At 65.3% G+C, this 114,882-nt stretch carries 104 protein-coding genes, 1 tRNA gene and 1 pseudogene (2 of these 106 only partly in view); 58 read left to right on the forward strand and 48 right to left on the reverse strand.

What is annotated here, in order from left to right:
- The 4 genes from FLG15_RS11505 to FLG15_RS11520 form a co-directional block, all read right to left on the reverse strand.
- Positions 1-684: the 5' portion of a DUF3732 domain-containing protein gene (locus FLG15_RS11505; protein ID WP_150146288.1), read on the reverse strand. 1,422 nt of this gene lie to the left of the window's left edge; 684 of the gene's 2,106 nt are visible here — the first part of the coding sequence; its start codon is at positions 682-684; the stop codon falls past the left edge of the window.
- Entirely contained in the window at positions 681-1,142 is a 462-nt protein-coding gene (locus tag FLG15_RS11510) for a three component ABC system middle component (protein ID WP_150146291.1), read from the reverse strand. The genes FLG15_RS11505 and FLG15_RS11510 overlap by 4 nt, the downstream gene beginning before the upstream one ends.
- Complete coding sequence (locus FLG15_RS11515; protein WP_244666104.1) at positions 1,139-2,380, reverse strand: hypothetical protein; 1,242 nt, start codon at positions 2,378-2,380, stop codon at positions 1,139-1,141. Before FLG15_RS11515 ends, FLG15_RS11510 begins: the two co-directional genes overlap by 4 nt.
- Positions 2,381-2,674: 294 nt before the next feature.
- Entirely contained in the window at positions 2,675-3,430 is a 756-nt protein-coding gene (locus FLG15_RS11520; protein WP_370512619.1) for a DUF6988 family protein, read from the reverse strand.
- 270 nt (positions 3,431-3,700) lie between these two features.
- Between FLG15_RS11520 and FLG15_RS11525 the strand changes: the two genes are divergently transcribed.
- A complete protein-coding gene (locus tag FLG15_RS11525) occupies positions 3,701-6,589 on the forward strand; it encodes a UvrD-helicase domain-containing protein (protein WP_244665528.1) in 2,889 nt (962 codons plus the stop codon).
- A gap of 136 nt (positions 6,590-6,725) precedes the next feature.
- Here FLG15_RS11525 and FLG15_RS11530 read toward each other — a convergent pair whose 3' ends face one another.
- Both FLG15_RS11530 and FLG15_RS11535 read right to left on the reverse strand, forming a co-directional pair.
- Positions 6,726-7,571 (reverse strand): hypothetical protein, encoded by an 846-nt coding sequence (locus FLG15_RS11530; RefSeq protein WP_244665527.1) that lies wholly within the window; start codon positions 7,569-7,571, stop codon positions 6,726-6,728.
- A gap of 237 nt (positions 7,572-7,808) precedes the next feature.
- A complete protein-coding gene (locus tag FLG15_RS11535) occupies positions 7,809-8,225 on the reverse strand; it encodes a hypothetical protein (protein ID WP_244665526.1) in 417 nt (138 codons plus the stop codon).
- Positions 8,226-8,597: 372 nt separating this feature from the next.
- Between FLG15_RS11535 and FLG15_RS11545 the strand changes: the two genes are divergently transcribed.
- From FLG15_RS11545 to FLG15_RS11665, 25 genes are all read left to right on the forward strand, one after another.
- Positions 8,598-8,990, forward strand: a complete 393-nt coding sequence (locus FLG15_RS11545) for an integrative conjugative element protein, RAQPRD family (protein WP_150146301.1) — start codon at positions 8,598-8,600, stop codon at positions 8,988-8,990.
- Positions 8,987-9,226 (forward strand): TIGR03758 family integrating conjugative element protein, encoded by a 240-nt coding sequence (locus FLG15_RS11550; protein ID WP_150146304.1) that lies wholly within the window; start codon positions 8,987-8,989, stop codon positions 9,224-9,226. Before FLG15_RS11545 ends, FLG15_RS11550 begins: the two co-directional genes overlap by 4 nt.
- 17 nt (positions 9,227-9,243) lie before the next feature.
- The gene (locus FLG15_RS11555; protein ID WP_150146306.1) at positions 9,244-9,612 is read left to right on the forward strand and encodes a TIGR03745 family integrating conjugative element membrane protein; all 369 of its coding nucleotides are present in this window, start codon (positions 9,244-9,246) and stop codon (positions 9,610-9,612) included.
- A gap of 8 nt (positions 9,613-9,620) precedes the next feature.
- On the forward strand, positions 9,621-10,076 hold the full coding sequence (locus tag FLG15_RS11560; protein WP_150146308.1) for a TIGR03750 family conjugal transfer protein: 456 nt from the start codon (positions 9,621-9,623) through the stop codon (positions 10,074-10,076).
- On the forward strand, positions 10,073-10,765 hold the full coding sequence (locus FLG15_RS11565) for a PFL_4703 family integrating conjugative element protein (protein ID WP_150146311.1): 693 nt from the start codon (positions 10,073-10,075) through the stop codon (positions 10,763-10,765). The genes FLG15_RS11560 and FLG15_RS11565 overlap by 4 nt, the downstream gene beginning before the upstream one ends.
- Positions 10,762-11,766, forward strand: coding sequence for a TIGR03749 family integrating conjugative element protein (locus FLG15_RS11570; RefSeq protein ID WP_150146314.1), 1,005 nt, complete (start codon positions 10,762-10,764; stop codon positions 11,764-11,766). The genes FLG15_RS11565 and FLG15_RS11570 overlap by 4 nt, the downstream gene beginning before the upstream one ends.
- A complete protein-coding gene (locus FLG15_RS11575) occupies positions 11,756-13,243 on the forward strand; it encodes a TIGR03752 family integrating conjugative element protein (RefSeq protein WP_150146317.1) in 1,488 nt (495 codons plus the stop codon). Before FLG15_RS11570 ends, FLG15_RS11575 begins: the two co-directional genes overlap by 11 nt.
- Positions 13,224-13,721 (forward strand): TIGR03751 family conjugal transfer lipoprotein, encoded by a 498-nt coding sequence (locus FLG15_RS11580; RefSeq protein WP_150146320.1) that lies wholly within the window; start codon positions 13,224-13,226, stop codon positions 13,719-13,721. Before FLG15_RS11575 ends, FLG15_RS11580 begins: the two co-directional genes overlap by 20 nt.
- A gap of 56 nt (positions 13,722-13,777) precedes the next feature.
- Positions 13,778-16,657: a conjugative transfer ATPase gene (locus FLG15_RS11585; RefSeq protein WP_150147670.1), complete on the forward strand. Its 2,880-nt coding sequence runs from the start codon at positions 13,778-13,780 to the stop codon at positions 16,655-16,657.
- Between the two features lie 14 nt (positions 16,658-16,671).
- Entirely contained in the window at positions 16,672-17,382 is a 711-nt protein-coding gene (locus tag FLG15_RS11590; protein ID WP_150146323.1) for a DsbA family protein, read from the forward strand.
- A gap of 138 nt (positions 17,383-17,520) precedes the next feature.
- Complete coding sequence (locus FLG15_RS11595; RefSeq protein ID WP_150146326.1) at positions 17,521-18,438, forward strand: LysR substrate-binding domain-containing protein; 918 nt, start codon at positions 17,521-17,523, stop codon at positions 18,436-18,438.
- Positions 18,439-18,600: 162 nt separating this feature from the next.
- Positions 18,601-19,494, forward strand: coding sequence for an NAD(P)-dependent oxidoreductase (locus FLG15_RS11600; RefSeq protein WP_150146328.1), 894 nt, complete (start codon positions 18,601-18,603; stop codon positions 19,492-19,494).
- 73 nt (positions 19,495-19,567) lie between these two features.
- Entirely contained in the window at positions 19,568-20,515 is a 948-nt protein-coding gene (locus FLG15_RS11605; RefSeq protein ID WP_150146331.1) for a Bug family tripartite tricarboxylate transporter substrate binding protein, read from the forward strand.
- A gap of 15 nt (positions 20,516-20,530) precedes the next feature.
- The gene (locus FLG15_RS11610; protein WP_150146334.1) at positions 20,531-21,106 is read left to right on the forward strand and encodes an amino acid synthesis family protein; all 576 of its coding nucleotides are present in this window, start codon (positions 20,531-20,533) and stop codon (positions 21,104-21,106) included.
- 126 nt (positions 21,107-21,232) lie between these two features.
- Complete coding sequence (locus FLG15_RS11615; RefSeq protein ID WP_244665525.1) at positions 21,233-22,171, forward strand: hypothetical protein; 939 nt, start codon at positions 21,233-21,235, stop codon at positions 22,169-22,171.
- A gap of 279 nt (positions 22,172-22,450) precedes the next feature.
- Positions 22,451-22,945, forward strand: coding sequence for a RadC family protein (radC, locus tag FLG15_RS11620; protein ID WP_150146337.1), 495 nt, complete (start codon positions 22,451-22,453; stop codon positions 22,943-22,945).
- A 145-nt stretch (positions 22,946-23,090) separates the two neighbouring features.
- Entirely contained in the window at positions 23,091-23,534 is a 444-nt protein-coding gene (locus FLG15_RS11625) for a TIGR03757 family integrating conjugative element protein (RefSeq protein WP_150146340.1), read from the forward strand.
- Complete coding sequence (locus FLG15_RS11630; protein ID WP_150146343.1) at positions 23,531-24,463, forward strand: TIGR03756 family integrating conjugative element protein; 933 nt, start codon at positions 23,531-23,533, stop codon at positions 24,461-24,463. Before FLG15_RS11625 ends, FLG15_RS11630 begins: the two co-directional genes overlap by 4 nt.
- Positions 24,464-24,476: 13 nt before the next feature.
- The gene (locus tag FLG15_RS11635; protein WP_150146346.1) at positions 24,477-25,877 is read left to right on the forward strand and encodes an integrating conjugative element protein; all 1,401 of its coding nucleotides are present in this window, start codon (positions 24,477-24,479) and stop codon (positions 25,875-25,877) included.
- Positions 25,874-26,836, forward strand: coding sequence for a phosphoadenosine phosphosulfate reductase domain-containing protein (locus FLG15_RS11640; protein ID WP_150146349.1), 963 nt, complete (start codon positions 25,874-25,876; stop codon positions 26,834-26,836). The genes FLG15_RS11635 and FLG15_RS11640 overlap by 4 nt, the downstream gene beginning before the upstream one ends.
- Complete coding sequence (locus tag FLG15_RS11645) at positions 26,833-27,174, forward strand: hypothetical protein (protein ID WP_150146351.1); 342 nt, start codon at positions 26,833-26,835, stop codon at positions 27,172-27,174. The genes FLG15_RS11640 and FLG15_RS11645 overlap by 4 nt, the downstream gene beginning before the upstream one ends.
- Positions 27,175-27,557: 383 nt before the next feature.
- Complete coding sequence (locus FLG15_RS11650; RefSeq protein ID WP_150146354.1) at positions 27,558-29,603, forward strand: NHL repeat-containing protein; 2,046 nt, start codon at positions 27,558-27,560, stop codon at positions 29,601-29,603.
- A 312-nt stretch (positions 29,604-29,915) separates the two neighbouring features.
- Positions 29,916-30,092 carry an IS66 family insertion sequence element accessory protein TnpB gene (tnpB, locus tag FLG15_RS23465; protein ID WP_209228164.1) on the forward strand — a complete coding sequence of 59 codons (177 nt, stop codon included), beginning with the start codon at positions 29,916-29,918 and terminating at the stop codon, positions 30,090-30,092.
- Positions 30,034-30,201, forward strand: coding sequence for a hypothetical protein (locus FLG15_RS23470; RefSeq protein ID WP_209228173.1), 168 nt, complete (start codon positions 30,034-30,036; stop codon positions 30,199-30,201). The genes tnpB and FLG15_RS23470 overlap by 59 nt, the downstream gene beginning before the upstream one ends.
- 406 nt (positions 30,202-30,607) lie before the next feature.
- Complete coding sequence (locus FLG15_RS11665) at positions 30,608-30,895, forward strand: helix-turn-helix transcriptional regulator (protein WP_150146360.1); 288 nt, start codon at positions 30,608-30,610, stop codon at positions 30,893-30,895.
- A 50-nt stretch (positions 30,896-30,945) separates the two neighbouring features.
- On the opposite strand, the gene FLG15_RS11670 is transcribed toward FLG15_RS11665, so the two are convergent.
- From FLG15_RS11670 to folD, 4 genes are all read right to left on the reverse strand, one after another.
- A complete protein-coding gene (locus FLG15_RS11670) occupies positions 30,946-32,148 on the reverse strand; it encodes a tyrosine-type recombinase/integrase (RefSeq protein WP_150146362.1) in 1,203 nt (400 codons plus the stop codon).
- A gap of 306 nt (positions 32,149-32,454) precedes the next feature.
- Positions 32,455-34,020, reverse strand: a complete 1,566-nt coding sequence (gene guaA, locus FLG15_RS11675; RefSeq protein WP_017157587.1) for a glutamine-hydrolyzing GMP synthase — start codon at positions 34,018-34,020, stop codon at positions 32,455-32,457.
- Positions 34,021-34,142: 122 nt separating this feature from the next.
- Positions 34,143-35,600, reverse strand: coding sequence for an IMP dehydrogenase (gene guaB / locus FLG15_RS11680; RefSeq protein ID WP_007963221.1), 1,458 nt, complete (start codon positions 35,598-35,600; stop codon positions 34,143-34,145).
- A gap of 181 nt (positions 35,601-35,781) precedes the next feature.
- Positions 35,782-36,693 (reverse strand): bifunctional methylenetetrahydrofolate dehydrogenase/methenyltetrahydrofolate cyclohydrolase FolD, encoded by a 912-nt coding sequence (folD, locus tag FLG15_RS11685; RefSeq protein WP_150146364.1) that lies wholly within the window; start codon positions 36,691-36,693, stop codon positions 35,782-35,784.
- A gap of 49 nt (positions 36,694-36,742) precedes the next feature.
- Between folD and FLG15_RS11690 the strand changes: the two genes are divergently transcribed.
- A complete protein-coding gene (locus FLG15_RS11690; protein WP_057678439.1) occupies positions 36,743-37,063 on the forward strand; it encodes a DUF1244 domain-containing protein in 321 nt (106 codons plus the stop codon).
- 469 nt (positions 37,064-37,532) lie between these two features.
- On the opposite strand, the gene FLG15_RS11700 is transcribed toward FLG15_RS11690, so the two are convergent.
- The 9 genes from FLG15_RS11700 to cmk form a co-directional block, all read right to left on the reverse strand.
- Positions 37,533-39,383, reverse strand: a complete 1,851-nt coding sequence (locus FLG15_RS11700; RefSeq protein WP_057678440.1) for a monovalent cation:proton antiporter-2 (CPA2) family protein — start codon at positions 39,381-39,383, stop codon at positions 37,533-37,535.
- Between the two features lie 174 nt (positions 39,384-39,557).
- Complete coding sequence (gene galU / locus FLG15_RS11710; protein ID WP_039571175.1) at positions 39,558-40,451, reverse strand: UTP--glucose-1-phosphate uridylyltransferase GalU; 894 nt, start codon at positions 40,449-40,451, stop codon at positions 39,558-39,560.
- Positions 40,451-42,358, reverse strand: coding sequence for a polysaccharide biosynthesis protein (locus FLG15_RS11715; protein ID WP_057678441.1), 1,908 nt, complete (start codon positions 42,356-42,358; stop codon positions 40,451-40,453). Before FLG15_RS11715 ends, galU begins: the two co-directional genes overlap by 1 nt.
- A 13-nt stretch (positions 42,359-42,371) precedes the next feature.
- On the reverse strand, positions 42,372-43,340 hold the full coding sequence (locus tag FLG15_RS11720; RefSeq protein ID WP_057678442.1) for an MraY family glycosyltransferase: 969 nt from the start codon (positions 43,338-43,340) through the stop codon (positions 42,372-42,374).
- Positions 43,340-44,518 carry a lipopolysaccharide assembly protein LapB gene (lapB, locus tag FLG15_RS11725; protein ID WP_057661574.1) on the reverse strand — a complete coding sequence of 393 codons (1,179 nt, stop codon included), beginning with the start codon at positions 44,516-44,518 and terminating at the stop codon, positions 43,340-43,342. The genes FLG15_RS11720 and lapB overlap by 1 nt, the downstream gene beginning before the upstream one ends.
- 6 nt (positions 44,519-44,524) lie before the next feature.
- Entirely contained in the window at positions 44,525-44,818 is a 294-nt protein-coding gene (locus tag FLG15_RS11730; protein ID WP_057661571.1) for a lipopolysaccharide assembly protein LapA domain-containing protein, read from the reverse strand.
- Positions 44,819-44,884: 66 nt separating this feature from the next.
- A complete protein-coding gene (locus FLG15_RS11735) occupies positions 44,885-45,196 on the reverse strand; it encodes an integration host factor subunit beta (RefSeq protein ID WP_003489651.1) in 312 nt (103 codons plus the stop codon).
- 87 nt (positions 45,197-45,283) lie between these two features.
- Positions 45,284-46,969 (reverse strand): 30S ribosomal protein S1, encoded by a 1,686-nt coding sequence (gene rpsA / locus FLG15_RS11740; RefSeq protein ID WP_003489652.1) that lies wholly within the window; start codon positions 46,967-46,969, stop codon positions 45,284-45,286.
- Between the two features lie 182 nt (positions 46,970-47,151).
- On the reverse strand, positions 47,152-47,835 hold the full coding sequence (gene cmk / locus FLG15_RS11745) for a (d)CMP kinase (RefSeq protein ID WP_150146366.1): 684 nt from the start codon (positions 47,833-47,835) through the stop codon (positions 47,152-47,154).
- A gap of 172 nt (positions 47,836-48,007) precedes the next feature.
- Here cmk and ykgO point away from each other — a divergent pair, with 172 nt between their 5' ends.
- From ykgO to FLG15_RS11775, 6 genes are all read left to right on the forward strand, one after another.
- Positions 48,008-48,133 carry a type B 50S ribosomal protein L36 gene (ykgO, locus tag FLG15_RS11750; RefSeq protein ID WP_005913193.1) on the forward strand — a complete coding sequence of 42 codons (126 nt, stop codon included), beginning with the start codon at positions 48,008-48,010 and terminating at the stop codon, positions 48,131-48,133.
- Between the two features lie 244 nt (positions 48,134-48,377).
- The gene (locus FLG15_RS11755; protein WP_007970129.1) at positions 48,378-48,719 is read left to right on the forward strand and encodes a hypothetical protein; all 342 of its coding nucleotides are present in this window, start codon (positions 48,378-48,380) and stop codon (positions 48,717-48,719) included.
- A gap of 235 nt (positions 48,720-48,954) precedes the next feature.
- The gene (locus tag FLG15_RS11760) at positions 48,955-49,989 is read left to right on the forward strand and encodes an agmatine deiminase family protein (protein WP_057661570.1); all 1,035 of its coding nucleotides are present in this window, start codon (positions 48,955-48,957) and stop codon (positions 49,987-49,989) included.
- A gap of 125 nt (positions 49,990-50,114) precedes the next feature.
- The gene (locus FLG15_RS11765) at positions 50,115-50,999 is read left to right on the forward strand and encodes a carbon-nitrogen hydrolase (RefSeq protein WP_057661568.1); all 885 of its coding nucleotides are present in this window, start codon (positions 50,115-50,117) and stop codon (positions 50,997-50,999) included.
- A gap of 3 nt (positions 51,000-51,002) precedes the next feature.
- A complete protein-coding gene (locus FLG15_RS11770) occupies positions 51,003-51,545 on the forward strand; it encodes a GNAT family N-acetyltransferase (RefSeq protein ID WP_057661565.1) in 543 nt (180 codons plus the stop codon).
- Positions 51,538-52,758: a TraB/GumN family protein gene (locus FLG15_RS11775; RefSeq protein WP_039571193.1), complete on the forward strand. Its 1,221-nt coding sequence runs from the start codon at positions 51,538-51,540 to the stop codon at positions 52,756-52,758. The genes FLG15_RS11770 and FLG15_RS11775 overlap by 8 nt, the downstream gene beginning before the upstream one ends.
- Positions 52,759-53,007: 249 nt before the next feature.
- Here the strand turns inward: FLG15_RS11775 and FLG15_RS11780 are convergent, their stop codons facing one another.
- The 10 genes from FLG15_RS11780 to FLG15_RS11825 form a co-directional block, all read right to left on the reverse strand.
- Entirely contained in the window at positions 53,008-53,922 is a 915-nt protein-coding gene (locus tag FLG15_RS11780) for an endonuclease/exonuclease/phosphatase family protein (RefSeq protein ID WP_150146369.1), read from the reverse strand.
- 62 nt (positions 53,923-53,984) lie between these two features.
- A complete protein-coding gene (locus FLG15_RS11785) occupies positions 53,985-57,122 on the reverse strand; it encodes a discoidin domain-containing protein (RefSeq protein WP_209227777.1) in 3,138 nt (1,045 codons plus the stop codon).
- A 26-nt stretch (positions 57,123-57,148) separates the two neighbouring features.
- Positions 57,149-57,985 carry a carbohydrate ABC transporter permease gene (locus FLG15_RS11790; RefSeq protein ID WP_057661559.1) on the reverse strand — a complete coding sequence of 279 codons (837 nt, stop codon included), beginning with the start codon at positions 57,983-57,985 and terminating at the stop codon, positions 57,149-57,151.
- On the reverse strand, positions 57,982-58,866 hold the full coding sequence (locus FLG15_RS11795) for a carbohydrate ABC transporter permease (protein WP_017157814.1): 885 nt from the start codon (positions 58,864-58,866) through the stop codon (positions 57,982-57,984). Before FLG15_RS11795 ends, FLG15_RS11790 begins: the two co-directional genes overlap by 4 nt.
- The gene (locus FLG15_RS11800) at positions 58,863-60,233 is read right to left on the reverse strand and encodes a sugar ABC transporter substrate-binding protein (RefSeq protein WP_057661555.1); all 1,371 of its coding nucleotides are present in this window, start codon (positions 60,231-60,233) and stop codon (positions 58,863-58,865) included. The genes FLG15_RS11795 and FLG15_RS11800 overlap by 4 nt, the downstream gene beginning before the upstream one ends.
- A gap of 3 nt (positions 60,234-60,236) precedes the next feature.
- On the reverse strand, positions 60,237-61,856 hold the full coding sequence (locus FLG15_RS11805; protein ID WP_057678444.1) for a glucoamylase family protein: 1,620 nt from the start codon (positions 61,854-61,856) through the stop codon (positions 60,237-60,239).
- A gap of 103 nt (positions 61,857-61,959) precedes the next feature.
- The gene (locus tag FLG15_RS11810; RefSeq protein ID WP_057661551.1) at positions 61,960-64,938 is read right to left on the reverse strand and encodes a TonB-dependent receptor; all 2,979 of its coding nucleotides are present in this window, start codon (positions 64,936-64,938) and stop codon (positions 61,960-61,962) included.
- 136 nt (positions 64,939-65,074) lie between these two features.
- A complete protein-coding gene (locus FLG15_RS11815) occupies positions 65,075-66,097 on the reverse strand; it encodes a LacI family DNA-binding transcriptional regulator (protein ID WP_150146375.1) in 1,023 nt (340 codons plus the stop codon).
- 386 nt (positions 66,098-66,483) lie between these two features.
- A complete protein-coding gene (locus FLG15_RS11820) occupies positions 66,484-66,753 on the reverse strand; it encodes a BolA family protein (protein ID WP_039571900.1) in 270 nt (89 codons plus the stop codon).
- Positions 66,750-67,049 carry a YciI family protein gene (locus FLG15_RS11825; protein ID WP_039571903.1) on the reverse strand — a complete coding sequence of 100 codons (300 nt, stop codon included), beginning with the start codon at positions 67,047-67,049 and terminating at the stop codon, positions 66,750-66,752. Before FLG15_RS11825 ends, FLG15_RS11820 begins: the two co-directional genes overlap by 4 nt.
- A 350-nt stretch (positions 67,050-67,399) precedes the next feature.
- Here FLG15_RS11825 and FLG15_RS11830 point away from each other — a divergent pair, with 350 nt between their 5' ends.
- Genes FLG15_RS11830 through FLG15_RS11840 form a run of 3 tightly spaced genes read left to right on the forward strand, consistent with a single transcriptional unit; the run spans position 67,400 to position 71,163 of the window.
- Positions 67,400-68,305 (forward strand): segregation and condensation protein A, encoded by a 906-nt coding sequence (locus tag FLG15_RS11830; RefSeq protein WP_033478219.1) that lies wholly within the window; start codon positions 67,400-67,402, stop codon positions 68,303-68,305.
- A 13-nt stretch (positions 68,306-68,318) separates the two neighbouring features.
- On the forward strand, positions 68,319-69,527 hold the full coding sequence (gene scpB / locus FLG15_RS11835) for an SMC-Scp complex subunit ScpB (protein WP_057679529.1): 1,209 nt from the start codon (positions 68,319-68,321) through the stop codon (positions 69,525-69,527).
- Positions 69,520-71,163 (forward strand): pseudouridine synthase, encoded by a 1,644-nt coding sequence (locus FLG15_RS11840; protein WP_150146378.1) that lies wholly within the window; start codon positions 69,520-69,522, stop codon positions 71,161-71,163. The genes scpB and FLG15_RS11840 overlap by 8 nt, the downstream gene beginning before the upstream one ends.
- A gap of 337 nt (positions 71,164-71,500) precedes the next feature.
- Here FLG15_RS11840 and FLG15_RS11845 read toward each other — a convergent pair whose 3' ends face one another.
- A complete protein-coding gene (locus tag FLG15_RS11845) occupies positions 71,501-71,938 on the reverse strand; it encodes a hypothetical protein (protein ID WP_057687111.1) in 438 nt (145 codons plus the stop codon).
- Between the two features lie 162 nt (positions 71,939-72,100).
- Here FLG15_RS11845 and FLG15_RS11850 point away from each other — a divergent pair, with 162 nt between their 5' ends.
- Entirely contained in the window at positions 72,101-72,871 is a 771-nt protein-coding gene (locus FLG15_RS11850; protein ID WP_277601107.1) for a glutaminyl-peptide cyclotransferase, read from the forward strand.
- A gap of 82 nt (positions 72,872-72,953) precedes the next feature.
- Here the strand turns inward: FLG15_RS11850 and FLG15_RS11855 are convergent, their stop codons facing one another.
- Positions 72,954-73,757, reverse strand: a complete 804-nt coding sequence (locus FLG15_RS11855) for an amidohydrolase (protein ID WP_057678273.1) — start codon at positions 73,755-73,757, stop codon at positions 72,954-72,956.
- A 219-nt stretch (positions 73,758-73,976) separates the two neighbouring features.
- On the reverse strand, positions 73,977-75,128 hold the full coding sequence (locus FLG15_RS11860) for a pyridoxal phosphate-dependent aminotransferase (RefSeq protein WP_150146381.1): 1,152 nt from the start codon (positions 75,126-75,128) through the stop codon (positions 73,977-73,979).
- A gap of 225 nt (positions 75,129-75,353) precedes the next feature.
- On the opposite strand from FLG15_RS11860, the gene ccmA reads away from it, so the two are divergent.
- The 11 genes from ccmA (at position 75,354) to FLG15_RS11920 (ending at position 84,644) form a co-directional block, all read left to right on the forward strand.
- Positions 75,354-75,998 carry a heme ABC exporter ATP-binding protein CcmA gene (ccmA, locus tag FLG15_RS11865; RefSeq protein ID WP_150146384.1) on the forward strand — a complete coding sequence of 215 codons (645 nt, stop codon included), beginning with the start codon at positions 75,354-75,356 and terminating at the stop codon, positions 75,996-75,998.
- Positions 75,995-76,690: a heme exporter protein CcmB gene (ccmB, locus tag FLG15_RS11870; protein WP_057678276.1), complete on the forward strand. Its 696-nt coding sequence runs from the start codon at positions 75,995-75,997 to the stop codon at positions 76,688-76,690. The genes ccmA and ccmB overlap by 4 nt, the downstream gene beginning before the upstream one ends.
- A gap of 94 nt (positions 76,691-76,784) precedes the next feature.
- The gene (gene ccmC / locus FLG15_RS11875; protein ID WP_150146387.1) at positions 76,785-77,537 is read left to right on the forward strand and encodes a heme ABC transporter permease CcmC; all 753 of its coding nucleotides are present in this window, start codon (positions 76,785-76,787) and stop codon (positions 77,535-77,537) included.
- Complete coding sequence (locus FLG15_RS11880; protein WP_008573809.1) at positions 77,534-77,704, forward strand: heme exporter protein CcmD; 171 nt, start codon at positions 77,534-77,536, stop codon at positions 77,702-77,704. Before ccmC ends, FLG15_RS11880 begins: the two co-directional genes overlap by 4 nt.
- On the forward strand, positions 77,701-78,171 hold the full coding sequence (gene ccmE / locus FLG15_RS11885; RefSeq protein WP_057678279.1) for a cytochrome c maturation protein CcmE: 471 nt from the start codon (positions 77,701-77,703) through the stop codon (positions 78,169-78,171). The genes FLG15_RS11880 and ccmE overlap by 4 nt, the downstream gene beginning before the upstream one ends.
- A gap of 171 nt (positions 78,172-78,342) precedes the next feature.
- Positions 78,343-80,280, forward strand: a complete 1,938-nt coding sequence (locus FLG15_RS11890) for a heme lyase CcmF/NrfE family subunit (RefSeq protein ID WP_150146390.1) — start codon at positions 78,343-78,345, stop codon at positions 80,278-80,280.
- Positions 80,273-80,875, forward strand: a complete 603-nt coding sequence (locus FLG15_RS11895) for a DsbE family thiol:disulfide interchange protein (RefSeq protein WP_017157799.1) — start codon at positions 80,273-80,275, stop codon at positions 80,873-80,875. Before FLG15_RS11890 ends, FLG15_RS11895 begins: the two co-directional genes overlap by 8 nt.
- Positions 80,872-81,306: a cytochrome c-type biogenesis protein gene (locus FLG15_RS11900; RefSeq protein ID WP_057661533.1), complete on the forward strand. Its 435-nt coding sequence runs from the start codon at positions 80,872-80,874 to the stop codon at positions 81,304-81,306. Before FLG15_RS11895 ends, FLG15_RS11900 begins: the two co-directional genes overlap by 4 nt.
- Positions 81,306-82,304, forward strand: coding sequence for a tetratricopeptide repeat protein (locus FLG15_RS11905; protein WP_057661531.1), 999 nt, complete (start codon positions 81,306-81,308; stop codon positions 82,302-82,304). Before FLG15_RS11900 ends, FLG15_RS11905 begins: the two co-directional genes overlap by 1 nt.
- Before the next feature lie 371 nt (positions 82,305-82,675).
- Positions 82,676-83,878 (forward strand): homoserine O-acetyltransferase MetX, encoded by a 1,203-nt coding sequence (metX, locus tag FLG15_RS11915; protein WP_057678280.1) that lies wholly within the window; start codon positions 82,676-82,678, stop codon positions 83,876-83,878.
- 151 nt (positions 83,879-84,029) lie between these two features.
- Positions 84,030-84,644, forward strand: coding sequence for a DUF1294 domain-containing protein (locus FLG15_RS11920; RefSeq protein ID WP_150146393.1), 615 nt, complete (start codon positions 84,030-84,032; stop codon positions 84,642-84,644).
- A 73-nt stretch (positions 84,645-84,717) separates the two neighbouring features.
- Here the strand turns inward: FLG15_RS11920 and cydC are convergent, their stop codons facing one another.
- On the reverse strand, positions 84,718-86,403 hold the full coding sequence (gene cydC / locus FLG15_RS11925; protein WP_057678282.1) for a thiol reductant ABC exporter subunit CydC: 1,686 nt from the start codon (positions 86,401-86,403) through the stop codon (positions 84,718-84,720).
- Complete coding sequence (gene cydD, locus FLG15_RS11930) at positions 86,400-88,136, reverse strand: thiol reductant ABC exporter subunit CydD (protein ID WP_150146396.1); 1,737 nt, start codon at positions 88,134-88,136, stop codon at positions 86,400-86,402. The genes cydC and cydD overlap by 4 nt, the downstream gene beginning before the upstream one ends.
- A gap of 151 nt (positions 88,137-88,287) precedes the next feature.
- On the opposite strand from cydD, the gene FLG15_RS11935 reads away from it, so the two are divergent.
- The 5 genes from FLG15_RS11935 to FLG15_RS11955 all read left to right on the forward strand — a co-directional run bounded on the left by FLG15_RS11935 (position 88,288) and on the right by FLG15_RS11955 (position 92,777).
- On the forward strand, positions 88,288-89,925 hold the full coding sequence (locus FLG15_RS11935; protein WP_057678284.1) for a cytochrome ubiquinol oxidase subunit I: 1,638 nt from the start codon (positions 88,288-88,290) through the stop codon (positions 89,923-89,925).
- A gap of 16 nt (positions 89,926-89,941) precedes the next feature.
- Positions 89,942-91,093 (forward strand): cytochrome d ubiquinol oxidase subunit II, encoded by a 1,152-nt coding sequence (cydB, locus tag FLG15_RS11940; protein ID WP_150146399.1) that lies wholly within the window; start codon positions 89,942-89,944, stop codon positions 91,091-91,093.
- Positions 91,094-91,181: 88 nt separating this feature from the next.
- Positions 91,182-91,292, forward strand: a complete 111-nt coding sequence (gene cydX, locus FLG15_RS11945; RefSeq protein WP_008573380.1) for a cytochrome bd-I oxidase subunit CydX — start codon at positions 91,182-91,184, stop codon at positions 91,290-91,292.
- Between the two features lie 59 nt (positions 91,293-91,351).
- Positions 91,352-91,428 (forward strand) — tRNA-Pro (locus tag FLG15_RS11950).
- Between the two features lie 83 nt (positions 91,429-91,511).
- Positions 91,512-92,777 (forward strand): CynX/NimT family MFS transporter, encoded by a 1,266-nt coding sequence (locus tag FLG15_RS11955; protein WP_150146402.1) that lies wholly within the window; start codon positions 91,512-91,514, stop codon positions 92,775-92,777.
- Here FLG15_RS11955 and FLG15_RS11960 read toward each other — a convergent pair.
- A complete protein-coding gene (locus tag FLG15_RS11960; RefSeq protein WP_057678296.1) occupies positions 92,758-94,671 on the reverse strand; it encodes a CocE/NonD family hydrolase in 1,914 nt (637 codons plus the stop codon). The genes FLG15_RS11955 and FLG15_RS11960 overlap by 20 nt on opposite strands.
- A 326-nt stretch (positions 94,672-94,997) precedes the next feature.
- Between FLG15_RS11960 and FLG15_RS11965 the strand changes: the two genes are divergently transcribed.
- Positions 94,998-97,409, forward strand: coding sequence for a glycoside hydrolase family 95 protein (locus tag FLG15_RS11965; RefSeq protein ID WP_150146405.1), 2,412 nt, complete (start codon positions 94,998-95,000; stop codon positions 97,407-97,409).
- A gap of 262 nt (positions 97,410-97,671) precedes the next feature.
- Here the strand turns inward: FLG15_RS11965 and FLG15_RS11970 are convergent, their stop codons facing one another.
- The 12 genes from FLG15_RS11970 to FLG15_RS12025 all read right to left on the reverse strand — a co-directional run bounded on the left by FLG15_RS11970 (position 97,672) and on the right by FLG15_RS12025 (position 109,809).
- Positions 97,672-98,916 carry a glutamate-5-semialdehyde dehydrogenase gene (locus FLG15_RS11970; protein ID WP_057678287.1) on the reverse strand — a complete coding sequence of 415 codons (1,245 nt, stop codon included), beginning with the start codon at positions 98,914-98,916 and terminating at the stop codon, positions 97,672-97,674.
- Positions 98,917-99,038: 122 nt separating this feature from the next.
- Complete coding sequence (gene proB, locus FLG15_RS11975) at positions 99,039-100,187, reverse strand: glutamate 5-kinase (RefSeq protein WP_057678288.1); 1,149 nt, start codon at positions 100,185-100,187, stop codon at positions 99,039-99,041.
- Positions 100,188-100,200: 13 nt separating this feature from the next.
- Positions 100,201-100,461, reverse strand: a complete 261-nt coding sequence (locus FLG15_RS11980; RefSeq protein ID WP_057678289.1) for a YciI family protein — start codon at positions 100,459-100,461, stop codon at positions 100,201-100,203.
- Complete coding sequence (locus tag FLG15_RS11985) at positions 100,458-101,756, reverse strand: argininosuccinate lyase (RefSeq protein ID WP_057678290.1); 1,299 nt, start codon at positions 101,754-101,756, stop codon at positions 100,458-100,460. The genes FLG15_RS11980 and FLG15_RS11985 overlap by 4 nt, the downstream gene beginning before the upstream one ends.
- A gap of 173 nt (positions 101,757-101,929) precedes the next feature.
- Positions 101,930-102,880 (reverse strand): N-acetyl-gamma-glutamyl-phosphate reductase, encoded by a 951-nt coding sequence (gene argC / locus FLG15_RS11990; RefSeq protein WP_057678291.1) that lies wholly within the window; start codon positions 102,878-102,880, stop codon positions 101,930-101,932.
- Positions 102,877-103,488 carry a GNAT family N-acetyltransferase gene (locus FLG15_RS11995; protein WP_057678292.1) on the reverse strand — a complete coding sequence of 204 codons (612 nt, stop codon included), beginning with the start codon at positions 103,486-103,488 and terminating at the stop codon, positions 102,877-102,879. Before FLG15_RS11995 ends, argC begins: the two co-directional genes overlap by 4 nt.
- Before the next feature lie 5 nt (positions 103,489-103,493).
- Positions 103,494-104,837: an acetylglutamate kinase gene (locus FLG15_RS12000; RefSeq protein WP_057678293.1), complete on the reverse strand. Its 1,344-nt coding sequence runs from the start codon at positions 104,835-104,837 to the stop codon at positions 103,494-103,496.
- A 44-nt stretch (positions 104,838-104,881) separates the two neighbouring features.
- The gene (locus FLG15_RS12005; RefSeq protein ID WP_057678294.1) at positions 104,882-105,982 is read right to left on the reverse strand and encodes an acetylornithine deacetylase; all 1,101 of its coding nucleotides are present in this window, start codon (positions 105,980-105,982) and stop codon (positions 104,882-104,884) included.
- A 5-nt stretch (positions 105,983-105,987) separates the two neighbouring features.
- Positions 105,988-106,440: a GNAT family N-acetyltransferase gene (locus FLG15_RS12010; protein ID WP_011408722.1), complete on the reverse strand. Its 453-nt coding sequence runs from the start codon at positions 106,438-106,440 to the stop codon at positions 105,988-105,990.
- A 240-nt stretch (positions 106,441-106,680) separates the two neighbouring features.
- Positions 106,681-107,919 (reverse strand): argininosuccinate synthase, encoded by a 1,239-nt coding sequence (locus tag FLG15_RS12015; RefSeq protein ID WP_170922293.1) that lies wholly within the window; start codon positions 107,917-107,919, stop codon positions 106,681-106,683.
- Positions 107,920-107,970: 51 nt separating this feature from the next.
- Positions 107,971-109,002 carry an N-acetylornithine carbamoyltransferase gene (locus FLG15_RS12020; protein ID WP_008573404.1) on the reverse strand — a complete coding sequence of 344 codons (1,032 nt, stop codon included), beginning with the start codon at positions 109,000-109,002 and terminating at the stop codon, positions 107,971-107,973.
- 312 nt (positions 109,003-109,314) lie between these two features.
- Positions 109,315-109,809 carry a hypothetical protein gene (locus tag FLG15_RS12025; RefSeq protein ID WP_039571965.1) on the reverse strand — a complete coding sequence of 165 codons (495 nt, stop codon included), beginning with the start codon at positions 109,807-109,809 and terminating at the stop codon, positions 109,315-109,317.
- A 177-nt stretch (positions 109,810-109,986) separates the two neighbouring features.
- On the opposite strand from FLG15_RS12025, the gene cysS reads away from it, so the two are divergent.
- From cysS to FLG15_RS12040, 3 genes and pseudogenes are all read left to right on the forward strand, one after another.
- Positions 109,987-111,411 carry a cysteine--tRNA ligase gene (gene cysS / locus FLG15_RS12030; RefSeq protein WP_057677849.1) on the forward strand — a complete coding sequence of 475 codons (1,425 nt, stop codon included), beginning with the start codon at positions 109,987-109,989 and terminating at the stop codon, positions 111,409-111,411.
- A gap of 561 nt (positions 111,412-111,972) precedes the next feature.
- Positions 111,973-112,410, forward strand: a complete 438-nt coding sequence (locus tag FLG15_RS12035) for a SufE family protein (RefSeq protein WP_017156110.1) — start codon at positions 111,973-111,975, stop codon at positions 112,408-112,410.
- Positions 112,407-113,656 (forward strand): annotated as a pseudogene (locus FLG15_RS12040) (MFS transporter). The gene FLG15_RS12035 and the pseudogene FLG15_RS12040 overlap by 4 nt, the downstream one beginning before the upstream one ends.
- A gap of 205 nt (positions 113,657-113,861) precedes the next feature.
- Here FLG15_RS12040 and dksA read toward each other — a convergent pair.
- On the reverse strand, positions 113,862-114,224 hold the full coding sequence (dksA, locus tag FLG15_RS23475; RefSeq protein ID WP_223293187.1) for an RNA polymerase-binding protein DksA: 363 nt from the start codon (positions 114,222-114,224) through the stop codon (positions 113,862-113,864).
- A 184-nt stretch (positions 114,225-114,408) separates the two neighbouring features.
- On the opposite strand from dksA, the gene FLG15_RS23480 reads away from it, so the two are divergent.
- Positions 114,409-114,882, forward strand: the 5' portion of a protein-coding gene (locus FLG15_RS23480) for a hypothetical protein (protein WP_057687078.1). The gene runs 105 nt beyond the window's last position; the window shows 474 of its 579 coding nt (coding positions 1-474); it begins with the start codon at positions 114,409-114,411; its stop codon lies off the right edge, out of view.

Below are 114,882 nucleotides of genomic sequence, written 5' to 3' on the forward strand. Positions count from 1 at the left end.
AATGACAGCCAGGGCACGCTTGAGCTCGGTTTCTGCTTCGGCGAGTTCCTTGGCCAGGTCGAAATAGTCCTCTCCCACGATCCCCATGAATATCTTGAAATGATCGATGGCCTGTTCGCGTTTTCGCTTTTCGTCGAAACGGTAAAAGATCGCGTGCCGGTTCGCCACCAGATTTTGATGCTGGAGCATAAACGAGGCAAAACTGCGGATAGAAGGCGTCGGGCTTTTCTGACGCATGAGCTGTTTCTGCAGCGGGTCGGTGTCGATGTCTTCCATGGTAACGCCGAAGTAGCGCCCCAGACTCTTGGAGAATTCGACCCGGCCAAGCTGGTATTGCGCGGTGAAGAAGTTGTCCACGTCCTTGACGTAGGCCAGCACATGCCTGGCCTGCTCGCTACTGACTTCTCGCAGGAAACATTGGTTGGCGTTGTCTGCCCTGCGTCCGGCGACGACCGCCATCCCCGAAAAGCGCCATACGGTGAAAAATATCTTCGCCCGCTGGGTGATGATGCCTTGCGGAATCGTGTCTTCTGAACTGCCCATGCAGTAATCGAAGATGTCGAGAATGGCACTTTTGCCCTTCGAAGATTTGCCGGTAATGATATTCAAGCCTTGCTTGAACTTCACGCTGTGCGCCTCATTCTCCTGGTCGATCACGCCGATATATCGGACATAACATTTCATAGCGACTTCAATCCCAGCATCCTATAAATGGTCACGACGCCTTCATTCCTGAATACCATGGCGAGCTGACGCGCATAACGCAGCATCTTGGGGTCTGCATTCTCCGACTGCCGGTTTTCGCTGGCGAGAACCGACAGGTCGCCGTTGATTTGAAGGCTTTCATCCGCGCGCAGTATTAACAGGGCCTTGTTGGTGATGGGCGCATATTCTGAGATGCGAAGCGCCAGACCGACCAATCGCGAAGAGTCGGATGTCATGGTCCGGATAGAGCTGGTTCGATTGGCGGCATGCAAATACTCTTGCATCGCGGGAAACGACACCAGGGGAAGAACTAGATAGCTCAGCAAGATGTCTTTCTCCATCGGCTTCCAGTTCAGGTAGAAGCTCTGGATCACCGGCGCCAGCGCAAAGGCGTTGCGATGCAGAATATAGAGATGATCGGCGGCGGTATCCATCATTCCCAGAGTTTCCAGTGAAATTCATCGCCCTTGTTCTCGGGGGCCTCGTCGGCCAGCATGTGATAAATGCCATTGCGAAATTCCGGCATGGTGTTGGCCATGGCGCAAAAAGGTTCCGGCGAAGCTTTCAGACGTGCCAGGTAGAACTTGAGTGACGCCTTCTTGAGGGCCGCTTCGTCCTGCAGCCCGTCGCAATCTAGAATGGCCGCTTCTCGCTCCACAAAATGGCTGCTACGGTGGTTATGGAGGTAAAGGTCGAGCGAGGGCTTGATGGGAATCTGATCCTTGAAGAGCCCGGAAATCGTGTCCTGCGCAAACAGGCGGTGCAGGGCCGCGTGCTTGAGATATTTTTCACCCTCAATCTCAAGGATCTTCCTGGCGAAGAGCATAGGCCTGATTTCGTCAAGATCGACTTTTTCTTCCAGCGGCCGGAGATCCCTCAAAGGGAACTCTGCGGGATGCTTCATGCACGAGGCGTTCAGAGCCGTCACTTTAGCCGTGAACGCCTCGTTGGTGATCTTCCAGCCGTTCAGGACGAGTTCGGTGCTGAACATGAAGCCCAGCAAGTCGTCCAGGTACTGTTGCTGCAGCGACGGTCGTATGGCTTTGAGGTAGCGGGTCTTGTAGCTGTCGATGCGCTCTGGCAGGGCGTCTTCGCCCGGGATGATGAGCATGCGTTCCAACACCTCCATCAGCGCCGCGCGGCTCTCGGGCGCTAGCACCTCCTGCTGCAGTGCCCGCGCCTTGGACGGCTTGCGGGCAGTAGCTTCAGCAGTTTGGAAGGCCTCGCCCTGCGGCTCGGGTGGCTCCTCCATTTGCGTCTGCGGTGCGCCAGCCCCGTCGCTGCCGATCTCCTGCATGCGCTTAAGCCGCTGCACAGCGGTCAGGATGTTCCAGTCCTTGAGGCGGCTCTGGGCTCCGAACTCCTGAGTCGTCAGAAGCACCAGGGACTTGTAGATGCTACGGTCAAACCGCTCATGCAGCCAGTTCCGGATCGTGTTCCAGAAGTTCTGGTGGCTGTCGGTCAGCTTGTCGCTGTAGTGCTTGACCTCGATCTGCGTCTTACCCGGCACGGTGACATCGCCCATGGCTTCAATCCATAGGCACTCTCCGGGCATGAGGTCGTGGCACTGTTCTACGGCCACGAGCAACTGGTACTGCAGCGCTATGAAAAGTACAGTTGCATCGACGGGCAGAGCTTGCGTGTCGGTCTGCAGCTGCTTGGACGGAGGTGGCATGGGCGGTGTCGGCTGCAACTCGAAGTCTCCTGTTTCCTCTGTCTCTGGCGGCTGGGTTGATAGGGCATGCCCGGAGTTACCATCCGGCGCGGCCTGCATAGGTCAGGAAACGGCCAGTGCTGGCATTGACTTTTGACATGTAAATAGACTGTATCGGAATGCTTGGGCTGTTGACCACGCTGGCTGTATCAGGTTTTCAGATATGAGTAGCGATCCCGGCTGTTCTCAAGTGTCTGCTCTTCCCGGCAGCCGTCATTCATGGGAAGCCGGCCGACCAGCGGCTCACAGCCTGTATCAGGCTGCAGACCTACGCTCCTGAAGATCCGGCAGACAGTCGGAGAAGTCAGGCTGAATCCTGGACATCGCACTGGCGATCAGTGAATTGCCGGTCAGCACCGCCAGCAGCATCCCCGTCATCGTCACCAGTCCGTTCGAATTCCGCAGGATCTGGAGGGCCAGCGGCAGCGGGAACCCCTCCTCCAAACGCCGCAACGGATGAATCCCGCCATGCACGAACGAGTTCATGGCTGACCAGGTCACGTCCTTGAAATGCGCAAACATCTCGTAGGCGCCCAACGGCATCCCCTCACCGGGCATCCCCGTGCCTTTGCGCAGAGCTTCCAGCATTTCGCTCACGCCGGGCAAATTCTTCACTGCTTTCTCGCTGTCCAAGGTAAGGGGCGACAGCAGCTTGGCGATCGTCGGCTCGGGGGCCGCATAAAGGAGCCACGCCGCCCGTACCAGCGCTTCGAATTGAATACGCATGAGGCCCACCGCCGAATTGGCGAGCGTGAGTGCGATGAGCGAGCGAAGGCCCTCGGCATGCTCCAAGGCCACCATGCACATGCCTGCCGCCACTTGGGATCTGGGAGCGCCATGGAAGCCCACCCCGCTCAGGAGCTCCAGGATGTGTCCATGCATTTGCTGGGAACGTGCGAGCATTCGCGCGATATCCGAAGGATCACCAGTTTGTGCGGAGGCCGTTCCCATCCAGGGATGGTAGGGCCAGGCCAACTGCGCCAGCAATATGGGTTGGCGATGCAATGGCATCCGGCGGCATGCACGGCTCGGACGGGAGCCTTGCTCGAAGGACTCCCACACATGCACGCCTGTAAGCCAAGCACTGCCTCGGAATTCCCGAAGGCCATCACAGTTGGCGGCGTCGCCCGGCGCGATGACAGGCACGCCTCGCTTACCATCTGCGCCATAAAGGGGGGAGCGAGGGTGGAAGTTACGAATAAGCGGGAACGACCCGAGGCTTTGCCGACCGTGTCGGTCAGGGAGTCTTGGCGGGACGTATGGTTTTGCTTTCGCAAGCCGTTGAGCCTGGAGATTTCTGCCAAGGCGGCGTCGATGGCAGGACAGGAAGTACGGTACTGGCAGCTGTCTGCAGTGCAGGACCGGGCACCGTCCTGGTTCCTGCCGCGGTGGCTGGACCGTGGGCATGTGATTCTGACCTACCGATCCGGCAGGGAAGAACACCAACGGTCTTTCGTCCTGCGTGGCGAAGCCCGGGCGCAGGCGCGCAAGGCCATCCTGCAGCGCGCCCATCGGGAATTGACGCGCGCGCTCGATGCGGCCGACCGGGCACTGGTCCCGATTCGATCCGACATCGAGCGCACGTACCGGTCGGACCGTTACGTGAGGCATTCTCAGGCAGCGCGGATCACAAACAACCATGCGGACATGGTTCGGAAGGTAGCGCCAGTCCTGGATGCGCTTCAACGGCACCCATTGCTTGCGCCGAGTGACAGGGAGCTGGCCCGGTCGTTGAAGGACGAACTGGCCGGCCTCGCCAAGCGCGTCAACGAACCCGAAGCATCGCGCACGCAGCACAACGAGCAATACCTAGCGTACCAGATCGAGGCCGAGGCCGATTACTTCAATGCGGTCGAAAGCAGTCCCCTGACCCCGGAGCAGACCGCCGCAGCGCTGGTCTTCGAGGATGCGACGCTGGTGGTTGCCGCCGCGGGGTCGGGCAAGAGCTCGTGCATCGTCGGCAAGATCGGCTTCGCGCTCAAGTCCGGTCTGTTCCAGGACCACGAGATACTCGCGCTGGCCTACAACAGGAAAGCCGCCAAAAGCCTGGATGAACGGCTGTCCAAGAAGCTCTCGAAGGCCATCGGGCGGAAGGTGGCGGTGGCATCTAAAACCTTCCATTCGTTCGGTCTGTCCGTGATGGTCGAGGCCAATGGGGAAGGCATCCGTCCGCGCGTGCTGAAGGAAGAGGCGGGAGAGGAAGGACGTTTCCTGCGCACGGTCATCGACCGGTTGAAGGATGAGGATCTCCCTTTTCAGCAGGCACTCGCCGATTGGCTACTTTTCGCGCCCTTCGAGGATCCCAGTCCGTCCGGCATTGCTGGCAACCTGGAGGATTGCGAGAAGCGCTACGAGGAATGCTGCCGGCAGCGCATCAAGGCGAAGAGAGAAGAAGGAAAGAAGAGCTACGAACCCACCATTCCCACGCTGGACCCTGCGATCCACGTACGCTCCCTGGAAGAGCGCAGCATCGTGAACTGGCTGTTCCTGCGCGGCATTCCCGTCGGGTATGAAACGCCCGACTGGGACGGAGCCAAACTCCTCGGGCTCGGCGTGTCCGAATCCACGAAGAAGCAGCGCCCTTACAAGCCGGACTTCACCTACCAGACCCAGCAACTGAGCAATGGCACCCAGCGCGAGGTGCGCGTGATCCACGAGCATTTCGCACTGGACGGCAACGGCCGGGCACCGGCATGGATGGGCGGTGCCGAGTACGAGGCACAGGCCCGCAGCAAGCGTGCGATGTTCAAGAAGCGGTTGGCCGGTGGCCATCGCACCGGCAAGCCCGTAGTCTTTTTCGAGACCACCTCGGCACAGATGCGCGACGGCACGCTGTGGAACCATCTGGAGCAATCGCTCAAGAATGCCGGCATCGTGGTGGGTCCGCGCTCCCAGGACGTGTACCGCCGGGCCATCGCCAGCTTCGGCCCGATCGAAGGACTCGAGCAGCTCGTCATGGACTTCGTGCTGCGCTTCAAGGACTCGGGCCTCACGGAAGGGGAGGTTTTGCAGGAAGCAAAGCGGCAGCCCAACTCGTGGCGTGCACTGCTCTTCCTGAAGGTGGCCTTCCCGGTCTTCCACGCCTACCAGCAGGCGCTGCGGGATGCAGGCAAGATCGACTACGCCGACATGCTGCGCGAGGCCCTGGCCGCTCTGCGCGACGGCCGCGTCAAGACGCCGTACCGGTTCGTGCTGGTGGACGAGTTCCAGGACATCGCGCGTCTGCGCGCGGACCTTGTGAAGTCCGTCCTGGACCAGGCACCCGATGAATCGATGGTCTTCTGCGTGGGCGACGACTGGCAGACGATCAATCGATTCTCTGGCTCCGACGTCGGCATCTTCAAGAACATCGGAAACCACTTCGGGCGCCACGAACGCCAGTTGATGCTCTCGCGCACGTTCCGCTGCTCCAGCGGGATCGCCACACTGGCCCGCGAACTGGTGCTGAAGAATGCCAACCAGTTCGACAAGCCGGTGCAGGCGCGGGCGGACCGGCTGTCCCACTGCGTGCGCGTGGTGCTCCACAAGCCTGGTGCCGAACACCGGATGTCGGCATTGGAGACGCAACTGGCGGCATTGATCGAGACCGGCAAGGATCTCGGCATCGCGCTTCCATCCGTGCAGATCCTCACCCGCACGACCGCAGAAACGACTGCGCCGCAGGGCTTGGATTCAAAGGACGCTATCGACGCGCTGAAAGCCAGGTACGACGGCCAGTTGGAGGTGGAGGTCATGAGCATACATGGCTCCAAGGGGCTCGAGGCTGACTTCGTGGTGCTGGTGGGGCTCGATTCCGGGTTCCGCGGCTTCCCGGACGAGCGGGCGCCGGAGCCGCTGCTGGACCTCGTATTGCCCAAGCTCTCCCACGAGAACGAAGAAGAGCGCCGCTTGCTCTATGTGGGCCTCACGCGGGCCAAGCACCAGGTGATCGTACTGGCGAACGGGGAGGCGCCGAGCGAATACGTCCTGGAACTGTCGGCACTCTCGGAACGTCACACCTTCATCGACTGGGTCAACCTGGGCGCTCACCGCGCAGATTGCCCACGGTGCAAGGTGGGATCGCTACAGCCGCCTCGCAACAGTGAGCTCAAACTCGTCTGCTCCCGCTCGGCGCGATGCGGCTATCGAGGCCAGATCCCCCGGCGTCAGGTGCCGGCGGTCAACTCCTGAAGGATGGCGATCCTGCTGTACCACCCTCCTGCCATTCGGCGATCACGGCGATGACGCCCTCCAGGGACCGGCATGCATTCGGGTCAAGGAAGTCCCGACTTGGCCGGCATGGCGATGCTGCGGGAAGCATGACGGCTCACTGTCGGGATCGCGGAGGGTGGATCTTCTTGGAGACGTCGCGCTTCTTCCCAGCTTTTCTGGCGACGAGATGGATCTCGCATTGCCTCCAGAATTGCTGGACCTCGAAGGAAGGACACCGCTGCAGCACATCGCTGATTTCGGCAAGGCCCCATGTCTGTCCATCGGGCGGGCACACCGTCACCCTCGAAGGCAGATGGCCTCCCCTGCGCATGACGAGATAGCCCCCAGCGGATAGTCCGAAGCTCTGGGTCGATGCCGGGTTTCTGCGGTCGGAATCCATCAACCGCACATGGTCGCGAAGTCTTTTGACCAAGTGGCAAAGGCTCCGGAATTTATCCTGGCTCCACAGATTGCCCGTCCGCCGGTTGACTGCCTCGATCGGGGTCTTCCGAAGCTCAGGCTGGGCGGGATACCTTGCCTCCAGAGTGACCGCTTTAGACAGGAAGCGCAGAAGGTGCCGAGGGGCAACCGCCTCATCGATTTGCAGGTCATCCGCCAATTGCGTGTAATCGTGGCTATAGGCCTTCGTATCTCCATTCAATAGCGATTTCTCGCAGCGCACCAGCCATTTGGCTAAGCCGGCCTTGAGGTACATCTCGACGGCGTATCCCATGAGAAGCACCGATGCAGGGGGATTTCCGGTCAGCGCCATCCACTCGACGTTTCGCAAGTTCGGTGGCCTGTCCCTATTGGTCTGCCGCTTTTGTCGCAACCACCGGGCTCGGATCGAACGCGCGGTCGCTGCCTGCCCGTCCCCCTCCTGCATCCAGGCTTTCGCGTCGCCACTGTCCACGCCGCTTCTGACGAGCCGGCTGAATTCCGGTGCAGATGCTTCATCCATGGTCTCCACCTGTACGATCCGGGACCACCGATCTTCGCAGATCATTCCTGCACGGAGGTCACAGGCTTCTCCGCCCATGGGTCCGAGGATCGACGATGGTGTCAGGCCGTCAGGAACTGGGTGCTCCAGCCGCTTCCATGTCAGCGACACACGCGGCCGCGCGTAGCGGCACGCGCCCGGGCAATGTCGCCGGGAAGATCAACCTTGCACGACCAGCAAAGCGACCCTCGGGCGCGGTTACGGGCAATCCCAGACGCCCTTGGCCAGGGTGCAGGATCGCCCCGTGGGACCGATGATGCTGGACGGTCCGGATCGCTTGTAGAGCGCGCCCGCGGCGTCGTAGCAGAAGCCGGCGTCGCAATGGGTGATCGTCACGGCCTGCGGGGCGACGACCGTCGGCGGCTCCTGCATCAACGGGGTATTCGTGCCGCAGCTGGCATTGACCTGGGCGATGGCCGCGTTCGCACGCATGCGTTTTTCATCCTGGCCGATCGTGCGGATGCTGGTGACGAATTCCAGTTCCTTCTGCGCGGCGCGACAGGCGGGCGAACGGATGGTGTTCTGGTCGGCGCCGCTTCCGTGGCCGAGGGCGGACGCCAAGGCCGGGGAGACGGCCATCAGCAGGCACAGCGCAATACGGATTGCACGATTCATCGGGACACCTCATCACTGGACGCGGACGGGCGGTACGAAGGACGCGTTCTACGAAACCTTCCACGACGGAGTCCTTCGCTGTGCGTCTGCCGCGGGGACCGCACGATGAAGAAAGACGAGCGGGCGCAGCGCGTCCCTCCCACTGCATGCAGATGGATGCGCCGTTCCAAGGGCTGCGTCACAGAGCCGCACAGGCGTGCGCACCGCGGCATTCGGCACGCTCCGATGTCCTCAGGAGCCGCTCAATCCTGCCGCCAACGTCGAAACCTCCCGTCGCACACAAAGCGGTCGGCCCGTCTTCCCCATTGAAGGCAGCGCCCTTCGATGCGCCTTGCCAGCATCGAGTCTCCCCACAGCCCAAGGAGACCCGACATGACCTCGCGTGCCACGGCCAGCCGCGCCGCTCCCGTCTACCTTCCCCTGTGCGGCGTGCTGGCCGTGGCACTCCTGTGTGGCGGCACCGCGTCCGCGCACGCCGATCCCGTGCTCGAACGCGAGCAACTGGCGAGCGCCATCCGCCTGCTCGATCAGGTGGACCGCATCGGCCGGGCACCGGAGGCCACGGAGGCTGTGCAAGCGGCCCGATACCACTTCGATCACGCCCGCCTGCGCAGCGATGTGGAGCGCGTGCGTGCAGGCATCTCCAGTTACCTGACGCCCCGGCGCGCGCAGCCGCGCGACCCGTCGTCGCTGGCTGGCAGTTACACCCGTGAGGCGCCGGCCGAGAGCACCCGCTCTTGGCCGCAGCGGGAGCGATCGCGATGACCGCGACAGCGGAACAGATTGCCGCGTTCCAGGCCAATGGCGGCTTCACGCCTTCGGCCGTCTCGACCGTCGTGCTGAGTTTCGTCTTCGCCGTTCTGCTGCTGTGGGGCGTGTGGGCCATGCGCTCCGCCTACATCGGCTGGGCCGAGCAACGCCTCTCCCAGCGCCAATTCGCCGTCGTGATCGTGCGCTTCCTCGCGCTGTACCTCGTGCTGACCTTCCTCCTGCTTTCCTGATGAACCGAGGATTCGCCATGAACCCCCAATACCGCCCTCGCCGCGGTGCATTGCGCACCGCGCGCACCGTGATAGCGACCGCCCTAACGCCCGTCGCGATCCCCGCCATCGCATCCGGCCTGCCCACGATGGAAGATCCGTCCCGCGGCGCCGGCAAGGGCATCCTGCAGACGCTGCAGAACTACGGCTACGACATCGTTCTGCTCGTCGCGCTGCTGGTCGTCGCCTCGATGTTCGTGGGGGTCTGCTACCACGCTTACACGCGCTATTCCGAGATCCACACGGGACGCGCGACCTGGGGCCAGTTCGGCCTGACGGTGGCCGTGGGCGCGATGCTGCTGGTGGTGGGCATCTGGCTGCTCACCAAGGCCACGGCAATCCTATAGGGGCACCGATGGCGCCCCAGGACAGCACGCGCGACGGCCTCGTCGCGTTTCTCCCGCACCGCCTCAACCGCCAGCCGGTGGTGGTGCGCGGCCTGACGGCCGATGAGCTCTGGGTCTGCGCCGGTGCTTCCGCCTCCGCCGGACTGCTCGCGGGCCTGCCGCTGGCATGGATCACGCGCAGTATCGCGATGGTGCCCACCATGATCGTGGTGGGCATCGCCGCGGGCGTGTTCATCGGCGGCGGCGTCCTGCGCCGCCAGAAGCGCGGGCGCCCCGACACCTGGCTGTACCGGCAGCTGCAGTGGCGTCTGGCCTTGCGGCGTCCGTATCGGAACGACCGGCCCGCAGGCCATGGCCTGGTGACACGCACCGGATACTGGACGACACGCCGCACGCGCTCGCCCGCTCGCACGTCTACTCGCCCCCCCACTCGCCCTGCCCCCCGCACTCGGGGCCGCCCATGAGCCGCTTCAAGAACGAGGTCGCGCACCTGCAGGCCCACGTCGCGACGCTGCGGCGGGCCGGCGCGGCGCTGTTCGCGCTCGCGCTGCTGATGGGCCTGGGCTGGTGGAACGCGCCGCGCCACCTCACCATCCACGTGCCGCCGGATCTGCGCTCGGGCAGCACGCGCAAGTGGTGGGACGTACCGCCCGAGAGCGTGTATGCCTTCACGCTCTACATCTTCCAGCAGCTCAACCGCTGGCCGACCAATGGCGAGGAGGACTACCCCCGCAACCTGCGCGCCCTGTCCGCCTACCTGACACCCGCCTGCCAGGCCCTGCTGCAGCAGGACTACGAGACGCGACGCAACAACGGCGAGCTGCGCCAGCGCGTGCGGGGCCTCTACGAGATCCCCGGCCGCGGCTATGGAGAAGACCCCGCGGCGCGCGTCAAGGTGCTGTCCGAGCGCGACTGGGTGGTCACCCTCGACGTGAGCGCCGACGAGTACTACGGCGGCGAACAGGTCAAGCGGGCACTGGTGCGTTATCCGCTCAAGGTCGTGCGCCTGGACGTCGATCCCGAGCGCAACCCTTTCGGCCTGGCACTCGACTGCTACAGCGGCGCGCCGCAGCGCATCTCCGCTCCCGCCCCGGCGCCTGCGCCGACCACCCCGGCCGCTCCGCCCGCGGCATTGCCTGGAGCCACGCCATGATGCGCACCCAACCGTCTGCCCTGCGCGCAGCCGCCCTCTGGGCGACGCTCTGGCTGGGCGCCACGCCCGCAGCCCACGCGGTACAGATCCTGCGGTGGGATCGCATGCCGCTCGCGGTCCCCCTGCGCGTCGGCGAGGAGCGCGTGGTGTTCATCGACCGCAACGTGCGCGTCGGCGTGCCCGCGGCCATCGCCGACCGGCTGCGCGTGCAGAGCGCGGGCGGCGCGATCTACCTCAAGGCCAGCGAGGCGATCGAGCCGACGCGGCTGCAGTTGCAGGACGCCGACAGCGGCGCGCTGATCCTGATCGACATCGCCGCCGCACCGGCCCAGGCCGGCCCAGCACCGCTGGAGCCCCTGGAGCCGATCCGCATCGTCGAAGGCGATGGGCCAGGACCGCGCTACGGCGCGCGCGATCGGGCGAGCGGCACCGGGGCGGATGCCGGCGGGCAACCCGCCGATGCACTGTCGCCCGATGCCGCCCCGCGGGTACGCCACGAAACGCCGGTCGCCGTCGTGCTCACCCGCTACGCGGCGCAGAGCCTCTATGCGCCGCTGCGCACCGTGGAGCCCGCGGGCGGTGTGACCCCTGCGCGCCTGCCCCGCGGGCTCGACCTGGACGCACTCGCGCCGGCCCTGCCGGTGCATGCGCGGGCGCTCGCCGCCTGGCGCATGGAAGACCAGTGGGTCACCGCCGTGCGCCTGACCAACACCTCGCCGCGCTGGGTGGACCTCGATCCGCGCATGCTCATCGGCGATTTCGTGGCCGCGACGTTCCAGCACCCGGGCCTGGGGCCGGCGGGCGACGCCACCGATACCACCGTGCTCTACCTGGTCACGCGCGGACGCGGGCTGGGCGATGCGCTGCTGCCGCGCATCGGCCGCATCGACGCGGCGCAGAACCTGCCGACGCCTGCGACGGACGCGACGGACGCGACAGACTCCGCGCCGGTGCCGGCACCTCCACCGCAACCGCCTTCGGGAGCCGACCATGCAAAGTAACGGCCTGCTCAAGTGGCTCATGATCCCCGTGGCGGCGCTGCTGGTGTTCCTCGGCATCCACCTTTCGTCCGGCCGCTCCGACCGGCCCGCCGCGGGCGAAGGCGCCGCGCAGCTCACCCCCGAGGAAATGAAGGCCCTGGGGATCGACGGCGACACGCCGCGCGATACCGTGGCCACGCTGGTCGCGCAGGTGAAGCAACTGCGCGGCGAGTTGCAAACGGCCATGGGCGACAACAAGAACCAGCGCGCGGAGAACGATCGTCTGCGCCAGCGCGAGAACGCGATCGACCAGCGCATCAAGTCCGCGCTCGACGGCGAGCGCGGCCGCCTGCAGCAGGAGCGCGAGCAGGCGGCCGGCGAGAAGCAGCAGACCCAGGGCATGCTGCAGGATCTGCAGCACAAGCTCGACCAGCTCGGCGGCAAGGGCGGCGGCTCCGCGGACCTGCCGGTCGGCCTGGGACTGGAGGACGGCGACGGCAAGGGCTTCGGCGCGCAGGGCGGCCCGGGCGTGCGCTGGATCGAGCCCGACGATGCACGCCCCGATGCCGGCAAGGGCGCTTCCAGCGCCACCGGCAAGCCGGATCGGTTCCCCATGCGCTTCGGGTCCGCCGAGGGGGATGCGGCTGGTGGCTCCGCCTCCGCTGCCGCCACCTCGCTGGGCACCACCACGGTCGCCGCGGAGCCCCTGCCGGCCAAGCCGGTCTACACGGTCCCCACGAACGCCACGCTGATGGGCTCGGTCGCCATGACCGCCCTCATCGGCCGCGTGCCGATCGACGGCACCGTCAACGATCCCTACCCCTTCAAGGTGCTCATCGGACCCGACAACCTCACGGCCAACGGTATCGACCTGCCGGAGGTGGCGGGCGCCGTGGTGAGCGGCACCGCCTCGGGCGACTGGACGCTCTCGTGCGTGCGCGGCCAGATCCGCTCCGTGACGTTCGTCTTTCGCGACGGCACCATTCGCACCGTCCCCGAAGACAAGAACCAGGGCGGCGCTGGCGGCAACGGTGGCAACGCGAGCCATGGCAACGCTGCCGACGGCCAGGGCCCGATCCTGGGAGGTCTCGGCTGGATCAGCGATCCGCACGGCATTCCCTGCGTCGGGGGCGAGCGGCGCAGCAACGCGCAGCAGTACCTGGGCTCGCAGGCCCTCATCACGGCCGCGGGCGCGGGTGCCGCCTCGCTCATCAAGAGCGACAGCGGCAACGTCGCGGTGGTGAGCAACGGCAACGGCTCGCTCGGCACGGTGGGCATCTCGGGCAACGAGGCCATGGGCCGCATCCTCGCCGGCGGCGTGCAGGAGATGTCGCAGTGGGTGAACAAGCTCTACGGCCAGGCCTTCGCCGCGGTGTACGTGCCGCCGGGCGCCCGGGTCGCCGTCCACCTCGAACAGCCGTTGCAGATCGACTACGACGTCCAGGGCCGCAAGGTCCGCCACCACACCGGAGCACCCCATGCGATCGACCTGGATTGAGCGCCGCGCGCCCCTGCGCATCCAGCATGTCCAGCGCGTCCTTCGCGCCCCACTCATCGCCATTGCCGTGCTGATGGCCGGCTGCGCCACGCACAAGGACGACCTGCTCTCGCACGGCGACCGCACCATGCGCGACATCTGGGACCAGGAGACCGGCGGCGGCAGTGGTGCTGGTGGCGTCGCCACGGGCGGCGGCGCGGCGTCCCGCCAGCTGATGGACGCACGGCAGGTCCTGCGCCGTCCGCTCACCGCGGCCGACGTGCGGGCCATTCCCGCGGACAACACGGCCTACACCCGCACGGCGCAAAACGAGATCTACCGCCAGTTCCGCCGGCTGCCCAATCCGGACCTGGTGATGTACGTGTTCCCGCACCTGGCGGGCACGGACCCGGTGCCCGTGCCCGGCTACAGCACCGTGTTCCCGCTGTACCAGCGCATCCAGTACGCCATGCCAGGCGAACGCGTGGAGGACTACTGATGCCGCGCTGGCCGCGCTGGCATTGGTCCGAGCGCGCCGCGGGCGCCCTGCGGCGCATGCGCACCGGGGTGGCCGGGCTGGACCAAGCCGCCGCGGGGCCGCCCGGCGACGCGCCGCCCGATGCGTGGGACGAGCACCTCGCCCGGCTGGCCGGGCACGGCATTCCCGCACCCGGAACCCGTGCGCGTCCTCCGGGGCAGCCGCGCGCCACCGAGGACGACGAACGCGCGCTCTACGGCGTGGCGCCCTCATTCGCGGACATGCTGCCCTGGGCGGAATACCTGCCCGCATCGCGCTGCATGCTGCTGGACGATGGCGTGTCCGTCGCGGCCTTCTTCGAGCTCGTGCCGATCGGCACGGAGGGTCGCGAGATGGCCTGGTTGTGGCAGGCCCGCGACGCGCTGGAGAATGCGCTGCAGGATGCCTTCGACGAACTGGACGACCAGCCCTGGGTGGTGCAGCTCTACGCCCAGGACGAGGCCAATTGGGACCGTTACCTGCGCGGACTGGACGCCTACGTACAGCCGCGTGCGCGTGGCTCGGAGTTCACCACCTTCTACCAGCGATTCTTCGCGCACCACCTGCGCGCGATCGGCAAACCCGGCGGCCTGTTCGAGGACAGTGCCGTCACGCGCCTGCCCTGGCGGGGGCAGTCGCGCCGCGTGCGCATGGTGGTCTATCGGCGCGTTCCGGGCGGCGCAGCCCCGCGCCGCGGCCTCACGCCCGAGCAGGCGCTGGCCACGGTCTGCGACCGCCTGCAGGGCGGCCTCGCGAACGCGGGCGTGCGTGCCGAGCGCCTCGGCGCGGCCGACATACATGCGTGGCTGCTTCGCTGGTTCAATCCCTGCCCCACGCTGCTCGGAGGCAGCGCGCTGGACCGGGAACGCTTCTACGACCTGACGCGCTATCCGGAGAATGCCGAAGAGGGCGAGATCGAGCTGGCGAGCGGCACCGACTTCGCGCAGCGCCTCTTCTTCGGCGCGCCGCGCTCCGATGTCGCCAACGGGCTCTGGTGGTTCGACGGCATGCCGCACCGCGCGGTGGTGATGGACCGCCTGCGCCATGCGCCGGGCACGGGGCACCTCACCGGCGAAACACGGAAGGGCGACGCGATCAACGCGCTCTTTGACCAGATGCCGGAGGACACCGCGATGTGCCTGACGCTCGTCGCCACGCCCCAGGACGTGCTCGAATCCCATCTCAACCACCTGGCGCGCAAGGCCGTGGGCGAGACCCTGGCGTCCGAGCAGACGCGCCGCGACGTGCAGGAAGCGCGCGGGCTCATCGGCAGCGCGCACAAGCTCTATCGCGGCGCCCTCGCCTTCTACCTGCGCGGCCGGGATCTGGAGCAGCTGGACGAGCGCGGCGTGCAGCTCGCCAACGTCATGCTGGGCGCCGGCCTGCAGCCAGTGCGCGAGGACGACGAGGTCGCGCCGCTCAACACCTATTTGCGCTGGCTGCCCTGCGTGTTCGACCCGGCCAAGGACACGCGCCAGTGGTACACGCAGCTCATGTTCGTGCAGCACGCGGCCAACCTGGCGCCGGTCTGGGGCCGCGGCCGCGGCACGGGTCACCCGGGCCTCACGCTGTTCAACCGCGGTGGCGATGCGATCACCTTCGATCCGCTCAATCGGCGGGATCGGCAAATGAACGCCCATCTTTTTTTGTTCGGCCCGACGGGTTCGGGCAAGAGCGCCACGCTCAACAACCTGCTCAACCAGGTGATGGCGATCTACCGCCCGCGCCTCTTCGTGGTGGAGGCAGGCAACTCGTTCGGCCTGTTCGGCGACTTCGCCGCACGCCTGGGCCTCACGGTGCATCGGGTGCGGCTCGCGCCGGGCGCGGGCGTCAGCCTCGCCCCCTTCGGCGATGCGCGGCGCCTGGTGGACACGCCCAGCCAGGTCCGCACACTCGATGCCGACGCGCTCGACGAAGCGGCGGAAGCCGAAGGCGCGGCAACGGACGGCGACGAGCAGCGCGACGTGCTCGGCGAGTTGGAGATCACCGCCCGCCTGATGATCACCGGCGGCGAGGACAAGGAAGAAGCGCGCATGACGCGCGCGGACCGCAGCCTGATCCGGCAGTGCATCCTCGATGCCGCACGTGACTGCACCGACGCCGGCCGCATGGTGCTGACGCGCGACGTGCGCGATGCGCTGCGCGGGCGTGCCGGAGACAGCAACCTGCCGGATGCGCGCCGCGCGCGACTGCTGGAGATGGCGGACGCGATGGACATGTTCTGCCAGGGCGCGGACGGCGAGATGTTCGACCGCGACGGCACGCCCTGGCCCGAGGCCGACATCACCATCGTGGACTTGGCCACCTTTGCCCGCGAGGGCTACAACGCGCAGCTGTCGGTGGCCTACATCTCCCTCATCAACACGGTGAACAACATCGCCGAGCGTGACCAGTTCCTTGGCCGGCCCATCATCAACGTGACCGACGAGGGGCACGTCATCACGAAAAACCCGCTGCTTGCGCCGTACGTGGTGAAGATCACCAAGATGTGGCGCAAGCTCGGCGCCTGGTACTGGCTGGCGACGCAGAACCTGGACGACCTGCCCCGGGCCGCCGAGCCCATGCTCAACATGATCGAGTGGTGGATCTGCCTCTCGATGCCGCCCGACGAAGTGGAGAAGATCGCGCGGTTTAGGGAACTCAACGCGGCGCAGAAGGCGTTGATGCTCTCGGCCCGCAAGGAGGCGGGAAAGTTCACCGAGGGCGTCATCCTCTCCAAGTCCATGGAACTGCTTTTCCGGGCGGTGCCGCCCAGCCTGTACCTCGCCATGGCGATGACCGAGCCCGAGGAGAAGGCGGAGCGTTTCGCGCTCATGCAGCAGCACGGCATCAGCGAACTGGATGCCGCGATCCTCGTCGCCGAGAGGATCGACCGCGCGCGCGGCATCGAGCCGTTGCCGCACCACGCACTGGACTGAACCGGAGGCCGGACATGCAAGGATTCTTTGAGCGCCTCGCGCGCTGCCGCACTGCGCTCGCCAGCAGGGAGTGGCCCATCGTCGCCGCGGTCGTGCTGCTGGTTGCGGCGCTCGCTCTCGCCCTCTGGCCAAAGGATACGCAAGCACCAGCGGCCAGCGACGACGCCGTGCAGACCGCACCGCCGCTGCCCGCCGGGCCGCCATGGACGCACGGCCGGTCGGATGCGCGCTTCACGATCACCGTGTACGCCGACCTCGAATGCCCTTACTGCCAGACGTACATCCCTCAACTGGTGCGCTGGATCGACGCCACTCCGGATGTGCATCTCCAATGGCAACACTTGCCGCTCACCCTGCACGAGCCGGCGGCGAGCCGCGAGGCCCGGCTCGCCGAATGCGCAGGCGAAACGCAGGGCCATGCGGGCTTCTGGCAGGCCGTGTCGTGGATCTATGCGCACACCCGCGCCGAAGGCCGCGGCGTTCCCGCGGATGCACGCTATCCTGGCGAGACGCCGGCATTGCAGTCGTGTCTGGACAGCCCGCGCCCGCAGGCGATCGTGCAGCAGCAGGCGCAGCAAGCCCAGCGCGACGGGATCGGCGGCACGCCGACGCTGCGGCTGAAGGAGCGACAGACCGGCCGGTCCGTGGTCCTGAGCGGAGCCACCTCCGCGGACGCGCTGCTGTCCGCGATCGATCTGCTCGCATCCCCGGCTCCGCTTCCCTGACGCGGATGGCCAGCTCCATGGAGCGCCGGACTTCCACAAACGGGGAGTTATTTCTCGCATAAGCGGCGGTATAGATCCAGGGACGGCGAGGCGCCGTGGACGCGTTGAAATACGCGCCCACAACCACGTGAAGGCGCCATGCTGCAGTTTCGTCAAATGGAAGTTTTCAGGGCGATGATGCTCACCGGCTCGGTCAAGGGCGCCGCATCGCTGATGCGCCTCTCGCCGTCCGCGGTCAGCCGCATGGTGACGCAGCTGGAACGCGATGTCGGTTATCCGCTCTTCGAGCGCGTGAAGGGACGGCTGGCGCCGACCGGCGAGGCGAACGCGCTGCTTCCCGAGGTAGAGGCCTGCTACCGGCACGCACTGCAATTGGCCGATCTGGCCGAGAACCTGCGGGTGGGTTCCGCGGGAACGCTCAACATCTGCGCCAGCCATTGCCTCAGCCGCGGTCTCGTGCCGCGGGCCATCGCGCGATTTCTCGCGCAGTTTCCCAAGGTGCAAGTGCAGGTGCGCGCGAGCCTGCTCGCGGACATGCCGGGGGAGGTGCTGAGCAACCGCGCGGACCTGGCGGTGTCCGTGCTGCCGCTGCACCACGCGAACCTGCAGGTGACGCCCTTCACCGAAGGCCGCATGGTGTGCGTGGCTCCCCGGGACCATGCCCTCGCCGGCCTGGCGGCAGCGCAGTTCAAGGACATCGCGTCGTACCCGGTCATCACCCACCACCCGAGCATCCCCTTCGGACAACTGGTCACCGCGGCGTTCGAACGGGCCAACGTCCACCTGCCCTCCCGCATCCACATCTACCACACGGATGTCGCCTGCGCCCTGGTTCGCGCCGGCGCGGGCGTGGCGATCGTGGACGAGTTCACCGTCGATGGGCTGGCGTGGGGCCGCGATCTCAGCGTCGTGCCGCTCGCGACCGGCATCGTGCTCACCCCGACCGTGCTGCGCTCGATGCTCGCCAGCAGTCGTCCGCATGCCGATCTGTTCGTCGCCGCCCTGCAGGAGGAGGCGCGGCTTGATCGCCGCAGAGGCGCAGGCGCAACGGCATGACTTGGAATCGTCGTTATTCCTCGAATAAACGGCCGTTCTGCATTCCCAGGCAGCACGGCAGCGATTGACGAAAACGCAAGGGCTTGGGCTGATTTCGCAATCGCCAACGGCGCCCTCTCTTCCTAGCATCCGGTCCATTGTTGTCGAAACAGGGAGCGGTACATGGACATCGGATTGGTCGGCATGGGGAACATCGGGCGCCATTTCGCAGCGCGATGGATGGCGCAGGGACACCGCGTCATCGTGCATGACACGCGTGCTCAGGCACGCGAAGAAGCGACGCAAGCGGGGGCGATCGCCGCGGCCAACCTGGTCGATGTCCTGGCGAACGCCCAGGTGATTGCCCTGAGCCTTCCGCTGCCCACGGTCGTGCGGGACGTGGCCGAGGCCATCGCCGCGGCGGCCGGCGTCCGTGACCCGCTGCTCGTCGTGGATCTGTCCACGACGGGTGCCCAGACCACTTCAGAAGTGGGCCATCTGCTGGACCGCGCGGGCGTGGCTTTCCTGAGCGCGCCGGTGAGCGGCGGGACGGCAGCGGCGGCGCAAGGGCTGCTCACGGTGATGGCAGCGGGCCCGCTGGCGGCGTACGAGCGGGCCAGGCCCGTGCTCGACGCCGTGGGGCGCCACATCTTCTACCTGGGTGAGGACGTGCGCCTGGGCCAGACCCTCAAGCTGATCAACAACACGCTCTACGCCAGCGCGATGCTCGCGAGCTGCGAAGCGCTGGTGTGCGGCGCCAAGGCAGGGCTCGACGCCCGCACCATGCTGGACGTCATCAACCGCTCCAGCGGCCGGTGCTTCGCCACGATGGAGCGCATGCAAGGCGCCCTGGACCGGAGCTTTCCCGTCCGCTTCACCACCGAACTGCTGCGCAAGGACGTGCAGCTCGGGCTCGTGGCCGCGGGCGAACTCGGCGTTCCCATGCACGTCAGCAAGGCGGCACTTCAGTTGCTCGACCAGGCCGTCGCCGACGGCCTCGGCGAAGCGGACAACATCGCCGCGATCCAGTCGATCGAACGGCAGGCCGGCGCCGTGTTCGGAGCCGCGGCGGCCTGATCGAGCGCCCGCCGGCCGCTCTGGCGCAACCGGCGGCGACAGCACAACAAACCCAGCTTCCCGAGGAGAAACCATGAAACGAAGAATCATCGCATCGCTCATCGCCACCCTACCCCTGCTGGCATCGGCCTTCCCCGACCGGCCGATCCGGCTGATCGTTCCACTGCCCGCGGGCAGCATCACGGATGTCGTGGCACGCACGCTCGCGGAGAGCATGGCGACCCGCCTCAAGCAACCCATCGTCGTGGACAACCAGGCCGGCGGGAATGCCATCCCCGGCACGATGGCCGCGGTGCGGGCGACACCCGACGGCTACACCTTGCTGATGGTCGGGGTCACCAACGGAGCGAGCAACCTCGCCACCGTGAAATCCCTGCCCTACGACCCCCGCAAGGATTTCGCGCCGGTGGGACAGATCGCCGAAGCACCGTTCATGCTGGTGGCCCGCAAGTCGCTGCCCGTGACCCAGCTGAAGGATCTGATCGCCTACGGCAAGGCGCACCCCGACAAGCTCTCCTATGGCAACGGATCCGGCAGCATCCAGTTGTCGGCGGCACGGCTGGTTTCCCAGGCGGGATTCACCGCAACCCCGGTGCCCTACAAGGGCGTGCCGCAGGCGATGACCGACTTGATCGGCGACACCATCGACTTTGCCGTGGTCGATCTGGTCAATGGGCTGCAGGCGGCACGCGCGGGGCGTGTGGTGGCACTGGGCGTCACCTCGGCCCAGCGCACCCCGCTTGCGCCGGACCTTCCCACCCTGGCCGAACAGGGATTGCGGGGATACGACATTTCCGTGTGGTTCGGCATGGTGGCACCGGCCCACACGCCTGCCACCGTGATCGCGAGGATCAACGCGGCATTGCGTGAAGCGCTTGCGGATCCGGCGGTCAAGCAGCGCTTCGACCAGGCGGGTCTGACGCCCTCGCCGTCGTCGCCCGAGGCCTTCGGTCGGCTCGTCGACAACGACATCGCCAAGTGGACGACGATCGCGCGCGACGCCGGCATCGCGCCGCAATGAGGCCGGAGCACCGCCATGCTCAAGATCCGCAAGATCCTCCTTAACGTCGAACGCATCCACCATGAGGGCGGCCCGGCGCGCGCCATCCCCGTCACGATGGGATCGATCGCGGCATTGGTGCGCAATCCCTGCGCCGGCCGCTATGTGGAAGACCTCTCCGAGATGGCCGCCGCTGCCCGGGAGCTCGCCCGCTCGCTGGTGCCTGAACTGCTGGCTGCCCTGGGTGGGGAGGACAGGATCGAGGCCTATGGCAAAGGCGCCATCGTGGGCACCGACGGTGAGCTGGAGCACGGTGCCGTCTGGCACGAGGCGGGCGGCTGGTCCATGCGCGAGGCGCTGCCCCGCGCCAAGTCGATCGTTCCCGCCGTGAAAGCGGTGGCGTGCGCCGGCACGCGGCTGCACATCCCCATGCACCACATCGAGGCCTGCTACGTGCGCAGCCACTTCGCCGCGATGGAGGTGGGCGTGGCCGACGGGCCGCGGCCCGACGAGCTGCTCTATGCGCTGGTGATGTCCACGGGCGCTCGCGTCCATGAGCGGCTGGGCGGCCTGCGCGCGGACCAGATCGCCGCGGGCGACGGCCAGCGCTGACGTCTCGCCCGGCGACCGGGCCGGGCTTCCATTCCCTCGACCGCATGCTCCACCCGGAGCAGGTGCGGGCGCGCCCCCGAGGACCGGACGGGTTCCCACGTGCGGCGACTGGCAGGAGCTACCGACATGATCACCGACCCCGAGGCCCATGGGCTTCTGGCCGAGGCCATCGCGCTGCTCGCGAAAACCGGCAGTTTCAAAGACCCGGCGACACGCCTGCAGATGCTGCGCGTGGCCAAGGCGATGGAGGCCGTGCGCCATGCGCTGGAAACCCGCGCGCACGCCGTGGCACTGGCCCGCCTGCGCGCACTGGGCGTGACCGCGGCACGTCTCGCCAGGATTTTCGATCGGCTGGAGGGCGGCCCCTTGCTGGGGCTGATCGCCGACGGGGACCGCGCCGCAGCCAACTGGTCGGCCGGCATGCTGGGGCATGGCTGGCATGGCCTGTCGCCCACCTCCCGGATCGCGTGCGGCGTGGGAATGCACCACGCCAGTTTCAGCGAAGCATCCGACGACCCGACGCTGCACTGGATCGCGTCCGGCGAAGTGCCGCTCTACCTGCAGCGCTCCTGGCAGGTATTGGGCGGCGTGATCGACACGGCCTTGCTGCGGTCATTGAGCGATCTGGCCCGGAGCATGCACGACCATCCCGATACGCGCAGCCCGGTCTTCGCGGGCGGCTACCGCGACACTCTGCACCAGCTGGAGTGCATGGCAAGCGCCCTGCTGTCGCTCGATCTGCGCCTGCAGGAGTGCGCATGGATGCTGACGCGGCTCTCGGACCGGATCGACCCGCTGGCGCAACGGATTCTCTGCGCACTGACCACCCGCTACAGCGGCGCCCCGGGCGCGGCGCCTGCCGATCACGTGTACGCGGAGTTCGATCCCGAACAGCAGCACCGCATGCGCGCGGGGGCGGCCGTGCTGCTGCAGTTGTCCAGGGCGCGGCTGTTGGACGACACGGGCGCGCTGTCCATCCAGGGTCAGACCGCGGTGATCGAGGCGCGCAGGCTGCTGTTGGGCGGCGCGGTGGCGCCCTCCTGCCGTCCGGGTGCCATGGCATAAACGGAGTGCATGCCGGATCGGATTCCCGGTAGGCAACCGCGCGATCGGCCTCCATCCTGCGGCGCAGGCAGCGGGGACGTTTGCGTCTCCACTTCCCAGCACAGCCGCGGTCTTCGAGGCTGTGGCGCGGGACACCGCGTCGACCGCTCCCGTCCGCACCGCATCCGATACCGCGGACGCCCAGCGCCCAAGCGCTGGAGGATGCACATCGTTTTCAACCCCAGGGGTCCGTCCCCTCGGGGAGTTCCGGACCTCCTTCTCATCCACGCCGGAGGCACCATGGAACAACCTACATCCGAAGTGCTGGCACGCACCAGCGCACCCGCTTTCTCCGTCCAGGAGAACCGTCTGATCTACCGCGCCATCGAAGTGCTGGAACGCAAACTGTTCCAGCGCGAAGCGCACATCCCCTCTCCTGAAGCCCTGTTCGACTACCTGCGGTTGAAGCTGGCCCGCGAGCCCAATGAAATCTTCGGCGCGGTCTTCCTCGACAACCAGCACCGGGTCATCGCGTTCGAGGCCCTGGCGCTCGGCACGATCAACCAGGCGATCGTCCATCCGCGCGTGGTCGTCAGACGCGCGATGGAATTGAACGCAGCCGCGGTGATCCTCGCGCACAACCACCCCTCGGGTGACATCCAGGACAGCGCAGCGGACCGGATGCTCACGGAACGACTGCAGAGTGCACTCGACTTCGTGGACATCCGCGTGCTCGACCACGTGATCGTCGGGAAGGGCGCACCCTATTCTTTCGCCCAAGCGGGCTTGTTGTGATCCAGAGGCGCCCCGGCAGCGGGGCGCGCTCTTTTTAGAACAACACGGAACGCACCGCGTCCTGTTTTGCGATGGCGCCGGCCAGGCGCATGCGTTCGACTGGCAACCCACTGCATGCATCCGCATCGCGTCGGGAGTTTCCAACGTGCCGCTTCGCCTCCGTCCCACGGTCCTGCACACGGCCCGCCTTGCCACCGCGTTTGCAGGCCTGGCTTTGCAGCTCGCCACCACCGCATTCGCCGCCGATGTTCAGGTGTTCACGGACCGCGCCCACCCGGTCGCCACGGCCCCTGGCATGACCGTCATTGAACTGGACGCCCCCGCACGCCTGATCGCCGAGCTCGGCGCGGACCTGCCGGCCGATCCCCGGCGTGCGGAATCCCTGCTGCGCCAGCGTCTGGCCTCCCCGATGCAGCGGGACTTGCAAACGCGGATCGCCCAGGCGTACCAGGGCGTGGCCGACGCGTACCACCTCGGCGTCGCCAAACTGCCCGCGGTGGTGGTCGATGGGCGCTACGTCGTCTATGGCGATGCGGACGTGGCACGCGCGCTCGCGCGTATCGCCGCCCACCGGGATGCCCGGCCATGATGCGCCTGCGCAAACTCCGGAGGGCCGTCGCCTGCGTGCTGCTGGCGAGCACTGGGCCGTCCTTCGCGCTCAATACCGCGAGCATCGTGACCGCCGCGCTGTCGCCCGACTGCCTGGCCTATCGCATCGCGGGCATCTGCTACTGGCTCTACTGCACCTCCAGTGGCTGCACCGTCCGCACGTCGGTCAAGGTGCGGCACTACGTCCCGGATGCGGTCGTCTCCAGCTACAGCAACACCGGGGCCAACCCCTGGGTCGAGGTGCGCGCCATGAGCACGCCCAACCCCACCGCCCAGGCCGGCGGCGACGGCACGACGAACGAGGAGCACGAGAACAATCTCGCCAAGTTCAAGAACGCCGACGTGATCGGCCATCCCGCGGGCGCCGCCTTCAGCGCGTTCGTCAGCCGCTCGGGATACACCTGCGAGGGGGCGGGAACGCCCTTCGTTCCCTACCTGCTCAGCACGTTCGACACGCTGGCGTGGCGGTACAACGTGCCCGAGGCGGTGTACCCCGAATCGCTCACGCCCGGCGTGCGGGAAATCGGTTCGCGGCTCACGGCCAATCTCTGGGGCAACGTCTATCCCCGGGGCGGCTTCCTGCACCAGACCCACGACCACTGGAGCGGCGCCGTGGTCGCGCAGCGGGCCGGGGACGTGGTGACGCGCACCGGACAACCCCACGTGTACCAGCCGCTGCTCGCGCGCTCGTCCGCGGGCTATTGGCCCGCCGGTCCGCTGGTGGAGAGCAATCCCGATTCGGGCAAGTGGCAGGAACTGACCCCCACCCTGTCGAACCGCTGCGCGGTGTTTCCGCATTCCGGACCCTTCGTGCAGGCGCAGCAGGGCGACTACGCCTGGGCGCTCTGGCGTCCGTACAGCTGCTGCCAGCGGCGCGGGCAGGTCTTTCTCGGCAGCGTGGATTTCTGACGGAGGCCCCTGGATGAAAGACACCCCACATCCGCTTCGGCGTCGCCACACGCGTGCCCGCGGCATCGCCGCGCTGGTCGTTCTGACGGCGCTTTGCACCACGTCCACCGCACAGACACGCATCGACGAGGACGGCATCCGTTCCAGCGGCAGCGTCATCGGCAGCGATGTGCTCTACAGCATCGGCGGCGGCCGGGCGGTATCGATGGGCCCGGCGGGCAACATGCAAAGCATCGGGGTCGGCGTGGGCTGGAACAGCAATTTGATCTGCGGCGACATGAGCATCACGACCACGCTCCGCAACCAGCTCAACGGCGTCACGAACGGCTTCCAGTCGATCATGAGCAACGTCATCCAGAGCGCTACCAGCGCGGTGGCGTCGCTGCCGGCGCTCATCATCCAGCGGGCCGATCCCGGGCTCTACAACCTGCTGACCAACGGCATCCTGCAGGCCCGCCTGGACTTCGACCGCTCCAAGATGACGTGCCGCGCGATCGCGGGCCGCATGGCGGACATGGCGGGCGGCCAGACCGGTTGGGACCAGCTCGCGGAAGGCATGGCCCTCAAGCAGGCGGTGGCCAGCACCGACGCGGTCTCCGCGATCGAACGCGCGGAGAGCAACAAGGGCAACAGCGGCGTTCCCTGGGTGGGCGGCGGCAACGCCGGTGGATCGGGCCAGTCGCCGATCAAGGTCGTGGGCGATGTGACGCGGGCCGGCTACAACCTGCTCAACGGGCGCGGAGCCACCGACACGTCCTCCATCGCAGCGGGCCAGTGCAACGGGCGCCTGACCTGCCAGACGTGGTCTTCGCCGCAGGCCGCCGCCACCTGGGCGACCCGGGTGCTGGGTGAGCGCGAGCAGCGCACGTGCCAGACGTGTACCAAAACCTCGACTACGCCCGGCGTGGGCCTCACGCCGCTCATCCAGGAAGAGTACGAGGTCAAGCTGAAAGCGCTGCAGGACCTCGTGACCGGCGCGAAGCCGCCGACCTCGGCGAACCTGGACGCGGCCGGCAGCGCTTCCCTGCCGCTCACGCGCGCGGTGATCGAGGCGCTGCGCGACGAGCCCGACCAGGATCTGCTGGGCAAGCGCCTGGCGTCGGAAGTCGCCCTCGCCAGCGTCATGGAGAAAGCCCTGCTGCTGCAGCGCACGCTGCTGACCGGTCGCAAGGAGCCCAACGTCGCCGCCAACGAACTCGCCACCAAGGCCGTGGACCAGGAAAGCAACGCCCTGGAGCAGGAAATCCAGAACCTCAAGACCGAGCTGGAGCTGCGCCGGGAACTGGCCGGCAATTCGCCGATGACCCTGATCCAGCGCTACAGCACGCGTGCCGCCGGCTCGCGCGGCATCTACCAGGGCGATCCGACACGGGACCGCGTGCAGGAGATCCAGAAGCCGCGGAGCACCCCATGAGCGCCGGCAGCCATTTGCGGCGCGTGCAGCACCTGGTGAACGTCTCCGGTGGGAAGGACTCCACCGCGACCTACCTGCTGGCCCTGGAATCCGGCCGGGACTACCGCGCGGTGTTCGCGGACACCGGCAACGAGCATGAACTCACGTACGAATACGTGCAGCGGCTTCCCGAGCGCACCGGCGGCCCGCCGATCGAATGGGTGAAGGCGGACTTCCGCGCGAGGATGGCCAAGCACAAGGCCTACATCCTCGAACACTGGCCGCGCATGGGCATCCCCGATGCGCTGGTGCGCGAGGCGGCGGAGCTGCACGAGCCGACCGGCAATCCGTACCTGGATCTGTGCATCACCAAGGGACGCTTTCCTTCGAGGATGGCGCAGTTCTGCACCTCCGAGCTCAAGGAGCTTCCGATCACGGAGCAGGTGGTGCTTCCCATGCTGCGCCGGGGTCCGGTCGTGCAGTGGCTCGGGATCCGCGCCGAGGAAAGCCGGCACCGCGCCCGGCAGCCGCGCATCAACCGGCATGAATCCGGCTGTTATCTGTGGCGGCCGATCTTCGACTGGAAACTGCAGGACGTGTGGAAGAAGCACGCCGACCACGGCATCGCGCCCAATCCGCTGTATGCCCTGGGCATGGGCCGCGTCGGCTGCATGCCCTGCATCCATGCCTGCAAGTCGGAACTGCGTTCGATCGCCGAGCGCTTTCCTGGGCACATCGACCGCATCGAGCGCTGGGAGCGCGTCGTTACCGCGGCCAATAAGCGCCATTCGGCGACGTTTTTTCCGGTGCGGAAGGACCCTACCGATGCGGATCGCCCGGGCCGATACTCCGGCATCCGGCGCTTGGTGGAATGGTGCCACACGGCGCGCGGTGGCCGGCAATACGCGCTGTTCTTCGACGACCAGGCTGGGAGCGGCTGTTCCTCCGACCTCGCACTGTGCGAACGGAGCGGCCGGTGACCAGGCCCGCCGAGCGCCGCGGCGCGATGTCGATCGTGCGATCAGTGGGGCGCGCAACCCTCTGGATTGGCCTTCTGATCGGTGTGGCGGTCGCGATCAATGCGCTGGGAATTCGGGCTATCGGCGGCGCCGCTGCCTGGGAGCAATGGCTCAAGGCGCATGCGAGCTTCTTCATGGCTTGGCGCATCTTCCTGTACACGGTGGCCATTCTGCTGTGGCGGCGCCTTCGTGTCCGGCTGCAGCAAGCTGGGGTGGGCGTGGAAGAGCTCGCTCGCGTTTGCCGAATGGAAGTCGCGGCAGTGCTGGCTGTTCTTTTTTTCGAATTGAGCAACTTTTGAAGAACTCGGCTGGTGACATCGGAGCCATCCGAGGGCTTCGGGCAGCGGCTGGTGGGGGAGACGTGGGGACTAGCGCTCCGATGAAATCCATTCATTAGCCATGCATTAGCCATTCATGATCGGCATGCCGCCTGCCCGAGAATTGTCGTCCTTGCGCCATGGCCATTTTCCCCCAGTAGACATGAGGATCGTGAGGCATCAGCCAGCCGATGATGCGAATTAGGTAGCGCCCTCGAAACTAGACGACTGGCTCATCATGGGCTCTCGACAATCTATTCAAGAATCCGTCGCTTGGCGATCATGTCGTGACGGGGAACGAACGGGAATTCACCGATCACAATGGCGACCAGCCGCAACCGCGCCAAAGGAGCGCCGACGACCCCATGACTCGATTCATTCCATTGCGCCCCAATGACGCTGAGGCCTCCCAATCGCCCCCCATCCCCGTCGCGCTCAAGCATCTCCAGCCGAAGCCTCTGGGGACTGGCGCTTCCGTGGCAACGGCGGGCAGCACGCTGCCTCCCTCCATCACCCTCGCCAGCGGCCCGGCGGCCGTGCTACCAGGCTTGAGTCTCTCCGTCGGGACCATCTCGGCCGCAGCCGACGGCACGATATGGGCCCTCGACCAAGACGGCGACAGCACCGGCACGTTGCAGGTCTACGACTACGCCAAAGCCGCCCTGAGCACCGTCTACGCCAGCCCTGATGCGAGCTTCGGTGCCATCTGCGCTGTGTCCGCTGACCTCGTCTACGTCGTAGCGACGGACAGCACCACGTGGATCGGTCAGGTCGATGGCAGTGGCGCGGTCACGAAACTGGGCTCGCCGCCCAACGGCGTGACGATCTCCGACATCACCGCGGCCACGGATGGCACGCTGTGGGCACTCGACGCGCAGGGCAATCCCTATCAATACGCCAACGGCAGCTGGACGATCCAGAACCAATCCGGCCAGAACACGCTCGTTTTCACGACCATCTCGGCTGGCAGCGCCGACCTGATCGTTGGCGCAGCGACGGCAGACGGCTTGGGTCCGATCTTCTGGCAATGGACGGCCGCCAGCGGCTGGAAACCATTGACCAATGGGGCGCAATTTGGCGGCAGTTGGATAGCGGCCTGCGCCGATGGATCGGTCTGGTCGCTAACGCAGACGGAACTGACGCTGTCGGCGCCGGGCGGCGTGGTGAAGACGATGGACGTCTCCGGCCTGGAACTCCCGCAATCATGGACTGCAGGCTCCCAGTTCCTGTGCTGCGCGGTAACGATCGCCTATCCACTCGCCATCGTCATTGCCCCCTTCACGTTGGGTCTGCTGGACGTACCCACCCAATCATGGCCGGCGATGAATGCCGGGCAGCAGACGGCGTACACCGCCGTCAATGCCACGCTCGGCATCACCGTCTCCGGCGGCATTCGCGCGCAGTACGCCAACACGATCGCGCCGCTGTCGAGCTACCAGATCGAGCTCTCACAGATGGCGCAGCCGGCCGGCGTCTCAGCGGACGATTGGACCGCGCTCAAGGCGCAGTTGATGACGGAACTGACCGCGGTCATCGCCGTCAATGCACTGTTCGTCGAGTTGGGAACACTGTCGTCGGATCTGGCGACCATTCAATCCGAACAGTTGCAGGCGGTATCTACCAGTGTGGGCCTGACCGTACAGGCGCAAGGCGAATCGGAAGTGAGCGTGGTGCTGACCACGCTGATGACGACCTTCCTGTCCCGTGTCGGCACGCTGTTCGCTCCGCCGTACGGACTGGCCGTCTCCCTGATCGGGTCGGGACTTGCTGCGGCGATGAACTACAACATCCAGCAGAACAGCCCGGACGCGCCGCCCGGCACCTTGCAGGTGGCATACGCGAAGTTGGCCGACGCCATGGCGAACAACTTCATCCAGTCGATTACGGAGCGCGCGACCCAGCAGACCGCCATCGTGACCGATTGGGGCAAGCTCAGCCTGGCCGGACAGGCCATCAGCCAGGGCCTCTGGGTCTGGCCGGATACGCTGACGCCATCGCTGCTGGCGGGACTGGCGCCGGTTTGGCAGCTCACCTTCTACCAGTCGTTGATGCCAGCGGGGTGGCAGATCCTGCAGGGGGAAGAGGTGTTCGGGCCACATGTCTTTCCGGCCCCCACGCCACCGTCTTCGCCCAACCACGCGATGATGACTAAGCACGTGAGCGATTCCAGCGATGACTTCGTCTACTGGTACTACATCTGCTGCGCGCTGGGATCGCCGGCGAACATCACGACGAACGTGGGCGCCTATCCGAGCACGGTGCTGACGCAGGACCTCTTCACGAGCCTGAGCGTGACTCCCTCGGACTTCTTCGGCGGCCAGAATGGGTGGAGCCTGCCGGTCGTGCAGTCGCCGGGCTGGGCGGATCCGGACGGTTCGTTGCAGTGGGATGCCTACAATCCGAATGACTGACTCGCTGCGATAAGCCCACGGGCGCGCTGGGTGCCGGCACGTCTGATCAGCCGTCTATCCGGCAGCATCTTGGCACGCAGTGGGAGCAGAGCGCTCTCAAGAGCCGGCGTGTGAGCTGTGTTACAGGAGGACGACCTTCATTCGTCGTCCTCCCGATCCAGCTCCGCCATGACATCGTCTGCATCGCGGAAGTGCCCGTGCTCGATCTCTCGTTCCCCCGGCGCGAGGAGCTTGGGTCGGTCTGCAAAACCTCTGGTCGCCCCGACTGGCATCCGCATCGACGCCGTCTGGGTTGCGACGACGCCACTGATCATGCGAGCAGTCACCGAAACCATCCTGGCCCGCGTCGTTCAGGTCTTCGGCGGCGCAAAGCCGCACCATGCGTACCTCTTCGCCAACCGGCATGCCACGCGCATGAAGGTGCTCTTACATGACGGCGTCGGCATATGGCTTGCAGTACTACGCCTGCACTGCGGGCGTTTCGTGTAGCCTCACGAGAAGGCTGGAACAGATGCCACTGACGCCGCCCCAGCTGCAGGCCTTGGTGCTGGAGCCGTGGCAGCGCGTGGAAGACGACGACGCGACCCGGTTGTTGTGACGCAATCGGGGTTCGCGCCGGAGCGCGGCCCGCAAACGTCTCACACTGCCGTCATGGCAGTCGCGGCGCGTCGAATGCTCGACCACGAGACATCTCAAAGCGCGCTCTACTCTTTCGCCAAGCAGAGTTCGGCGTGGCCCGTAGGCGCCCCAACAGCATGCGTACTGCTTAAACAACAGGGAACGCTTCGCATCCCTTTTCAGGCTAGATCTAGTGGTCAGCATGCGTTTGACTGATAGCCCAATGCACTCACCGCGTCGGAAGTTTTCAAGTGCTGCCCCGCCTGACAAAGGCAGTGAAAGTGAAGAGTGGAGCGCAAGATAGAACCCAAAGCCCTGGACACTCGGTGATCGCAGCTACTTTTGACTCAAACACATGTTCGCGTGTGAATGAAGGAGGCGAAGGAATGCAGGCAGAGACAAGCAAGACACTCATCAACCGTAAAAAGCTCCTGGCGATGATTCCACTGTCTGAGCGCACGATCTTTAACATGGAGCAGCGTGGAGAGTTCCCACGCCGCATTGCACTCACCAGCCGAAATGTCGCCTGGGATTTGGCCGAAATTGAGAAATGGATTGAAACGCGCAGGTCGTCCGGTACGCAGGCCATGCGACCGGGATTCAACTCGTCGACCGTCACCTGCGGCTCCGCCCCTTCAACCGATAAAAGCGCTGCGCTGCTCCGGCGGCAATAGAACGAACATCACGCATTGATGCACGGATAGCGTCCTAAAGTGCCCTTCGTTCACGCACTTGGCCGCTTCATTGTCCATTCGTCGATCATGTTCGCCCAGTCCTGCAGCATGGCGGTGCGTTGCTCACTGTACTCAGCCTTGTTATAGACGGCCCTGACGCCTTTCTGCTCATGCGCCAGGCACTTCTCAATCCAGTCGGTGTTGTAGCCAGCCTCATGCAATAGCGTGCTGGCTGTGCGCCGTAGGTCATGTGGCCCAAACTTGGGAAGCGACTTTCCTTCCTTTTGCGCCAGCCGATATGTGAGCGTCAATACTTGGTTGAGCGTGGCGCTGCTCATGGGTAGGTCTGAGTCATAACGCGACGGCAACACGTAGTCCGAGCCGCCGGCAAAGGTTTTGAGGGCAATGAAAATGTCCAGGGCCTGGCGGGACAGAAACACCAAGTGCGGATTGCGTCGCTTCATTCGCTCCTTCGGGATCGTCCAAAGCGCGTCGCTGAAATTGATCTCGCCCCAGGTCGCGTTGGTCAGCTCGCTTTTGCGCACCATCGTTAGCAGCAGCAATTTGGCTGCTGCCCGGATGGATGGCGTCGTACCGATGCGCTCCATGTACTGATACATCAGGCCGATCTCATCGGGCGTCAGCGCACGATCGCGCGGCTCGAACTTGGCGATTGTCGTTGGGCGCACCAGTTCTGCTGGGTTGGCGACCTTCTGGCCGCGTTCGATGGCCCAGCGATAGACCTGCGACATCACCTCTCGTGCATGTACTGCGGTGGCCGGCGCGCCGCGCTCCACGATGGCATCGGTGAGCGCGCGCAAGTCCTCATGGGTGATCTCCACCAGCTTCTGATTGCCGAATTTCGGCTTTAACTCGCGCTCGTAGACCGAGCGGCGCATGTCACGTGTGGAGTCAGCCATCTGGTAGCCGCGCAGCCATTTCTCCGACCATGCTCCAAACGTCTCCGCATCCTTAACGCGAGCCTTGTCTCGCGCCTTCTCTTTGGCAGGCGACTTCCCGGCCGCGATCATCTTCTTGGCTTCGCCGAGCCGCTCTCGGGCTTCCGCAAGGGTGATTCCGCCAACACCGTAGCGGCCGAAAGTGATGGTCTCCTGCCGGCTATGGATCGAATAGTTATAGCGAAACGAGATCGCACCTGCAGGCGTGACGGCCACATAGAGGCCATCGCGGTCGTTCTCCTTGTAGAGCCTATCCCTCGGCTTGAGGTTCCGCAGCTTGGTATCAGTAAGCATGTTCTTGGCCCTCGTTCGGCTTAAATACCATGATCCATATTCAGCCGTTTTCTGCAAAAAAAACTAATAAAATCAATGACTTATGAAAATTTAGTACCATGATATCAATAAAGATTGCTGCATGGTATTGGCAGCGCCTCATGGTATCTAAGCGCTCGATGCCATTCATCATGCCATGAAAAAACGGTGCTTGCAGATTCCAAAGATTGCCAGCGAGTGCCAGACGAAATCAAAAAAAAGCCCGCATTTACGCGGGCTTAGCTGTGTTCTAGTGCTACTTGATGCCAGCCAGTGCCAGACGTCAAATCATTCCCACTCGATCGTCGCAGGCGGCTTGCCGGAAATATCGTAGACCACCCGCGAAACGCCGCGCAGCTCGTTGATGATGCGGTTGCTCACCGTGCCGAGGAAGTCGTACGGCAGGTGCGCCCAGTGCGCGGTCATGAAGTCGATGGTCTCCACCGCGCGCAAGGCGATCACCCATTCGTAGGCGCGTGCATCGCCGACCACACCGACCGATTTCACCGGCAGGAACACCGCGAAGGCCTGGCTGGTCTTGTCGTAGAGATCGGCCTTGCGCAGTTCGTCGATGAAGATCGCATCGGCCTTGGCCAGCAGCTCGGCGTACTCGCGCTTCACCTCGCCGAGGATGCGCACGCCCAGGCCCGGGCCCGGGAACGGGTGGCGATACACCATCGTGCGCGGCAGGCCAAGCTCGACGCCCAGGCGCCGCACTTCGTCCTTGAACAATTCGCGCAACGGTTCGACCAAGCCCAGCTTCATGTGCTCCGGCAGGCCACCGACGTTGTGATGGCTCTTGATCACGTGCGCCTTGCCGGTCTTGCTGCCGGCCGACTCGATCACATCCGGGTAGATCGTGCCCTGTGCCAGCCACTTGGCATTGGCCAGCTTGCTGGACTCTTCGTCGAAGATGTCCACGAACAGGTTGCCGATGATCTTGCGCTTGGCTTCCGGGTCGCTCACGCCTTCCAGCTTGGCGAAATAACGGTCGGCGGCGTTGACGCGGATCACCTTGACGCCCATGTGCTCGGCGAACATCGCCATCACCTGGTCGCCTTCCTGCCAGCGCAGCAGGCCGGTGTCGACGAACACGCAGGTCAGCTTGTCGCCGATCGCCTTGTGCAACAGCGCGGCCACCACCGACGAATCCACGCCGCCGGACAGGCCCAAGATCACTTCGTCATCGCCCACCTGTTCGCGCACGCGCGCGATCTGGTCCTCGATGATGTTGGCCGCGGTCCACAGCGTCTGGCAGCCGCAGACATCCACCACGAAGCGACGCAGCAAGGTCTGTCCCTGCAAGGTATGCGTCACCTCCGGATGGAACTGCACGCCGTACCAACGCTTGGCTTCGTTGGACATCGCCGCGACCGGAATGCGGTCGGTCGTGGCGGTAATGGTGAAGCCCGGCGGCACCTGCGACACGTGGTCGCCGTGGCTCATCCACACGTTCAAACGCGACGCGCCGGCGTGGTCGGTCAGACCGGAGAACAACGCGTCGGCGGCCACCACATCCACTTCGGCATGGCCAAATTCGCGCTGATCCGCCGCTTCGGTCGCCCCACCCAACTGCGCAGCGAGCGTCTGCATGCCGTAGCAGATACCGAACACCGGCAGGCCGCTATCGAACACTTCCTGCGGCGCCACCGGTGCGCCCGGCAACGTGGTCGACTCCGGGCCGCCGGACAGGATGATGCCCTTGGCACCGAAACCGGCGATCTCCGACGGATCATGATCCCACGCCCAGATCTCGCAATAGACCCCGATCTCGCGGATACGCCGCGCAATCAGCTGGGTGTACTGCGCGCCGAAATCGAGGATGAGGATCTTGTCGGTATGGATGTTGGTCATTGAGAGCCGGGAATCGAGAATCGGGATTGGGGAATCGCAACAGCAAACGCAGCACCAGCCGCTATCGGACGAGGAAGCGGCGGGCTCTTAACGATTCCCGATTCGCGATTCCCCATTCCCGATCATCCAGCGCGATAGTTCGGCGGCTCTTTGGTGATCTGTACGTCGTGGACGTGGCTTTCGCGCTGACCGGCGCCGGTGATCTTGACGAACTTGGGCTTGCTGCGCATCTCTTCGATGGTGGCGCAGCCCACGTAGCCCATGGTCGCGCGCAGGCCACCGATGAGCTGATGGATGATGCCGCCGACCGGCCCGCGATACGGCACGCGGCCCTCGATGCCTTCGGGAACCAGCTTGTCGGCATCGGAGGCATCCTGGAAGTAGCGGTCCTTGGACCCCTTTTCCATCGCACCCAGGCTACCCATGCCGCGGTAGCTCTTGTAGCTGCGGCCCTGGAACAGTTCGACCTCGCCGGGCGCTTCTTCGGTACCGGCCAACAGGCCGCCGACCATGACCGTCGAGGCACCGGCCACCAGCGCCTTGCCGATGTCGCCGGAATAGCGGATGCCGCCATCGGCAATCAAGGGGATGCGGTCCTGCAGTGCTTCGGCCACCATGTCCACCGCGGTGATCTGCGGCACGCCCACGCCAGCAACCACGCGCGTGGTGCAGATCGAGCCCGGGCCTACGCCAACCTTGACCGCATCGGCGCCGGCATCCATCAATGCCAATGCCGCATCGCCGGTCACGATGTTGCCGCCGATCACCTGCAGCTGCGGATAGGTCTTCTTGACCCACGCAACGCGATCGATCACGCCCTGCGAATGGCCATGCGCGGTATCGACAATCACCACGTCCACGCCGGCTGCGGCAAGCAGCTCGATGCGCTGTTCGGTATCGCCGCCCACGCCCACTGCCGCGCCCACCAGCAGCCGCTTGGCGCTGTCCTTGGCGGCGTTGGGGTTGTCGGTCTTCTTCTGGATGTCCTTGACCGTGATCAGGCCACGCAGCTCGAAACTGTCGTTGACTACCAAGACCTTTTCGATCCGGTTGCGATGCAGCAGCTCGAGCACTTCCTCGTCGCTGGCGCCCTCGCGCACGGTGATCAGCCGGTCCTTCTTGGTCATGATGTGGCGGACCGGATCGTCGAGCTTCTTTTCGAAACGCATGTCGCGGCTGGTGACGATACCGACCAGTTCGCTGCCATCCACCACCGGCACGCCGGAGATGTTGCGCGCGCGCGTCAGTGCCAGCACTTCGCCGATGGTCGTGTCCGGGCTGACGGTGAATGGCTCGGTGATCACGCCGGATTCGAATTTCTTGACCCGTGCCACTTCGCCGGCTTGCTGCTGCGGGGTCAGGTTCTTGTGGATGATGCCGATGCCGCCCAACTGGGCCATGGCCACCGCAAGACGGTGCTCGGTCACTGTGTCCATTGCCGCCGACAGGATCGGCAGTTTCAGGCGCAGGTCGCGCGTCAGCCGGGTTTCCAGGCTGACGTCCTTGGGCAGGACGATCGAATGAGCGGGGACGAGCGAAACGTCGTCGTAGGTGAGAGCTTCAGCCTGGATGCGTAGCATCGGCGGACCCGAGTGTGGGGAAGCGCGATATTTTAACGCATTGGCGCCGGGAGTGGGGAGTTGAGATTCGGGAGTGGCCAAGGCGCCGCCCTGCACCGCCCGCCGTTCGTCAGGATGCCGGCGGCCGGCTGATCCCCGGACGCAATCCGGATCGGCCGACACCTGCGCTTGGCCGCTGCCTTTAACGAATCCCCAATCCCGAATCTCCAATCCCGGCCGCATCAGCGGCCTCGATGGTGTTCTGCATCAACGTGGCTACCGTCATCGGCCCTACCCCGCCCGGCACCGGGGTGATCCAGGCCGCGCGCTGCGCGGCGGCGTCGAAGCCGACGTCGCCCACCAGGCGGCCATCATCGAGCCGGTTGATGCCGACATCGATCACCACCGCGCCCGGCTTGACCCATTCGCCCGGAATCAGCCCCGGGCGGCCGACTGCCACCACCAGGATGTCGGCATTGCGCACGCTCGCTTCCAGCACATCGGGCGGGGTGAATTTGTGGCAACTGGTGACCGTGCAGCCGGCGATCAGCAGCTCCAGCCCCATCGGCCGGCCAACGTGGTTGCTTACCCCGACGATGGTGGCATTGCGGCCGCGCACCGGTTGGTCGGTGTGCCCGAGCAAGGTCACGATGCCGCGCGGCGTGCACGGGCGCAGCCCGAATTCGCGCAAGGCCAGATGCCCGACATTCTGCGGATGGAATCCGTCCACGTCCTTGCGCGGGTCGATGCGCTGAATCAGCCGGTTGGCATCGGGAATACCCGGCAGCGGCAGCTGGATCAGGATGCCGTGGATCTTGGGGTCGGCATTGAGCTCATCGATCAGCGACGCCAGCTGGGCTTCGCTGGTGCCCTGCGGCAGGTCGTAATCGAAGGCTTCGATGCCGACCTTCTCGGCCGCGCGCCGCTTGTTGCGTACATACACCGACGATGCCGGATCGCCACCGACCAGCACCACCGCCAGCCCGGGGCGCGTCTTGCCGGCGGCCAGCCGCGCATCCACGCGCAGCTTCAATCCGTCGAGCAATTCCTCGGCAATGCGGCGACCATCGAGAAGGCGGGCCGAAGCGGAGGCAGCTGGCGCAGAAGCGGTCATGGGGCGTCAGGTGTAGAGTCGAAGGCCGTCTATTGTCCCCGATTCCGCCATGACCGACACCACCTCACGCACCGATCCGAGCACCACTTCGATCGAAGCGGCAGCATTTCGCCGTCTCTTGCAGCATCTCAACCAGGACCGCACCGACGTGCAGAACATCGACTTGATGATTCTCGCCGGCTTCTGCCGCAACTGCCTGGGCGATTGGTACCGCGAAGCGGCCGAAGCGCAAGGCCAGACCATGACCAAGGAACAGGCGCGCGAAGCCGTGTACAGCATGCCATTTGCCCAATGGAAACAGCAGCATCAGAAAGACGCCACGCCCGAGCAACTGGAAGCCTTCGCCGCCGCCCAGCGCAAGCATGGCTAGTAGGCATCAGTGGGCGCGGCCGCCAGGACGTCCCGAGCGATCTTCGGCTGGATGTAGGCGCGCCGAGGAGCTGGAGGGCACGAGCGATCCGTACCGCATCGAGCATGTGTGGCGCGCCCGACGCCCACGCAGTCATGTGTGCCCGCTGCTAGCGGCCAACACGAGATGGCGAGCAGTCGTCCGGTCGCGGCCATCGTACTGTGCCAATGGCGCACGCATCGCGCACTGGCCATGCCGCTGAGCGTCTGCACAGCGCGTGTGTCGGCCGCCCTCAGAGCGTGTCGTGCACGTTGAGATGAGATGCCTTGTCCGCCAGCGGTGCGGAGCGGGTGCTGGGTGGCTCCAGCTTGGCTGTGGTGCCAAGGCACGCCGCGCGGCGCGCGTTGCGTGCCGCTGGCGGCCAACCCTCCGGCAAGCGCCCTGTGCCCTGTGGCGCGCCTGGCACTCAACTCAACGTGCATGACCCGCTCTAGTCGCGTGTCTGTGTCTCTACTTGCTCAGCCTGCGGCACCGCATCGGGATTCAACGTGCGACTGCCGCGACGCGGCCGCGTGAATGGCGTGGGCCGGGGTGCGGGCGGCAGGGTGTTGCCATACATCAGCCCGGCTCCGGCGCGTGCATCGCCGGCAGCAATCTCCAGTTCGAAACGCTCGGCATCGCGGCGGCGGATCTGACGCGAAATCATGCCGGCTTCGTCCTCGTCCACCCCCAGCTCCATCAGCGCCACCTTGCCGAAGATTACCGCCGACTCTAAGGTCTCGCGGATCTGGTAATCCACTCCCGCCGCGACCAACTGCAGCGAATGCTGGTGGTCGTACGAACGCACCAGCAGCTTGGCATGCGGAAACTCGCGCGTTGCCAGCTCGACGATGCGATTGGCCGCCTCCTGGTTGTCGACGCACACCGCAATCGCACGTGCGCTGTGCGCGCCGGAGGCATGCAACACATCGAGCCGGGTGCCGTCGCCGTAGTAGATCTTGAAACCAAATTCTTCCGCACTCTGGATCATCTCGATGTCGTTATCGATGATGGTCACATCCACATCGCGCGCCAGCAGTGACTGACTGGCCACCTGCCCAAAGCGCCCGAAGCCGATGATCAACACACTGCCGGTCTGGCCACTGGCTGCTTCCACGCCATCCAGCGAGACCGCTGCGGCCGGCGTCAGCCGCCGTTGCAGCAGCACGAACAACGGCGTCAGTGCCATCGACAACACCACGATGGCGGTCAGGCTGGCATTGACCTGGGCATCGATGACCCCGGAGGCCGACGCGGCGGCAAACAGCACGAATGCGAATTCGCCGCCTTGTGCCATCAGCACGCCACGGTCCAGCGCCTGGCGATGGTCGCTGCGCATCAGCCGCGCCACCGCGTAGATGCACACGCCCTTGCCCACCATCAGGGCCAGCACGCCCAGCACGATCAGGCGCCAGTCGGCCGCCACCACGCGCAAGTCCAGGCTCATGCCGACGCCGAGAAAAAACAGCCCCAGCAGGATGCCGCGAAAAGGCTCGATATCTGCTTCGATCTGATGCCGGAACGTGGATTCGGACAACAGTACGCCAGCCAGGAACGCCCCCATCGCCATCGACAGCCCGCCCACTTGCATCAACAGCGCCGCGCCCAGCACCACCAGCAATGCTGCTGCCGTCATCACCTCGCGCGCCTTGGACGCGGCCAGGATGCGGAACAAGGGATTGAGCAGCCAACGCCCGGCCACCAGCAATCCGACGATGCAGGCCAGGCCGATGCCGATACCCTGCCAACGCTGCGATGCGGCCTGCGGGTCGCCGCTGGCGCCCATCCAGGCCACGATCGCCAGCAATGGCACGATCAACAGATCTTCGAACAGCAGGATCGCCACGATCTTTTGCCCCGGCGGCAAGGCAACGTCGCCACGCTCTGCCAAGAGCTGCATCACTACCGCAGTGGACGTCAACACAAAGCCCGACGCCGCCACGAACGCCACCGATGGCGCGAAGCCGAGCAACAGGCCGATGCCGGTCAACACCAGCGCACAGACCGCGATCTGCAGCGTGCCGAGTCCGAAGATGTCCTTGCGCAAACTCCACAGGTGCGAGGGACGCATTTCCAGCCCGATCACGAACAGAAACATCACCACGCCCAACTCGGCCACATGCAGGATGGCTTGCGGCTCGTTGAACAGGCCCAGCCCGAACGGACCAATTGCCAGTCCCGCCGCCAGATAACCCAACACCGAGCCCAGGCCCAGACGCCGGAACAACGGGATCGCAACCACGGCAGCGCCGAGCAGCACCACCACGTTGATCAGTTCACTGGATTGGCTAGGTTGACTCATGGGCCGAGTCTAGCGGCACTTGCGCGGCCCCGGCCTGCATCAGGGTGCGCATCTCTGCCCCTGCTTGGCGTTGCCAAGCCGGGCTCTGCAGGCTCGGCAATGCGTACGGCCAGCCCCGAAAACGACGAACGACGCCAGCTGGCGTCGTTCGTGGAAACAGCAATCAGGCAACAATCAACCGTGCGCGTCGGCCTTGGCCAGTGCTTCGCGGATGATTTCCTTGGCCGGGCCGCCATGCTTCTCGTGCTCGAGCGCGAAGTGCACGGTGGCCTCGATCAGGCCGATATGTGCGCCGCAATCGAAACGTCGGCCTTCGAAACGGAAGGCATCGACCTGCTCCTGCTTCAGCAGCTCGGCAATTGCGTCGGTCAGCTGGATTTCGCCGCCCGCGCCTGCGCCGGTGGACTCCAGCAATTCGAAGATCTTCGGGCTGAGCACGTACCGGCCAACCACCGCCAGATTGCTCGGCGCCACTTCCGGCTTGGGCTTTTCGACGATGGCGTTGATGCGACCCTTGCGGCCGTCGAAGGCATCGGTGGAGACGATGCCATAGCTGGCCGTCTTGTCGTGCGGCACATCTTCCACGGCGATGACGCTGCCGCCGGATGCTTCGGCAACATCGGCCATCTGGGTCAACGCGGCGTCGCCACGGTTCCACATCAGGTCGTCGGGCAGCAGCACGGCGAACGGCTCATCACCAACCACCGCCTTGGCACACAACACGGCGTGCCCCAGGCCCAGCGCTTCGGCCTGCGTCACGAAAATGGCGCGCACGCCTTCCGGCAATGCATGACGGACCAGCTCCAGCTGCTCCAGCTTGCCGGCGCGCTCGAGCTTCTGCTCCAGCTCGTAGGCCTTGTCGAAGTAGTCGGCAATGGAGTGCTTGTAGCGGTTGGTGACGAAGATCAGCGTATCGCAGCCAGCCTGGATGGCCTCGTCGACAGCGTATTGGATCAATGGTTTGTCGATGATTGGCAGCATTTCCTTCGGCACCGTCTTGGTAGCCGGAAGAAAGCGGGTCCCAAGACCTGCGACGGGGAATACGGCCTTGCGAATACGCTGACTCATTACAGTCTTCTGACCTCACGTGCGGGGAATGGAACGACCGTATCAGATCGCGCGTCGACTTTCCGTCGAGCAGCCGCGAAATCCGGCATCAGGCTACCCAAGACAGTCTCCATCGCTTTGATGTCATAGCGGTTAACGGCCTCGCGCAAGCGCGTCACCAGCTGCAGCACCTGCTCATGCGAGAACTCGCGCACACCGGCTTCCAGGATCTTCGGGTGCGCGGTGGGACGATAGTCTTCGTCGGAATAGAACAGCGTCTCATGCAGCTTCTCGCCCGGCCGCAGGCCGGTGTAGAGAATCGCCACGTCCTTGCCGGGCTGCTTGCCGGCCAGACGGATCATCTGCTCGGCAAGCAATCGAATCGGCACCGGCTCGCCCATGTCCAGCGTATAGATCGCACCATGCGACGCGGATGCGGCCGCCTGGATGACCAACTGGCAGGCTTCGGGGATGGTCATGAAGTAACGCGTGACATCCGGATGCGTCACGGTCACCGGGCCGCCCTGGCGGATCTGCTCGCGGAATAACGGCACTACGCTGCCGGCCGAATCGAGCACGTTGCCGAAGCGCACGGTGATGAAACGCGTCGGCGCATCGCGCGCGTCAAGGCTCTGGCAGATCATTTCCGCATAGCGCTTGCTTGCGCCCAGCACGTTGACCGGCTCCACCGCCTTGTCGGTGGAAATGAAGACGAAGGTCTCGATACGGGCACGCTGACATGCGCGCGCCACGTTCTCGGTCGCCAGCACATTGTTGCGCACCGCCTCGCGCAACTGCTCTTCCAGCAACGGCACCTGCTTATACGCGGCCGCATGGAACACCGCGTCCGGCGTGGCGGTGTTCAACGCATGCGCCACGACCGCCGGATCGCCGCAGTCGCCGAGCACGCGCACGACCTCGATATCCGGGAACAGCCGGCGCAGATCCGAGTCGATGGTCAGTAGCGCCAGTTCGTCGATTTCCAGCAGCACGATCCGGCGCGCGCCGTGGCGCGCACACTGACGGCAGACTTCCGAACCGATCGATCCACCGGCGCCGGTCACCATCACGGTCTTGTTGGTCAGCCAATCGCGGATCAGGCGCCAGTCGGGCGTCACCGGCTTGCGGTTGAGCAGGTCCTCGATCGCGACCTCCTTCAACTCGCCCGGCAACGAGCGCCCCTCCAGCACGTTGATCAGCTTGGGCACCATGCGGAACGGCAGGCCGGTGCTTTCGCAGATCGCCACCACGCGCTGCATGCCGGAAGCGTCCAACGACGGGATCGCGATCACCAGTAATTTGGCAGCGGTCTCTTTAGCAATCGCGGCGGCCTGATCCAGATTGCCCAGCACATTGAGACCCTGGATCTTGGCGCCATGCAGGTTGCTGGCATCGTCCAGATAGCCGATCGGCACGAACGCGCCGGTACGGCGCAGATCGCGCACCAAACCTTCAGCAGCGCGCCCTGCGCCCAGGATCAGCACGCGCTGCCCCGCGTCACCGGAATGCGCGATCTGGTAGTCCTTCCAGGCGCGATACAACAGACGCGGCGTCCCCAGCATGGCCGACAACGCAAACGGATAGACCACCAACACCGACAGCGGCACGCCATCCAGACGGTCGTACGCCAACGCCAGCACGATCGTGACCAGCCCAAGAAAACTCGATTTGAAGATGTTCCACAGGTCCGGCACCGAGGCGAAGCGCCACAACCCGCGGTACAACCCCATCTTCCAGAACACCAGGCCCTGCGCCACCAACACCACCGCGGTGCGCCAGTCCCACAGCGGCAGATCCGGCGCGTCGCGCAGCATCGAGTAGCGGCCGGCATGCAGCAACTGCCAGCACACCCACACCATCAGCAGGTCATGCACCACGACCGCTATCTGCGGCAGGGCCTTGGTCAAACGGTCACGCCAGGAAATCATAAAAGTCCATTACTCAGGAATTGCGCAGTCCATCGCGCAGAAAAAGCCAGATTGCAGTGGCGCCCATGCCCCACACCAGCGCGCCGGACACCTGCAGCCAGAACGGATCATGACGGATTAACAGGTACAAGCAGACGGCAATGAGGCTGAAAGCGAAATAAACGCACGTTACCGGGACGTGCGTCTCAAGACGACGCGCCAGACGTTGGTACAGATGCTGGGCATGTGGCTCCCACCAGCGTTGCCCGGACAGCATGCGAGCAAGCAGCGTGAAGCCGGCGTCTACAAGAAAGGCCGTCAACGGGAACCAGCTGATCCACCAGCTCACCTGACCACTTGCCACGTTCAGCGCCAGCAGCGCCGCCAGCACGTAGCCGAGCGCGCCACTGCCGCCATCGCCCATGAAGATGCGCGCACGTGGGAAATTGAACGGCACAAACCCGAGGCACGCGGCTGCAATCGCCAGACCTGCCCACGACCAACCGGCAGGCGCTACCAGCGAGAATCCCAGCGCGGCCAACGCCGCCTGGGTGCTGGCGAGCCCATTGATGCCATCCATGAAATTCCAGACATTGATCAACACCACGGATGCAGCTGCAGTCAGCAATCCATCCCACACGCTGCCCGTCGCGTGCCAAACCAAGGCGCCCAATGCCGCCGATGCGGCCAGGTGAATCGAAAACCGCAGCCTTGCCGAAAGCGGACGGTGGTCGTCCCACCAGCCCACGCCGGCCACTGCGACCAAGCCCGCTGCGAACCAGCAGACCGTCAACCGGGATGTCGGCCATAGCGCGCACGCCGCAACGCAGCCCAGCAAGATTGCCGCCACAATCGCCATGCCGCCACCGCGCGGGGTCGCCACCAGGTGGCTACGCCGTTCACCGGGATGATCGAGCAGACGCCGGTGCAAGGCATAGCGCCGCAGCCCCCAGGTGCCCAGTGCCGCGACCAGCAGGTGCAGCGCGCACCACAGCCACGCCATCAGACCACCGCGTAGTTCAACAGCGGTTTGACCGTACCCCATTCCTTGCAGCTCGGGCATTGCCAGTGATGCGTCTTGGCACCGAAGCCGCAGCGCGTGCATCGGTAGCTCGGATTGCGCACCAGCAACTGGTCGGTGATGTGCTTGAGGTCCTGCAGGGTGCCGACCGGGTCGCTCCCCTCGGCCAGGGTGAGATCGATCAATGCCGACTCACCACGCACCGACGGCCGATCCTTGAGCTGGCGGCCAAGATAGGCAAGCGCAGGCGCGACGCCATCCTGGGCTTCCATCAACTGGGTCAGCGCCAGCACCGGAGCGATGCCGCGATAGTGCTCGGTCATCTCCGACAGGAAGTTGCGCGCGCCGGCGATATCGCCGACCCGTCGATACGCGGCCATCAATGCAGGAATGATCTCGGGCAGGTATTCCGGATCATGCCGGGCAGCCCGTTCGAACGCGCGCACCGCCGCTTCGTCGTGACCGCGCTCGGCTTCGATGCGTCCTTCCAGAATGCCGGCACGCACGGAAGTGCCATCGGCCTGGTAGGCACGTGCGATCGCTTGGAGTGCATCGTCGGTTTTGCCCAGGCCGCGATAGCGATCAGCCAGTTCGCATTCGAATTGCGAGATCAGCTTGCCCATCGGCTCGCCGGTCACCTCTTCATAGCGGGTGGCGTTGTCGATCGCCTTTTCCCAATCGCGCTCGGCCTGATAGATACCGATCAGGTGACGCAGCGCCTGCGGCGCGCGCTGGTCAAGTTGCGCCAACTCCGTAAAGACCGTTTCGGCACGATCCAGCAGACCCGACTTCATGTAGTCCTCGCCGAGCGCCAGCAAGGCCTGGACGCGCTGCTGATCGGTCAGGTCGCCACGCTGCACCAGGCCCTGGTGCAGGCGGATCGCACGGTCCACTTCACCACGGCGGCGGAACAGATGCCCCAACGCGACCTGGGTCTCGAAGGTTTCCTTGTCCAGTTCGGCGATGTGCAAAAACAGCTCGATCGCCTTGTCCGGCTGTTCGTTGAGCAGATAGTTCAACCCGCGGAAATAGGTACTGGAAAGACGACTGACCTGCGTGTCGCCATGGCGTTGACCGCCACGACGGCCGACGATCCAGCCGCCTAGCGCAGCCAGCGGCACGAACAGGAAGAACCAGATCCACTCGGTCAGAAATTCCATACGTCGTTACAGTCCATCGATGGGGCGCGGCTCGACGGTCGCAGGCGTGACAGCCCTGGCGTCGGCGCGACTGACCGCAACAGCCTTGTTGGCCTGGCGCAGTTTGGAATAGAGGGGAATGACCACACTGACCAGCACCATGCCGGCACCGACCAGCAGCGCGACGATGATCGCGACGCCTGAACTGGTATGCACGCTGGAGAACAGAAAATCGAGCGTGACGTCCTGGGAATTGACCGCACCGATGATCAGACCGACCAGCAGGAAGGCCAACATCACCAGCAAGCGAAGCACCTTCATGGCGAGACTCCGTCGGGAGGCGGACTAGCTTAACCGAGACCACATAAACGCAGCGCCAGAATGGCTTCAGTCTGCCGTATCGGCCACATCCACAGGCACCACGGAGCTGACACGCTCACGCAATTCCTTGCCCGGCTTGAAGTGGGGTACATGCTTGCCCGGCAGCGCGACCGACTCGCCGGTCTTAGGGTTACGTCCCAACCGTGGCGGACGGTAATGCAGCGAAAAACTGCCGAACCCGCGAATTTCGATCCGATCGCCATCGGAGAGCGCCTGGCCCATCATTTCCAGCAGCGACTTGACTGCCAGATCCACGTCGTCCGACTTCAGATGCGCTTGGCGTCGCGCCAGGATTTCAATCAATTCGGACTTGGTCATGGGAGACTTGCTTTTTTCGACTGACACATCGGAATCGGCCCGGGCAAGCCCGGGCCGATCCGTTACGCTCTTGCGAGCGCTACGCGCTTACTCGGACTTGTTGTTGTTCAACTGCGCACGCAGCAGCGCGCCCAGCTGAGTCATGCCGCCCGACGCGGAGGCGGACTGGTAGTCCTCCAACGTTTCGCGCATTTCGGCATCGTCCTTGGCCTTGATCGACAGCTGCAGGGTGCGGCCCTTGCGGTCCATGCCCACGAACTTGGCTTCGATCTTGTCGCCGACCTTCAGGTGCTGGGTGGCGTCGTCGACGCGCTCGTTGGCGATGTCGCGTGCAGCGACGTAGCCTTCGATGCCGTCGGCCAAGTCGATCGTGGCGCCCTTGGCATCCACTTCACGCACCACGCCTTCGACCTTCGAACCCTTCGGGTTGGACGCCATGTACTGACCGAACGGGTCCTGCTCCAGCTGCTTGACGCCCAGGCTGATGCGCTCGCGCTCCGGGTCCACTGCCAGCACGACGGCTTCCAGCGTGTCGCCCTTCTTGTAGTTGCGCACGACATCTTCGCCGGTGGTGTTCCAGCTGATGTCGGACAGGTGGACCAGACCGTCGATGCCGCCGTCCAGACCGATGAAGATGCCGAAGTCGGTGATCGACTTGATCTGACCGGACACCTTGTCGTTCTTCTTGTGGGTCGCAGCGAAGGTTTCCCACGGATTGGCGGCAACCTGCTTCATGCCCAGCGAGATGCGGCGACGCTCCTCGTCCACGTCCAGGACCATTACTTCGACTTCGTCACCGACCTGCACAACCTTGGACGGGTTGACGTTCTTGTTGGTCCAATCCATTTCGGAGACGTGCACCAGACCTTCGACGCCCGGCTCGATCTCGACGAATGCGCCGTAATCGGTGACGTTGGAGACCTTGCCGAACACGCGGCTGTTGGCCGGGTAACGACGGGCAATGTTGTCCCACGGATCTTCGCCCAGCTGCTTCAGGCCGAGGCTGACGCGGTTACGCTCGCGATCGAACTTCAGCACGCGCACGTCCAGCTCGTCGCCGACGTTGACGACTTCGGACGGATGGCGAACGCGCTTCCAGGCCATGTCGGTGATGTGCAGCAGGCCGTCGATACCGCCCAGGTCCACGAACGCGCCGTAGTCGGTCAGGTTCTTGACGACACCCTTCAGGATCGCGCCTTCCTGCAGCTTGTCCATCAGCTGCTCGCGCTCTTCCGAGTGCTCGCTCTCGACCACTGCACGACGCGAAACAACGACGTTGTTGCGCTTGCGGTCCAGCTTGATCAGCTTGAACTCAAGTTCCTTGCCTTCCAGGTAGGCCGGGTCGCGCACCGGGCGCACATCCACCAGCGAACCAGGCAGGAACGCGCGGACATCCTTGATGTCCACGGTGAAACCACCCTTGACCTTGCCGCTGATGCGGCCGGTGATGGTTTCGTTCTTTTCCAACGCTTCTTCCAGCTCGTCCCACACCATCGCGCGCTTGGCCTTCTCGCGCGACAACACGGTTTCGCCGAAGCCGTTCTCGATGGAATCGAGGGCGACCTTGACCTGGTCGCCTACGCCGACATCGATCTCGCCAGCGTCGTTACGGAACTGCTCGATCGGCACGATGCCTTCGGACTTCAGGCCAGCGTTGATCACCACCACGTCGCCGCGAACTTCCACGACGGTACCGGTGACGATGGAGCCCGGCTTCAGCTTCGCCAGATTGGCTTGGCTGGCTTCGAACAGTTCTGCAAAAGATTCTGTCATTTGAATTTACTCAGTTGAACACACGGGCGCCGATCGTCGGAGTGCGACAGATGCGAACCGCCCAGCCTGTTGGTCGACTCCATACAGCGAGTCGGTTAGAAGTCATAGAACTGCCACGCAGGATGCGCGACGGAGCTTTGGAACGCCTTACGGTCGGCGGGACAAACCCGCTTGCGAAACGCTTACGACGGCGCGCGGTCTGCGAGCAACCCGACCACACGCTGGACGACATCCTCGATTCCCATTCCACTGGTATCGATCAGCACGGCGTCTTCGGCCGGCCGCAATGGCGCCACCACCCGCTGCGCATCACGGGCATCACGGACCATGATCTCGCGCAGCAGGTCGTCAAAGATAACCGAAACACCCTTTTCCATCAACTGTTTATGGCGACGGCCCGCACGTTCTTCGGCACTGGCGGTCAGAAACACCTTGTAGGCAGCATCGGGAAAGATCACCGTGCCCATGTCGCGCCCGTCGGCAACCAGCCCGGGCGCGCGCCTGAATGCGCGCTGGCGCTCCTTCAGGGCGCTGCGCACCTCGGGAATGGCCGCAATGGCCGAGGCCAGCGCACCGGTCGTTTCCAGCCGCAACTCGCTGGTCGCATCCGCGCCATTGACCAGCACGCGCAGTCCTGCCTCGCCCGCATCGTCGAATTCCACCCTGGTGTCGAAGGTGCAGCGCACCAGCGCTGCCGGATCGGAGACATCCAGGTCGGCCCAGCTCGCAGCAACCCCGACAGCGCGATACAGTGCGCCCGAATCGAGGTAGTGCCAGCCCAGCCGGGCAGCCACGATCCGGCTCACGGTGCCCTTGCCGGCGCCGGAGGGGCCATCGATGGTGAGAACGGGCGACAGGTCGGTCATTCAGGTGTCCGGAAGGTCATCAGCCGGTAGTGTAGCGCCGCTTGCAGCGATTGCGCCGCAACCACTTGAAAGCACGACGAAAAGCCGGTTAGAATCGCCGGCTTCATTCCGGGTGCACCCTCGATTGCGGGCACTCTTCCATCGAATCCAACCGTTTACGCCGAGGTGTGCCATGAAAGTCCTGTCCTCCCTGAAGTCTGCGAAGACCCGTCACCGCGACTGCAAGGTGGTCCGCCGCCGCGGTAAGGTCTTCGTGATCTGCAAGTCGAACCCGCGTTTCAAGGCGCGTCAGCGCTAAGCCTCTGCGGCGTGCGCAAGACCCGAGAAAGCCGCCTCCGGGCGGTTTTTTCTTGGCCGCTGCTTCACAGCACTGGTTGCCCTACGTCTCTGCCGCCGGCCGACCCTGGCAGGACATTGTCGTGACTGGGCCGGGGCGCCCGGGCAATCGCGGCCCCGCCAGGTCAGCCGTGTCGCAACAGCGCCTGTCGTCGTTTTTTGCTGTAATCACCACCTGAAATCTTGTCCACTGGGGAGTAGATGACATGCGTAACCGTTTGTTTGTGATGCCGCCGGTCGTGCTGACAATCGCGCTGATGGGGATCAGTGCCGTCGCTTCGGCCGATACGCTGCTGGTCGACCGCGCACAGCAGAAGCCTGCCGCTGCCCTGCCCTTGCGCGGGGAGAGCATGAGCCAGGTCGAAGGCCGCTACGGCGCGCCGCAGGAAAAGCTCGACCCGCGCGGCGGCCAGAAGCGCCAGTGGCCGACCATCCATCGTTGGGTGTATCCGGCCTTCACCGTGTACTTCGAAAAGAGCAAGGTGATCGACGTGGTCGCCAACAAGGCCGATGCCAACGAGATCGGGCCCAAGCCGCCGATCCGCTGAGACACGGCGACGGCTCGGCCGGAGGTGTTGGCATCTGTTATTCGCACGCCGGCCGTCACGATTCGCATCGCAAGCTGGACCGGGTCCGTCAGCATCCGGACATGCGTTGCTGCAATGCTGCCACAAAGCCGGGCGCGGCGAGCGGCGCCCGGATCGCAAGAGCCCGCAGCGACGTGCGGGATATCGATGAACGTGTGGGCGATGGCCCGCACACCAAGATGAGTATTTGCCTGGCATGATCGACCGTCTTCGCTTTCCCGCCGAGTGGGAACCCCAATCCGCTGTGTTGCTCGCGTGGCCGCACGCCGGTACCGATTGGGCCGAGCGCCTGGCCGATGTAGAGGAAACCTACATTGCGCTGGTCACGGCGATCTCCCGCTTCGAACCGGTGGTCGTCTGCGTGGCCGACGACGACCTGCAGATCTATGCCGAGGCGCGGCTGCGCTCGGCGCGGGTGGACATGACGCGGGTGCGTTTCGTGATCGCCGCCTACAACGACACCTGGCTGCGCGATTCGGGCCCGATCACGCTGCGCCAGGACGCCGGCTTCCGGTTGATGGATTTCCGTTTCACCGGTTGGGGCGGCAAGTTCGAAGCCAGCCTGGACGATCAGCTGGTGAGCTCGCTGGATGCCGCGCAGGTGTTCGTGCCGGCGCAGGTGGCGACGGTCGACTTCGCCCTGGAAGGCGGCGCAATCGAGACCGATGGTGCCGGCACCCTGCTGACCACCTGGAAGTGCCTGCATGAGCGCCACCCGCAGCACACGCGCGAATCGCTCAGCAGCGATCTGGCCGCCTGGCTGGCGCAGGAGCGCGTGCTGTGGCTGGATCATGGCTACCTGGAAGGCGACGACACCGACGCGCATATCGATACGCTGGCGCGCTTTGCCGGTCCGGATGCGATCGTCTATCAGGGCTGCGATGTGGCCAGCGATTCGCATTACACCGAGCTGCAGGCGATGGGCGCCGAACTGGCCGCGCTACGCACTGCCGACGGGCAACCGTATCGGCTGTTTGTGCTGCCGTGGGCACAGCCCATTCTCGACGAAGGCCGCCGGTTGGCTGCGTCGTATGCCAATTTCCTGATCGTCAACGGCGCGGTGTTGATGCCGGCCTATGGCGATGCCGCCGACGCAACCGCGCAGGCAGTGCTGGCGCAGGCGTTTCCGCAGCACGAGATCGTGCCGGTGCCGTGTCGTGCGCTGATCTGGCAGAACGGCAGCCTGCATTGCCTGACCATGCAATTGCCGGCCGGCCTGCTCGCGGCCTAATCGCAGTTGCGAACCTCGCCTGCGTCGCGGCCGCACCGACCGCGCGTGGCTTCCTGTTCCGGCCGGCAGGCCGGTGTTACGCCATGGCGCGCTACCTTAGTGCGCCACTTACGTTGGATGCTGCCATGACCCGTCATCTCCTTCCCGTCGCGCTGATCCAGGAGCGCAACCACGGCGACGCCGAGGCCAACCTGGCCGTCATCGCATCGCGCGTGGCCGAAGCCGCCGCGCAGGGCGCAAAGCTGGTGCTGCTGCAGGAACTGCACAACGGTGCGTATTTCTGCCAGCACGAGTCGGTGAACGAGTTCAACCTGGCCGAGCCGATTCCCGGTCCCAGCACCGAGCGCCTGAGCGCGCTGGCCAAGGAGCACGGCGTGGTGCTGGTCGCCTCGCTGTTCGAACGTCGCGCGGCCGGCCTGTATCACAACACTGCGGTGGTGTTCGAAAAGGACGGCCGGCTGCTCGGCAAGTACCGCAAGATGCACATCCCCGACGATCCGGGCTTCTACGAGAAGTTCTATTTCACTCCGGGCGACCTGGGCTTTACGCCGATCGATACCTCGGTGGGCCGCCTGGGCGTGCTGGTGTGCTGGGACCAGTGGTATCCGGAAGCGGCGCGCCTGATGGCGCTGGCCGGTGCGGAACTGCTGCTCTACCCCACGGCGATCGGTTGGGATCCGGAGGACCAACAGGCCGAGCAGGAGCGCCAGCGCGATGCCTGGATCCTCAGCCATCGCGGCCATGCGGTCGCCAACGGCGTGCCGGTGCTGTCGTGCAACCGCGTCGGCCATGAGCCCTCCCCGCTGGGCGCATCGGGCATCCAGTTCTGGGGCAACAGCCATGTGCTGGGGCCGCAGGGCGAGTTCATTGCCGAAGCCGGCCAGGACCCGACCGTGCTGATCTGCGATGTCGACCTGCAGCGCAGCGAACACGTGCGCCGCATTTGGCCGTTCCTGCGCGACCGCCGCATCGATGCGTACGGCGATCTGCTCAAGCGCTACATCGACTGACGCATGCCATTGGAGCTGCGTGCAGTCCGCGATGCGGACATTCCGGCGATCACCGCGATTTATGCGGAGCAGATCGCCGGGGTCAACACCTACGAATACAACGCGCCATCGCTCGATGAGATGCGCGCGCGGGTGAGCGCGATCGTGGATGCGGGCTACCCCTATTTGGTGGCAGAGCTCGATGGCGTGGTCGCGGGCTATGCCTATGCCAGTGCATTTCGCGCGCGTGCGGGATATCGCTGGACGGTGGAGAACTCGATCTACCTGGCCGCCGCGATGCAGCGTCGCGGCATCGGCAAAGCGCTGCTGGGCGAGCTGATCGCGGTGTGCGAGCAGCGCGGCTTCCGGCAGATGATCGCGGTGATTGGCGATGCCGAGAATCTGGCCTCGCGCCGCTTGCATGAACGTTTTGGATTTCGCACGGTCGGAGTCTTTAACGGAATCGGCCGCAAACGCGGTCGTTGGTTGGACGGCGTGCAGATGCAACGCGCGCTCGGCTCCGGCGACACCGCCCCTCCTTCTGATGAAAAAAAGCCACATGACTGAGCAGCCCCCCCACGTTCTGGACGATGCGCTGTCCGGCCAGCCGCATCGCATCGTCGAACGCGACGGCGTGCGCTATACCCTGCTCGGCACCGCGCATGTGTCGCTGGCCAGCGTTGCCGCCGTGCAACGGGCGATCGGCAGCGGGCGTTACGACGCAGTGGCGGTGGAACTGGATGCGCAGCGCCTGCAGGCGCTCAGCGACCCGGATGCCCTCGCCCGCCTGGACCTGGTACAGGTGATCCGCAAAGGACGCGTGGCCTTGTTCGCGGCGAATTTGGCACTTGCCGCGTACCAACGCCGCCTGGCCAAGCAACTGGGCATCGAGCCGGGTGCAGAACTGAAAGAGGCGGTGAACCTGGCACGCGCGCAGGGCTTGCCGGTGCATCTGATCGATCGCGAGGTTGGCCTGACCTTCAAACGTGCGTCCGGGCGCCTGGGCTTCTTCGGCAAGATGAAACTGGCCGGCGGATTGCTCGGCGGCCTGTTCGCTGCCGATGAGGTCGGCGAAGAGGAAATCGAAAAGCTCAAGCAAGGCGACATGCTGGAGGCAAGCTTCGGCGATTTCGCCAGCGAAAGCCCGGAACTATACGAGACCGTCATTGCCGAGCGCGATCAATACATGGCCACGCGCCTGCGCGAAGAAGTCGGCGCGGATCAGCGCGAGATCTTGGCGGTCGTCGGCGCCGGGCATCTGGCCGGGCTTGCGCGCCATCTGGAACAGGACACCGCAGCACCCGGCCCGCTGCGCGAATCGCTGGAATACGTGCAGCAGCGCAAGCGCATTCCATGGATCACGCTGGGCATCCTGGCGATCATCATCACCGGCATCGGCATCGGGTTCTGGCGTGGCGGCCTGAGCATGGGCGCGGACCTGTTGCTGCAGTGGGCCATGTATACCGGCGGCATGGCCGCGCTCGGCTGTTTGCTGGCCGGTAGCCACCCGTTGAGCATTCTCACCGCCGCGGTCGTCGCGCCGTTCAAACCATTCCGCCTGAGCGTGCCGACAGGTGCATTCGCGGCGTTGGTCGAAGTGCATATGCGCAAGCCGGCCTACGGCGATTTTCTGTCGCTGCGCGACGATGCGCAGACGCTGCGCGGCTGGTATCGCAACCGCGTCTCGCGGGTGGTGCTGACATTCCTGTTGACCAATTTCGGCAGCATGGCCGGTGTATGGCTGGCCGGGGTGCAGATCTTCAACCGTCTGCATGGGTGAGCTTAAGCCGCTTGGTCCAGACCGTTCGCAGGAGCGCACCTGGGCGCGATGAGGCTTTACCGGTCAATCCCCGTCGCGCCCGGGTGCGCTCCTACGACATACGGTGGGTTGGTGGATGCTCCGGCGCGAGCTGCAGGTGTGCACAGACGCCGTGCGGAAACGCACGGGCGCGCCGACGCTTCTTGGTAGGAGCGCACCTGGGCGCGATGAGGCTTTCCCGGTCAATCCCCGTCGCGCCCGGGTGCGCTCCTAGGGCATGCGGTTGATTGCCGGACGCTCCGGCGCGAGCTGCAGGCGTACCCACACCCCATAGTGATCCGATGCCCAGCGGCCTTCGGCATAAGGCGCCTCGAATAGGATGCGGGCTTCGCGGGCCAGCAGGCGGTTCTGCTGGAAAAACACATGGTCGATACGCGCAGGCCTGTCGAAGACGTGCATGTTCAAGGTGCTGACCGTGGCATCGCTATTGCGATGCACGCTGCCATAGCTGTCGCCGTAGCCATTGCGTAGCGCTTGCAGATCGAGCGTGTCGGCGGCGGTGTTGAAATCGCCGGCGATCACCACCGGCGCCTGCGCGCTGTTGGAGGCGATGAAGTCCAGTAGATCGGCTACCTGGCGCGTGCGGATGCCGGTACCGCGTGGGTCGGCGCGTTCATTGAGATGGGTGACGTAGACGTTGACCGGCTGGCCGTCGACATCGATCTGCAAATGCGCGGCGACACGGTAGTCGTCCAGCGGCTGCAGCAGGCGCTGGTGCGTGGCCAGCACCTTGCGGTGACTCAGCAACGCGTTGCCGTAGCGCTTGGGCGCGTCGACCGGATCGACCGAGGCGAAGGTGTAGTCGTAGCCGAGCTTGCGCGCCAGCCAGGCAGCCTGATTTTCCACGCTGCCGCGGCGCTCGATCACTTCCTGCAACGCAATCACATCTGGCGCCAGTTGCTTGAGCTGCCTGGCGATATAAGCGCGTCGTGCCGGCCAGTCTTCGCGATCGTGATGCAGGTTGAGCGTGACCAGGCTCATTTCACGCGGCGCCGCACTCGGTGACTGCCCGACAGCTGGCAGTGACCGATCGGTCTTGCCGCGTTGCATGGCTTGCGCAGGATTGACGCCCTGAGCTATTCGCCCGGCCTGCGCGCCAGTCGAGCACAGCAGCAGCACGAGCACCGCGACCGGCCATCCGGCATGTCGCCGTACTGGCGCTGCCCGCGACGGCTGCCACGCCTGCCTCATTGCGTGGCGCGCTCGGCCCGCCGCACCGCGCTGGGCACATCGATCTGCACATTGGCCGGCAGTTGCTGGATGCGCAGTTCGCCGTTCTGCCACTCGGCCGATTCGCCGTTGATGGTCGCCTTGCCGGGGGTTCCCTGATACGGCCACGGCAGCACCACGCCGCCCGGCGGCAGGATCAGCCCTGGCTGCAGTTGCAGCACCAGTTGCTTGTCGGTGCGCTGCAAGGTGTAACTCAGGCGCCCGTACGGTGTGCGCAGTTCGGCAATGCCGATTCCCTTGCCTTCGAACCAGCGCGTCGGCGTGCCGGCCGCGATGACCAGGCTGGCATCGGATTCGCGACCGTAGGCGAACATGTCCAGCACCGAGCGTACGAAGTCCGAGGCGACCCAGGCATGCGGCAGGTCGCCGACGAAGAACGGTGTGCGCGGCGTGCGCGAGACCACTTCGGCCCATTGGTTCCACGGTTGTGGCGCGCGGTCCTTGAAGAAGAACGCAGTCGCATCCCAGGCGCGGTCGCGCCAGCCCAGACGCACGAACGCGGCCACGTTGCGCCACTCGTACGGCGTGTAATCCTTCCATTCGCGCTTGCCGTCGCGGCGGTCGGAGAATTCCTTCCAGTAACGCTCGAAGGTCTTGGTCAGCAGATCCTGCGGCAGACGCTGCTGCTCGCCGCCTGGCGTCAACGCAATGGTGGTCGAGGTCGCATCGAAGTCGCCCAGTTCTGCGGAGCCCGGCAGGAAATCCAGGTTGTGCTGACGCACGGCCGCGCCCAACGATGCGACCAGATCGCCGCTGAATTCATCGCGCGCGGCGCTGAAGCGTGCCGCCTCCTCCGGTTTGTCCAGCACCCCGGCCAGCATCGCCGCGTCCTTGTAGCCGCGCAGTGCCCAGAAGTTGTCCCAGTACGAATGCACCGGCTTGGCCGAATAGCCCTCATGGCTGATCGACACCGGCATCATTCCGTAGAAGGCCGGGTTGCGCATGAAGTTTTCTTCGGTGCGCTCGCTGGCGCGCAGCGTTTCCATGTAGTCGTAGGCGCCGCTGACATGCGGCCACATCTTTTCCAGGAAGGCCTTGTCGCCGGTATAACGGTAGTACTCGGCGATGTTGTAGATCAGCTCACCGTGGCTGTCGTTTTCCGGCACCGGGTCGCTGCCACGGTCGTCCACGCAGCACGGCACCATGCCGTCGGCGAACTGATACGGCGCAAACCAGTCCACATAGTCGCGCACCACATCTTCGCGACCCAGCCGCAACAGCCCTTCGGAAATCATCGCGCCGTCGCGGATCCAGCTGCGCGAGTAAGAGCGCGTACCCGGCTGCAGGCGCGGGCCGATACGCGAGATCAGCATGTGCGCCAGCGCCGTGCGCAAGGTATCGACCACCGGCTTGCCTTCGGCCGGCACGCTGATGCGCACGCGATCGAGCTTGCTGCGCCATTGCTGCGCCACCTGCTGCTGCGCCTTGTCCGCATCGAAGTTGGCCGGCAGCTGCGCGGCGCCGGTTTGCGGAATGACCAGGGCCACTTCACGGCGTTGGCCGGGCTCCAACTTCCAGCGATACAGCAGTACACCCGAGGCCAGGCCGGTTTCGTCCTTGACCTGGGTCACCGTTGGGGACGTGGCCGCGGTGAGATGGCTGACGTCCATGCCGCTGTCGAAGGCGCTCGCAAAGCCGGCATCCGGCCGCTGTGCCGCGAACACCCGCGGCTTGCCGTTGACACTGACCTGGCCGCCATTCACTGCGAGTTGCTCGATGCGGCTGACGCCCCCCAGGGTATTGAGAAACTGCGCCGGCGGGTTGACCTGGAATGGCCGTACTGCCAACGCCAGGGTGAACTCGCGCGCGTCCTTGCCGGTGTTGTGCAGTTGGTAACGCGCGACCAGTTGCGCCTGATCGGGGGTGCCCTGCACAAAGGCGGTGACGCGCAGGTTCATCAGGTCGTGGTGCCAATCGACGCTGGGAATCGGCAGGTAATCGTCCTGCAGGCTTTGCTCGCTGCTGACATCGGACCAGTGCAACACCTTGCCGCCGGTAACCACGAACGGCTCGATGCTGAAACCGCCCTTGCCGACTTCTACCGCACCGTCTTCGCCGATCAGGCCCTGTTCGGTGCCGCCGTCCAGACCGAGAATGGTCCAGTACGGCTGTTCCCCGGAAAAACCGCGCGGATAACTGCCGCGCGGCAGCTGCGCCGCCAGCGACTTGATGAAGTCGTTGGGCGTTGCGGCAAATGCCAGCGGCTGCAACTGCACTTCCTTGATGCCGTAGCGCCAGTTGGGGCCGTCCTTGAGATCGAAACGCAGGTAGCGCGCCTCGGTATCGGGAAGCGCCAGCCAATCGGTGCCGCCCGCGCCGGCGGTGACCGTGCGCAGGTCGCGCCAGCTCCGTCCGTCGCTGGAGGAACGCACCACATATTGCGAAGCTTGCAGACCCGGCACCCACTGCACCACGGCGCCGCCGAATTCGCGCACCTTGCCCAGATCCAGCGTGACCGTCTGCTGTTTGACCGCGCCGCTGAGCCAGAACGTGTCCGGCTTGCCATCGGCCAGGCGCTGTTCCAACGCAGGCGCGGTGTCGGTGATGGCCTTGGCCTGCAGCGGCGAGGTGTCTTCGGGTGGCAGCGGCGTCAGCGCCAGGCGGTCGAAGCACACCGTGCCCTGGCCACCGACCTTGTTGTAGATGGTGAACTCCACGTCCGCACTGGTGCGCAACTGCTTGTCCGCACCCGGACCCCAGGCCTTCTCGATGTTGCGCTTGCGGTAGTTGAACGTGGTCCAGTTCTTCGGGAAGTTGAAGCCCGGCCGGTTGACCCACCACACGTTGTCGCCGCTGGCGTCGATCAGCTTGAGCTGCAGGTCGTTGGAGGGCGACTCGCCACGCACCGCGAACGACATCCGGTAATTGTCCGGATAGGTAATCGGCAAATTGCGGCGGATGCCGACATAGCCGGAGACGCCGTTGAAGTTGTAATCCAGACACAAGGCGTGCCCACCGGAGCTGGTGGCCACCGGGCGCAGCGAACCGCTCACCTGGTTTGACACCACCAGGCGCCAGGCACCGATGTCGTTGAAGCCGTCGAGCACGCGCTCCTGCGCCTGCGCTGTGCCCGCAGACGTGACGAAAGCGGCCATGGCACACAGTCGCAGGAACACTGGTTTCACCCCTTCACACTCCCCAGCAGAAGCCCTTGGATGTAGTAACGCTGCAGCGCCAGGAACAATAGCAGCACCGGAATCACCGTCACCACCGCACCGGTCATCATCAGCTCCACGTCCATGATGTGCTCGCGCGACAGCGCCGCCAGTGCCACCGGCAAGGTGTATTGCTCCTGGTCGGTCAGCACGATCAATGGCCACATGAAATCGTTCCACGAGCCCATGAACGTGAAGATGGTCAAGGTGACCAGCACCGGCTTGAGCATCGGCAACACGATCTGGAAGAAGATGCGCATCTCGCTGGCACCGTCGATGCGCGCGGCCTCGATCAATTCATCCGGAATGCTGCGCGCGTACTGACGCACCAGGAAGATGCCGAACACCGTGGCCAACGCCGGCACCACCACCCCGCCGATGTTGTTGACCAGGTGCAGCTGCTTCATCAGCAGGAACAGCGGCAGCATCGCCACCTGCGCCGGGATCACCAGCGCCGCCATCAGGATCTTGAAGATGCGCTCGCGCCCGACGAACTGCAGCTTGGCGAACGCATAGCCGGCCATGGTGTTGACCAGCAGCGAGCCGAGCGTGATCAGCCCGGACACCAGCAAGCTGTTGGCGAAGTTGCGCGCCATGCCGGTGCGCGCGAACAGCTCGTGGTAGTTGGCCGCGGTAAACGCCGAGGGCAGCATCGGTGGCGGAAACCGGCTGGCCTCGCCCGTGGGCATGAACGACACCGACAGCATCCACAGCAGCGGTGCCAGGCTGATCAGCGCCAGCACCAGCAGGCCGCCGTTGATCAGCACGGCATTCCAGCGCGACTCGCCGACATCACGACTCATATCAGGTCCTTCTTGCGGCCAAAGCGCAGCATGACGGTGGTCACCGCCAGGATGATCAGGAACAACAGGAACGCCACCGCCGACGCGCGGCCGAGGTTCCACCACTTGAAGCCTTCTTCGAACATGAAATACAGCACGCTGACGGTGCTTTGCAGCGGGTCGCCGCGGGTCATCACATAGGGTTCGGCGAACAGCTGGAAGTAGCCGGAAATGGTGATCACCCCGACCACCATCAGGACCGGGCCCAGCATCGGCAAGGTGATGTGCAGGAACTGCTTCCAGCGCGACGCGCCGTCGATGCGCGCGGCCTCGTACAGGTCTTGCGGGATCGCCTGCAGCCCGGCCAGGAAGATCACCATGTTGTAGCCGAAGTTCTTCCACACCGCGAACAGCATGATGGTGGGCATCGCCCAGCGCGGGTCGCCCAGCCAGTCGATCGGGGCGATGCCCAGATGGCTCAGCCCGAAGTTGACCAGGCCATATTTGATATGGAACAGGTAACGCCAGATCACCGCCACCGCCACCAGCGTGGTCACCACCGGCGCGAACAAGGCGGTGCGGAACAGCGCCTTGAAGCGCGAGGCCTTGGCGTTGAGCAGCAGGGCCGCGCCCAGCGACACGCCGATCGACATCGGCACGCCCAGCAGCACGAAGTACGTGGTGTTCCACAACGACTTCCAGAACAGCGGCGTCTGCAGCAGGTCGATGTAATTGCCCAGGCCGACGAAGCGCAGATGGCTGCTGTCGGCCAATGCGTACAGGTCGAAGTCGGTCACGCTGAGCACCAGCGCGGCGAACACCGGCACGCCGAAGAACATGCCCAGCACCATGATCGACGGCGCGGCGAAGACCCAGCCGGCAACGGAATTACGCTTGATCATCGTGCGGCTCCCTGGTCCGCTGCGGCGGCTGGCGCAGTGGTGTCTGCAGCCGCTGGCTGCACTGCCGGCCGAGCCGTGTCACCGGCCGGGCCGACATGCCCGCCCTCCTGCTCGAAGATCCAGCGGCGCTTGGCCAAGATTTCGTCCACGCGTTGATCCAGTTCCTGCACGGCGGCTTCGTGCGATTGCCCGCCACGCACCACGCGCTCGGTGACCAGGCGCATTTCCTGCACGATGCGCTCCCACTCCAACACCTTGGGCGTGGCCTTGACACGCTCCAGCTGGTCGCCGAAGGCATGCGCCAGCTCGTCGTTGGCCAGCGAGGGCAGCTTCCAGGTGCTGCGACGCGGCGGCAGGTCGCCGATGATGGCGTGGAAACGTGCCTGTACCGTGGGCTGGGACAGGTATTCGATCAGCTTCCAGCTGGCGTCCTTGTGTTGCGAGGACTTGAAGATCACCAGGCTGGAACCGCCGGCAATCCCGGCACCCAAGCCATTAGGCCCCGGCAACGGCGCGGTGCCCCACTTGCCTTCCATGCCCGGCGGCTGGCGCAGCTTGAATTCGCGCACGTTCCACGGCCCGGACAGATAGAACGCGTAGTAGCCGTTGAAGAACTCGTACCAGACATTGGAGACCTGGGTCTCGGAGACCTTGGGCGCCCAGCCCTGCTGGTACATGTTGTCGTAGAAGCCCAGCGCCTTGCGGAAACCGGCGCCACGGAAATTGCCGTAGTTGTCATGGTCGCGCAGCAGGCGGTCGTCCTGCTGCAGCGCGAACGACAGTTGCTGCTCGAATTCGTTGAGCGGCATCAGGATGGCGTAGCGGTCGGGGCCGACCTTGCGCTTGATTGCGGCCATCACCTGTTCCATCTCGGCCCAGGTCTTGGGCATCTGGTTATAGCCGGCCTCGCGCAGCAAGTCCTTGCGGTAGAACAGCAGGCGCGTGTCCACGTACCACGGCACGCCGTACAGCGTGCCGTCGACCAGATTGGTATCCCACACTCCGGGGAAATAATCGGCGGGCTCGACGATCTTGGAGCGCGCCACGTACGGCTGCATCGGCTCAAGCGTGTCCAGCAGCGCGAATTCCGGCAGCCAGGTGTTGCCGAGCTGGCACACGTCCGGCAGGCCGTCGGCGGCAAAGGCGGTCAGCAGTTTTTCGTGCGCCGCGGTCATCGGGATGTTCTGCACATCCACATGGATGGTGGGGTTCTGCTTTTCGAAATCGGCCACCAGCTCGGCGACCACTTCGGCCTCCTTGCCCATCGCCCAGAAGCGCACCGTGGTCTTGCCCGGATCGGAGCGTTCGCATCCCGTCGCACCTGCACACAGGGCGAGGGCCAACATCAACAGTTTCAAAAGGCGCACGGATTACTCGGGTTTTTGGCGTTGCGAGGGGTCTTGCTGGGCCTGGGCGGCGGCGGCACGCGATTCGGCCATGCCCAGCGCGCGCGCAGCGGCCTTCTGCTCGTCCTTCTGCGGCGCCGGCTGCGGCTCGCCCTCCGGGGTGAGCCAGCCGCCGGTGAAGCCGGCGCGTTCCAGGCCGGCACGGATGTAGGGGTTCTTCTTCATCACGTTCCAGACGAATTCGTCTTGGTAGTTGGCGATCATCGTCAGGATCGGGCCCTGGTCGATGGCGATGTAGTCGCTGGCCACCCAGCCACGGTCCGGCACCATGCGCCCGGTCTTGATCGGGATGTCGTAGTTGAAACTGGGGTTGAACGAATCCAGGAACCCATAGCTCGAATACAGGAAGTCGCCATAGCGCTTGTGCATCTCCTGGGTGGCAGGAATCACCACTTCCGGGGCGAACACGATCGAGGAGATCGCCGCAGTCGGGGCGATGGTGCCGTCGTCGAAATTCTCGCGCAGACCGGCGCCGCGCGAAGAGTAATGGCGGAACTGGCGCTGCTCGCCGCGGTATTCCTGGCTGGTGTTCTGCGGACCATCGCTGGCGGTAAGGCCCCAGACGTTCTCGCCGTAGTCCTTCCACTTCATCGGGTTGTCGATGGCGTAGTCGCGCTGCGCCAGGGTGGCGCGGCGGCTGTTGAGGAAGTAGTCGATGCCGCGTTCGCGCATGTACTGGTCCTGGATATCGCGAAAGTCGATCCAGACATGGCTGTATTGGTGGCCGAACAGCGGGCCGAACGACAGGTATTCCTGGCCCTGGTAGACGCCCCAGTCGTTGTTGTAGGTGCGGGTCCAGCTGGTCCAGGCGTCCGGGTCCACGCCATGCGTCGGCGAGCCCAGCGCGAGGATGTACAGCATCATCGCCTCGTTGTAGCCCATCCAGTCGTGGTTGATGAAGCCGCTCTCGGGGAACCAGCCCATCGAGATCAGCGGCGCACGCTGTTGCAGCCAGCGCCAGTCCACGCGCTTGTAGAGCGTGTCGGCGATCTGGCGGATCTCCTTCTCGCGCGGGTCGTCGCCGTCGTAATACGACTGGGTGAACAACACGCCCATCATCAGCAGTGCGGTGTCCACGCTCGACAGCTCGACCCAGCTGTCGTAGCGGTTGCCCTGCTGCATGTCCAGAAAATGGTAGTAGAAACCTTTGTAGCCGGCGCGGCCGGTCTTCTGCGGGCCCATCGGCGCGTCGCGGAAGAATTTCAGCGTGGTCAGGGTGCGGTCGATCGCCTGATTGCGGCTGACCCACCCGTTTTCGATGCCGATCGGATAGGCAGTGAGCGCAAATCCGACCGACGCAATGCTGGCGAACGGGCGCGACGGAAACCGATCCGGCGACAGGCCGTTGACCTCGTTGGTGGTGTCCCAGAAAAACTGGAACGTGCGGCGTTCGATGTCCGAAAACAGCGGCGGCAGCGGCGGCTTGACCGGTTTGGGCGGCAGTTGCGCCTCAACCAGGATGACTTTCACCGGTGCCTTCTTTTGGGCCACCTTGGGTTCCTCGGCTTGCTTGCACGACGCCAGGACCAGCGCGCCCAGCAAGAGTGGAATCGTCAACCATCGCGACGTGTTGCCCCTGTCCATCCGCCCCCCACGTGTGTAATCGATTACATCTGACACGCCAACCTACCCTATCCAGGCGCCGAGTTCGACCGCCCTGGCGTTGCGGCCAGGGCGGTCGAGCACCTCACCAGTTCAGGCCGAAGGCCAGACGGAAGGTACGCATCGGCGACGCCAGCACACCGGTCGGTGTGCCGTAAGCCGTGTTCAAGTCCTGCAATGTTCCGGTATCGCCGTTGAAGGTGGCGTAATTGACCCAGTTGAACACGTTGAGGATATCCGCACGCACGTTGAATTTGACACCACCGCCGGTGTCCCACTCTTTATTGGCGGCGATGCTGAATTCCTTGTAGCCCAGCGTGCCATCCGGCTTGAACTGGATGATCTCGCACTGGTCGTTGCCAGCCAGGCAATTCTGGCCGTAGCGCGCGGTCTGGCTGGCCAGCGAGAGCTTGCCGGACAGCTTGATCTCATACGGCAGCTCGTAGATGCCGGTGACCACCAGGCGGTTCTTCGGGATGCCGCCGGCCTCGCGCCAGCCATAGTCCTGGATGCGTTCGCGGTCCAGCGCATAGTGCTCGCCGAACTGACGGTTCTCCTTGGCATCGGAATAGGTGTAGGCCACGGTCAGGCCCCAGCCGGATTCTTCGTCGAAGGGCTTTTCCACCTGCAAGGCCAGCTGGTTGTTGCGGGTTTCCACGCCATTGGTGCCCAGCACGATGGCGCTATAGCCATTCGGACCGTCGGTCGGCACCCCGGAGGTGGTGCCCGGCTGGAAGAACGACCCGTCCGGCAGGCGGTTGCCGCGCACGAAAGCGAAGCCGTCATGGCTCTCGATGCGGCTCAGGGTGACATCGGTGAACCAGTCCTGGCCCCACAACGGCACCATGTTGCGCATGCCGATGCTGAACTGATCGGAGTACGGAGTCTTGAGGTTGTTGTCGATCAGGTAGACCTCACGTCCGCCACCACCGGTGCTGTTGGCCGTGAGCGTGTTCAAGCCATCCTGGCTGTTGTACGCCGGATTCCAGGCCGTGCACGGGTCGCCCAGGCAAGTGGGGTTGTTGGCGCTGGTGAAGTAGTAGCTATACGACTTGAAGGAGTTGTTGAGCTGCTCCAGTGCCAGGTAATCGAAGATGTTGCGGTCATAGGCACGGCCGGCGCCGCCATAGATCACGTGGGCCTGATCGCCGAACAGGTCGTAGGACGCACCCAGGCGCGGCTGCCAAGCATTCTTGAACGCCTTGCGGTTGTTGCCGGTGCTGATGAAGTCGTTGATGTTGTAGTTGGCGTTGCGCAGGTTGGGCCAGTTCTGCAGCGCGCTGGCGACATCCGAGGGGGTCACGAAGTCCAGGAATGCCGGGGTTTCTTCGTAGTCGTAGCGCACGCCCAGGTTCACGGTCCAGTGCTCGTTGACTTCCCAGTCGTCCTGCAGGTAGATGCCGTACTGCTTGTTCTTGGACACCACCGAACCGCCACCTTCCACCAGCGGCGCACCGAAGCGCACCCGGTACGGCGTTTCGACGTCGGTGAGGATGTTGTAGTAGTACTGCGGGTTGGCCGGGTTGAACTGGGTCGAATCCAGGTCGATGCTCTTGAACTTCACACCCATCTTGACGGTGTGCGCGCCGTGCCATTCCAGGCTGTTCAGGGTGAGGTCGTCCTGGAAGGTCCAGCCCTTCTGCCCCTTGCGCTGGAAGCTGCTGCCGGCCCCCGCCGCCAGGATGTCGGTCTCGTTGCCGCGCCCCGGCGCGTAGCTGAGGATGTAGCCATTGCCGTTGTTGATCGGCGCCTGGTTCCAGAACGCGCTTTCGTAGCTCAGGTTGGCCTCGTTGAGGAAATTGGCCCCGCTGTACTGCCAGCGCAGGTTGGCGCGCTTTTCTTCCTGCCCGTTGATGCTGCCGTGCTCATAGGTCGAGGTGCGGCCAACGTCGTTGAGCTCGTCTTCCTTGCGGTACTTGCCGGTCAGCTCGAAGAGGTTGTTCTCGCCAATGGTCCAGTCGATCTTGCCGAAATACAGGTCTTCCTTGAACGGCGTGCTGGAGGTCACCACCAGCGGCTGCAGCTGGGCCGGCAGCTGGTCGACGCGGTCGGAATAGATCGAGCCGGGAATCACCACGTTCGGGGTGGTGTATTCCTTGGCCTCATAGGCGATGAAGAAGTGCGCCTTATCCTTGAGGATCGGGCCGCTGAAGGTGGCGCCGTACTGGGTTTCTTCGAAGTCGTCGCGCACGCCGGCCTTTTTCTCCAGCGGGCTTTCCTCGCGCCAGCCGTCGTTGCTGGTGTCCCAGAAGAAGCTGCCGTGGAAGTCGTTGGTGCCGGACTTGGACGAGGCCACGATGGCCGCGCCGCTGACCTGGTCGAACTCGGCCTTGTAGTTGGACGTAATGACCTTGTATTCGCCGATCGCCGACTGCGGGAACGGGTTACCGCGGCTGGAATCCTGGCCGCTCACACCGCCGGTCAGCACGTAGTTCTTCTGGCTCACACCGTCGATGTAGACATTGGTGCCTTCGGCCGAGGTGGCACCGGTGCGCACCTTGGTGGTGCCGTTGGCCTCGCGGGTGAACTGCACGTTGGGCACGGTGTCGGCCAGTTCCAGGAAGTTGCGCGTGGCGCGCGGCAGGTTCTGGATCTGCACGTTGGAAATGTAGGTCGCGTTCTCGGAGGTGCGCGTCTCCACCAGTACCGGTGGCGCCTTCACCTGCACCGCATCCAGCGTGGTGGCGTTACCACCGGCGGCCGTGGCCGGTTCGCCGCCGACGCCCAGATTCAAGGTCGCGGTCTGGCCGACCTGCACGGTGACGTTCTGCGAGCTGGTCTGGCCATTGGCGGTGACATCGATGCGGTACGAACCCGGCGGCAGGCCGCCTACCGAATAGCCGCCATTGCTGACCTGCACGGTGCGGGTCAGGCCGGTGGCCAGATTGGTGGCGGTGACCTGCGCCTGGGCGGCAGGTGCGGCATCGACGGTGACCTGGCCGCGGATGGTGGCGGCGGTGCTCTGTGCGAAGGCCGGTGCGGCGCCCAGCAGCAGGCAGCTGGCAAGCGCGCAGCTGAGCAGCTTGCGCGCCGGGCGGGCGGAATGGGGGTGGTGGTGGCGCATGGTCGTCCCTCCAGGGATCGGTACAGATTGTTGTTGTGGCAGTGCAGTGGTGCAGGAACAGCCGCTGCGGGGACAGCGGGAGCGGACAGAACGTCCGCGAAAGGGTCGGCAGCCCAGAAACGCGTGGCCGCAAAGGTCAGTGAGCCGATTCGCCAGCACCGCAGGAGGCGCGGATCACCAGCTCGGGTGTCAGCAATTGCCGGATGCCGTCGTCGCGGTCGGGCGTTTCGACCAGGCGCATCAGCCGGCTCATCGCCTGCTCGCCCAGCCGGGCGATGCTCACCCGCATCGTGGTCAGCGCAGGGTGGACAAAGCGGGCCAGCGGAATGTCGTCGAAACCCGCCAGCGCCACGTCGCCAGGCACCGACACATCGGCCTGGGCGAACGCGTACAGGCAGCCCAGCGCAGTCATGTCGTTGGCGGCGAAGACCGCATCCGGCAACGCGCCGGCCGCCAGCATCGCCATCCCGGCACGGTGGCCGGAGGCTTCGTCGAAGTCGCCCGGGTATTCCACGCCCTGCGCTTGCGCACCGAACGCAGCAAGCGCATCGCGGAAGCCGCGCAGGCGTTCGCGCGCGTCGAAATTCAGCGCCGGGCCACCGATGAAGGCGATGCGGCGGTGCCCGGCACGCAGCAGGTGCTCGGTCATGGCCATGGCACCGGCGTGGTCGTCGATGCCCAGCACCGGATAGTCGGCACCGGGCAGGTGCGCATTGATCAACACCGTCGGCAGCGACTGCGGCAGGTTGTCGGTCAGGAACCCCGGCTGCTCGGCGTAGGGCGAGAGCACCAGCAAGCCATCGACGCGCCCGCGCATCGAGCGCAGCGCCCTGCCCTGGGCTTCCGGGTCGCCGTGATAGCTGGACACCAGCAGGTGCTGGCCCGCCGCACGCGCCGCGCCATCGATGCCGCGAATCAATTCGGAGAAGAATTCGCCGTACAAGTCCGGCAACACCACGCCCAGCGTCTGCGACCGCCGGCTGCTCAGGCTGCGCGCGGCCGCATGCGGGCTGTAGCGCAGCCGCTCGGCCAGTTCAAGCACCTGCTGACGCACCGGTCCGGCAACGTTGTCGTGCCCATTGAGCGCACGCGACACCGTTGCAACGGAGACCTGCGCTTCCCGAGCGACATCTTTGATGGTGACCGCACCCTTGGCCATTCGTGCCGCCCTCCGCGACCGACTTCCCAAAACTGGCGCGGACTGTAAGCGTTTTCATACAGAGGCGTAAACCCCTATCTTCACATGCGTGAAAACGCTTACAGATCAATCAGCTGCAGGTGAGGGACGCGTGAAGCAATGTGCTGCGGCGCAACAAACATGCACCCATGCGTCCACAAGCGAAGCTCGATGCAGATCACGATTGGCAGCGAGTCAACCCGGCCTGGCCAGGCGCCGCACGACCCGGCAACCGTCATGGGCACCCCATGCGCCTCGGCAGCGGCGCACTGACGCGCGCTTCCATGAAGGCCATCACCATTGCGCCCCAGCGATTCTGACGACAGCAAACGGCTGGCACGACCGCAGTGCTCCCTGCACGGCAACGCTCAGCCAACCTCGCCCGGCGCGAAGGCCTCGATCGACAAGGCATGAATATCGGTCTGCATCAGCTCGCCCACTGCGGCATACACCGCGCGGTGCCGTGCCAATGGCGGCTTGCCGGCAAATGCAGCACTGACCACGCGCACATTGAAATGCCCACGCCCGTCGCGCGCGCCGGCGTGGCCGGCATGCCGCGCGCTGTCGTCGACGACGTCCAGTTCGGTCGGCACCAGTGCCGCCTGCAATGCTGCGCGGATCTGCTCGACCCGGTTCATGGCAGCACCCGGCGGAACGGGCGGACCTCGGTGCGCGTGTACACACCCGCTTCCACATAGGGGTCGGCATCAGCCCAGGCGCGGGCATCTTCCAGCGCGTCGAACTCGGCAATCACGACGCTGCCGCTGAAACCGGCCGGACCCGGATCTTCGGCATCGATGGACGGACACGGGCCCGCCACCAGCAATCGTCCCGCGGCCGCCAGCGCCTGCAGACGCGCCAGATGCGCCGGCCGCGCCTGCTGCCGCGCCGCCAGTGCGTCGGCCCGGTCATACCCCTCGATTACGTACCACACACGCCACCTCGCCAGAACTTGAAGATCACCAATGGGATTCTAGCTGGCCCGGCGCTGGACACCGCCCCCGCGCACGCATTACCCTTGCCACTACTGCACACGCAACCGGACGCAGCGGCCCGTCGGCCCAGGCTCAACGCTTTTCCCGATGACCGATTCGCTGCCCACCGCCGGCCCGCGTAGACGACCTCCTCGCTGTTCCGTCGCCGCATGCCACGCGGCGCACGTTGTATGTGGATTTGTAGGATCGTGCCGGCGCAGGCACGACATTGATCGCAATAACTCAAGGCAAAGCCCTGCGGGCGCGGCTTAAGACCGCCGCCGGCGACCGTAAGACCGATGTCGACCTGATGAATTCCGAACTCGCGCACGTCGCGACTCCGCCAGCCACGAGCGCGCCGCCACAGCAGCAGGAAATGCCGCTGGCGGTGGTGCATGGGCAACCGGTGCTGCAGATCCCGCAGGATCTGTATATCCCGCCGGATGCGCTGGAAGTCATCCTGGATGCCTTCGAAGGCCCGCTGGACCTGCTGCTGTACCTGATCCGCCGACAGAACCTGGACATCCTGGACATCCCTGTCGCCGAGATCACCCGGCAATATGTGGACTACATCAATGTGATGCAGGAGCTGCGCTTCGAACTGGCAGCCGAATATCTGGTGATGGCGGCGATCCTGGCCGAGATCAAATCGCGCATGCTGTTGCCGCGCCCCCCCAGTCAGGATGGCGAAGAAGAGGATCCGCGCGCCGAGCTGGTCCGCCGGCTGCAGGAATACGAACGCTTCAAGCAGGCCGCCGAGGATCTGGACACCCTGCCCCGCATGGGCCGCGACAGCGCGCCGGTGCAGGCGCATCTGCCCGAGCGCGCCGCGGTCAAGCTGCCGCCGCCGGTGGAATTGAAAGAAATGCTGATGGCGCTGTACGACGTGCTCAAACGCGCCGAGCTGTTCACCGGCCATGCGATCAAGCGCGAGGCGCTGAGCGTGCGCCAGCGCATGGGCGATGTGCTGAGCCGCCTGGACGACGGCAAGTTCTACCGTTTCGAATCGCTGTTCACGGCCGAAGAAGGCAAGCTCGGCGTGCTGGTCACCTTCCTGGCGCTGCTCGAACTGGCCAAGGAGCAGTTGCTGGACATCGTGCAGGAAGCGCCGCTGGCGCCGATCTACGTGAAGTCGCTGGCGTTGGGCAATACCAATGCGCCGTTGCAATTCTCCAGCGAATTCGACGACAGCGATGCCGCCAACGAACCTATCTGAAGCCGATCATCGAATGGATCAAGCGCTGATCACCCGCATTATCGAAGCCGCCCTGCTGGCGAGCAGCCAGCCGCTGACGCTGGCGCAGCTGCAGGGCCTGTTTCCGGAAGAAGAGCCGGCCCCGCCCGGCAGTGTGGAGCGCGCACTGGAATTGCTGCGCGAGGCCTGTGCCGAGCGTGGCGTGGAACTGGTCGAGGTGGCCTCCGGCTTCCGTTTCCAGGTCAAGGCCGACGTGCATGGCTGGGTCGCCCGGCTGTGGACCGAGCGCCGCACCAAATACACCCGCGCCACGCTGGAGACCCTGGCGCTGATCGCCTACCGCCAGCCGATCACCCGCGGCGAGATCGAGCAGGTACGCGGCGTGGCAGTCAGCAGCAACATCATCCAGGCGCTGGAAGAGCGCGAATGGATCCGCGTGGTGGGCCACCGCGACGTGCCCGGCAAGCCGGCCCTGTTCGGCACCACTAAGGGCTTTCTGGATTACTTCGGGCTCAAGCGATTGGACGAGCTGCCGCCATTGTCTGAGTTGAAGGACATCGCCGAGCTGGAACCGCAGCTGCCGCTGGACCGCGACGGGCAACTGGACGGCGCCGTACCGGCGTCGGCAGCGATGGACGCGGCGCAGGATCAGGCCGATGCAGACCAGGCTGGCGCTGAGGGCGGCGATACGGCTGCGAATACCGACGATGCGGATGCTGGCAACACCGACGCGGATATGAAAGCCAACGCTGGCGCTGCGGCTGACGACAGCGGCACCGGCGCTTTGCAAGCGGGTTTGAAAACGGACCAGACCGACGCCTCGGCGAACCCGGCCAGCAGCACCGAAGCACCGAGCGATGACCAGGCCGACGCCGAACGCGATACTGAAAGCGACATTGAAAGTGGTGCCGACGCCGACCAGCATGTACAGGACTCACCCGACGATGCCGCAGTCGACCGGCAACACCACGGTCTCGATGAGGCGATCGACACCGAAGCGGTCGATGCAGTGAACGACCAGACACCGCAGCACCCCGAGCATGGCTCGGCGCACCAGAACAACATGCAGGACCCAGACGACGCCCGTGAGGGCGACCCCGACACCGCGCCGGGAACGCGCGCGGATGCAGTGAACGAAGACGAAGACAACGCCGTCGCGACGACGACCGTGGCTGTTGACGAAGCCGATTCCGACCCAGAGGCCGACCCGCAACGCGGCGGCCGGAGCCAGACACATGAGTGACACCCCCCGCAAGCTGTCGTTGAACAAGCTTTCCCTCAAGCGCGACAGCGCGCCCGAAGCGCCCAAGCTGGAAGAGCGCCTGCACAAGGTGCTGGCCCAGGCCGGCCTGGGTTCGCGCCGCGCACTGGAGCAGCGCATCGCCGACGGCCTGATCAAGGTCAATGGCGCCGTTGCGCAGACCGGCATGTCGGTGCGCAGCGGCGACAAGATCGAGCTGGACGGCCGCAGCTTCGTGGCCAGCGCGCTGACCGAACCTTCGCGCGTGCTGATCTACAACAAGCCCGAAGGCGAAGTGACCACCCGCGAAGATCCCGAAGGCCGCCCGACCGTATTCGAGTCGCTGCCGGCATTGAAGGGCTCGCGCTGGATCGCCATCGGTCGCCTGGACATCAACACCACCGGCCTGCTGCTGCTCACCACCGACGGTGAGCTGGCCAACGCGATGATGCACCCCTCCTACGAGGTCGAGCGCGAATATGTGGTGCGCGTGCGCGCGCCGGAAGGCGAAGAAAAAGTCTCCGATGCCATCATCGAGCGCCTGTCGCGCGGTGTGCTGCTGGAAGACGGCGGCGCCAAGTTCGACGAGATCGAACGCATCGGCGGCACCGATTCGCACGACTGGTTCCGCGTCGTGGTCAAGGAAGGCCGCAACCGTGAAGTGCGCCGCCTGTGGGAATCGCAGGGTTGCCAGGTCAGCCGCCTCAAGCGCAGCCGCTACGGCAAGATCTCGCTGCCGCGCGAGCTGCTGCGTGGGCACTCGGTGGAAGTGGCGCAGGACAAGGTCGACGCCTTGCGCGCCGAACTGAAACTGGAAGAAGGTGCGCCGTCGGCACTGACCCTGCAGCCGGTGATCGGCCAGCGCCGCGCCGCCAAGTCCACCGTGCACGTCTCGCGCGATGGCCGCAGCAATGCCTACGTCAACGGCCAGACCTCCGGCGCCGATGAAGGCCGCGAGCTGCGACGTTTCGACAACTTGCGCGAAGATCGCGGCCGCGGCGGTCGCGGCAAGCCTGGCGGCTTCAGGGGCGGCCTGACCGTCAGCGGCGAAGCGGCCGCCAAGCAATCGCAGCAGCGCCCGTTCAAGCAGCGCGGCCCGGCCAAGGGCGACCGTGGCGCGTTGCCGGACGGCAACCCGGCCGCGTTCCGCAGTTGGTATGTGCCCGATGGCGTGAGCACCGGCCCGAGCGGCCACCGCAACGCCGGCCCGAGCGGCCCGGGCACCGGCCAGGCACGCCCGTATGCGAAGAAAGGGCCGGGCGGCGCGCGTCCCGGCTCTGGCGGTCCAGGCGGCGCCCGCTCGGGTGGTCCAGGACGCGGCGCTGGCGGCGGACAGGGTCAGTCGCAGGGTCAGGGGCAGCGCAAGCATCCGTATGGCCACCCGGGCAACGCACCGAGCTTCCCCTCCGATCACGCCAACCCGGGTTTCAGCCCGTACGGTGCGGCACGCCCGGCTGGTCGCCCGAGCGGTGGGCGTCCGGGTCCGGGTGGTAATCGCGGCCCCGCGTCGGCCAACCGTGGCCCCGGCGGTCCCGGGCGCGGTCCGGGCAGCCCAGGCGGCGCACCGCGCGGCCCCGGCGGCCGTCCGCCGGGCGGCGGCAATCGTCGTCCTCCCGGCGGCGGTAATCGCGGTCGTTGACCGTCAACCGATCCATGCACAAAAAACGGCCCCCGCAAAGGGCCGTTTTTTGTGATGGACGCCGCGGGGCATCCACCGAGACTGGGACGCTGCCGCGTATCCGGCGGTGCAGTCGTGTAACGAAGCCCTTCGCTACGGTGCTACCGCGATGCACCGGCCGCACGCACCGGTTGGGTAGGACGACCTCGATGCTGCGATCTAGCCCTGCAACACGATTGCGCGCCCTCCGTGTGGGCGCAAACGCCGTTCGACATCGACACGCACCGCTCGTGCGCTCCGGTGAAGGACGTGCAGTGCACGCCCATCCGGGGACCACTCGCTCAGTTCGTTACCGCGCTTACTTGCGACGCTCGATCACGAAGTTACCGACGTTGACGCCCAGGTCCACGCCCTCGCCTGTGCCTGCCAGCGCGAGCGAGATATCGCCCTTGGTGACCACCTGTGCGGTGCTGGACTTCACGACACCCGCGTGCGCTTCGGCGGCCGCATACGTGCCGAACAGGTCGTTGAGGCTATAGGCACCGCTAAAGGTGCCGCGGCCGCCGACGATCTTGGATTTACCGACCGTCAGGCCACCGCCTTTGCTGGAGATCTTGACCGAAATGACCGCACCGTTGTCGCACTTGATGGTGCCGGTACCGCTGGCGGTCTTGTAGAACACCGACCAGCCGGACAAGTTGAACGACAGCTGGCAATCGATATTGCCGGCGGCCTGCGCCTGCGGGGCCAGCGTGGCGGCGCCAAGCAGCGCGATAAGCGAAAGTGACTTGATCATAGGGCAGTGCCAGTGGTGGACGTGGCGCGAGACTAGCAGCGCCGATGTGGCAGCCGCGACAAGATGCCAGTGCGGCGCATGCGTTTGTTCAGCGAGGTCTTCGCTGGCCTCGAGATGGCAGCAGAACTGCCGCCTGCAGCCGCGGCATGGGATGATTGCCGCATGCCACGCACCGTCTACAGCCTGCTCGTCAGCGCCCTGCTGCTGCCCACCCTCGCCCACTGCGGCGAGGCGATTCCCACCCAGGGTTACACCGTCGTCAGGACCTATCCGCACGATACCGCCGCCTTCACCGAGGGCCTGTTCTATCTGGACGGGCATCTCTACGAGAGCACCGGCGAGCTGGGCCAGTCCAGCGTGCGCAAGGTCGACCTGGACAGCGGCAACGTCCTGCAGCAGGTCAATACGCCGCCGCCGTTCTATGGCGAAGGCATCGTGGCCTGGAAGGATCGCCTGATCCAGCTGACCTGGCGCAATCAGCGCGGCTTCGTCTACGACTTGGCCACGCTGGCACCGCGTACCCAATTCACCTATTCCGGCGAGGGCTGGGCGCTGACCAGCGACGACCGCCAGCTCTATATGAGCGACGGGACCGCCAACATCCGCCGCCTGGATCCGCAGAGCCTGAAGCAGATCGGCAGCATCAAGGTCACCGCCCGCGGCAAGCCGCTGGACAAGCTCAACGAGCTGGAATGGGTCAAGGGACAGTTGCTGGCCAACGTCTGGCTGACCACCCGCATCGCACGCATCGACCCCGCCAGCGGCAAGGTCGTCGCCTGGATCGACCTCAAGGCGCTGGTGCCGGACCCCGACACCTTGACCGACCCCACCAACGATGTCCTCAACGGCATCGCCTACGACGCCGCGCACGATCGCTTGTTCGTCACCGGAAAGCGCTGGCCGAAGATCTACGAGATCAAGCTGGCTCAGTAGCCGGGATTGGGGATTCGGGATTGGGGATTGGCAACAGCGGGCAGGCAGGTATCTGTGCGGCAGTGCTTGTACCAATCACGAATCACGAATCCCCAATCTCGAACCGATCGGCATCCAGCATCGCGGGAAAACGGGCGCGGTGCTCGGCCAGCGCGATGGCGCTGAGGGTGGTGGTGACCACCTGCTCGCGTTCGCGAATTTCCACCTGCGGCTGGCCAAGGAAATCGATCACCGCGCTGTCGCCGGCGTAGTGCAGTTGGTTGCCATCGATGCCAATACGGTTGACCGCCGCGACGAAGCACAGGTTTTCGATCGCGCGTGCGCGCAGCAACGTCTTCCACGCATAGGCGCGGGCGGACGGCCAGTTGGCGACGAACACTTGCAGATCGAAATCCAGTTGCCCCGGGCGCTCCACATCGAAGCGATTGCGGCAGAACACCGGAAAACGCAGGTCGTAGCAGACCTGCGGATTGATCCGCCAGCCCTTCCATTCCACGGTCAACCGTTCGCGTCCGGCCGCGTAGCGCAGATGCTCGTTGCCGAAGCGGAACAGGTGACGCTTGTCGTAATACTGCAGCGCCCCGTCGGGCGTGGCCCATAGCAGCCGGTTGAACACACCGGCCTCGGTGCGCACCTGCACGCTGCCGGTGACCGCTGCACCCAGGCGTGCGGCCTGCGCGCGCACCCACGCCACGGTTGGCCCGTCCATCCCTTCGGCCTTGTCGATGGCGTCGTTGGAGAACCCGCTGGTGAAGGTTTCCGGCAGGATCACCAGATCGGTCTGCCCGGCAAGCGGCTCCAGCAACGCAGCGTAATAGTCGCGGTTACCGGCCGGGTCATGCCAACGGGTGTCGCCTTGGATCAGGGAGATGCGCAGGTCGTTCATCGAAAGCTCGGGAATGGGGAGTCGGGAATCGAGAATGGGTAAAGCTGTCTGCTGCTGCCTGTGCGCTAAGGAATGTAAGGGCGTCAATTGGACAGCAACTCGGCTCATGGGACTATGCAAGGTCTCCAGTGGAGAGGCGGGGCGGCATGCATGGAGAAGGGATACGCTAGACGGCTTGCTCTTCCAATTCCCAACTCCCGATTCCCCATTCCCCGCTCGTCAGAGCTGCTGCAAGCGCTCGATCGCCGCATCCAATGTCGCATCGTTCTTGGCAAAGCACAGCCGCGCCAGGCGCTGCCCTGCAGGCGGGTTCTCGTAGAACGGCGACAACGGGATCGCGGCGACGCCCTTTTCGATCGTCAGCCACTTCACGAATTCGGTGTCGGTCAGGTCGCTGATGGCCGAGTAATCCACCAGCTGGAAGTAGCCGCCGGGCACCGGCAACGGCTTCAAGCGCGTGGTCAGCAGCTGCTCGCGGAAGCGGTCGCGCTTGGCTTGGTAGAACGCGCCCAGTTGCTCGTCGTGTTCGGGCTCGTCGCGGATCATCGCAGCGAAGGCGTGCTGGGCCGGACCGAAACTGGTGAAGGTGTTGTACTGGTGCACCTTGCGGAATTCGGCCGTGAGCGTCGGCGGTGCGATGGCGTAGCCGATCTTCCAGCCGGTGCAGTGGTAGGTCTTGCCGAAGCTGGAGATCACGAATGCGCGCTCGCGCAGTTCCGGCCAGCGCAGCACCGATTCGTGCCGGCGGCCATCGAACACGATGTGTTCGTAGACCTCATCGGACAGCAAAAGGATGTCGGTGCCGCGCAACAGCTCGGTCAGCGTCTGCATGTCGGCGGCCGACAGCATCGCGCCGGACGGGTTGTGCGGCGAGTTGATCATCAACAGGCGCGTCTTGGGGGGCGTGATCGCGGCGCGTAGCGCAGCCCAGTCGACCGCAAAGGTCTGCGGGTGCAGTGCCACATGCACGGCGCGTGCGCCCGCCAGCTCGATCGCCGGCTCGTAGCAGTCGTAGGCCGGGTCCAGCACGATGACGTCTTCGCCGGCCCGCACCACCGCGTGGATGGCGTTGAAGATCGCCTCGGTGGCACCGCTGGTGACGGTGATCTCGGTGTCGGCATCGACCTGTGCGCCATAGCACCGCTGCGCCTTGCCGGCGATGGCCTGGCGCAACGTCGCCACGCCGGTCATCGGTGGGTACTGGTTGTGGCCGGCGGCCATGGCCTTGGTCAGTTCGTCGACCAGCCGCTGCGGCACCGCGAAATCGGGAAAGCCCTGGCCCAGATTGACCGCGCCGTGCTCGGCCGCCAGCTGCGACATGACGGTGAAAATGGTGGTGCCCACCTTGGGCAGCTTGGTCGTGAGGGGCATGGTGCCTGTCCGGACAAGAAACGGGGGATAGCGAGTGTACGCAAAGCCGCCTGGCGGTTGCGCCCGGACACTGCAAAACAGCGTTCCCCGACCCCGCGCGGCGCCTGCGACGCTGCCGCGGACGTCCCCGCCATGCCACCATCGTCGCTACAATGCGCGCCCGGTCCGGCGCGTCCTGCCCCGGCCTTTCCCCATGCCGTCCTGCGACGGGAGCCCGCTGCACCGATGATCGAACCGCTGCACACCGCGCCGCCGCTGCTGGCAGCGCACGCGCTGGCCTTCAGCCGCAACGAGGAGCCGGTGTTCGGCCCGCTGGATTTCCATGTCGATGCCGGCGAGGCGTTGCTGGTGCAAGGCGACAACGGCGCCGGCAAGACCACGTTGCTGCGCGTGCTGGCTGGCCTGCTGCATGTGGAGCGCGGGCAGATCCAGATCGACGGCAAAACCGCCAAGCGTGGCGACCGCAGCCGCTTCATGGCGTACCTGGGCCACCTGCCCGGTCTGAAGGCCGACCTCAGTACGCTGGAGAACCTGCACTTCCTGTGCGGGCTGCATGGCCGCCGCGCCAAGCAGATGCCCGGCAGTGCGCTGGCGATCGTTGGCCTGGCCGGTTACGAAGATGCATTGGTACGGCAGTTGTCGGCCGGGCAACGCAAGCGACTGGGGCTGGCACGGCTGTGGCTCTCGCCGGCACCGCTCTGGTTGCTGGATGAGCCGTACGCCAATCTGGATCTGGATGGCATCACCCTGGTGAACCGAATGATCTCTGCGCATCTGCGCGGCGGTGGCGCGGCGCTGGTCACCACGCACGGTGCGTATGCAGCGCCGCCGGTGCGCACCCGCATGCTCACGCTGGAGGCTGCGGCATGAGCACGCCTTCGCCGCAACCCTCGCTCTGGCAGGCCGCCCGCGCCCTGCTTGCCCGCGACCTGCAGCTGCTGTGGCGGCGCCGCAGCGATGCGTTGCAGCCGGCCCTGTTCGCATTGCTGATCGTGGTGTTGTTCGCGTTGGGACTGGGCGGACGCCCGGACCTGCTCGCGCAGGCCGCGCCGGCGGTGTTGTGGCTGTCGGTACTGCTGGCTGGCCTGCTGTCGCTGGACGCCTTGTTCCGCAGCGATGTGGAAGACGGCTCGATGGAGCAATGGTTGCTGGCACCGGTGCCGTTGGCCTGGTTGATCGCAGTGCGCGTGCTGCTGCATTGGGCGACCAGTGCGTTGCCGCTGATTGCCGTGACGCCGCTGCTGGGCGAATTGCTGCACCTGCCGCATGACCAATTGCCGGTGCTGCTGGCATCGTTGGCGCTGGGAACGCCGCTCCTGAGCCTGCTCGGCGCTGTGGTGGCGGCACTGACGGTGACGATGAAACGCTCTGGTATTCTCGTGGCGTTGCTGGCGTTGCCGCTGTACGTGCCGGTGCTGGTGTTCGGTGCCGGCAGCGTGGCGGCCAGCGGACAAGGGCAGGATGCAGTGGGTGCGTTGTTGTTGTTGGGCGCCGGACTGGTGATCGGCGTGGTCCTGGCACCGCTGGCTGCGGCGGCCGCGATCCGCATTTCGTTGAGTTGAGCGCTGCACTCGATGCATTGTCGATAGCACGCCCCGCACAACGCGTTGTTGCTGTTTCGAGAGCCAATGCCATTCCAAAGGCTACTGCCATCGCATGAACGTCGTCGTCCGCTGGTTCCACCAACTCGCATCGCCCCCGATCTTCGACCGTTTCACTGCGCGCTGGGCGCCGTGGTGCTACGCGCTGGCCGCGTTGCTGCTGGGCGTGGGCATCTGGCAGGCCTTGTTCGCGGTGCCGGCCGATTACCAGCAAAGCGACAGCTTCCGGATTCTCTATATCCATGTGCCGAGCGCGTGGATGAGCCTGTTCGTGTTCGGGCTGATGGCGCTGCACGCGGCCATCGCGTTGATCTGGCGCATCAAGATCTGCGAGATCCTGGCGATGGCGTGCGCGCCGATCGGCGCTGCGTTTACCGTGATCACCCTGCTGACCGGCAGCATCTGGGGCAAGCCGATGTGGGGCGCCTGGTGGGACTGGGACCCGCGCCTGACCACCGAATTGATCCTGCTGTTTCTGTATCTGGGTGTGATCGGCCTGTATCACGCCATCGACGACCGCCGTCAGGCGGCGCGCGCGGCGGCGTTGCTGGCCATCGTCGGGGTGGCGCTGCTGCCGGTGATCCGCTATTCAGTGGTGTGGTGGAATTCGCTGCACCAGGGCCAGAGCATCCGCTTGCTTGGGCCGTCCACGATCGATGCAAGCATGCTGCTGCCGCTGTGGTTGATGGTGATTGGTACCAAGTTCTGGTTTGTCGGGTCGCTGTTGACGCGCGCGCGCGCCGACAACCTGCGCCGCGAGGCGGGCAAGGCCTGGATCGTGCGCGATGCGCAGGAGAGCGCGGCATGAGCTACCTGCCTTACGTCATCGCCGCTTACGCGGTGTTCGTGCTGGTGCTGCTGTGGGATCTGATCGCCGGCCGTTGGCAGGTGCGTCGCGCCCTGAAGACCGCCCAGGCGCGCCGCCTGCGCGAGCGCAAGCGCGCGGTGCCCAGCGATGCGGAGCTGATCCGGTGAACTCGCAACGTCGCCGCCGCCTGTGGCTGGTGCTGGCCTTGGTACTGGCCGGCGGGCTGGCAACCACGCTGGTGGCCATGGCCTTGCAACGCAACGTGGCCTACCTGTACACGCCCTCGGAAGTGCTGCGTGGCGACGCCGGCGCGCATTCGCGCTTCCGGCTTGGCGGCATGGTCGAAAAAGGCTCGTTCCAACGCGCCTCCGGCTCGTTGGAAGCACACTTCCGCGTCACCGATGGCGATGCGCAATTGCCCGTGAGTTACGACCGCATCCTGCCGGACCTGTTCCGCGAGGGGCAGGCAGTGGTGGCCACCGGCCGCATGCAGAACGGCATCTTCGTCGCCGAAGATGTGCTGGCCAAGCACGACGAAACCTATATGCCGAAGGAAGTCGCCGACAAGATGGGCAGCGCGCATCGCAAGCACGATGTGCCAGCCGCGGCGGATCAGGTTGGAGAGCGGCATTGATGACGTGCATCAGGCCATCTGCATGCCGGCAGGCGGGCGGCTTGCGCGCAAGGTGCATGGCCAACGACGTCGCGGTGGGTGGGCAAGCAGGTGCGGGCGCTGCAGGAATGCTGGCGCTGCAGGGCACCTGCGGTCGTCGCACCGGCCGATGCGCGACAACGCGGCGCCCCGATGCTTCCTGAACTCGGGACGTTCCTGCTGGTGCTGGCCCTGCTGGTGGCGCTGGTGCAGGCCGTGGTGCCGCTGGCAGGCGCACAGCGCGGACGCAGCAGCTGGATGGCCGTGGCGCGACCGGCGGCGCTGGTGCAGCTGGCACTGATCGCATCGGCCTTCGCCGTGTTGACGCACGCCTTCTTGGTGCAGGATTTTTCGGTGCGCTACGTCGCCGAAAATTCCAACAGCCTGCTGCCGGTGATGTACCGCTATTCGGCGGTGTGGGGCGCGCACGAAGGCTCGCTGCTGCTGTGGACGCTGGTACTGGCGTTATGGACCGGCGCGGTGGCGCTCTGGTCGCGGCAGCTGCCCGCGCACGTGATCGCGCGGGTGCTCGGCGTCATGGCGCTGGTAAGCATTGGGTTTCTGGCCTTCCTGCTGTTTACCTCCAACCCGTTCGCGCGGTTGTTCCCGGTGCCGCTGGAAGGTGGCGACCTCAATCCGCTGCTGCAGGACCCGGGGCTGATCGTCCATCCGCCGATGCTGTATTGCGGCTACGTCGGCTTTGCGGTGCCGTTCGCGTTCGCCATCGCCGCACTGCTGGAAGGCCGCATGGATGCGCGCTGGCTGCGCTGGACGCGGCCGTGGACCAATGTCGCCTGGTCGATGCTCACCGTCGGCATCGCGCTTGGCAGCTGGTGGGCGTACTACGAGCTGGGCTGGGGTGGCTGGTGGTTCTGGGACCCGGTGGAGAACGCCAGTTTCATGCCGTGGTTGGTGGGCACCGCCCTGCTGCATTCGCAGGCGGTGACCGAAAAGCGCGGCAGCTTCGCCAGCTGGACCTTGTTGCTGGCAATCGCCGCCTTCGCGCTGTCGCTGCTGGGCACCTTTCTGGTGCGCTCGGGCGTGCTGACCAGCGTGCACTCGTTCGCGGCCGACCCGTCGCGTGGGCTGTTCATTCTGGTCTTCCTACTGGCCGTGGTCGGTGGTTCGTTGCTGCTGTATGCGTTGCGCGCGCCGCTTCTGTCGGTGGTGGACGATCCGCGTCGCGCATTCGCCGGCAGCTCGCGCGAAACCTTGTTGCTGTTGAACAACCTGTTGCTCACCTGCGCCTGCGCAATGGTGTTGCTGGGTACCTTGTATCCGCTGCTCGCCGATGCCTTGGGGCTGGGCAAGCTGTCGGTTGGGCCACCCTACTTCGGCACCTTGTTCGTGGTGTTGATGGCGCCGCTGGTCGCACTGTTGCCCTTCGGCCCGCTCACCCGCTGGCAGCGCGAACAGGCTTCGCGGCCGATGGCGATGCTGGCGCCGTGGGCGGGTCTGGCGGTGGCGGCCGGCGTACTGGCCTGGTTCGCCGCGCCGCAGGGACAATTGAAAGCCGCCTTCGGTGTCGCCGGTGCAGCCTGGGTGCTGCTGGGCACCACGCGCTTCCTGTGGACGCGACGGGCGGCCAAGGGGCGCAAATTCACTGCCGAGATGCTCGGCATGGTGCTGGCGCACCTGGGCGTTGCGGTGTTCCTGTCCGGTGCCATGCTGGTGGAGGGATTGAGCCTGCAGCGCGAAGTGGCGCTGGCGCCCGGGCAACAGGTGCAGATCGGCCGCTATGCACTGCATTTCGACCGGATCGAAGAACGGCGCGGGCCCAATTACGTGTCCGACCGTGCCAACCTGCAGGTATTCAAGGACGATGCCCCGGTAGGCGCGCTGCATGCCGAAAAGCGCCGTTACGCCAGTGGCGGCCAGACGTTGACCGAGGCGGCGATCCGCCCTGGTCCGTTTGGCGATCTGTATGTCGCCCTTGGCGAACCGCTGGGCAATCAAGCCTGGGCGGTGCGTGTCCACCTCAAACCGTTCGTCCGCTGGATCTGGCTGGGAGCGTTGCTGATGGCGCTTGGCGGCCTGGTGACCGCGGCCGACCGGCGTTTTCGTCGTTCTCCGGAGATCCAAGATGGTTGAGTCACGTTCGCCCCGCCTGCCCACTGCGGTTCTCGTGGGCGCCATCGTGCTGCTGCTCGCCCTGGCAGCGCTGCTGGTCTATGCGGTGGTGCGCTCCGGTCAGGACGATCGCGATGCCCTGCCCTCTGCGCTGATCGGCAAACCAGCGCCGGAATTCGCGCTGCCGTTGCTGCACGACCCGGCCATCGTGGTGCATGCGCGCGAATTGCGCGGCGCGCCATACATCATCAACGTGTGGGGCAGCTGGTGCCCGGCCTGCCGCGAAGAACACCCGGTGCTGAGCCGCTTCGCCCTGACCAAACGCGTGCGCGTGATCGGCTACAACTGGAAGGACGAGCGCAACGATGCGCTGCGCTGGCTCGAACAACTCGGCAACCCGTATCTGCTTGTGGTCGCCGATCAAGATGGCCGCACCGCCATCGATTTCGGCATCGCCGCCGCGCCGGAAACCTTCTTGGTCGACGGGCGTGGCGTGGTGCGCTGGAAGTACAGCGGCATGCTGACCCAATCCATCATCGACACCCAGTTGATTCCGGCGCTGAGCAAGATCGAGCGTTCCCCCACTGCCGCACCGGACCTGCACGCCAAACGATGACGCGCACCTGGCTGCTCCTGCTGCTGTTGCTACCCTGGCTGGCCGTTGCCCAGCCGGTCGGCGACCCGGCGCCGCTGCGCTATGCATCGGCCGAAGAGGAGGCGCGTTTTCATGCACTTACCGCCGAGTTGCGCTGCGTGCAATGCCAGAACCAGTCGCTGGCCGATTCCAACGCGCAAATTGCGCAGGACTTGCGCCGCGAGGTGCTGGCACTGATGCACGAAGGCCGCAGCGATGCGCAGATCCGCCAGTTCCTGGTCGCGCGCTATGGCGAGTTCGTGCTGTACCGTCCGCGTGTGGAGTCGCGCACCTGGCTGCTATGGTTCGGTCCGCTGCTGGTGTTGCTGCTGGGCGCGGGCGCCGTTGTGCTGGTGGTACGCAAACGCAGCGTGGCCGCGCCTGCCATGCCTGCCGATGAGCAGGAGTGGTGATGGCCGGCTTTGTCATCGCGGGGATCGTGATTGCGCTGCTGGCCTTCGGCGTGGTGGTGCGCCCGCTGTGGCGCGAGGCGCGCGGCCTGGCCGCAAGCGTGGCAGTGTTGCTGCTGGCCGCGAGTGCGGCGTTGTACTGGTTGGTCGGCACGCCAGGCGCCATCACCCAGCCGACCAATCGCCCGGCCACGCCACGTTCGCTGGATGAAGCCATCGTGCAGCTGCGCGCGGCGCTGGCCAGTAACCCCGAACAGGCCGAAGGCTGGGTGTTGCTGGGGCGCTCGCTGTCCAGCCAGCAGAAATTTGCCGAAGCGCGCGATGCCTTCGCACGCGCGGTGGCACTGCGTCCGGACGAAGCGGACGTGCTGGTCGCCGCGGCGCAGGCGCGCATGCTTGCCGACGACAGCGGTCGCCCGGATCCGGAAGCCATGCGCCTGCTCGAATACGCGCTGGCGGTGCAACCGGACCATCAACGCGCACGCTGGTTCCTGGGGGTGGTGCAGCGCCAGGCCGGTGAGCCGGCCAAGGCCAGTGCGACATGGGAGCCGCTATTGCGCGTGGTCGATGTCGCAACCCGCCCTGGCCTGCTCGAACAGATCAATGCAGCCCGACAGGACGCCAAGCTCGAGCCGATCCAGGCACCGGCTGCACCTACCGCCGCTGCAGCGAGCGACAAACGCATCCAGGTGCGCGTGACGCTGGATGCCGAATTCGCCAAGCGCGCCGGATTGTCCGGCGACACCAGCGTGTTCGTGATCGCGCGCGCGGCCGACACGCCGATGCCGGTGGCGGTGGAAAAACACGCGCTGAGCGAGCTTCCATTGACCATCATGCTGGACGATGGCGACAGCCCGATGCCTACGCTGGACAAGGTACAGCTGCTGGCCCGGCTGTCGCGCAGCGGCAACGCCATGCGTCAGGCCGACGACGTGGAAAGCGCACCGGTGACGATCGCACTGCCTGCGGACGCGCCAGTGGAGCTGGTGATCGGCCGCTGATGGCGTGTTGCGTCTCATTGCGACGCTTCGGCGCAGTGCCGCATAAGAATGCCAAACACCATCTGCGCCAGCCTGACGGCTGCGCAGGAGTTCTGTTGGTCGCTCCTGGTCGGTTGCGATGTTCAAATCATCTGTACCGACCATCTCGACCGGCCCTTGCCTGCTCACCGTCGCGGCACGGATGTCGCTCAGGCGCTTGCAAGGACGCATTGCAGCGTTCCGCGCTGGTGGGCATGCAAGGGTCTTGCAGCCAAACCGCAGGTCTGCCGCCCTGCAAAGTGGCATCACGCAGCGCATGGCTTCCAGCCAATTCCGGATTTCCCATTCCCATCCTGCACACTGGCGCGTGCCATGGCAGATAGAATTGGCCCATGACTGAATTCATCCCCGCCGGCACGCTATACCACGCCCTGCCCTCACCGTTTCCGATGAAACGCGGCGGCGTGCTGCATCAGGCACGCGTGGCGTACGAGACCTGGGGCACGCTGGCAGCAGACCGCAGCAATGCGATCCTGATCGTCACCGGCCTGTCGCCTAACGCGCACGCGGCGGCAAACCAGGCCAACCCAGAGCCGGGCTGGTGGGACGCAATGCTAGGGCCGGGCAAGCCGATCGATACCACACGCTGGTTCGTGGTGTGCGTCAATTCGTTGGGCAGTTGCAAGGGCTCGACCGGGCCGGCTTCGGTGAACCCTGCCACCGGCTTGCTGTATCGCCTCACCTTTCCGGACCTGTCGATCGAAGACGTGGCCGACGCCGCAGCCGATGTGGTACGCGCGCTGGGTATCGCGCAGCTGGCCTGCCTGATCGGCAACTCGATGGGCGGCATGACCGCGCTGGCGCTGTTGCTGCGTCATCCCGGCGTCGCGCGCAGCCATATCAATATCTCCGGCAGCGCACAGGCATTGCCGTTTTCGATCGCGATCCGCTCGTTGCAACGCGAGGCGATCCGGCTGGATCCGCACTGGAACGGCGGCCACTACGACGATGCCAGCTACCCCGAATCGGGCATGCGCATGGCGCGCAAGCTCGGCGTGATCACCTACCGCTCGGCGCTGGAATGGGACGGCCGCTTCGGCCGCGTGCGGCTGGATTCCGAACAGGCGGCCGATGATCCTTTCGGGCTGGAATTCCAGGTGGAAAGCTATCTGGAAGGCCACGCGCGCCGCTTCGTGCGCTTCTTCGACCCCAACTGCTATCTGTATCTGAGCCGCTCGATGGACTGGTTCGACCTGGCCGAGTATGTCGAGGAAAGACTCGCTGCCGGCTCTACCATCGACCACCCCCATGCAGATGCCCTGCCTGGCTCCGCCAAGCCGCAGACAGGCGTCTCGACCGCCGACGCGGTGCTTGCCGGCCTGGCGCGTATCCGCATCGCGCGTGCGCTGGCGATCGGTGCCAATACCGACATCCTGTTCCCGGTGCAGCAGCAGGAACAGATCGCCGACGGCTTGCGTGCCGGCGGTGCCGATGCGCACTTCATCGGCCTGGATTCGCCGCAAGGCCACGATGCGTTCCTGGTCGATTTCGCCCGGTTCGGCCCAGCGGTGAGCAATTTTTTGCGGGGCTGTTGAGCTGCTCGAACCGCGCGCTGCGCCGCTGGATCTCGGCCGATGTTGCTGGACCTGGGGCGACCGTCACCGCTGTTTTGCCGGCCGAGCAATCGATGCGTGATGTGCGCGCACACCGCATCAGCACGCCACACCATCCAACGGAGCAACGCGAATGCGCTATCAGGGACGTCTCAGCGACTGGAATGATCACAAGGGCTTTGGCTTCGTCACGCCCAATGGTGGTGGCGACCGCGCATTCGTCCATATCAGCGCGTTTGCACAGCAGACCCGTCGCCCGCGCGACGGGGAGATCATCACCTACGCGATCGAACGCGATGCGCACAAGCGCCTGAATGCCACGCAAGTGCGGTGGGCAGACCGTACCACCGCCGCCAGAGCCGAACAGCGTCGCAGCGGGTTGCCACGCAAGACGCTGGCTGCGGTATCGATGCTCGCCTTGGCGGCGGCCACGCTGATGCACGTGATACCGATGCTCGTACCGCTCTGGTACGCGGCGGCCAGCCTGCTCACACTGTTGATCTATGCGATGGACAAATCGGCTGCGCAACGCAATCAATGGCGCATACCCGAATCCAGCTTGCACCTGCTGGCGCTGATCGGTGGCTGGCCAGGTGCATTGCTGGCGCAGGAAATCTACCGGCACAAATGCAGCAAGGCGGCGTTCCAGATGACGTTCTGGATCACGGTTGCGTTAAATGTCAGCGCACTGTTGCTCGCGGTGACCGAGACCGATCTGATGGCCGCGCTTCCGGTGCTATTCGATTGAACGCGATCAACAACGTGTGGCCGGGGTGATCAACGCTCATCCCGTGACAACCTTCGAGAAACGCAGCCATTGGCTATGCGTCTTGATCGAGCAACTCCAGCTTTCCCTCACGCATCCGGTAATGCCGCTGCACCACGCCGGGCGGTAACGCGTCGTGGGTGATCATCACCAGCGAGCGTTCGCCCAGTGCAGCGGCCAGGTCGAGCAGCAGCGCGTCGGCGGTATCCACGTCCAGACCGTCGGTGGGTTCGTCGAGCAATAGGATCGGGGCATCGCGCAGCAGTGCCCGCGCCAGGGCGAGCCGGCGCGCCTGGCCGGCGGACAGCGTGGCGCCGTTTTCGCCAACCCAGGTGTCCAGGCCGTTGTTCGCGCTGGCCCACGCGCCCAGGCGCACTTGTTCGAGTACCCGCCACAACGCGGCATCGTCGGCAGCAGGGTCGCCGATGAGCAGGTTGTCGCGCACGCTGCCGGCAAATACCGGCGCATTCTGCGGCAGCCAGGCGATACGCTGGTGCCATTGCGCCTGTGCGACGTGGCGCAGGTCGATGCCCGCATAGCGCAGCTGCCCGGCCTGCGGATCCCACAGGCGCAGTATCAACGCCGACAATGTACTTTTACCGCTGCCGCTATCGCCGCTGATGGCAATGCGCTCGCCCGGCGCCAGGGTGAGATCGAGCGCATGCAGTACCGGGCGCACGCTACCGGGCCAGGCAAACGACACCTGCTGCAATTGCAGCGTGCCGGTGCGCGGGGCATCGATCGCGCGCGCCGGATCGCTCACCGACGGCGCTTGGTCGACGATGGCCTGCAGGCGCCCGGCGGCAACGCGCGCACTTTGCAGCGCCTGCAAGGCCAGCCCGGCACCGGCCCAGACTTCCAGCAACGCCATGGTCAAAAACACCAACCCTGCAGCACGCTCGGCGCCGATCAGCCCGCGCTCGGCCGCACCAAGCGCCAGCCACAGCATGCCGGCCAGCCCCAGCCCGCCGCAGAGCGCATGCAGCAGGTTGTCGGTGATCAGCCGTCTGCGCTGGATGCGATCGCCACCGGTCACGGCGGCGGCCGCGGCGTCGCTGCGCTGCAGCCAGGCGCCCTGCGCGTCGATCGCAGCAAGGTCGGCTGCGCCCTCCAGCCCTTCGAAGGCTTGTGTACGCAAGTCGGTTCGCTGCTGTGCACGCAACTGCTCGCGCTGTGAGCCGCCGCGTGCCACCTGCCACGGCACCAGCCCACCGATCAGCACGCCAAGTACCAGCAACACGCATGCAGCGGGAAGATAGATCAGTGCAGCGGCGACCACACCGCCTAACCAGATGCCGAGCAACGCAGCCAGCGGTGCCAATGCGCGCACGCTGAGGCCATCGACCTCGCCGATGTCGGACATCAGCCGCGCCAGCAGATCACCGGTCCGGGTGGCCGACAATCGCCCAGGCGCCAGCGGCAAGGCGCGGCGAAAGAACCACACCCGCAGATCGCGTGCGATGCGCAAGGTGGCATCGTGCCCGATCAACTTTTCGGCATAACGCGACACGATACGCGCGAAGGTCAAGGCGCGAATGCCGGCCGACGGGGAGAAGAAATTGAAGCCGGCCCCCATGCCGGCAACGCCTGCCAGCGCAGCGGCGGTCAGGAAGCTGCCGGACAAGCCCAGCAGGCCGACACCGGCAAGCATGGTGACCAGCACCAGCCCTGCCGACAGCAGCAGGCGCCAGGCATGCAGACCAAACACATCGCGCAGACGCTCGGGCTGGGAGCGGCTCATAGTGCCTGCACCGTGACCGGCGCGCCGCGCAGATCGATGACCGTGTCGGCCCAACGCATCACCGCAGCGCTGTGCGTCGCCAGAACGACCGCACGGCCGCGCGCAAAGATGCCCAGCGTACGCAGCAATTCCGCTTCGGTATCCGGGTCGAGAAAGGCGGTGGGTTCGTCCAGCAGCAACACATCCGGCTCGCGCAACAACAGCCGCGCCAACGCCACGCGGCGGGCTTCGCCACCGGACAAACCGAAGCCACGCTCGCCGATCACCGTGTCCAGGCCGGCCGGCAAGTGCGCGGTAAAGCGCAGCACTTGGGCCGCCTCGGCCACCGCGTGCAGGCGCGTATCGCTGGCCTGCGGGTCGGCCAGGCGCAGGTTGTCGGCAATGCTGGCCTGAAACAGATAGGGGCGCTGCGTGGCATATCCGATGCGCGCACCCGGGCGCACGGCGACGCTGCCCGCCTCGGGTGCAAGCCAACCGGCGAGCCCTTCCAGCAGCGTGCTCTTGCCGCTACCGCTGGCACCGATCACCGCAACGCGCTGCCCGGGCTCCAGCGTCAGCGCAAACTCCCTGACCACCAGCTGCGGCGCGCCGGCAGGACGCAGCGCCAATCCGCGTGCCTGCAACAAGGGCGCATGCGCTTGTGCCGGCTCCAGGGCACGTGCGGGGAGCGCCGCGATCTGCGCAGCGGCAGGCGGCTGGAAGCCCTGCAGCAATCGCTCGGCCTCGGCGACTGCAGCCAAGGCGTTTGCGCGGTCATGGTAGTGCGCGGCCAAGCGCCGCAGCGGTGCGAAGAATTCCGGCGCCAGCAGGAGGCAGAACATGCCCGCACCCAGCGATGGCAGACCGTGCAGATGGAGCATGCCCAGATAACTCAAACCGAAGTACAGCGCCACGATCGCAACGCTGACGGAGGCAAAAAATTCCAGTACGGTCGACGACAGGAATGCAATGCGCAACACGTTCAGCGAGCGCTCGCGCACGCCCTCGGCAGCGGCGGCAATGCCCTGCAGTTCGGCCTGGCCGCGGCCGTATACGCGCAGCAACCCCAGTCCTTTGAGTCGATCGGCAAAATGCCCGCCCATGCGCGCCAACTCGCCGAGTTGTTCGCGCCCTGCGGCCTCGGCGCCCCACCCCACCAGCATCATGAAGAACGGAATCAGCGGCGCGGTGAGCAGCAACACCAGCCCGACCACCCAATCGACGTAAAACACCGCGATCAGGATCAGCGGCGGCACCAGCAACATTTCGATACGAGCAAGCTGATAGCCGACGAAATAGCCTTCCAGCGCATCGGTATGCGCCAGGCTCAATTCGCCCAGTTCGCCGCTGCGCTGCCGGCGCAGCCATAGCGGCCCGTGCTGCACCAGGCGTCGCGCAATACGCGCGCGCAGTTCGCGTTTGGCCACGTCGGCCACTTCACCGGTCAACGATTGCGCCCAGGCGTTGAGGAGCGCGCGCCCGATCAGCGCAACCAGCAATCCGGCGCCCACGTTGCGCAATTGCGCCAATGCCAGGTGCTGCACCAGCACCGCCTGTACCAGCCAGGCGATCGCAGCCGATTGCGCAAGCAGCAGCACACCCGACAACGCCACCGCCACGCCGGCAAGCCGACGCGCGCGCGTGGCCGATGCGGCCAGCGCATCCAGCCAGTGGCCGCGTTGACGGCGCTGGGCTGGCGTTTCGCTGGCTTGCACGCTGGGCTGGCTCACGTCGCTCTTCTGAAGACTGCGCATTGCACGCGATTGTAAGTCGCCGCCTCCCGGTGGGGGATAGACAGTGTGACGCACCTGTTCAGCGCCGCATTGATTTGGATCAACGCGGCCGGCGCGCTGGCGGCAGATGATCGCCACATTCCTTACCGACCCTCAACCAGGCCCTCCCGCCATGATCGACTCGACAGTTGTCGAACTGTCGCGGCTGCAGTTCGCAGTCACCGCGATGTACCACTTCATCTTTCCGCCGCTCACCATGGGCCTGTCGTTCCTGCTGGGCATCATGGAAAGCGTCTACGTCATGACCGGCAAGCAGATCTGGCGGCGCATGACCATGTTCTGGGGTGTGCTGTTCGGCATCAACTTCGCCATGGGCGTCGGCACCGGCATCGTGATGGAATTCGAGTTCGGCATGAACTGGTCGTACTACAGCCATTACGTGGGCGACATCTTCGGCGCGCCGCTGGCGATCGAAGGGCTGATGGCGTTCTTTCTGGAAGCCACGTTTTTGGGCCTGTTCTTCCTTGGCTGGAATCGCCTGAGCAAGGTGCAGCACCTGATCACCACCTGGCTGGTGGCGCTGGGCAGCAACTTCTCGGCGTTATGGATCCTGATCGCCAATGGCTGGATGCAGAATCCGGCCGGCGCGGTGTTCAACCCCGACACCATGCGCATGGAAGTGGTGGACTTCGTGGCGGTGCTGTTCAACCCGGTGGCGCAAGCCAAGTTCGTGCATACCGTTAGTGCGGGCTACGTGCTGGGCGCGGTCTTCGTGATGTCGATCAGTGCGTTTTACCTGTTGCGCGGCAAGCATATTGAAATGGCACGGCGTTCGTTTGCGGTGGCTGCAGCGTTTGGCCTGCTGTCGTCGCTGTCGGTGGTGGTGCTGGGCGACGAGAGCGGCTACGCCGCCAGCGAACACCAGAAGATGAAACTGGCGGCCATCGAAGCGATGTGGGAAACCGAAGCTGCGCCGGCCGATTTCACAGCGTTCGGCATTCCGAACCAGACCACCCATCGCAACGATTACGCCATCAAGATTCCGTACCTGATGGGCTTGATCGCCACGCGTTCGCTGGATGAGCCAGTTCCAGGCATTCTCGAACTGGTCGGCCGTGCCGAACACCGCATCCGCGGTGGTCAGATCGCCTACGGCGCACTGCAACGCATCCGTGCCGACAAGAACGACGCCCAAGCGCGCAAGGTCTTCGATGCGCATTGGCAGGACCTGGGCCACGGCCTGCTGCTCAAGCGCTACCGCGACGATATCGGCAATGCCACACCGGAGCAGATTGCCCAGGCTGCGATGGACACCGTGCCGCGCGTGCTGCCGCTGTTCTGGACCTTCCGCATCATGGCCGCCATCGGCATGTATCTCATCGTGTTTTTCGCTGTCGCCTTCTGGTTTGCCTGCAAGCACAACTTCCAGGAAAAACGCTGGTTCCTGAGCTTGGCCCTGTGGACGCTGCCGCTGCCGTGGATCGCGATCGAATGCGGCTGGTTCGTGGCCGAATACGGCCGCCAGCCCTGGGCGGTGGAAGGCGTGTTGCCCACCTTCTACGCCGCCTCGGGGCTGGATCTGTACGAGATCGTGATGACGCTGGTGGGCTTCACCGCGCTGTACACCACGCTGCTGGTAATTGCGATCAAGTTGTCGCTGAAGACCATCAACAAGGGCCCGGAGATGCTGTTCCCGACAATGCTGCCCAACGCATTGCCTGTCGCCCCACCCGAGCATGCCCGGCAAGACCACGCCACCTCGCCTCACGCACCGCTGAGTTCCGGTGCCGTGGCCGGCAGCGCACCGTAAGCGAAGGAGAGACATCATGGATTTCGTATTGCTCGATTACACAACCCTGCGCGTGATCTGGTGGCTGCTGCTCGGTGTACTGCTGTCCGGTTACGCGGTGATGGGCGGCTTCGATCTGGGCGTGGGCGCACTGCTGCCGTTCGTCGCCAACAACGATGCCGAACGCCGGCTGGTGATCAACACCGTCGGCCCGGTCTGGGAAGGCAACCAGGTGTGGTTGATCCTGGGCGGCGGCGCGATCTTTGCCGCGTTCCCACCGTTGTATGCAGTGAGTTTCTCCGGGTTCTATCTGGCGATGTTCCTGATCCTGTTCGCGCTGATCCTGCGCCCGGTCGGTTTCAAGTTCCGCGGCAAACTGGTGAGTCCGCGCTGGCGCAGCAACTGGGACTGGGCGTTGTTCGTCGGCGGTTTCATTCCGGCACTGATCATGGGCGTGGCGGTCGGCAACGTGCTGCTGGGGGTGCTGTTCCATTTCGACGACAGCATGCGCACGTTCTATACCGGCAACCTGTTGGGGCTGCTGACGCCGTTCGCATTGCTTGCCGGCTTGCTCAGCGTGGCGATGCTGCTCGCGCATGGCGCCGCGATGCTGGTGCTCAAGACCGATGGACCGGTGGCCGAGCGCGCGGCACGTTTCGGCGCCATTGCCGCGCTGTGTGCGCTGGCACTGTTTGCAGCAGGCGGCGCGTGGGTGGCGCTGGGCCTGCCCGGCTACGCGGTGACCTCGGTGCTGGCCACCGATGCGGCCACCAACCCGCTCGGCAAGACCGCTGCGCTCACCGCCGCGGGCGGCTGGTTGCACAACTACAGCAGCATGCCGGCCACACTGATGGCGCCGCTGGTGGGCCTGGTCGGGCTTGCGATGAGCGCGGTGTGCTTACGCATGCGGCGCGGCGGCCTGGCCTTCATCGCCTCCGGCAGCGCCATCGTCGGCATCGTGTTCACGGTGGGCTTTGCGTTGTTCCCGTTCCTGCTGCCCTCTTCCACTACGCCGAGCGCGAGCCTGACAGTGTGGGATGCATCCAGCAGCCGCCTGACGTTGTGGATCATGTTATTGGCCACGGCCGTGTTCATGCCGATCGTGCTGGCGTACACCAGCTGGGTGTATCGCGTGCTCAGGGGCAAGGTCACCGACGATGCGGTCACGGCCAATCCCAACGCGTACTAAGCACCGCGGTAGCGATCGCAGTGCCTGCGCTGCCGTCGCCGCATCGCGCGTCACCATCATCTTGTTCAACGATTCGAGGAGCACACCAATGTGGTATTTCGCATGGATACTCGGCACCGGCCTGGCGGCATTGGCCGCGGTGCTCAACGGCATGTGGTTCGAAGCACGCGAGCCCGAGCGTGGCGAGCCGCCTCAGTAAAATAATTTCATCAGATGCTTGCCGATTCCCCATTCCCTATGTAACATACGCGGCTCCTTCGGGGTGTAGCTCAGTCTGGTAGAGCGCTACGTTCGGGACGTAGAGGTCGCAGGTTCGAATCCTGTCTCCCCGACCAGTTTCAAAACACAAACCGGCCTCGTGCCGGTTTTGTGTTTTCAGGCGTCGTTGCACGCAGGTGCGCGGCGCGGATGGTCTGTCATGTCTGTTGTCACTTCCGCGTCTTCTTCGTCCGCCCAGTTGCGTGGTCGCGGCCTGGTGCTGGCCGCGATCTTGCTGTCCGCATTCAACTTGCGCACCGCGGTGACGTCGCTGACGCCGCTGCTGGAACGCATTGCCGACGAGTACGCCTTCGGCGCGCCCACCATGGGCGCGCTCGGCATGTTGCCGACCGCAGCGTTCGCACTCACCGGCGTGGCAACGCCCGCGTTGCTGCGCCGTTTCGGTTTGCTGCGCGTGGCGCTGGCGTCGATGGCGTTGGCCACGCTGGGATTAGTGCTGCGCCCGCTGCTGCCGGGCACCGCCGGGTTGCTGGTCGGCTCGCTGGTGGCGTTGGCCGGGATGGGCATGGGCAACGTGGTACTGCCGCTACTGGTGAAGCGTTACTTCGGCGACCGCGTGGGCCGGGTGAGCACGCTGTACATCACCGTGCTGCAGGTCGGTACGCTGCTGCCGGCGCTGCTGGCAGTGCCGGTGGCCGATGCGCTGGGTTGGCGCAGTTCGATGGTGGCGTGGGTGCTGCCGGCCCTGCTGGCAACGGCGGCGTGGGCGCTGGTGCACGCCAACCATCGGCGCCTCCGCGCAACCGGCCCGGCACCGGTCACCCCCACGCCCGAAGCCGAAGGCCGCGTCGCCCGTACTGCGCTGGGGTGGTGCATGGCGGTGACCTTCGGCATGACCTCGCTGGTGACCTATTCCATGTTCACCTGGCTGCCGACGCTGCTGCGCGAAGCCGGTGCATCGCCTGCGTTCGGCGGCACCATGGTGGCGTTGTTCGCGGCATTGGGCATGGCCGGGGCGCTGACCATGCCGGCGCTGGCGGTGCGCATGCGCAATCCGTTTCCGATCGTACTGCTCTGCGCAGCCTGCCACCTCGTCGCGTTTGCCGGGCTGTGGTGGGCGCCGCTGGCCGCACCGGTGCTGTGGGTGACCCTGCTCGGCCTGGGGCCGAGCACGTTTCCGTTGGCATTGGTGTTGGTGAATCAGCGCAGCCGCACGGCGGCCGGTTCGGCCGCACTGTCCGGTTTCTCGCAAGGTGTGGGCTATGCGGTGAGCTGCCTGGGGCCATTCCTGTTCGGCTGGCTGCACGCGCACAGTGGCGGCTGGACCTCCCCGTTCGTGTTCCTGGTCATCTGCCTGCTGGTGCAGCTGGCCGCCGCCTGGGTGGTCTGCCGCCCGCAGCTGCTGGAAGATGCGTGGGCGCCGCCGGCACGCGGCGCCCACGCGCTCAACGTACCGGCAGAGTGATGTAGCTGGGCTGCTCGGGGGACACGTACACCCGCTGCGTGGCTTTTTGATAATCGCCAGGCTTGGCGAAGAAGATGTTGGGCACGTAGGTCTGCGGATTGCGGTCGTATAGCGGGAACAGGCTGGATTGCACCTGCACCATCACCCGGTGGCCCGGTTGGAAGGTGTGGTTGGCGGTTGGTAAGCCGAACTGGAATGCCAGCGGCTGATTGGACGCCAAGGGTTTGGGCGTGCTGAAACTCTCGCGGTAGCGGCCGCGGAAAATCGCCAACGACACCGGCAACTCGTAGCCGCCCATCTTCGGGTTCGAGGCCATCTCCTCCGGATACACGTCGATCAGCTTCACCACCCAATCGCTGTCGCTGCCGCTGGTGGAGGCCTGCAGATGCACTTCGGGCGCACCGGCGATCTGCAGTGGCTCGGTCAGCGGCTCGGTGACGAAGGTCAGCACGTCCGGGCGGCCATCGACAAAGCGCTGGTCGTGCACCAGCCAGGTGGTCCACATCGTGCGGTCGGCAAAGTCCACCGGGCGCGGCACGAACGGCACCGGCTTGGCCGGGTCGGACACGTACTCTTCAAACCCCACCTGCCCGGCCACCGGTTGCTGGAACGACAACTTGCCGCCGGCCTGCAGATACAGCGGCTTGCTGGCCGAGGCGCAGCCATTGTCGCAACTGCGCGGCCACGCCTTGAGGCGGTCCCAATGGTTCTCGCCGGTGTTGTAGATGAACACCGGCGGCGTGTCTGCCTTGGGCGCGCCATCGACCAGGTACTGGTCGAAAAACGGGCGCAGCACCTCGGAACGGAATTGGCGCGCGGTGTCGCCTTCGAAATTCAGCGCACCCAAGGCGCTACCGTCGTAGTTCACCTGACTGTGGCGCCACGGGCCCATCACCAGGTAGTTGAGGGTATTGCCCTTGTCGCGCGGCTCCATCGCCGCGTAGCTGTGGATCGCCCCCCACATGTCTTCCTGATCCCACAGGCCTTGCAGCCACATCGTGGGCACCTTCAGCGGCGTGCGCGCCATCACCTTGTCCAGCGCCTGTTCCTGCCAGAACGCGTCATAGGCGGCGTGTTCGGTGAGCTTGTGCCACCACGGCAACTGCTCCAGGCCCGCAGCCTTGGCGAAGTCGCCGGCCGAGCCGGCCTGCAGGAAATTGCTGTAGTCGTCGTGCCCCTGGCGCGCGATGCCGGCGCCCTTGCCGCGTTTGCTCAGCTGGCCGGTGAAGTAATCGAAATTGACCTGGCGGAACGCGCCGTAATTGAACCAGTCGTCGCCCATCCAGCCGTCGATCATCGGGCTTTCCGGCACCGCCACCTTCAACGCGGGATGCGGATTGGTCAGCGCCATCACCACGGTGAATCCTTCGTAGGACGAACCGATCATGCCGACCTTGCCGTTGGATTCCTTGACGTTCTTCACCAGCCAGTCGATGGTGTCCCAGGCATCGGTGGCATGGTCGACCTCGCTGGAATTGAGCGGCCCACGCAGCGGGCGCGTCATCACGTAATCGCCTTCGGAACCGTACTTGCCGCGCACGTCTTGGAACACGCGGATGTAGCCGCCTTCCACGAACACGTCGTCGCCGGGCGGCAGCAGATCCTTCATATGCGGCGAGGCCAGGCGCTCGCTCCGGCCACTGGCATCGTAAGGCGTGCGCGTCAGCACGATCGGCGCGTTCCTGGCGCCCTTGGGCAGCACGATCACCGTGTGCAGCTTGACCCCATCGCGCATCGGAATCATCACCTCGCGCTTGATGTAGTCGTTGCTCGCATCGGCAGCCACGAACGGCTTGCCGGTGATGTCCGGCGTCATCGGCGAGGTTTGCGCCCAGGCGCTGCCGGTGGCGGCGGCAATGGCGGTGGCGAGCAGGCAGGCGGCAAGGCGGCGCATGGAATATCCGGCAGCAACGGTGGGCAGGATGAACAACTGCAGCAGCGTAGGCACAGACAACTGGCTTGCGGGAGTGTCGAAGGTACCGGGTCGGCCAGGCTGCGGCGAGCACGCGCTGCGGATCGGCTGCACGGGCGCCGACGTTTAGGTTGTCCTGAAATGACCACGCCGTGCATTGCATCCCTTGCACGCCAGTCTTCGATCGGTGCGCGCAAGCCACCCCCAAGCCAAGCAAACGTCATTGGAAGACCGGCAAAATCGCACGCTTCCGCAGGCGCGGCAGATGCTTTACAACGTTTGATCCCACGATTGCAGCGAGCGCTCGCATGCGCATTCCCCCCTCGCACGATTGCGCCAACCCACACCGCCGTCGCCTGCTCACCCACCTCGGTGCGGCCGCGCTGCTGCCGTTGCTCGGCCGTGCTGCCAGTAGCGACGCGACCACGCCACCGCTGCGCCCCACCCGTTCGCCGTTGCTGCCGCCCGAGCATGCGCTACGCCTAGCGTATGCGGCGCCTGCCAGCGATGCCCAGCTGTTGCGCGAAGGACTGCCGATCGGCAACGGCCGGCTCGGGGCGCTCTGCGGCGGAGCTCCTGCCTGCGAGACGCTGTTCGTTTCCGAAGGCAGCCTTTGGTCAGGCGGCAGCAACGCAGTGCTGCAGGACGATGGCCAGTTTGCATATACCAAGGAAGAGTTCGGCAGCTTCATGCTGCTGGCCAAGCTTTTTGTGGAACTGGAAGGGCATGCGCAGGCGCAGACGTCCGATTACCAGCGCGAACTGGACATGAGCAACGGCTGCGTACGCGTGCGCTATCGCATCGGCGACACGCGTTATACACGGACGCTGTTCGCAAGCCACCCGGATGCGGCCATCGTGTTGCGCCTGGATTGCGAAGGCGCAGGCAGCCACCGTGGCCGCATTCGCCTGGTCGACACGCATGCCGGGGCCGGTCGCGCCGACGGCCACGCCGGGCTGCGCTTCGCCGGCCAGCTCGATAACGGCCTGCGCTATGCCGCAGCGCTGCGCGTGCACAGCGACGGTGGCAGGCTCGAAACAGGCGAAGGCCTGCTGCAGTTTCATGACTGCCGTGGCCTGACCATCGTGTTGTGCGGCGACACCGACTACGCCGCCGATGGCGCACGCGGCTGGCGCGATGCCACGCGCGACCCGCTTGCGCTGGCGCGCAACCGCGCACAGGCCGCCGCCACAGTGCCTGCGGCGCTGTTGCTGGACACCCATGTGGCCGATCACCGTGCGTTGTTCGATACGTTGCAGGTGGAGCTTGGCCAGTCCAGCGATGCGCAACGCGGCCTGGAGACCTGGCAGCGCATCCAGGCCCGCGCCGCCACGCCTGCGCTCCCCGACCCGGAACTGGAGGTGGCCTATCTGCAATTTGGCCGCTATCTCACCATCGCCGCCTCGCGTGATGGATTGCCCACCAACCTGCAGGGCCTGTGGCTGGAAAACAACGACCCGCCATGGATGAGCGACTACCACAGCGACGTCAATCTGCAGATGAACTACTGGCTGGCGGACCCGTCCGGCCTGGGCGCCTGCGTCGATGCGCTGACACGCTATTGCCTGGCGCAGCTGCCGTCCTGGACACGCATCACCCAAACCCACTTCAACGACCCGCGCAATCGTTTCCGCAATACCTCCGGCAAGATCGCCGGCTGGACCGTGGCCATTTCCACCAATCCGTTCGGCGGCAACGGCTGGTACTGGCACCCGGCAGGCAACGCGTGGTTATGCGACAGCCTGTGGCAGCACTACGAGTTCACCCAGGACCGGGACGACCTGACGCGCATCTATCCGCTACTCAAGGGCGCCTGCGAATTCTGGCAGGCGCGCCTGATCGCAATGGAGGTCACCGACGCCGACGGGCGCACGCGACAGTGCCTGGTCGACGACCACGACTGGTCGCCAGAGCATGGCCCGGAAAATGCGCGCGGTATTGCCTATGCGCAGGAACTGGTGTGGACGTTGTTCGGGCAATACCGCCAGGCCAGCGCCCTGCTTGGCCGCGACGCAGCCTACGCCGCGACCATCGCCACGCTGCAGCAGCGTCTGTACCTGCCGGAGATCAGCCCGCTCAGCGGCCAATTGCAGGAATGGATGTCCCCCACGGACCTGGGTGAAGCCCATCACCGGCACCTGTCGCCGCTGATGGGTCTGTTCCCCGGCCATCGCCTGCATCCGGATCTGGCGCCGCCTGCGCAGCTGGAAGCAGCGCGTAAGCTATTGGAAGCGCGCGGCATGCAGAGCTTTGGCTGGGCTTGCGCATGGCGGGCGCTGTGCTGGGCAAGACTGGGCGATGCGGAGCGTGCTTATGCGCTGGTGCTGACCAATCTGAAACCCTCGATCGGTCATCGCAATGGCACCGCGCCGAATCTGTTCGATATCTACGATCTCAGCCAGCACGGCGACCCCACCCTTGACGGGGTGTTCCAGATCGATGCCAACTTCGGCACCCCGGCCGCAATGCTGGAAATGCTGCTGTATTCGCGCCCTGGGCAGATCACGCTGCTGCCGGCACTGCCCAAGGCCTGGGCCGCGCAAGGCCGCGTTACCGGCCTGGGCGCACGTGGCGGATTTACGGTGGACATGGCGTGGCGCAACGGCGTGCCGACGCAGATCAGCGTGCGCAGCGTCGGCGGCACCCGCACCCGCCTTAGCTGGGGCGCCCAGGCGCACGACATTACGCTTGCACGTGGCCAAGTGCTGCGCGTGCTGTGAGCCAGTGCCACGTGCCGGCCGCGCTTGAAGCGTGACGCGGTTGCAAGCGCGGCAAGGCATCTGCGCGTTGGCCGGCGATTGGCTGCGCCCCGCAGTATGGCCTGGCCCAGCGTTACCCAGCCAGGTCGCACTGCGCACGCAAGGTATTGTGGAAAGCAGGTGCGTCCGGGCAGCATCCAATGACGCAGCGACGACATTGCCGATCGCTCAGCGATGCAAGCAGCCGCCGTTGATGGCGCTTGCGGCAGGTGTGCAGCCTTGCCTAATGCCGCACCTGGCCTTGGCCGCGCACCACGAAGCGCTCCACGGTCAGCGCTTCCAGGCCCATCGGGCCATAGGAATGCAGGCGCGTGGTGGAGATGCCGATCTCCGCGCCCAGGCCGAGTTCACCGCCGTCGGAAAAGCGCGAGGAGGCGTTCACCATCACCACCGCCGAGCGTAGCGACTGCACGAACCGTTCTGCGTTGCCGGCGTCCTGCGTGGCGATGACTTCGGTGTGGTCCGAGCCGTAGCGGTGGATGTGCGCCAGCGCCGTGTCCAGATCCGGCACCACGCGGATGGCCAGAATCAGGTCGAGAAATTCCGCGGCATAATCGTCGTCGCTGGCAGCACCGATGTCCGGCAGCGCCGCCTGCGTCGCCGCATCGCCACGCAGTTCCACCTTGCGTTCGCGCAATGCCTGCGCGGCAAGCGGCAGAAAGCGCTCGGCGATGTCTGCATGCACCAGCAAGGTCTCCAGCGAATTACAGGCTGCCGGCCGCGTCGCCTTGCCATCGATCAACAACCGCAGCGCAAGCTCCACATCGGCCGACGCGTCCACAAACAGATGGCACACACCCTTGTAGTGCTTGATCACCGGCACGCGCGCGTGCTCGGCGACAAACCGGATCAGCCCTTCGCCACCGCGCGGAATCGCCAGGTCGACGATCTCGTTGAGCTGCAGCAGCTCCAGCATGGTCTCGCGGCGCAAATCCTCGACCAGGGTCAGCGCCGCTTCCGGCACATTGGCGTTGCGCAAGGCCCGCTGCAGTGCGCGCGCAATGGCGGTATTGGAATGGATCGCCTCCGAGCCGCCGCGCAAGATCACGCCATTGCCGGCCTTGATGCACAGCGCGGCGGCGTCGGCCGTGACGTTGGGCCGCGCCTCGTAGATCATCGCGATCACGCCCAGCGGCACACGCACCTTCTGCACGCGAATCCCGTTGGGGCGCACATCTTCGCGCGTGACCTGGCCGACCGGATCGGGCAAGGCCGCCACCTCGCGCAACGCATCCGCGATACCGGCCAGGCGCTTGTCGTCCAGCGCCAGACGATCAAGCATGGCACTGCCGGTGCCCTTGGCACGCGCTGCCTCCAGATCGCGCGCATTTGCGACCAGGATCGCCGCGGCATCGGCTTCCAGCGCGGCAGCCATCGCCTCCAGCAAGGCGTGCTTGGCCTGTGCAGACAATTGCGACACCACCTGCGCGGCATCACGGCATTGCAGAGCGAGCGTTTTGATGGTCATTGGAGAATCGGGAATGGGGAATGGTAAAAGCACGCGACATCACTTTACTGCGACGTAATTGGCGCTGGGAACGTTCGGTGGGAAGCTCTTGCGATTCTCCATTCCCGATTCTCCATTCCTCGCTACAACACCACCAGATCATCGCGATGCACCACGTTTTCGCCGTAACTGTAGCCGAGCACATTCTCGATCTCGCGCGAGTGGCGGCCTGCGATACGACGGATATCCAGGGCCGAGTACTGACTCACGCCGCGTGCCAGACACTGTTCGCCCGCGCGCAGGCGGATCTCCACCATGTCGCCGCGACGGAAATCGCCCTGCGCGCCGGCCACCCCGCCTGGCAACAGCGAGGCGCCCTTGCCGGTCAGGGCCGCCGCAGCGCCGTCGTCGATGAGGATCGCGCCTGCCTCCACCGGTGCGTGCCGTAGCCAGTATTTTCGCGCAGCGATGCGCGTGCGTGCGGCGTGGATGCGCGTGCCACGCAGGCGGTCCTGCGCCAGGGCGCGTACCACCTCGCCACTTCGGCCGTTGAACAGATAGGTTTCGATGCCGGCCGCACCGGCCTTTGCAGCGGCCTCCAGTTTGGTGCGCATGCCGCCGGTGCCCACGCTGCTGCCGCTGCCGCCGGCCATCGCCAGCACTTCGGGGGTGAGCTCGGGCACATCGTCGAGCGGGCGCGCCAATGGGTTGCTGCGTGGGTCGGCGCTGTACAAGCCATCGATATCGGTGGCGATGAACAACGCGTCGGCATCGACCAGCGCCGCCACGATCGCGGCCAGATTGTCGTTATCGCCCAGCTTCAGCTCATCTACCGAGACGGTGTCGTTTTCGTTGATCACCGGCAGCGCGCCCAGCCGCAGCAGCTCGCCCAAGGTGGCACGCGCGTTGAGATAGCGGCGACGGTTGCGCAGGTCGTCATGTGTGAGCAGTACCTGCGCCACCGGTCGCTCGAAAAAGCGCTGCCACAACGCAATCAACTGCGCCTGGCCCAAGGCGGCCAGTGCCTGCCGCGCCGCGATCGGCGCGCCGACATCCACCGCCTTGGGCAGGATGGCGCGACCAGCGGCCACCGCGCCCGACGACACGATCACCAGCTCGCGCCCGGCAGCCAGGTTGGCGGAGACGAACTGCGCCAGACCCAGCGCGAAGCGCGGGGACAGCCCGCCCCCATCGGCGGCGAGCAGGCTGCTGCCGACCTTGAGCACCGCACGGCGCCATGGCGGCAGCGCCTGCTCGGTGAACGGCGACAAGGTGCTGGCAGGCGTGCTCATGGCAATGGCGTCCTCAGTGCGTGTTCCACTCGTACACCGTCAGTGCAGAAGCATCGCGCAGCACCAGCGGGTCGCGCGCAACGATCTGCTGCGCGTCTTGAAGCGTGGCCACGTTGACCAGCACATACGCGCCACCGCTACGATCGCTGAAGCCGCCGGTCAGCTCGAGCTGCCCGGCGGCGCGCAACGCATCGAGAAAGTCCAGATGCGGCTGCACCACATCGGCAGCAAACCCCGGCTTGCGCAGCGCAAGCACCAGATAGCGGGTCGTCATGCGCGAAGCGCCTGCCAGCGCGCCTGCAACACGTCCAGTTGCAGGTCGGCTGCCGCACCGGGCGACACCCGCGCAGCCAGGCTGCCTTCCGGCGTACGTCCCTGCCCTGCGGTCTCGGAGGCTTGCGCTGCGGCCTTGTACGCCTCGCGGAACGGCACGCCGGCTACCGCAGCTTCCACGGCCACATCGGTGGCGTACATGCCCAAATCGATGGCGGCACGCAATTTGTCCGGGCGCCATTCCAGATTGGCCAGCAAGGCCGGCAGCAGTTCCAGCGCTGCAAGTCCGCGGCCAAAGCCATGCACGATCGCGCCCTTGCTGCTCTGCAGATCGCGGTGATAACCCGACGGCAGCGACAGCAGCTGTTCGATCTCGGTGCGCGCTGCCGCCACGCTGGCATGGGTTGCGCGCATCAGCTCGATCACGTCCGGGTTGCGCTTGTTCGGCATGATCGAGCTGCCGGTGGTGTACTGCGCCGGCAACGCGACAAACGCGAATTCGCCGCTGGTGAACAGCGACAGATCCCAGGCGATGCGGCGCAGATCCAGCGTGGCGCCGCCGAGCGCTTCGAGCGCGGCCAGTTCGTACTTGCCGCGCGAAAGCTGGGCGTAGATCGGCGAGACCTGCAAACGTGCAAACCCCAGTTCGGCGGTGGTATGCGCACGGTCCAGCGGCAAATTCACGCCATAGCCTGCGGCGGTGCCGAGCGGGTTGCTGTCCACCAGCTGCAAGGTATCGGTTGCGCGTACGGCATTGTCGATGAAGGCTTCTGCCCAGCCCGCCCACCACATGCCGGCCGACGACACCACCGCCCGTTGGATGTGCGTATAACCGGGCACCGGCAGTTCGGCCTCTGCCTGCGCGCGATCCAACGCCACCTTGGCGATCTCGGCGCTGAGCGTGGCAACGCGCTGCAGCTTGTCCTTCAGCCACAAGCGCGTGGCGACCAGGATCTGGTCGTTGCGGCTGCGCCCGGTGTGGATCTTGCGGCCTGCATCGCCCAGACGCTCGGTCAAGCGCGCTTCGATAGCCGAGTGACAATCTTCGTATTGCGCATCGAGCACGAAGGCGCCGCTGCGAAAATCGGCGGCCAGCAGGTCGAGCTGTTCGCTCAAGCCACCCAGCTCCTGCAACGACAAGATGCCGATGTGCTGCAGCCCCTGCGCATGCGCCTTGCTGGCAGCGATGTCATACAGGAAGAATTCGCGATCCAGGATCACATCGTCGCCGGCCAGGAAACTCTGGATCTTGGCGTCCACGGCAACGCCAGGTTTTTGCCACAACAGATTGGTCATCGGAAAGCGTCTCGAGTCAGTCGTCCAGTTTCGATCCCCGCACAGGGATGTGCGGGCTGTTGCAAGGCACTCGCTTCGTTGAATCCCTGCACAGGGATGTGCAGGCTCTTGCGAGGGACTCGCTTAGTTGAATCCCTGCACAAGGATGTGCAGGCTCTTGCGAGGGACTCGCATCAACCAATTGCCATCAACTCGTCCCAGCCCAGCGCCAGGTTGAGGTTTTGCATCGCCTGCGTTGCCGCACCCTTGAGCAGATTGTCCAGCGTCGCCACCACCACCACGCGCTTGTTGCCGGGCGCCAGCGTTACTCCGCCAATCTGCACACCGTGCTTGCCGGCGATGCGGCTCACCCAGGGCGCCTCGTCGACGATCTCGATCAATGGCTCGTCGGCATAACGCTGCGTATAGCGCGCCTGGATCTGCTCGCGCGTCAGTGGCTGCTGCAGCCACAGATTGACGGTCATGGTGATGCCGCGGAAATGCGGTGCCACATGCGGCATGAACTCCACCGGCACGCCGAGCTGCGCAGACACCTCGCGCTCGTGCATGTGGTTGGTCAGCGCATACGGCATCAGATTGTCGGCGAGCAGCTCGGGATTGTTCTTGTCCGAAGGCGTGGTGCCCGCGCCCGAATAGCCGGACACGCCGAAGCACTGCGGCGGGCCGGCCAGCTGGTCGAGCAATGGCGCGATCGTCAGCTGCATCGCGGTGGCATAGCAGCCCGGGTTGCTGATGCGTCTTTGCCCGGCGTAGCTGCCGCGCGTCAACTCAGGCAAGCCGTAGTACCAGGCCGGATCGAAGCGGTAATCTGCCGACAGATCGATCACCAGCGTCTGCGGCGCTGCGGCGTCGATCGCGGCGACGAAAGGCGCTGCCATGCCATTGGGCAACGCCAGGATCACCACATCGGCAGCCTTGGCGGCCACCGCGTCGGCATCCAGGTTCTCGTAGCGCAACTGCCCCTGGTAGGCACCGTTATGCTCGGCCACGCGCTGTCCGGCCAGCTCGCGCGAGGACACGAAGCTCAATTGCAGCTGCGGGTGCGCCGCCACCAATTTGATCAATTCCGAGCCGGTATACCCGCGGGCGCCGACAATGCCGATGGTCTTTGGTTGAACAGTCATGCGTTTGCTTCCAGGCGGAACTGCAGGTGGCGTTTGACCCCGGCCCATTCCGTATCGATGATGGAAAACACCACGGTATCGCGCGGCGTACCGTCGGCGTGGCGGGTGTGGTGGCGCAGCACGCCGTCCTGTTTTGCGCCCAGCCGCGCGATCGCTGCGCGCGAGGGATGGTTGAACCAGCTGGTTTCGAACACCACGCTCAAGCATCCCAGTGTTTCGAAGGCGTATTGCAGCAGCATCAGCTTGGTTTCGGTGTTGACGCCGGTGCGCTGCACGCGCGGCGCGTACCAGGTGTAGCCGATCGACAGCCTGGGCACCGCTGCATCCAGCGCGTAATAGCGCGTGCAACCGACGATGTCGCCGGCCGCGTCGCGCACCGCAAATGGCAACGCCGCGCCGTCGGCGCAGGCGGCCAGGGCTGCGGCGATATACGCATCGACCTGCTCAGGTGCGGGCACGCTGGTGTACCACAGCCGCGACAGCGCGCCCTCGCCCAGTGCCTCGCGCAACCCATCGGCGTGCACTGCTTGCAGCGGCTCCAGGCTCGCATGCCGTCCACGCAGGCTGGGCTGTTCGCGCCAACGTGCTGGCAAGCCGACGACGCTCATCGCAGTCAGCCCAGCAAGGTCGGCTGACGCGTCGCGCAGTGCGCAACGCAATGCTGGATCTGTTCGAAGTTTTCCAGCCCGTACCAGAACACCTTCCACTTCTCCTGCTTGATGCAGCCGTCCGATTCGGCGTAGTAAAAGATATTGACCTGGTTGTTATGACGCGAGCGCCAGAACAGTTGTGGGGTCTCTTCGCGCATCACGTTCCACACCGCACGGCCAAGGCCTTCGCCCTGCGCATCGTCGAGCACGGCGAACTTGTCCAGATAGGTCAGCCTGCCCGCACCGAACTGGCCTTCGTCGGTCAGGATCACCGCGGCGCGATAGTTTTCGCTGACATACGCGCGCAGCAACGTGGTGGTGTCGAAATACTCCGGCACCAGCGTGCGGCCGAAGCTGGACTCGATCAGCGACTTCAGCCGAGGCAGATCCAGTTCGTCCCAGGAGGTGGCGCGCAGCACGCGCTCGCCGCGCCGCACCAGCGTGCCCGAGCCCTTGTGGGTGAACAGTTCCTTGGCCAGGTCCGCCGGCCGGGTGATCGACACCGACGACTCCAGCGGCAGGCGATCGAGCAAGTCCTTGATCTGCTCGATCTTCACCCGCATGCCGCCGTTGATCCACGGCTGCTGCATCAGGTGATCGAACTCGGTAGACAGGTTGATCGAATCGATCAGCTTGCCATCGGCATCCAGCAGGCCGCCGGTGCCGGTGAGAAAAATGATCTTGTACGGCTGCAGCTCCTGCACCAACTCGTTGGCGGCAAAATCCGCATTGACGTTGAGGATCTGCCCGCTGGGCGTTTCGCCCAGGCTGGTGATCACCGGGATGGAGCCGGCCTGCAGGCTGGCTTCGATCGGCGCCAGATTCACCGCCTTGACCTCACCGACCAGGCCGTAGGTGTCGCGATCCAGATACTCGGCCTCGAACACGCCACCGGTAATCGAGGTCGCACGCGCACCATTTTGCTGCAGCGCTTCCACCAGTTTCAGGTTGGAGGCCTGGAACACCTTGCGCACGATCGCCAAGGCTTCGGGCGAGGTCACACGCAGTCCGTTGACCGTGTGCTTTTCGATGCCGGCTGCCGACAGCTCTGCATCCAGCTGCGGGCCGGCGCCATGCAGCACGATCGGGGTCAGCCCCACTTCCTGCAGGAACGACAACGACGAGGTCAGCGCGTCCAGATCGTCGCGCAACACCGCGCCCCCCACCTTGACCACCGCAAAGCGCTTGGCGTCGAGCTGCGAAAACCGCTTGAGGTACTGGCTGATTTCCTTCGCGCTGGCCATGCTCGAAAGCAGGCGCACGATGGTCTGGCGGGTTTGTTTGTGGGGCTGTGCGGAAGGGGACATTGCCGTGTTCGAAAGAGGAAAGGGAGCGCCAGGCGCGTGTCGGCTCAACGCGAACCGTTGATGATGCGATGGACCGATTCGGCATAACGCTGCAGCTGCGCCAGCGTCACGAATTCGTCGGCGGTATGCGCCTGGGCGATGTCGCCCGGACCATACACCAGCGCGGTATAGCCGCCGGCCGAAAACAGCGAGGCCTCGGTCCAGAAGTCCACTGCGTTGCCGATCGGCAGGTCCAGCGCATCGGCCACATCGCGTGCAGCCAGGCGGCGTTCTTCCGCGCGTGCGATGTCGCCCGATGGCAGGCTCGGCCCGCGGAAGGTTTCTTCGAAATGCGCTGCCGCCGGTTCGGCGAAACCGGCGAAGGTTGCGAGCAATCCATCCACGTCCATCGACGGCAGCGGACGAAAGCCGAAGCGCACTTCGGCTGCCGGCGCGATCATGTTGGCCTTGATGCCGCCCTCGACGCGGCCGATGTTGAAGCGCAATCCGGTCAAGCCGCCGAAGCGCGCATGCGCCAGCGATTCCACATGGTCCAGGGCTCTGCCACCCCAGCGCATTGCCTGATGGAGCGCGCTCGCCGAGGGATCCTGCTTGCCCGAGGCATGGCCTGCGCGCCCGGCAAACCGCATCAACACCGAACTGATGCCGCGATGCGCCAGCACCGCTTCGCCCATGGTCGGCTCGGCCACCAAGACAGCTTCGTATTGCACGCCACGCGCCAGGAACGCGGCGATACAGCGCGGGTCATTGGCTTCTTCGTCGGAAGAGAACAGGAACGCGGCATCGCCATCGCCGGCATTGGCCGCGGCAACCAGCGCCGCCGCCGCGCCCTTGATGTCGCACACGCCCAGGCCCACCACGCGGTCGTCCAGGCGCCGCATCACGTGCGGGTCGGCGCTCCAGTGCGGCGAATCCGGCACGGTGTCCAGATGCACATTGAACAGGTACTTCGGCGTGCCGCGCACCGCATACAAGCTCACCGCCCCTGCACCGTGATCGACCACCTCGACCTGGAAGCCCGGCAGCTGCGCGCGCAGATAATCGAAGATGCCGCCATGCGCGGCAATCGCACGCGGCGGATTGCGGGTGTCGAAGGACACCAGCGCCTGCAGGTGGTCCAGCGTGGAGGTGAGCAGGTCAGTCATGTGTGTCAGGCAGCCGTGGTGGTGGTGCGGTAGAGATCGGGATAGGCGATTTCCATCAACGCCTGCGGCCGCGCCGGCGCGGCAAAGCCGTGCTGTGCGTACAGCGCATGCGCATCGGAGGTGGCGAGCATGAAGCGGCGAAGGCCCTGCAGATGCGGATGGGCCATCACTGCCGCCACCAGTTGCTTGCCATAGCCGCGCCCACGGTGGGCATCAAGCACGAACACATCGGCCAGATAGCCGAAGGTGGCACCGTCGGTGATCACTCGCGCGAACGCCACCTGCCCTACGCCCTCGCAATAACCGCCGAAACACAGCGAGCCGGCGATCGCCCGCTGCACCGTGTCCAGCGGGATGCCCAGGCACCAATAGGCCTGCTCGCTGAGGAAGCGATGGATCAACGGCAGGTCGAGTTCCTGCTTGTCGGTACTGATGCGTAGTGCGGGCATGGATTCCATCGCAGTGGCCCTCTTCTCCCACCGGGAGAAGGTGCCCCGAAGGGGGCGATGAGGGGTGCCTCCCGAAACTTCGAGAGGCAACCGGGTCGAACGCGTCGCCACGCGCCCAGAAGGAGAACAATGGAAGCAAATGCTGCAGTGGTTCCCATGACTGGCGCGTGGCGACGCGTTCGTCATGATCGATCCTGAAGGTTCCCTGCGGCGCTCCCACCCCCTCTCCCGGGGGAGAGGGGCTTTTGCTCAGCGGTTGACCTGCGCGTACAGGGTCGAGCTCATCCCGAACAGCTTGATGAAGCCCTCGGCCTCTTCCACGCCCCAGTCGGCCGATTGCGCGTAGGTCGCGCCCTTGGTGTTGAGCAGGTGCGGCGAACGCACCGCCACCGCATCGACGCGGCCGCCGCGGGTTTCCAGCGTCACTTCGCCATTGACCTTGGCCTGCGAGGACTTCAGGAACGCCTCGATATCGCTCTTGAGCGGGTCGTGATAGAAACCTTCGTACACCAGCTCCACCCACTTGCGCGCCACGTCCGGCTTGAAGCGGTTCTGCTGCTTGGTCAGCACTGCATCTTCCAGCGCACGGTGCGCGGTGAGCAGCGAAATCAGGCCCGGCGCTTCGAACACGATGCGGCCCTTCAAACCGATCACGGTGTCGCCGGTATAGACGCCACGGCCCACGCCGTACTGCGCGAACAAGGTGTTGAGCTTGGCCAGGATCTTCGCACCCGGCAGCGGCTTGCCATCCAGTTCCACCGCTTCGCCTTCGACGAATTTCAGCGTCACCGTCAGCGCTTCGCTCGGCCAGGCGCTGCGCGGCGCGCACCAGCCGCGCGCGCCCTCGCCCGGCGCTTCCCAACGATCGATCTCGCCGCCAGACATGGTCAGGCCCAGCAGGTTCTCGTTGATGGTGTAGGCCTGCTGCTTGGCACGCACGCCGAAACCACGCGCTTCCAGATAATTCTGCTCATAGGCACGGGTCTGGGTGTGCTCTTTCTGGATCTCGCGGATTGGCGCAACAATCTGGTAGTCGCCCAGCGCCTTCACTGCCAGGTCGAAACGCACCTGGTCGTTACCCATGCCGGTGCAACCGTGCGCAATGATGCGCGTGCCCAATTCTTCGGCACGCTTGAGCGCAGCATCCACGATCAGGTAACGGTCCGATACCAGCAACGGGTACTGGCCCTGGTACCCCTCGCCCGCCCACACGAACGGCTTGACGAAACCCTCCCAGATCGCCGGGCCACCGTCCACGGTGACGTGGCTGGCCGCGCCCAATTCGGCGGCGCGCTTCTCGATGAACTCACGCTCTTCGGCATCCACACCACCGGTGTCGGCAAACACGGTGTGCACCGCATAGCCGCGCTCCTGCAGATACGGAATGCAGAAGCTGGTGTCCAGACCACCGGAAAACGCGAGGACGATGTCTTTGGTGCCGGGAGTCGGGATTCGGGATTCGGGATTGGTGGAAGCAGCGCTCATCATTGTTCCTTAGTACGTAAATGTGGGGGCCAAGGGTGTTGCTGTTGCGATTCTCTAATCCCGATTCCCGATTCCCGCTTGCGAAGCAAGCGCCGCCATGATCGCCTTCTGCACATGCAGGCGATTTTCGGCTTCATCGATGGCGATGCAGTTGGGCGAATCCATCACGGCATCGGTCGCCTTGACGTTGCGGCGTAGCGGCAGGCAGTGCGAGAACACGCCGTTGTTGGTCAGCGCCATCTTGCGTTCGTCGACGATGAAATGCTGGTACTGGTCGCGGATCGGCTTCTCTGGTTCCCAGTTGCCGAAGAACGGCAACGCGCCCCAGCTCTTGGCGTAGACGACATCGGCGCCGGCATAGGCGCTGTCGATGTCGTGGCTCACCTGCAGCGAACCGCCGCTTTCGGCCACGTTTTGCGCGGCCCAGTCCATGTAGCGCTGATCCAGGATGTAGTCCGGCGTCGGGCACAACAGGGTCACGTCCATGCCCATGCGGGTGGCGATGGTCAGCGCCGAGTTGGCCACCGCGGTGTTCAGCGGCTTGGGGTGGTAGGTCCAGGTCAGCACGTACTTCTTGCCGCGCAGATCCTGGGTCCCGAAGTGTTCCTGCAGCGCCAGCGCATGCGCCAGCTCCTGGCATGGGTGGGTGATGGTTTCCATGTTGATCACCGGTACCGGCGAGTACTTGGCAAAGCTCTTGAGCACCTGGTCTTCGCGGTCCTTGGACCAGTCCACGAACTTGGGAAACGCGCGCACGCCGATCAGGTCGACATAACGCCCCAGCACGCGCGCCACTTCGGCGATGTGCTCTTCGGTGTCGCCGTCCATCACCGTGCCCAGATTGAACTCGATCGGCCACGCATCCTTGCCCGGCTGCAGGACCACCGCATGCCCGCCCAACTGGAACGCACCCAGCTCGAAGCTGGTACGGGTGCGCATGGAGGGGTTGAAGAACACCAGCGCAATCGACTTGCCCTTCAGCTCGCTTCCCAGCTTGTTGCGTTTGAACAACGCGGCCTGGGTCAACAGCGCATCCAGTTCGGCGCGGCTCCAGTCCTGGGTGTTCAAGAAGTGCTTCAGTGACATCGATCGATCCTATGCTGCGTGCTACTGCTGCGTTGGTCCGCCAGGAGCGACGGGGGGCGCGACATGCGCGTTTCTTGCGGTTGAAACTTCTGTGACGCCAAAACGAAAAAACCCAGCCTGTGGGCTGGGTCTTCAACGTCGGAACAGCAAACGCCCCGGCTTACCCAGCGAAAATGTGGGATTCCGGTCGGCGGGCACGCGAGGTCATGCCGGAGGCCATCCGGGCGGCGCTGGTGTCGTGCTGAAAGGCGTTTGCTTGCATAGGGCGCGAATCCTCGCACGCATGTGGGCACGGCGCAACCGCTGCGCATCTCATCGCGGCGGCGCGACGATGGCGTCGGGAATGTAGGGAGTCACCGAGACCCGGATGCGCAGCCGGTTGCCCGGATCTTCCGGCAGGCGCGAACGGTATTTGGTGCCCTTGTAGACATAGTCCACGTCAAAGGCGATCGGCCGGCGGAACTCACGCGGCACTTCCACCACCTTGCAGTTGCGCCGCGTGCTGGTCGGCGGCACCGCAGCGGGCGCGGCCGGTTCGGGGCGACGCGAGAACATTTCCTTGACCGAATCCACCATGCGGTTGATGCGGCCCTCGTCCTCGGCCGGCGCTGCCGCAGCCTGTGCCGCCTGCTCGGCTTCGCATTGCTCTTCGATACGCGTGGCGCGAAGCGTCTGGTAGACCGGCTCGACGTTGAGCACCTGCGCATAATCCAGTTTCACGTTCTCGATCACCACAACCCGGTTCTTGGGGTCGGGCTCTGCCGCATGCGCCGGAATGACTTGCCCGGCAAACGTACACAGCAGCATGAAGAACGGAGAAGGTCGCATCAGTACCGGGAACGCGCAGCCAGGCAGTACGTAAGTGTATGGAGCTTGCGGCCGCCTGGGCTGAACGCAACCCATCCGGTGGCCATGGTCGGGCTGGCGATTCGCCATCGCGCCACAACGGGCTAGAATCGCGCGATTGCCCTTTTTCGGATGCCGATGAGCCTGCGCCTGCACAACAACCTGACGCGGCGGGTCGAGCCGTTTGCGCCGCTCGATCCGTCCAGCCCCACCCTGTATGTCTGCGGTCCCACCGTCTACAACTACGCGCACATCGGCAACGCCCGTGGCCCGGTGGTGTTCGATGTGCTTGCCGCGTTGCTGCGCCGACGCTACGGCGCACTGCGCTACGCGCGCAACATCACCGACGTGGACGACAAGATCAACGCCGCCGCGCAGGCGCAGGGCGTACCGATTGCGACGATCACCGATCGCTTCGCGGCGATCTACCGGCAGGACATGGCGGCGCTTGGCGTGGTTCCACCGGACATCGAACCGGAGGCCACCGCGCATATCCCGCACATCGTGGCGATGATCGAGCAGCTGATCGCCAGCGGGCATGCCTATGCCGCAGAAGGCCACGTGCTGTTTTCGGTCTCCAGCTTCGAGGACTACGGCAAACTCTCGCGGCGCGACCCGGACGAAATGCTGGCCGGCGCACGTGTGGACGTGGCGCCGTACAAGCGCGACCCCGGCGACTTCGTATTGTGGAAACCCTCCAGCGACGACCTGCCCGGCTGGGAATCGCCATGGGGCCGCGGCCGCCCGGGTTGGCATATCGAATGCTCGGCGATGGCTGCGGCGCATCTGGGCCCCACCATCGACATCCACGCAGGCGGCGTGGACCTGCAGTTTCCGCATCACGAAAACGAGATTGCGCAGAGCGAGTGCGCGCATGGCGGTGCCACCTTTGCGCGCTTCTGGCTGCACAACGGCATGCTCAATTTCAGCGGCGCGAAGATGAGCAAGTCGCTGGGCAATATCGAAACCGTGCACGAGCTCATCGCCAGGCATCCGCCCGAAGCGCTGCGCTATGCGCTGTTGAGCGCGCATTACCGTCAGCCACTGGATTGGTCGGATGGGTTGATCGAGCAGGCCAAGAACACGCTGGACCGGTTGTATGGGACGTTGCGGGATCTGGCTGCGCTGGCAGCCGAAAGCGGCAGCGACTTTGCACCATCCAAGACGATTCCCGCCGAGGTGGAGTCCGCTCTGGATGACGATCTCAATACGCCGCTGGCCTTGTCCGTCATGGCAAGCATCGCCTCCGATGCGCGTGCATTGCGCAGCGAACTGATGCACAGCGGCCAAGCGCCGGCGCGCATGACCGAGCTGCATGCCGCGCGCGCCAAGTTGCTTGGTGCCGGCATGGCGTTGGGGTTGTTGCAACAAGACCCGGCTGCATGGTTCTCGCGCGGCACCGACGCAGGCGACGATGCCCGCATCACTACCCTGGTCGAAGAGCGCAGCGCGGCGAAGAAAGCCAAGGATTTCGCCCGCGCCGATGCCATCCGCAAGCAGCTCGCCGACGAGGGCATCGTCCTGGAAGACACCCCGCAGGGCGTACGCTGGAAACGCGCCTGACCGTTCCTATTCCGTCGGGAGAATGTGGCGCTCAGCGCCGGATGAGGGTGCGAGCAAAGCCACCTGTACCAGCCACGAGGCTTCGCCCGTACCCTCACCCCAACCCCTCTCCCGATGGGAGAGGGGCAATACCCGGGTTCACCACTCCCCTCATCCTCTGAACCGCACTTGCATACCTCCACGCCCAACGCGCATGACCGACCCTTCTCCCACCGGGAGAAGGTGGCGCTCAGCGCCGGATGAGGGTGCGAGCGAAGCCACGTGCACCAGCCATGAGGCTTCGCCCGTACCCTTACCCAATCCCTCTCCCGATGGGTGAGGGGCAATGCCTGAGTTCGATACCTGCTCATCCCCTGAAACCTCAATTGCACACCTCCACACCCAACGCGCATGACCTACCCTTCTCCCACCGGGAGAAGGTGGCGCGCAGCGCCGGATGAGGGTGCGAGCGAAGCCACGTGCAACAGCCACGAGGCTTCGCCCATACCCTCACCCCTCTCCCGGAAGGAGAGGGGCTCTGACCAAATGCCCTTAGTTTTTGCGATCGATTCTGGAACTTAGATGACCAACTCCCCCTTCCCGCTCGAACCCACTGCCGCCGAGGCGCAGGCCGCCATTGCCGAGGAGTTTTCCTTTTTCGGCGACTGGTCCGAGCGCTACCAGTACCTGATCGACCTTGGACGCAAGTTGCCCGCCTTCCCGGAACAGTGGAAAACCGAAGAGCACCGCCTGCATGGCTGCCAATCGATGGTCTGGATCGTGCCGGAGGGCAACGCCGAGCGGCTGGATTTCCATGCCGTCAGCGATTCGGCCATTGTCTCCGGGCTGATCTACCTTGCGCTGCGCGTGTATTCGGGGCGTAGCGCGCAAGAGATCCTGGCCACCGAGCCTGACTACATCGCCGGAATCGGCCTGGCTAAGCATCTGTCGCCGACCCGCAGCAACGGCGTGGCAGCGATGCTGGCCTTCATCCGCGATACCGCGCGCGCGCAGCAGTGAGCACGCCCGCCCCATCGCCCGCCGATTCGCTGCGGACGCTGCTCGCCCATCCAGGCTTCGGCCTGGTGCTGCTGTACCGCGTGGCAGCGATGCTGTCCTACCAGATCGTCGCGGTGACGGTCGGTTGGCATATCTATGAAATGACCGGCAACCCGCTCTCGCTGGGGCTGATCGGCCTGGCTGAAATCCTGCCGTTCTTCTGCATCGCCCCCTTTGCCGGCTACCTGGTCGATCACCTGCCGCGCCGCCGGCTGGGCATGGTGGCCGTGCTCGGCTTGGTCGCAACCGCACTGCTGCTGTTGGCGATCACGCAAGGCTGGCTGCCCATCAAAGGCGTGTGGCCGATCTACGCCGCCATCTCGCTCACCGGCGCGGCGCGCTCTTTCCTGTCGCCGGTCTACAACGCCTTGTTTGCACGGGCGCTGCCGCGCGAAGCATTCGCACGTGGTGCCAGCATCGGCAGCGTCACCTTCCAGGCCGGCATGGTGATCGGCCCGGCGCTGGGCGGTGTGCTGGTCGGCTGGGGCGGCAAGGGCCTGGCCTACGGGGTCGCCGCCAGCGTGGCGATGCTGGCGATCCTGGCGTTGGCGTTGTTGCGTGTCAGCGAGCCAGTCAGCGAGGGCCCGCGTGCGCCGATCTTCCGCAGCATCGCCGAAGGCGCGCGGTTCGTACTGTCCAACCAGATCATGCTGGGTGCCATGGCGCTGGACATGTTTTCGGTCCTGCTTGGCGGCGCGGTCTCGATGTTGCCGGCCTTCATCCACGACATCCTGCACTACGGCCCGGAAGGCCTGGGCATCCTGCGCGGTGCGCCGGCGCTGGGTTCGATCGTGGTTGGCGTATGGCTGGCGCGGCACCCGCTGCAGCGCAATGCCGGGCGCGTGCTGCTGCTGTCGGTGGCCGGCTTCGGGCTCTGCACCATCGCCTTCGGACTGTCGCGCCATTCTGGCTGTCCGCGGCGATCCTGCTGGTGTACGGCATGTGCGACGGCGTCTCGGTGGTGGTGCGCCAGACCATCCTGCAGTTGGCCACCCCCGATGCCATGCGTGGCCGGGTGTCTTCGATCAATGGCATCTTCATCGGCTCGTCCAACGAGCTGGGCGCATTCTACGACGGCGTCATGGCGCGCCTGGTCGGGCTAGTGCCTGCGGTGGTGATCGGCGGCTGCGTCACCCTGGGCGTGGTGGCCACCACCGCCTGGAAGGCGCCGCGCCTGCGCAAGCTGGACCTGCGCGATCTGCAGTGAGCTGCGCAATCGCGCGATTGCCGGCCCACTGCGTCGCGCTGGAGCAAAGACATTCGTGCCGCGAGCCGCGACCAGGTGCCGTCATTCAACTGCGCGCGACGGCGGTTCGCCGACGTGCGCTGACTGACCAGGTACCGATGCAACGGATCAGGCGTCCATAAAAAAACCCCGCACATGGCGGGGTCTTCATGAGCCAGGCGGACGGTCAGTCGCCCTGCTGCTTCTGCAAATGCTCCCAACGCTCCTGGGCGTCGATGGTGCGCTCGGCAGTCAGGCGCGCTTCCAGGCGGTCTAGGCCAATCTCTTCTCCGGTGTCCACGCAGTAGCCGTAATCACCGTCTTCCAGACGCTTGAGCGTGCTGTCGATCTTGGAGATCAGCTTGCGGGCGCGGTCACGGGCACGCAGTTCCAGCGAGTTTTCGGTCTCGCGGGTGGCGCGTTCGGCTTCATCGCCGATATCGCGCACTTCTTCGCGCAGGTTTTCGATGGTCTGCTTGGATTCCTCCACCATCTCGTTGCGCCAGCTCTGCAGACGCTGGCGGAAATATTCCTGCTGCAACTTGTTCATGTACTCCTCGTCCGCGGAAGGCTTGTAGCCCTGCGGCAGGATCGGGCGACCGGTTGCTTCGTCGGTCTTGTACTCGACCACCTTGTACTTGGTCTTGGGAGCCGCGCTGGACGGCTTGGACGTCACGGCCACGGCCACCTTGCCGACCGGACGGGTCGCAGCAGGCTTGGCGGGGGCTTCGGTTTTGGTTGGCGTTTTTGCGGAAGATTTCGAAACGGGCACGGGATTCTTAGATGACGGGGTCGCAGGCTTTACCGGCTTCGCAGGGACGGCCTTGGGGACCGGTGCGGGCGCGGGCTTTTCAGCCTTGACCGGGACTGACTTGGCCGGAGCCGGCTTGGTGGCCGGCTTCGGTACGGACTTGGACGCCACCGGCTTGGCGGCCGGTTTGGCGGCAGCCGGGGCTGCCTTCTTCGCCGCCGGCTTGGCAGCAGGCTTGGCGACGGGTTTCACTGACTTGGGGGCTACGGACGCGGCGGTCTTGGAAGCCGGCGCCGGCTTGGCAGCGGTCTTCGTCGCAGGTGCCTTCTTCGCGGGTGCCTTCTTGGCAGCCGACTGCTTGGTCGCCGGTTTTGCGGCCGGTTTCGCAGCAGCGGACGTCGCTGCCTTTTTCGCAACGGGTTTGGCGGACTTCTTGGCGGCCTCTACGGCCTTTTTT

Source organism: Xanthomonas phaseoli pv. dieffenbachiae, assembly GCF_008639345.1.
Classification (GTDB): domain Bacteria; phylum Pseudomonadota; class Gammaproteobacteria; order Xanthomonadales; family Xanthomonadaceae; genus Xanthomonas; species Xanthomonas phaseoli.

Bases quoted from the DNA above. Each gene is read 5' to 3' on its own strand.
- FLG15_RS11790 (WP_057661559.1), bottom strand. From the start codon at position 57,985: ATGAGTCGTGATGTCGGCGAGTCGCGCTGGAATGCCGTGCTGATCAAC.
- FLG15_RS11960 (WP_057678296.1), bottom strand. From the start codon at position 94,671: ATGCGCCGCCTTGCCGCCTGCCTGCTCGCCACCGCCATTGCCGCCGCC.
- ykgO (WP_005913193.1), top strand. From the start codon at position 48,008: ATGAAAGTCCTGTCCTCCCTGAAGTCTGCGAAGACCCGTCACCGCGAC.
- FLG15_RS11860 (WP_150146381.1), bottom strand. From the start codon at position 75,128: ATGCCCCTCACGACCAAGCTGCCCAAGGTGGGCACCACCATTTTCACC.
- folD (WP_150146364.1), bottom strand. From the start codon at position 36,693: ATGACCGCTTCTGCGCCAGCTGCCTCCGCTTCGGCCCGCCTTCTCGAT.
- radC (WP_150146337.1), top strand. From the start codon at position 22,451: ATGGAACAACCTACATCCGAAGTGCTGGCACGCACCAGCGCACCCGCT.
- cydB (WP_150146399.1), top strand. From the start codon at position 89,942: ATGGATTTCGTATTGCTCGATTACACAACCCTGCGCGTGATCTGGTGG.
- FLG15_RS11560 (WP_150146308.1), top strand. From the start codon at position 9,621: ATGGCGCCCCAGGACAGCACGCGCGACGGCCTCGTCGCGTTTCTCCCG.
- dksA (WP_223293187.1), bottom strand. From the start codon at position 114,224: ATGAACAAGTTGCAGCAGGAATATTTCCGCCAGCGTCTGCAGAGCTGG.
- FLG15_RS23470 (WP_209228173.1), top strand. From the start codon at position 30,034: ATGACGGCGTCGGCATATGGCTTGCAGTACTACGCCTGCACTGCGGGC.
- FLG15_RS11855 (WP_057678273.1), bottom strand. From the start codon at position 73,757: ATGAACGACCTGCGCATCTCCCTGATCCAAGGCGACACCCGTTGGCAT.
- FLG15_RS11670 (WP_150146362.1), bottom strand. From the start codon at position 32,148: ATGCTTACTGATACCAAGCTGCGGAACCTCAAGCCGAGGGATAGGCTC.
- FLG15_RS11770 (WP_057661565.1), top strand. From the start codon at position 51,003: ATGCCATTGGAGCTGCGTGCAGTCCGCGATGCGGACATTCCGGCGATC.
- FLG15_RS11520 (WP_370512619.1), bottom strand. From the start codon at position 3,430: ATGCCATTGCATCGCCAACCCATATTGCTGGCGCAGTTGGCCTGGCCC.
- FLG15_RS11850 (WP_277601107.1), top strand. From the start codon at position 72,101: ATGCCACGCACCGTCTACAGCCTGCTCGTCAGCGCCCTGCTGCTGCCC.
- FLG15_RS11585 (WP_150147670.1), top strand. From the start codon at position 13,778: ATGCGCACCGGGGTGGCCGGGCTGGACCAAGCCGCCGCGGGGCCGCCC.
- ccmA (WP_150146384.1), top strand. From the start codon at position 75,354: ATGATCGAACCGCTGCACACCGCGCCGCCGCTGCTGGCAGCGCACGCG.
- FLG15_RS11595 (WP_150146326.1), top strand. From the start codon at position 17,521: ATGCTGCAGTTTCGTCAAATGGAAGTTTTCAGGGCGATGATGCTCACC.
- FLG15_RS11605 (WP_150146331.1), top strand. From the start codon at position 19,568: ATGAAACGAAGAATCATCGCATCGCTCATCGCCACCCTACCCCTGCTG.
- FLG15_RS11845 (WP_057687111.1), bottom strand. From the start codon at position 71,938: ATGATCAAGTCACTTTCGCTTATCGCGCTGCTTGGCGCCGCCACGCTG.
- FLG15_RS12005 (WP_057678294.1), bottom strand. From the start codon at position 105,982: ATGACTGACCTGCTCACCTCCACGCTGGACCACCTGCAGGCGCTGGTG.
- galU (WP_039571175.1), bottom strand. From the start codon at position 40,451: ATGAGTCAGCGTATTCGCAAGGCCGTATTCCCCGTCGCAGGTCTTGGG.
- FLG15_RS11635 (WP_150146346.1), top strand. From the start codon at position 24,477: ATGAAAGACACCCCACATCCGCTTCGGCGTCGCCACACGCGTGCCCGC.
- FLG15_RS11630 (WP_150146343.1), top strand. From the start codon at position 23,531: ATGATGCGCCTGCGCAAACTCCGGAGGGCCGTCGCCTGCGTGCTGCTG.
- FLG15_RS11880 (WP_008573809.1), top strand. From the start codon at position 77,534: ATGAGCTACCTGCCTTACGTCATCGCCGCTTACGCGGTGTTCGTGCTG.
- lapB (WP_057661574.1), bottom strand. From the start codon at position 44,518: ATGGAATTTCTGACCGAGTGGATCTGGTTCTTCCTGTTCGTGCCGCTG.
- cmk (WP_150146366.1), bottom strand. From the start codon at position 47,835: ATGACCGACCTGTCGCCCGTTCTCACCATCGATGGCCCCTCCGGCGCC.
- FLG15_RS11610 (WP_150146334.1), top strand. From the start codon at position 20,531: ATGCTCAAGATCCGCAAGATCCTCCTTAACGTCGAACGCATCCACCAT.
- FLG15_RS11555 (WP_150146306.1), top strand. From the start codon at position 9,244: ATGAACCCCCAATACCGCCCTCGCCGCGGTGCATTGCGCACCGCGCGC.
- FLG15_RS11815 (WP_150146375.1), bottom strand. From the start codon at position 66,097: ATGGCCAAGGGTGCGGTCACCATCAAAGATGTCGCTCGGGAAGCGCAG.
- FLG15_RS11550 (WP_150146304.1), top strand. From the start codon at position 8,987: ATGACCGCGACAGCGGAACAGATTGCCGCGTTCCAGGCCAATGGCGGC.
- FLG15_RS11900 (WP_057661533.1), top strand. From the start codon at position 80,872: ATGACGCGCACCTGGCTGCTCCTGCTGCTGTTGCTACCCTGGCTGGCC.
- FLG15_RS11720 (WP_057678442.1), bottom strand. From the start codon at position 43,340: ATGGCGTGGCTGTGGTGCGCGCTGCACCTGCTGGTCGCGGCACTGGGC.
- FLG15_RS11700 (WP_057678440.1), bottom strand. From the start codon at position 39,383: ATGAGTCAACCTAGCCAATCCAGTGAACTGATCAACGTGGTGGTGCTG.
- FLG15_RS11570 (WP_150146314.1), top strand. From the start codon at position 10,762: ATGATGCGCACCCAACCGTCTGCCCTGCGCGCAGCCGCCCTCTGGGCG.
- FLG15_RS11805 (WP_057678444.1), bottom strand. From the start codon at position 61,856: ATGGACAGGGGCAACACGTCGCGATGGTTGACGATTCCACTCTTGCTG.
- FLG15_RS12035 (WP_017156110.1), top strand. From the start codon at position 111,973: ATGACCAACTCCCCCTTCCCGCTCGAACCCACTGCCGCCGAGGCGCAG.
- FLG15_RS11765 (WP_057661568.1), top strand. From the start codon at position 50,115: ATGACCCGTCATCTCCTTCCCGTCGCGCTGATCCAGGAGCGCAACCAC.
- ccmC (WP_150146387.1), top strand. From the start codon at position 76,785: ATGAACGTCGTCGTCCGCTGGTTCCACCAACTCGCATCGCCCCCGATC.
- metX (WP_057678280.1), top strand. From the start codon at position 82,676: ATGACTGAATTCATCCCCGCCGGCACGCTATACCACGCCCTGCCCTCA.
- FLG15_RS11735 (WP_003489651.1), bottom strand. From the start codon at position 45,196: ATGACCAAGTCCGAATTGATTGAAATCCTGGCGCGACGCCAAGCGCAT.
- FLG15_RS11775 (WP_039571193.1), top strand. From the start codon at position 51,538: ATGACTGAGCAGCCCCCCCACGTTCTGGACGATGCGCTGTCCGGCCAG.
- FLG15_RS11545 (WP_150146301.1), top strand. From the start codon at position 8,598: ATGACCTCGCGTGCCACGGCCAGCCGCGCCGCTCCCGTCTACCTTCCC.
- cydD (WP_150146396.1), bottom strand. From the start codon at position 88,136: ATGCGCAGTCTTCAGAAGAGCGACGTGAGCCAGCCCAGCGTGCAAGCC.
- FLG15_RS11830 (WP_033478219.1), top strand. From the start codon at position 67,400: ATGAATTCCGAACTCGCGCACGTCGCGACTCCGCCAGCCACGAGCGCG.
- FLG15_RS11820 (WP_039571900.1), bottom strand. From the start codon at position 66,753: ATGAACCGGGTCGAGCAGATCCGCGCAGCATTGCAGGCGGCACTGGTG.
- FLG15_RS11890 (WP_150146390.1), top strand. From the start codon at position 78,343: ATGCTTCCTGAACTCGGGACGTTCCTGCTGGTGCTGGCCCTGCTGGTG.
- FLG15_RS11535 (WP_244665526.1), bottom strand. From the start codon at position 8,225: ATGAATCGTGCAATCCGTATTGCGCTGTGCCTGCTGATGGCCGTCTCC.
- FLG15_RS11580 (WP_150146320.1), top strand. From the start codon at position 13,224: ATGCGATCGACCTGGATTGAGCGCCGCGCGCCCCTGCGCATCCAGCAT.
- FLG15_RS12000 (WP_057678293.1), bottom strand. From the start codon at position 104,837: ATGTCCCCTTCCGCACAGCCCCACAAACAAACCCGCCAGACCATCGTG.
- FLG15_RS11970 (WP_057678287.1), bottom strand. From the start codon at position 98,916: ATGACCATCAAAACGCTCGCTCTGCAATGCCGTGATGCCGCGCAGGTG.
- FLG15_RS11980 (WP_057678289.1), bottom strand. From the start codon at position 100,461: ATGACGACCCGCTATCTGGTGCTTGCGCTGCGCAAGCCGGGGTTTGCT.
- ccmB (WP_057678276.1), top strand. From the start codon at position 75,995: ATGAGCACGCCTTCGCCGCAACCCTCGCTCTGGCAGGCCGCCCGCGCC.
- argC (WP_057678291.1), bottom strand. From the start codon at position 102,880: ATGACTGTTCAACCAAAGACCATCGGCATTGTCGGCGCCCGCGGGTAT.
- FLG15_RS11810 (WP_057661551.1), bottom strand. From the start codon at position 64,938: ATGCGCCACCACCACCCCCATTCCGCCCGCCCGGCGCGCAAGCTGCTC.
- FLG15_RS12010 (WP_011408722.1), bottom strand. From the start codon at position 106,440: ATGGAATCCATGCCCGCACTACGCATCAGTACCGACAAGCAGGAACTC.
- tnpB (WP_209228164.1), top strand. From the start codon at position 29,916: ATGCGAGCAGTCACCGAAACCATCCTGGCCCGCGTCGTTCAGGTCTTC.
- FLG15_RS11760 (WP_057661570.1), top strand. From the start codon at position 48,955: ATGATCGACCGTCTTCGCTTTCCCGCCGAGTGGGAACCCCAATCCGCT.
- FLG15_RS11600 (WP_150146328.1), top strand. From the start codon at position 18,601: ATGGACATCGGATTGGTCGGCATGGGGAACATCGGGCGCCATTTCGCA.
- FLG15_RS11965 (WP_150146405.1), top strand. From the start codon at position 94,998: ATGCGCATTCCCCCCTCGCACGATTGCGCCAACCCACACCGCCGTCGC.
- FLG15_RS12025 (WP_039571965.1), bottom strand. From the start codon at position 109,809: ATGCTGCTGTGTACGTTTGCCGGGCAAGTCATTCCGGCGCATGCGGCA.
- FLG15_RS11730 (WP_057661571.1), bottom strand. From the start codon at position 44,818: ATGAAGGTGCTTCGCTTGCTGGTGATGTTGGCCTTCCTGCTGGTCGGT.
- FLG15_RS11530 (WP_244665527.1), bottom strand. From the start codon at position 7,571: ATGGATGAAGCATCTGCACCGGAATTCAGCCGGCTCGTCAGAAGCGGC.
- cysS (WP_057677849.1), top strand. From the start codon at position 109,987: ATGAGCCTGCGCCTGCACAACAACCTGACGCGGCGGGTCGAGCCGTTT.
- FLG15_RS11995 (WP_057678292.1), bottom strand. From the start codon at position 103,488: ATGAGCGTCGTCGGCTTGCCAGCACGTTGGCGCGAACAGCCCAGCCTG.
- guaA (WP_017157587.1), bottom strand. From the start codon at position 34,020: ATGACCAACATCCATACCGACAAGATCCTCATCCTCGATTTCGGCGCG.
- guaB (WP_007963221.1), bottom strand. From the start codon at position 35,600: ATGCTACGCATCCAGGCTGAAGCTCTCACCTACGACGACGTTTCGCTC.
- FLG15_RS11840 (WP_150146378.1), top strand. From the start codon at position 69,520: ATGAGTGACACCCCCCGCAAGCTGTCGTTGAACAAGCTTTCCCTCAAG.
- FLG15_RS11955 (WP_150146402.1), top strand. From the start codon at position 91,512: ATGTCTGTTGTCACTTCCGCGTCTTCTTCGTCCGCCCAGTTGCGTGGT.
- rpsA (WP_003489652.1), bottom strand. From the start codon at position 46,969: ATGACAGAATCTTTTGCAGAACTGTTCGAAGCCAGCCAAGCCAATCTG.
- FLG15_RS11895 (WP_017157799.1), top strand. From the start codon at position 80,273: ATGGTTGAGTCACGTTCGCCCCGCCTGCCCACTGCGGTTCTCGTGGGC.
- FLG15_RS11665 (WP_150146360.1), top strand. From the start codon at position 30,608: ATGCAGGCAGAGACAAGCAAGACACTCATCAACCGTAAAAAGCTCCTG.
- scpB (WP_057679529.1), top strand. From the start codon at position 68,319: ATGGATCAAGCGCTGATCACCCGCATTATCGAAGCCGCCCTGCTGGCG.
- FLG15_RS11785 (WP_209227777.1), bottom strand. From the start codon at position 57,122: ATGGCCGCTTTCGTCACGTCTGCGGGCACAGCGCAGGCGCAGGAGCGC.
- FLG15_RS12020 (WP_008573404.1), bottom strand. From the start codon at position 109,002: ATGTCACTGAAGCACTTCTTGAACACCCAGGACTGGAGCCGCGCCGAA.
- FLG15_RS11565 (WP_150146311.1), top strand. From the start codon at position 10,073: ATGAGCCGCTTCAAGAACGAGGTCGCGCACCTGCAGGCCCACGTCGCG.
- FLG15_RS11935 (WP_057678284.1), top strand. From the start codon at position 88,288: ATGATCGACTCGACAGTTGTCGAACTGTCGCGGCTGCAGTTCGCAGTC.
- cydC (WP_057678282.1), bottom strand. From the start codon at position 86,403: ATGAGCCGCTCCCAGCCCGAGCGTCTGCGCGATGTGTTTGGTCTGCAT.
- FLG15_RS11615 (WP_244665525.1), top strand. From the start codon at position 21,233: ATGATCACCGACCCCGAGGCCCATGGGCTTCTGGCCGAGGCCATCGCG.
- FLG15_RS11795 (WP_017157814.1), bottom strand. From the start codon at position 58,866: ATGATCAAGCGTAATTCCGTTGCCGGCTGGGTCTTCGCCGCGCCGTCG.
- FLG15_RS11590 (WP_150146323.1), top strand. From the start codon at position 16,672: ATGCAAGGATTCTTTGAGCGCCTCGCGCGCTGCCGCACTGCGCTCGCC.
- FLG15_RS11510 (WP_150146291.1), bottom strand. From the start codon at position 1,142: ATGATGGATACCGCCGCCGATCATCTCTATATTCTGCATCGCAACGCC.
- FLG15_RS11985 (WP_057678290.1), bottom strand. From the start codon at position 101,756: ATGACCAATCTGTTGTGGCAAAAACCTGGCGTTGCCGTGGACGCCAAG.
- FLG15_RS11575 (WP_150146317.1), top strand. From the start codon at position 11,756: ATGCAAAGTAACGGCCTGCTCAAGTGGCTCATGATCCCCGTGGCGGCG.
- FLG15_RS11650 (WP_150146354.1), top strand. From the start codon at position 27,558: ATGACTCGATTCATTCCATTGCGCCCCAATGACGCTGAGGCCTCCCAA.
- FLG15_RS12015 (WP_170922293.1), bottom strand. From the start codon at position 107,919: ATGATGAGCGCTGCTTCCACCAATCCCGAATCCCGAATCCCGACTCCC.
- cydX (WP_008573380.1), top strand. From the start codon at position 91,182: ATGTGGTATTTCGCATGGATACTCGGCACCGGCCTGGCGGCATTGGCC.
- proB (WP_057678288.1), bottom strand. From the start codon at position 100,187: ATGAGCACGCCTGCCAGCACCTTGTCGCCGTTCACCGAGCAGGCGCTG.
- FLG15_RS11690 (WP_057678439.1), top strand. From the start codon at position 36,743: ATGACCGACACCACCTCACGCACCGATCCGAGCACCACTTCGATCGAA.
- FLG15_RS11755 (WP_007970129.1), top strand. From the start codon at position 48,378: ATGCGTAACCGTTTGTTTGTGATGCCGCCGGTCGTGCTGACAATCGCG.
- FLG15_RS11715 (WP_057678441.1), bottom strand. From the start codon at position 42,358: ATGATTTCCTGGCGTGACCGTTTGACCAAGGCCCTGCCGCAGATAGCG.
- FLG15_RS11515 (WP_244666104.1), bottom strand. From the start codon at position 2,380: ATGCCACCTCCGTCCAAGCAGCTGCAGACCGACACGCAAGCTCTGCCC.
- FLG15_RS11640 (WP_150146349.1), top strand. From the start codon at position 25,874: ATGAGCGCCGGCAGCCATTTGCGGCGCGTGCAGCACCTGGTGAACGTC.
- FLG15_RS11920 (WP_150146393.1), top strand. From the start codon at position 84,030: ATGCGCTATCAGGGACGTCTCAGCGACTGGAATGATCACAAGGGCTTT.
- FLG15_RS11905 (WP_057661531.1), top strand. From the start codon at position 81,306: ATGGCCGGCTTTGTCATCGCGGGGATCGTGATTGCGCTGCTGGCCTTC.